Consider the following 115,343-nt stretch of genomic DNA (forward strand, 5'->3'; position numbering starts at 1 on the left):
GTAAAACTCACCTGTTACATGCTGTGGGAAATGGCATCATAGCCCGTAAAGCCAACGCTAAAGTGGTTTACATGCATTCTGAACGTTTTGTGCAAGATATGGTAAAAGCCTTGCAGAACAACGCGATAGAAGAGTTTAAACGCTATTATCGCTCGGTTGATGCATTATTAATCGATGATATTCAGTTCTTTGCCAATAAAGAGCGTTCCCAGGAAGAGTTTTTCCACACCTTTAATGCTTTGCTGGAAGGTAATCAGCAAATTATTCTGACCTCAGATCGCTATCCAAAAGAGATCAATGGGGTTGAAGATCGTTTGAAATCGCGGTTTGGCTGGGGCCTGACGGTGGCGATTGAGCCGCCGGAACTGGAAACCCGCGTTGCGATTTTGATGAAGAAAGCGGATGAAAATGATATCCGCTTGCCGGGTGAGGTTGCGTTCTTTATTGCCAAGCGCCTGCGTTCCAACGTTCGTGAGCTGGAAGGGGCATTGAATCGTGTGATCGCCAATGCCAATTTTACCGGGCGGGCCATCACCATTGATTTCGTTCGCGAAGCTCTGCGTGACTTACTGGCATTGCAGGAAAAGCTGGTTACTATCGATAATATTCAAAAGACTGTCGCAGAATATTATAAAATTAAGGTCGCAGACCTGCTCTCCAAACGGCGTTCCCGTTCGGTAGCCCGTCCACGCCAAATGGCGATGGCGTTGGCGAAAGAGCTAACCAACCACAGCCTGCCTGAAATCGGCGATGCGTTTGGTGGCCGCGACCATACCACGGTGTTGCATGCTTGCCGCAAGATTGAACAATTGCGTGAAGAGAGTCACGACATCAAAGAAGATTTCTCTAACTTAATCAGAACATTATCCTCCTAGCGCTATGAAATTTATCATTGAACGTGAGCATCTGCTAAAACCGCTGCAACAGGTCAGTAGCCCGCTGGGTGGACGTCCTACGTTGCCAATATTGGGTAACTTGTTGCTACAAGTCACGGAAGGCTCATTGCTGCTGACCGGTACCGATCTGGAAATGGAGATGGTGGCGCGCGTGGCGCTGTCTCATCCCCATGAGCAGGGTGCGACCACTGTACCTGCCCGGAAGTTTTTTGATATCTGGCGTGGTTTGCCGGAAGGCGCAGAAATTACCGTCGCACTAGATGGTGATCGCCTGTTGGTGCGCTCTGGCCGCAGCCGTTTCTCGCTATCTACCTTGCCAGCGGCAGACTTCCCAAATTTGGATGATTGGCAAAGTGAAGTCGAATTCACCTTACCGCAAGCCACATTGAAGCGTCTGATTGAGTCTACTCAGTTCTCAATGGCTCATCAGGATGTGCGCTATTACTTGAACGGTATGCTGTTTGAGACTGAAGGCGAAGAGCTACGCACCGTCGCAACTGATGGTCACCGTTTAGCTGTTTGCGCTATGCCAATTGGCCAGACATTACCGTCACATTCGGTGATCGTGCCGCGTAAAGGCGTGATGGAGTTGGTCAGATTACTGGATGGTGGTGATACGCCGTTGCGCCTGCAAATTGGTAGCAACAATATCCGTGCGCATGTGGGTGATTTTATTTTCACCTCTAAGCTGGTTGATGGGCGCTTCCCAGACTATCGTCGCGTACTGCCAAAAAATCCGGATAAGACACTGAAAGCAAGCTGTGATTTGCTGAAACAAGCCTTTGCTCGTGCAGCTATTTTGTCCAACGAAAAGTTTCGTGGTGTTCGGCTCTATGTGAGCCAAAATCAGCTTAAGATCACCGCTAACAACCCGGAACAGGAAGAAGCGGAAGAGATCCTCGATGTTAGCTACGATGGGGCGGAAATGGAGATCGGTTTCAACGTCAGCTATGTGCTTGATGTGCTTAATGCGCTCAAGTGCGAAGATGTGAGCCTATTACTTACCGACTCGGTCTCCAGTGTGCAGATTGAAGATGGTGCCAGCCAGGCTGCGGCTTATGTTGTCATGCCAATGCGTTTGTAAAGCATGGCTCTGACGCGTTTATTAATTAAAGATTTTCGCAATATCGAATCGGCAGACTTGGCACTGGCGTCGGGGTTTAATTTTTTAGTCGGCCCCAACGGCAGTGGTAAAACCAGTGTGTTGGAGGCGATTTATACCCTGGGTCATGGCCGCGCTTTTCGTAGTTTGCAGGCAGGCCGCGTGATTCGTCACGAATGTGCCGAATTTGTGTTGCATGGTCGGGTTGATGCGAATGAGCGTGAATCATCCGTAGGGCTGAGTAAAAGCCGGCAAGGTGATACCAAAGTGCGCATTGATGGCACTGATGGTCATAAAGTGGCTGAATTGGCGCAACTGCTGCCGATGCAACTGATTACCCCTGAAGGGTTTACCTTATTGAATGGCGGGCCAAAATTTCGGCGTGCCTTTTTGGACTGGGGTTGCTTTCATAATGAACCCGGTTTTTTTATGGCCTGGAGCAATCTGAAAAGATTACTTAAGCAGCGCAACGCCGCGCTGCGCCAGGTGAGTCGCTATGCGCAAATCCGGGCCTGGGATCAGGAAATTATCCCGCTGGCTGAGCGCATTAGTGAGTGGCGGGCGGCATACAGTGACGCAATTGCGGCAGATATTTCAGCCACATGCGCCCTGTTCCTGCCAGAGTTCGCCCTGAGTTTCTCTTTCCAGCGCGGTTGGGATAAAGAGAGTGACTATGGTGAGTTGCTGGAACGCCAGTTTGAGCGTGACAGAGCGCTAACTTATACCGCCGTCGGGCCACATAAAGCGGATTTTCGCATTCGGGCCGATGGTACGCCGGTAGAAGATTTGCTATCGCGTGGTCAGCTAAAATTGCTGATGTGCGCACTGCGGTTAGCGCAGGGTGAGTTTCTCACCCGACAGAGCGGGCGGCGTTGCCTGTATCTGCTTGACGATTTTGCTTCCGAATTAGACACCGGCCGTCGTCGTTTATTGGCCGAGCGTTTAAAAGCTACCCAGGCACAGGTTTTTGTCAGCGCAGTAAGTGCTGAACAAGTGGCTGACATGGTAGGCGAAAAGGGCAAGATGTTCCGCGTGGAACATGGCAAAATAGAGGTTCAACCACAGGATTAAAAATGAGCGAGAAACGTTGATGTCGAATACTTATGACTCCTCAAGTATCAAGGTATTAAAAGGGCTGGATGCGGTTCGTAAGCGTCCGGGCATGTATATCGGTGATACTGATGACGGTACCGGTCTGCACCACATGGTATTCGAGGTTGTGGACAACGCTATCGACGAAGCCCTCGCTGGCCACTGTAAAGAAATTATCGTCACCATCCACTCGGATAACTCTGTTTCTGTACAGGATGATGGCCGTGGTATCCCAACCGGTATGCATGACGAGGAAGGGGTATCGGCAGCTGAGGTCATCATGACCGTGTTGCATGCTGGCGGTAAGTTTGACGATAACTCGTACAAAGTTTCCGGTGGTTTGCACGGCGTAGGTGTATCCGTTGTTAACGCCCTGTCTGAAAAACTGGAGCTGGTGATTCGCCGTGAAGGTAAAGTTCACGAGCAGACTTACAAGATGGGTGTGCCGCAGGCACCATTGAAAGTGGTGGGCGAAACCGATCAAACCGGGACAACCGTGCGTTTCTGGCCGAGCTTCCAGACGTTCACCAATAATACCGAATTCCAATATGAAATCCTGGCAAAACGTCTGCGTGAGTTGTCGTTCCTGAACTCCGGGGTTTCAATCAAGCTGAAAGACAAACGTAACGACAAAGAAGACCACTTCCATTACGAAGGCGGTATCAAAGCGTTTGTTGAATATCTGAACAAAAACAAAAACCCGATCCACCCGAAAGTGTTCTATTTCTCCACCATGAAAGATGATATCGGTGTAGAAGTGGCATTACAGTGGAACGATGGTTTCCAGGAGAATATTTACTGTTTCACCAACAACATTCCACAGCGCGATGGGGGGACTCACTTAGTCGGGTTCCGTACGGCGATGACCCGTACCCTGAACAGCTACATGGATAAAGAAGGTTACAGTAAAAAAGCGAAAATCAGTGCGACCGGTGATGATGCCCGTGAAGGCTTGATTGCTGTGGTTTCCGTGAAAGTGCCAGACCCTAAATTCTCCTCACAGACCAAAGATAAACTGGTTTCTTCTGAGGTAAAAACTGCGGTCGAAACGCTGATGAACGAGAAGCTGGTTGAGTATTTGCTGGAAAACCCAACCGACGCCAAGATCGTGGTTGGCAAAATTATTGACGCGGCCCGTGCTCGTGAAGCTGCGCGTAAAGCCCGTGAAATGACACGCCGTAAAGGTGCGCTGGATTTGGCTGGCTTACCAGGCAAATTGGCTGACTGTCAGGAACGTGACCCAGCATTGTCCGAACTCTACTTAGTGGAAGGGGACTCAGCGGGCGGTTCTGCGAAACAAGGCCGTAACCGTAAAAATCAGGCTATTTTGCCGCTGAAAGGTAAAATTCTGAACGTCGAGAAAGCGCGTTTTGACAAAATGCTTTCTTCGCAGGAAGTGGCAACACTGATCACCGCGTTGGGTTGTGGTATTGGACGGGATGAATATAACCCGGACAAATTGCGTTATCACAATATCATTATCATGACCGATGCCGACGTGGATGGTTCTCACATCCGTACGTTATTGTTGACCTTCTTCTACCGCCAGATGCCGGAAATTATTGAGCGTGGTCATGTATTTATCGCTCAGCCGCCACTGTATAAAGTGAAAAAAGGTAAACAAGAGCAATACATCAAAGATGATGACGCGATGGAGCAGTATCAGATGACTCTGGCACTGGATGGCGCGGCTCTGCATATCAATGCCGATGCACCACCACTGGTGGGCGAACATCTGGAGAAACTGGTTGCCGAGCACTATAGCGTCCAGAAAACTATCGCTCGTATGGAACGTCGTTATCCGCGTGCTTTGCTGAATAACCTGATTTATCAGCCAACCTTGAAAGAAGAGGATTTGAGCGATAAAGAGGCAGTAACGCAATGGATTGATTCGCTGGTGGTCATGCTAAACGAGAAAGAACAGCATGGCAGCAGCTACAGTTCCGTGGTGCGCGAAAACCGTGAGCGTCAGCTGTTTGAGCCGGTATTGCGTATTCGTACCCACGGGGTTGATACCGATTATGATCTGGACTTCGATTTTATCCACGGTGGTGAATATCGCAAGATCTGTCTGTTGGGCGACAAGTTGCGCGGCTTAATCGAAGAAGGTGCTTTTGTTGAACGTGGCGAGCGCCGTGTGCCGGTTTCAAGCTTCGAAGATGCACTGGACTGGCTGGTTAAAGAGTCGCGTCGTGGTCTGGCAATCCAGCGCTATAAAGGTCTGGGTGAAATGAATCCAGAGCAACTGTGGGAAACCACTATGGATCCAACCAGCCGCCGTATGTTGCGGGTGATGGTGAAAGATGCGATTGCGGCAGACCAGTTGTTTACCACTCTGATGGGCGATGCGGTTGAACCTCGTCGTGCCTTTATCGAAGAGAATGCGTTGCGAGCAGCAAATATCGATATCTAATCAGGTAACTTATTGATCAGATAGAAAAGCCCAGAGCGGGAAACTGCTACTGGGCTTTTTTTTGTCTCATCATGGCCGATGGCATTTGTGCAGTACACGGACTTACTAGCATTTGAGCGCTGAATCGCGTTAGCATGAGTCATTCGCTATATAAATGTGAGGACCTATGGCTATTGAATTAATCGCTATCGATATGGACGGCACGTTGCTAAATACGCAGCATGAAATTACCCCACGAGTAAAGCAGGCTATTGATGCTGCCCGGGCGAAAGGGGTCTGCGTAGTATTGGCCACGGGGCGGCCTTATATCGGGGTCCAGCGTTATTTACGCGAACTGAATATGGAAAACAGTGGCGACTATTGCATCAGTAATAACGGCGCATTAGTACAAAAAGCGGCTACGGGTGAGTGTATTTTGCAAGAAACCCTCAGTTTTGAGGATTATCTTTATTTCGAAGCTTTATCGCGAGAAATGGGGGTCAGTTTCCAGGCTTTTGATTTTGATACTTTATATACCGCTAATAAAGACATCAGCAAATACACTCTGCATGAAGTGATGCTGACCGGTATTCCATTGAAATATCGTGCGGTAGAAGAGATGGATCCCGCCTTGCGCTTCCCGAAAGTGATGATGATTGATGAGCCAGAAAAACTGGATCGCGCCTTAGCGATGATGCCAGCGGAAGCTTTTGAGCGCTTTACCATCATGAAAAGCGCCCCGTTTTACCTGGAAATTTTGAGTAAACGGGTTGATAAGGGGACTGGGGTGAAAATGCTGGCTGACCATTTAGGTATCCCACAGGAAAATATTATGGCTCTGGGCGATCAGGGTAATGATATCGCAATGGTTAATTACGCCGGTGTCGGTGTTGCAATGGGCAATGCCATCCCTGAACTGAAAGAGATAGCGCAGTTTGTAACGGGCACCAATAGTGAAGACGGTGTGGCAATGGCTATTGAGAAGTATGTGCTCTGAGTTTTGGCGGTGGCCAGTTTCGCGGTAACAGCCAATTTAAGGCCCATATTGTGGGCCTTTTATGATGGTTATTCCGATCTGTAAACCAATATTCTTAATGGCGACTAGTCAATATTATGGGGCTTTGTGAGTTTGATGAAAATGATACACAGCGCCTAATATTCCTGAGTTATTCTTGTGAGTTGTCGTATCAATAACAGTATCTTTGATATCAAACCAATTCAGCTGGTTACTTAATTCATCGAGGAATGTCTCTCTTTCGGTAATTCCTCCGCCAATAAAAATATGTGTCGGATCAAAAAGATAAACCAGGTTATATATGCCGGCACAAATGTCATTATAAAAAGCATCTACCAGACGTCGGCAAATGGAGCAGCCATTATCATAGCCACTGAATATCTCTTCGCCAGTGACTGATTCAAGCGGGCGATTTATTTTTTCGGCATAACGTTTACGTAATACCAGTAAGGTAGAGGTTTCGTTCATTGTATAGCAGCCAGGGCGCTCCGCTCCAGGCCGTGAGCTAAACATATAACCAAATTCGCCAGCGCGGAAATGTCCGCCACGAACCAGGTTGCCATTAGAGAAAATTCCACCGCCAATGCCGGTGCCAATGGTTAAACAGAGAAAGTCATTTAGCTGACGCGCTTTACCCAGCCATTTTTCTGCCAGTAATGCACAATTAGCATCATTTTCGATGCTTACAGGTAAGTTACACTGCTGTTCTAGCCAAATCTTCAGGTTAAAGTGATCAAATCTGCGAATTGACCCACCATTGGTAATCAAACCAGTGAATGGATTGACGTACCCAGGGACGCTGATGGCAATGCCTTCGTAACCGTGTTGCAGATCGAGCCAGCGTAGTATTTCGGCCAGTATTTGGTCACCATCACTATTCTGTATTGCAGCTTTATCCTGTACCAGAATTTTTCCTTCGGATGAAACAATGCCCATTTTCAGCGAAGTTCCGCCAATATCGAATGCAGCTATTTTCATTGTGCTTTCTCCTGATATTTTCGCGATCATGCATGCTCTACGTTTTTTCATCAGCCCTGGCGTAATATCAATCAGGCTATTCCAGAATCCCTTTCACTATTTGCACATCCTGAATCCCTAATCCGGTTAAATCCGCTAAGGTAATCTGCTGATCATTGTCTCTGAAAGGTACGCCCTGAGCTAAAACTGTACCTATCTCGGTTAAGGTGTGATGCGCTAATAACTGCTGTTGAAATGCCGATGAAATTTCACCAAATTCAGTACATTGCGCCCACGAATCTACCAAAATTTTATCAGCTTTTGCCACCAGCTCCGGTGTCAGTTCGTGTTTACCTGCACCATCAGCTCCGACGGCGGTAATGTGTGTACCGGGCTGGATATCAGCAGTATGCAAAATAGCCTCCCTGCTAGGGGTGGTGGTGACAATAAACTGGCAGTGACGGCCTAACTCCGCAGCATCCAAGGTGGTATTGACTTCAAAACCTTCTGTCTGGGCATATTGGCGGTATTCTTCTAATGCAGTTTCACTGCGGCCCCAAACCCATAGCTGACGACACGAAATCACACTTTTCAGGTACATCAGGTGCAACCGTGCTTGCATTCCCGTACCGACGATACCGATAGCGCGGATATGCTGTGGTGCACACAGCTCGGCCACAATACGTCCGGCCAATGCGGTGCGCAGCGCAGTTAACCAGCCCTCATCGAGCAATAGCGCCTGAGGCTCACCGGTCTGGGCAGAAAACGCCATCATTAGCCCCTGATTACTGGCCAGTCCTTGAGCCGGGTTATGATAAAAACCGCTTGAGACTTTCACTACAAATTGGCTATCGCCCTGCAAATAGCCACTTTTAATACAACAGTCGCCCTCTGCTTGTTCAAACAGCAAATGCTGTACCGGTGGCATTTGTACCTGTTTTTGGCTAAACGCAATAAACCCTGCTTTGAGTAGCAACGTGACGGCATCAGCATCGAACTTGTCGAGAATCTGCTGCTTATTCAGAATAATCATTCGCTGACCGCTCCCAGGTATTTTTTCAGCACAATATTCTTTCCGCACAGCACTACGGCCACTTTCTTACCTTGCCAAAGTGGTGCCTGTTTTAGTGCTGCCGCCAGCGCTACACCGGCGGCACCTTCAATCATCCAGCGGTCAGTATGGGCAATCAAACGCATGGCATCTTTGATTTCCTGTTCACTCACCAGCACTTTCTGGTCAATTAATTGCTGGCAAAGTGCAAAGGTTATTGCTCCTGGTTCTACGCCCCCAGCGGTGCCATCAGACAGAGTCTCTTGCTCCGCTACCTCTTGAATTTTACCGTTTTCGAGGCTGGTATACATACTGGTGGCGTTGGCTGGCCAACAGCCAATAATCTGAGTTTTATCCGAGAGTTTTTTCAGCACCGTGGCAATACCGGAAATCAATCCACCGCCACCCACCGCCACAAATACCGCATCCAGATCTGGCTGTTGTTCAACCATTTCCATACCACAAGTCCCTTGCCCGGCAATAATCTGCCTATCGTTATAAGGGGAGATATAGATTTTACCCTGTTGCTGTGCGGCACTATCCGCGGCCAGTTCTGCATTTAATGCATCCCCTGGGATCAGCTCAACTTCTCCGCCCAGCGCGCGAATGGCTTCTAATTTGATGGCAGCGGCTTGCTCTGGTGCATAAATGGTGGCCTTCACTCCTGCCAATTTACCTGCCAGCGCCATGGCTTGTCCGTGATTGCCGGTAGATGCGGTGATAACACCGCGTTGGCGTTGCTCGTCAGTTAATAAACGCAGTTTGTTACTGGCTCCGCGAAATTTAAAAGAACCGGTGTGCTGTAGATGCTCACATTTGAGATAGATTTCGCAGCCACTGTGCTGGGACAGCAATGGGCTATATTCCAGTGGTGTCACCCTTACCTGTGGGCGTAATGCCTGGTGGGCCTCTTTGATAGCATCGAATAAGGTGTTCATATCGGTTCCTTTATATTTTTATTTTTCAATAGATTACTTACAACAAACTGCGGGCAGCCCTCAGACAATCTGTATGCCATAATGACATACAGATTTAGCAAAAAAACGTTATTTGCAACCTAACATAAAAGAGTTGATAGCATGAACATGCAAAAATGCGATTCCATACAGGAACAGCAACTCACCTTTGATCCCAGAGGTCATCAGCTCACCAACATCAACGTTTGGACGCCCGATAGCCAATGGCTGGCATATGATGTGCGGCCTAATGGCAGTACGTTTAGTGGTTTAACCATTGAGCGGGTTAATTGCATCACCGGTGAGATTGAAGTTATTTATCGTGCTCAGCATGGCGCTCATGTCGGTGTGGTGACCGTGAGCCCTGATAATCCAGCACGCTATGTGTTTATTCATGGCCCGGAACACCCAGATAGTCACTGGCATTATGATTTCCATCACCGGCGAGGGGTGATTGTCACTGAGCCGGACAGAGAACTGGCGGTCACATTGGATGCCATGGATATCACGCCACCCTTTACTCCTGGCGCGTTGCGCGGAGGCAGCCATGTGCATGTTTTCAGCGCCGACGGCAGTCGCCTGAGTTTTACCTATAACGACCATGTGCTGCACGAACAAGACCCCGCACTGGATTGCCGTAACGTGGGCGTGGCCTTGCCTCTGCATGGTGTTAATCCGCCAAAGCAACATCCGCGTGAATATGATGGCAGCCATTTCTGTGTGTTAGTGACTCGAACGACCCCTACGCCCCTGGCGGGTAGTGACCAAATAAACCGCGCTTATGAAGAGGGTTGGATTGGCTCACAGGGTTATCTGAAAACGGACGGTACTCGCCAGCGCTGGGCATTGGCATTTATTGGTGACACGCTTTCGGCGCAGGGCGAAAAAATTCCGGAAATCTTTATTGCTGATTTACCAGAGCATGACCGAGATTATGCTCGTGCTGGCGAAGAGCCACTTGAGGGAACTCAAACCACCATGCCAGCCCCACCCGCTGGCGTCAGGCAACGGCGGTTAACCTTTACGGCTGAGCGGCGTTTCCCAGGGCTGGCGACCAGCCCGCGGCATTGGCTGCGAACCTCCCCCGACGGCAGTGCCATTGCTTGTTTAATGAAAGATGATGAGGGTGTGGTGCAGTTGTGGTTGGTTTCACCCAATAGTGGTGAACCACGGCAACTGACATTCACGGAGGGGGGGATTCAGTCGGCATTCAGTTGGCACCCACAAGGACACAGCCTGGCATTTGTATGTGATAACAGTGTGATGCAGTGTGATAGTACCACCGGTCAATTGCGGCGATTGACCGTGCGGGGCGCTATTGCACCCATGGCGGATGCAGTGGTGTTTTCGCCCGATGGCACTAAAGTGGCCTTTATGCGGGAAATCGACGGCTTAGCACAAATCTTTACCGTCAAAGTAGACTAACTCATTGTATTGGCGTATCTGCGGGGTGGGCTGCTGACTGGTTCTGCGCTTCGGATTGGCGGATGCGCTCGCGAGGGGAGCTGGCCATTTTATCTTCGCTGTCGGAACGCAAGTAATCATACGGTAACAGTAAAGTGTCCATCACCGCTGAGAACGGCAAATCAACCGCGAGTAGGGGGCGCAGCGCCCAACCGGTATTATCATCTTTGAGCATCGCCACATTGGCTTCAGTACCGGAGTAATAACCCTGACTGCTGCTGGTATGCGTCATAATACTGGAACAGCCGCCGGATAAAAGCAGCGAACAGCCGGTAACAAAAGGGATAACTGTATTTTTCATTGTTTTTTTCAGCTCTCATCATACCGGGGAGTTACAGGTTACAACGTTCAACCCACTATAAATGTCAGGTTTTGACATGATTTTTACACCACCTTACAGACAGTTCCTATGGTGAAAGATTCAGTCTTGTGACGTAAATTTACCTAAGTGTAAGTTATAACAGTGCATTTATCGAATAATGAGATTAATAAACTTCTTATTAAGATTTTTCTTGTGAAATTTTTTTTGATTTTGCTCTTGAAAAGAAGATTGCCGACCTCATTTTATTATCAGGTCAGAGAGAATACGCCGACAGGGTATTCAGACCAACAGCCTGTCCAGAGTGGAAGGCTTAATACAAAATATGACAACATCCTTGCTAATATATTTAGGAGGCAGTTTTTATGCGTAATTCCGAGCTTGCACCACTGTATCGTTCAGCTATCGGTTTCGACCGGTTATTTAATCTATTAGAGTCCGGCCAGAATCAAAGTAATGGTGGTTATCCTCCTTATAACGTCGAATTGGTCGATGAAAATAACTATCGCATCGCGATCGCGGTAGCAGGCTTTGCAGAACAGGAACTGGAAATTGTCACTCAGGATAACCTGTTGATTGTTCGTGGTTCTCATGCCAGTGAACCAGCACAACGAACTTATTTATATCAAGGTATCGCTGAGCGCAACTTTGAGCGTAAATTCCAGTTGGCTGAGCACATTAAAATTAAAGGTGCCAATTTAGTCAATGGTTTGTTGTATATCGATCTGGAGCGTTTAGTACCAGAAAGTTTAAAACCACGTCGTATTGAAATTAAATAATAGGTTTAGTAAATAGTTTTTCAATAATGTGACTAATTCACATTATTCATAACTGAGCCAAGTCTGCCGTAATCGGGGACTGAGAGGCTTTCTATTATCTCGCTTCAAAGAAGGAGTTATATATATGCGTAATTATGATTTGTCACCTTTACTTCGTCAGTGGATTGGTTTTGATAAATTAGCCAGTTCAATGCAGGGCGGTCAGGATTCTCAGGGGTTCCCTCCCTATAATATTGAGAAAACTGACGATAACCACTATCGCATCTCACTGGCATTGGCCGGTTTTAAACAGAGCGAACTAGATATTGAAGTAGAAGGCCCGCGTTTGACTGTGCGCGGTAAGCCAACACCGGCTGAAAAACAGGTTGAATACCTGCATCAAGGCCTGGTGCGTAAAGAGTTCTCATTGACCTTTACTTTGGCAGAGCATCTGAATGTTGATAATGCTCAATTTGAAAATGGCCTGCTGCATATTGATCTGTTGCGCCAGGTACCAGAAGCACTGCAACCACAGCGTATTAGCATTGGCAGTGCCGCTCCTCAAGAGCATCAGGTATTAGATAATCCGGTTGCAACCGAGCAATCAGAACAGCAGTAATTATGATGACCGGCACCTCTGCCTGAGGTGCCGGTAACGAATACCCCTCTCCTTGTTTTGTCCTTTTAGTATTAAACTTTTCCGTGTTTGTTTTTTCACCGGAGAGATTCCCCGCTCTCCGGTGCATTTTGTGGTGCATCCCACATTCACTTTCCTCTCCTTCTGACAGAATCCTTACTAATTGTAAGAATTTAAGGCCATGTATGACCAAGTAACATGCCACGTGGCCGACCGGTTTTTAAACTTAGGCAAGGAAGTGATTTATGAGTGCTATCGCCCTTACCGTCAGTATGTTGGCGCTGGTCGCCGTATTGGGGTTATGGATCGGTAATTGGAAAGTCTATGGTGTGGGGTTAGGTATCGGCGGGGTGCTATTTGGCGGCATTATCGTGGGCCATTTTGCACAAACTTACGAACTGGTTCTAAATGGAGACATGCTGCATTTCATTCAGGAATTTGGCCTGATTCTGTTTGTTTATACCATCGGCATTCAGGTGGGGCCGGGGTTCTTCTCCTCACTGCGAGTCTCGGGGTTGCGGCTTAATTGCTTTGCCATCCTGATGGTTGTTGTCGGTGGGTTAGTGACCGCAATTATCCATAAATTGTTTGCGGTGCCACTGCCCATTATTCTGGGTGTATTTTCAGGTGCTGTGACTAACACCCCGGCTCTTGGGGCAGCACAACAAATCCTCACTGATTTAGGCTCGCCACCCCAATTGGTCAGCCAAATGGGGATGGGTTATGCCATGGCCTATCCATTCGGTATTTGCGGTATTTTGTTGGTGATGTGGCTGATCCGTTTATTCTTTAAAATCAACGTTGATCGTGAAGCTAAAGAGTTTGATAGCAGCCACGGGCAGAACCGTGAATTGCTGCAAACCATGAACGTGGCGGTGCGAAATCCCAATCTGCATGGTCTATCAATGCAGGATGTGCCATTACTGAACAGCGATGAGGTGGTCTGCTCCCGCTTGAAGCGCGGTGATTTATTGATGGTTCCGTTGTCAGGCACCGTCATTGAGCTAGGTGACTATCTGCATTTGGTTGGGCAGCGCGAGGCTTTGGAGAAAGTGCGACTGGTGGTCGGGGAAGAGGTAGATGTCACCTTGTCTACGGCCAGCACGGTGTTGCAGACTGCTCGCGTGGTGGTGACCAATGAGGCTGTTTTGGGTAAGAAAATTCGCGACTTAAACCTGAAACAGAAATATGACGTGGCAATCACTCGATTAAACCGTGCCGGGATTGAGTTAGTCGCCAGTAACAATGCCAGCCTGCAATTTGGTGACATTCTTAATCTGGTAGGGCGTCCGGAATCTATTGAAGCCGTTTCTGCTGTCGTAGGTAATGCGCAACAAAAACTACAGCAAGTTCAAATGCTTCCTGTCTTTATTGGCGTCGGTCTGGGAGTGTTGTTAGGGTCAATCCCACTGTTTATTCCGGGGTTTCCGGCGGCACTGCGTTTGGGGTTGGCGGGTGGCCCGCTAGTGGTCGCACTTATCCTTGGGCGTATTGGTAGCATCGGCAAGCTATATTGGTTTATGCCGCCGAGTGCCAACCTGGCCTTGCGTGAACTGGGGATTGTGCTGTTCTTGTCGGTGGTTGGGCTAAAGTCTGGCGGTGATTTCATCAATACGCTGGTCAATGGTGATGGGCTGGCGTGGATTGGCTACGGGGCGATGATCACCGGGATACCGCTACTGACCGTGGGCATTCTGGCGCGCATGCTGGCTAAGATGAACTATCTGACACTGTGCGGCATGTTAGCCGGTTCAATGACTGATCCACCGGCATTGGCCTTTGCCAATGGTTTGCACCCCACCAGCGGCGCAGCGGCACTGTCTTATGCGACTGTTTATCCGTTGGCGATGTTCTTACGAATCATGTCGCCGCAGATACTTGCCGTGCTGTTCTGGACACTATAGCGGGTAGTTTGGTCGGCAGCTATGGCAATGACTAAGTGGAAAGGATAGGCCGAAGAGTAAAGCGTCCGCGCCAGGGAAGGCGCGGCTCGAGCCCCCAGGGACGGGTTTACGGCGTCTTTACGATCGGCCTGTTCTCTCCACTCTTTACTCTGTTATTGAAGCTAAGAATGGCTGTTTTACTGCGCTTCCTGATACGCCAACTCAATTTCTTCGGCCAGAATCGCCACACCCTTTTCGATATCTTCCGGTGCCGGGACATAATTCATCCGCATGCACTGATGAGTATGCGGCCAGTCATATTCCAGACCGGGGAAGAAGTAGTGGCCAGGTACCATCAACACACCGCGTTTTTTCAGGCGTTGATACAACAGTTCAGTGCTGATCGGCAAATCTTTAAACCACAGCCAGAGGAATATCGCCCCTTCCGGCTTGTGGATCAGGCAGCGTTCAGGCGGTAAGTATTTGCGCAGAATAGCAATAGTTTGCTGTACCCGTTCAAAATAGAATGGCCGGATGACCTCGTTGGATAAACGCAATAGATCACCACGCTCAATCATTTCGGCGGCAATCGCTGGCCCTAAACTTCCCGGTGACAAACTGATAATGCCATTCATGTTAGTGATGGCTGAAATGACTTTCTCATCAGCAATCACTATCCCACAGCGTGAACCGGGAAGACCCAGTTTCGACAAGCTCATGCACAGAATGATATTCGGGTTCCACAGCGGTGTGGCGTCAGTAAAGATAATGCCAGGGAAGGGCACGCCATAAGCATTATCAATCAATAACGGAATACCACGTTGCTGGGCAATAGCATCCAGCCGAATCAACTCTTCGTCAGTAATCACATTGCCAGTCGGGTTGGTGGGCCGTGAGACGCAAATCAGGCCTATATCATCGGTAATATTGAGGTGTTCAAAATCGACGTGATATTTGAATTGCCCTTCTGGCAATAGCTCAATATTGGGTTTGGCAGAGACAAACAAATCTTCGTCGAGGCCCGCATCGGCATAACCGAGATACTCCGGTGCCAGCGGGAATAATACCCGCCGACGGTTGCCATCGGCATAGCGGCCAGCGAATAAATTAAATAAGTAGAAAAACGCGCTTTGACTGCCATTTGTTAGTGCAATGTTCTGTGGCTCAATTTGCCAACCCAACTCATCGCGCAGCATTTTTGCCAGTGCTTTTAGCAGCAGGTCTTTCCCTTGTGGCCCGTCATAATTGCACAACGCCTCGGTCAATTGCCCGCGTTCCAGCATTTCCTGACAAAGTTGTTGGAAATAAGCATCCATCTCGGGAATATGCGCCGGATTACCCCCGCCAAGCATGATAGAACCCGGAGTTCTCAGGCCGTCATTGAGGTCGTCCATCAGTCTGGTGATACCCGCGTAGCGGGTGAATTTGTCGCCGAAAAGTGAAAACTTCATAAATGAAAATTTATTGTTATCCGTAAGTGAACAGCTACCATACTCGCAGATAAAAGCGGACGCAATGCGGAAAGAATTCTTCCTGCCACGCGAAAATATCGGCAGGAAGTGTTATTGCAAAATAATAAACTGGTTTACTCTTTTTTGTCCCCGACCCAAACTACTAATACTTTATCGCTCTGATGTTGGCGGCTAAAAGCATAGTAATCAGCGGTTTGTTGCGACAGCTGCACGCCTGCACCAATCGCTGGGTGACGGGCGCGGAACTGACTGATTTTTTGCCAGTGCGCCAACAGCGCGCCTTTTTCTCCGGTCAGTTCATTCCAGTTCATATCCGAGCGGGTTCCTTGCAATGGATCTGACCCGGTAGGGCCGAACTCTCGTCCACTTTCATCGCCATAGAAGATTTGCACTGCCCCCGGAGCCAGCAGCAGCAGATCACCCGCACGTTGCTGTTTCACCAAGGATTGTTGTGCGTCATCTTTAAAAAACAGCCGGGTATCATGAGATGAAATATAACTCAACACATTGAAACCTTGCAGTTTATCCGCCATTTGTTGATAAGTGCCGTCAATGGATGAGAAACAGGCCAGTGCTTGTTTGGCTTGATCCTGAAAATCAAAATTAATCATGGCATCAAAGCCGTTTTGGTAATAATCGCTCTTCATCACGCCGTGACCCCAGGCTTCCCCGGTCATCCAGAAGGGTAAGTTATCCAGCGCCTGATCCGGGTGAGCGGCTTTCCACTCAGCCAGAGCTGCAGTGCTTTGCTGCTTAAGTTGTTGCCAGGCGGGCTTCTCGACATGCTTGGCGGTATCAACACGAAAACCGTCGATACCATAATCGCGAACCCATTGACTCAACCAATGCGTGAGGTAATCACGCGGAGTGGCTCCGGCTATTTCTCGTGCTGCGGTATCGGGTTTATGGCGATAAAACACCGGCAAACCGCTGGGTTGGGTAGATTCGGTTTTAATGTCCGGCAGGAAAGCCAGCGACATGGTCAGATCGTCATAGCCTGGGGAATCATAATCACCAATATCGGTGCGGATCCATTTCTTACCCCACCAATTATCCCATGCGGCTTTATCACTAAAGTTGATGTAATCATTAAAACTATGCCAGGTTTGCCCCTTACCTGGCGTCCAGTCTGTCCAGTTTTTACCCAGTGTTTTTTCCAACTGATCGCCTTGCAAATACAGCGCGCCGAACTGGTAGCTCTGCATATCTGCCAGAGTGGCGTATCCCACATGATTCATAACTACATCAAATAGAATGCGGATACCGCGCTTATGGGCTTGCTCAACCAGTTTATGCAAATCCTGTTCGGTGCCCATGTTGGCATCCAGCCGAGACCAATCCAGGCCGTAATAGCCATGATAGGCGTAATGCGGGAAGTCACCTTTGGTTCCGCCCCCGACCCAGCCGTGAATTTGCTCCAGTGGAGAAGTTATCCACAACGCATTGACCCCAAGCTGTTGCAGATAATCAAGTTTTTCGGTTAGGCCAGCCAGGTCACCACCGTGGAAAGTACCGATTTCCTGCATGCCATCGCTGTGGCGACTGTAGCTGTGATCATTGTCTGGGTTGCCGTTTTTAAAACGATCTGTCAGAGCAAAATAAACCGTGGCATTTTGCCAACTAAAAGGCGCCGCATGCTGGGTTTGTGCTGACTCTAGCAGCAATAATCCGCCACTCTCAGGGCTGGGTTGCAGTGTGATTTTACCGAGGGAAACTTTTGCTGTTTGGCCAGAATAGAAATCCCGCACCATTTCGCCTTCAGTGAAGGTCTTGCTGACATCAATCGTCACCGGCTTTCCATCCCAGCGCTGACAACTGTGAGCCACGACTTTGACGGTTTCCGCCACCGGTTCTTTGATACTCAAGGTAAGTGTTGGCGTGCCGCTGCGGGTATCAATACGCACCTGATACTGGCCATCGCGGAACAGCTTCCACTGGATATCAGCCTGATTCTGGCAGGGTTGCAGCGAAAATGTCTGATTCAGTTTCACCGGCCCGGTTGGCTGCCAGCATTGCTTATCTTGATAAAATTTAAGGAGATACTCACCTTTGGTGAGCGCGCTGCTACTCAGGAAAATACCGCTATCTTGTTCAGTAAACGCCGGGAAATGCTGAAGTGACCAGTTCGCCATGGCTGCTGGCGACAAAACCAGTAGCAAAGCGAGCGTGAGATGTTTCATAACGCGTCTTCCTTGGGTCTGAGAAACGTATAAAGTTTTATGAATATCAGAGTGCCAGACGGCGAAGAAATAGCCTCATCCCTGAGCAGTTTTTATAGGGAGGAGGGCAGCGGATGAGGGGGATTTGGCCTGCTAACAGGCCCGTAGAATAAATTATGCTTGCTGCAATACCTGCGGGTTGACGCAGTTTTCTGTGACGGTGCCTGTCAGTGCCGCAATCAGGTTATCCACCGCGCAGGCCGCCATGTTGTAGCGGGTTTCATGGGTGGCGGAACCAATATGTGGCACAGCAACCACATTCGGTAATTTGAGCAATGGCGAATCCACTGGTAGTGGCTCTTGTTCAAAAACATCCAGCCCGGCAGCATGAATAGTGCCATCTTGCAGCGCAGCAACCAGTGCCTGCTCATCCACCACCGGCCCACGACCCGCATTGATCAAGATGGCGCTGGATTTCATTTTAGCCAGTTGTTCGCGGCCAATCATATGGTAAGTCTGTTCGGTCATCGGCAAAGTGATGCAGAGGAAATCAACCTCAGCCAGCAAGGTATCGAGTGAGCAGCGGCGAGCACCAAAGCACTTTTCAGCTTCTTCATGTGGGCGGCGGCTGGTATACAGCACCGGCATGCTGAAACCAAAGTGTGCTCGTTGAGCTAGCGCCATACCAATTCGGCCCATGCCGAGAATACCGATGGTTTTGTGGTGAACATCGACACCAAACCAATCATCACCGATGCTGTCTTGCCACTCTCCGGCTTTCACGCGCTCAGCCAGTTCTACCACCCGCCGCGCACTGGATAGCACCAATGCCATCATAGTATCTGCCACGGTTTCGGTCAGAACAGTAGGGGTGTGCATTAAGGCTATTCCGCGCTGGCTCAGCGCATCGACATCAAAATTGTCATAACCAACAGAAATGGTTGAAGCAGCTCGCAGCTTTGGTGCGCGTTCCAAGAACGCCTGATCAATTTTACCGCCAGAACCGATAAGCCCTTCAGCTTGTTGCAGAGCAGATAATAGTTCGGGCTGATTATCCGAAGATAAACCATCAAAACTGTTCACAGTAAAATATTGCTCTAAACGCTGATGCAGGTCAGCAGGAATACTTTTGTACAGCACGATAGATGGCTTCATCACAACCTCAATGACTTTGGGTAAATAGGATTAAGAATTAAGATTTAAAGCCAGAATAACAGCAACTACCGGTGCGGGATCAAGCGCTAATCAGACTCATAATGTTACGACTAATGAAAAGGCCAACCCGTCTGAGCAGGTTGGCACATCTGCTTTTATAAAGCTTCGTGGTTGGCAGCGCTGTTAACCGGTAGGGGCTGGGAGCGAATGGCCGCGCAACGTAGCGCAGTAATGATCGCCAGTGCCGGGGCAATGGTATACAGAGTAAATAGCCAGTGAGCAGTGTTTTCGGCACCCGCGACACCACCGGGAGCATTAAGGCCGGAAAGGTTCGCTACCATACCGGCTATCGCAGCCCCGACGGCGGTGGCAAACATCTGTACCGTAGTAATTGAGGCTCCGGCGATATCTTTATCTTCTTCCGCTGCCACTTGCAGAATGCGGGTCAGCAAGTGTGGCCAGCCAAAGCCGATACCGAAACCCACTAATGTTAGCGCAATGGCGATAGGGGCCATCTGCTGCCAACTGCCCAGTGAACTTACTGGCATCAGGATGGCGAGCGCAATGATTCCCACCAGCACAATAATTGGGCCACTAATAATAGCCCAACGAATACCTGACTTTTTCCAGCCAGCACTCATCACTTCAGAGATTGTCCAGCCCGCAGCCATAGTGGCGGCGATATAGCCAGAAATCAGTGGCGACTGTCCGTGTATGGTTTGTAGGAAATAAGGGACAAAAATCTCACAAGTAATGCCGATCGCCAGTAAAGAGATGGTGATATAGAGTGCGGCCAGGGGTGAGTTAAGGCGCAGCGCTCCTTTTGGCAGTAAACGCGAGGTGGCTCGGGATTCTATACGCAATAGCAGCACCAACAGCAATACTGCTAACACCATACCCACCAGATTCGTCATGCCACTGCTGGCAATACTGCTGGCGGAAATGGTCAGGACAATTGCGGTTAATAGCACCAGTTGGGTGACCGGTAATGCTGAGGTGACTGCGGTGCTGGATCTTCCTTTCGGCAGGATGCGCCAGGTAAAAATAGCATAAATCAGTGTCACCGGCAGTAACGTCCAGAAAGCAAAACGCCAGGCGTTCATTTCTGCAAATATCCCGCCAATTGCCGGGCCAATCAGTGTTGCCACCCCCCACATTCCTGAAATGAGCGCCATCGCCCTTGGCCATAATGATTGCGGAAACACCAAGTTAATCATGGCGTAAGAGAGTGCGAACAGAAAACCACCCCCCAAACCTTGCACGGTTCGGCCAACCAGCATCAGCGGCATATTCGGTGCCATTGCGCATAAGGCACTGCCTAACATAAAGGTTAGTGAGGCAAACAAATAGGCGCTGCGTGCACCATAACCACTGAGCAAGCGGGCAGATAATGCGGAACCGAGGATCGACGCGGTGACAAACAGAGTGGTATTCCAGGCGTATAAATTCAGGCCATTAATCTCCAGCACCACCGACGGTAAAATAGTGGTGGCGATATAGATATTGATGGCATGTAACACCACCCCACCCGACAGCGCTATGGCAAAAGCCGCATTTTTGCCGGAGAACAAATCACTCCATCGGCTTGCATCATTTATTATCACGTTATTCATCCTGCCAGAAATCTGGTTATTGAGTTGGGCGAGTTGTTACGTTAAAGTTAAACAAGTAAACGCTTGGAATAAGGTAGGCCAGCGGCCAACAATAAGTCAAGCATATGCTTGTAAAATGTTATGCTAATAATCATCAGAATTAAAAGTGCATCAACGATACTGGGATAGATATGAACATCGACTATTCGACCAGTCAGCCGCAGTCTGTTGCTGAGCGCCTGCTGCTGTTGCTGAAGACGCGTGGCCCCTTGCAAGCGGCAGATGCGGGAAAAATACTCGGCACGACAGGGGAAGCCGCCCGCCAACAATTCGTAAAATTAGCCAAAGAGGGTTTAGTTGTGGCGGAGGCACAGACAAAAGGTGTCGGACGGCCTATCCAACTTTGGCGACTTACTGAAACAGGAAATGCCCGTTTTCCTGATGCTCACAGCGAGCTAACGGTTCAATTATTGCGAATGGTGCGCACAAAATTAGGCGAAGAAGCGCTTAATTTACTGATAGATAGTCGTGAGCAAGAAACGCGCGATCTGTATTGTCAGGCAATGGAAGGCGCACATAATATTGATGAACGGGTGGAGCGGCTGGTGGCTATTCGCTCTCAGGAAGGGTACATGGCGGAATGCCAGACTCAAGCCGATGGTTCAATATTGTTGATTGAAAATCATTGCCCGATTTGCGCCGCCGCCACCAGTTGCCAGGGTTTTTGTCGGGCAGAATTGTCGGTATTTCAGCAAGCTCTGGGAGTACCGGTTGAGCGGATTGAACATATTTTATCCGGCTCCCGGCGCTGTACTTATCGTATCAAGCTGGAATAATTATGATGATTGGATGTCTCCGGTTAGAGAATGTGCGGATAAAGCGCGAGGCGTTATCCGCAGAAAAACCATAACAATTACAGTGGGCTTAAGGTGATTTCAACCCGACGGTTCTGCGCCTTACCGGCGGCGGTGCTGTTGCTTGCCACCGGATTATCCGGCCCTGCACCGCTGGTACGGATACGGTTCGCCGCCACACCCTGCACGATCAGTGCGCTTCCCACACTGTCGGCACGTTGTTGTGAAAGCGTCATGTTATGCGCTCTGGCACCCGTGCTGTCGGTGTAGCCGGTCACATTGACGGCGGTTTTATCGTACTCTTTCAATACCATAGCCACGCCGGTCAAGGTATTGGCTCCAGCGGGTTTGAGGTTGCTGCTGTCAGTATCAAATGTGACATTGTTGGGCATATTCAACACGATATTATCGCCCTGACGGGTCACGCTAACACCTGTGCCACTCATTTTTTCACGCAGTTTGGCTTCCTGCACATCCATGTAGTAGCCTGCACCGCCACCCAACGCGGCCCCCGCTGCGGCACCAATTAACGCCCCTTTGCCCCGATCATGTTTGGATGATGACAACATACCAATCCCTGCGCCTAACACCGCCCCGATGCCTGCCCCATAACCTGATTTACCCGCTTGTGATTCGCCGGTATAGGGATTGGTGGTACAAGCGGAAAGTGTCAGTGCGACAGAAACGGCGGCCACCGTGGCCAGAATGCGTTTTTTCATTGATTTTACCTTAAATGGCATTCTATTTCGGCGAAAAATAGATAATGTCGCCCAATAGCGGATTAATAAGTCATCTACCAGCATTCAGTTCAGTTGCTGGCATTTATCGGCCATCGTTATCCGGTAAAATAGGGGCGAATACCATTGAGAAAACTCTCATAGTGTTATGTAGTTAGCGTAAATGCTGGGTTTATCGACGAAAAAAGCACAGAACGGCGCTTTTCGACGGGCGTGCTCCCACCGCTCGTGACCTGTGGATGTTTAAAACTCATCATGATGAAAGCCAAGCTTTGTGCTTACCCGTGCCGCTGGTTGAGAAATAGCGCGAAAACGTAGTGTTTTCACTCCCCTTTGTTGCAGATATTGGGCTATCCCCTGTACTGCTGCGCGGCCCGCTCCGCGCACGCTCTCCTCATCTTCTGGCATCAGCACATAGTTCGGATCAGTGACAAAAAATTCAATATAGTAGTTTTCATCGCTGTTTTCGAAAGACTCATCTCTCCTGGCTGCCAGAAGGCTGACAATATCCCCTCCTAATCTTACCGCCACGTAGATATAGTCATTATCAGGCGCGAGCATTTCACTATACAGTGAGTAACTGTGTGCCCGACCAGCTTCGATAGTGCGGTCATGTTCCGACCAATATTCGTTAGTGATGTGGTAGTTGACGGGCGCCGCATTGTAAATATCGGACCAGGCGGCGAGTGCTGCTCGGGCATCGTCCATCAAAGGCTCATCAACTCCTGGCTGATCTGGGATAGTAGTATCAAGGATATCGACATCAAAATATAAATCTGGGTGGGTCACCCACTCGCCGTTTTCACGTACCCGTGCAACTGGTGGCTCGGTTGGATGATGATAAGAAGCCAATGCGAGTGAATAGGTTCCTAATGGCAAGCGCTGGGCAGCCGCGGGAGGTACCGCCGTGGTGGGGGTGTGCGCCCGATAGCGGGCGTAATTTAAACGCGTATATTCAAATGCCTGAGAAATTTGATGGATGGTCTCATCTTGCCCCTGACCACGTATCACTTCCCGAACCTCATTCACCAGGCGGCTTTCTGCTGCTGGATCGCTAGTTGCAAAGCCTGTCGTATCACTCTCATAGATTTGTGTTATTACCCGACGTAAAACATCCAGCGTCCAGTCGCGCATTGAGTCTCCGAATAGCAGAGTAAAATCTGCCAATACGCGTGATACCCACAGTGGGCAGTGCATATCTACATCACGGGGATAACGGCTTGCGAGGATATTATCTATCGAGGTTTTACAAAATTGTGCCGTGGCGGGCAGTGTGAGTGCCTGATTATGGAGCTGAGTTTGGATTTGAGTTAAGATCAGTGCCGCGCGACTATTATCGGGCGAATGAGGTTGTGGTTTAAGTAACGATGAATCACCTGCGACTAAGACTGACTTATCTTTATTGTCATTAGAAAACCAATGTTTTACTTTATTCCATAGCGCATCGCCCTGATTACACCGACTGTGAGTGACGTAATTATAAATCGCCAATGCGGGAATAAAGGTACAGCCTAATGTTCCGGCGGTATCGCGTTCGCTTCTGTGGTGTATCGACCGAATATCTTCAGCGCTGGCAGTCATCACTATTTGGTCAATGATAAGTGGTTGTTTGCCGGTATTATTAATAATGATAGCTGAGGTTTCGATTGGGCGATCAAAGGGGGCATTCGCCATCGTGATAGTGGGGGATAAGGCGATTTGTTCAGTGCCACGGCTTTCCATATAATCTACGGCAATATTATTGCTGTTGATATGGAATAACAGAGAGAATCGATTTGCATCGGGGTGAATACGAAATGCCAGCGGTTCATTATTCTGCGGATTAGTAAAGATGAACAGTTCTCGGTTAGAAAACCATATTAGTGGCCCTAAAGTTAATTCTGTCATAAAAACACTGTGGTCATTAATATCAAAACTTAATAAAACCTGTTTATTTGGATAGCCAGGATTACTCCATTGATGCGCAAAAATATCGGATAAAGGCAGTTGCATTCGTTTTAAAATGACACAACGTTCACTACACCCCTCAATCGGCGAATAAGCGACCTCAATACTGCTGATTGCATTATCCATATACAAATCAGCTAAAGCGCGCTGCCCGATTGATTCAGTTAAATTAAAATAAGGGGGGCTATAATCATCATTTTTATATATGGTAGCTAACATTCCGTCCGGAATATAAATTGATGAGGTGTTATCATTTCCTATCATGACATCGTCTTCGTTAAAAAGATCAGACTTCTCTTGGTTGGAAAAACATTTTGATTTACCCTGTAATTTATCTTCTGAATATAAGCATACCTTTGGTGATGTGGAAAAAAAATTCCCCATTACTTTGGAAGTTGCAGTGGTAGCGGTTATTATAAAAAATAATATTGTTAAAATCTTAATTATAAAATTCAGCTTCATAATTAACTCCTTTTTTATGAGGTGAATGTGTTAATAAAAATAGTGGCGTTAATTTAGTAATAAATATTCTCATCAACTATTTGAGAAAATATTAAAACTCATCATGCTGGAAACCGAGCTTTATTTTTACGCGAGCGGAGGGCTGTGAAATCACGGTAGAACGTAATTTATTTATCCCTTTTTCTTTGAGATAGCGAGCCAATTCATGCACGGCGGCGGTACCTGCCCCGCGTACATTGCCTTCCGCGATTGGCGTTAGCACAAAACGGGGATCGCTTACCGAAACATCAATATAGAACTCATCTGTAGCGTTCCCTCTGGCGGCTCCCAGCACACTAACAATCTCGTCCTCAAGCCGCACCACCACAAACAGATAGTCATTGGTGGTGTTTTCCAACTCGAGTAACAACGAGGTACTGGTGGTGCGTGCCGCGCTGATGGTGCGATCAAGGTCAGTGAGGGGATTGCCATGCGGGTCTGATTTTAACGGGGTGAAAAGGTAAGTATTAAACCAGCGAGCCATCACGGCATGAGCAAGGGTAATGGCCGATCGGTCAGTGGTGCTGGCATCAATGATCTCAACTGCAAAATGTAAGTCAGGTCTGGCTACCCATTCATTATTCTCACGAATGCGAACCGCCACTGGTTCAGCGGGGTAGTGATATGATTCCAGCGAGAGTGAATATTCCCCTAAGGGAAGACTTTGTGCGGCAACAGGGGATTCGGTAGCGCTGGGATTATGCTCGATATAATTAGCATAATTTAATTGGGTATACTGCAATGCACGGGTGATTTGCTGGATGGTTTCAGTCAATCCCAATCGTTGGATAATCGCGCGGACGCCACTGACCAGACTGCCCTCAGTGGCTTGATCACTACCCGCATAGCCGGTCGCCTGTTGTGCATCAATCCGCGTGACGACATCCTGTAGTTGTTCGGGCGTCCAGTCACGTAGGGAATGACCAAATAATGCTGTAAAGTCAGCGAGCACACGTGATACCCATTGTGGGCAATTATCATCGGGGCTGCGTGGATAGCGAGTAGCAAGAATATTATCTATTGAAGTTCTACAAAATCGTGCAGTGGCAGGTAAGGTCAGCGCCTGATGATGTAATTGCGTATTAATTTTGTTTAATGTCAACGTGAGTGGGGAGGCCTGGTTATCTTTATACTCGGGGAGAGCAGGCTGCGGTTTAAGTAATGGGGTGTTGCCGACTATCAATATCGCCTTGTTTTTATTATCATCTGAAAACCAATGTGATATCTGATGCCATAACTTATCCGCCTGATCACACCGGCTATGAGTAATGTAATTATAAATTGCCAATGCAGGGATGAAAGCACAACCTAATGTTCCTACAGTGTCTCGTTCAAATCTGCCATGATCGATATATTCAGTATCGTGAGATGTCTCTGTTTCACTTTGATATTTATCTTCAGGATATAAGTAAACTTTTTTACTTTTAATTTCATTAGCAAAAATAGACGGTGAAATAATGATTAAAAAAAAGAGCGATTTTTTATTGATAAACATCCTTATCATAATACCCCCTTGTTAATACCAGTTGATAAATTGGTATTGGGATAGGGTAATACTATTGTTTGCTCGCTACGCTTATTAAAATTCATCAGATGCAGGGGATAAAATAAGGAGCTAATTAAATAGGTGTTGCCAATGCAGAGTTAAAATAGTGCTTTTGGTCTCGGCGTTATACGCTTTCCCTATCAGGTTAAACCCCTGTTTACGGTAGAAGTGGTAGGCGCGCTGGTTTTGCTGATAGACCTCCAGCGTCAGAGCGCGGTAATGCTGCTGAACATGTTCCATCAATGCCTTAGCGATACCCTGCCCGTGAAAAGGTTGGGCGACAAACAATGCCCCCACCAGTTGTTCTTCCAGAATACTGATAAATCCTGCAATCGGATTCTCATCACCGATGGTTTTTGAGTGTAAATAGACCCAAGTGCGGGCTGCCGGCAGGTAAGTGTTTCGTACCAACGGGGCGCTCTCATGCCAATATTGTTCGGCAATAAAAGGATGCGCCGCAATCGTGCTGGTGAGCCACAATTGCATCATGGCATCGATATCGTCCGGTTGATACGCTCTAATCATTTTGCTGCATTATCCGGATGGCAGAAACAGCTCGCCAGATGATCGTTCACCAGGCCACTGGCCTGCATAAAGGCATAGCAAATAGTGGAGCCGATAAACTTAAAACCACGTTTTTTGAGTGCTTTAGACATCGCATCTGAGATTGGCGTCGTTGCCGGGCATTCCGCCAAACACCACCAATGGTTAATTTTTGGCTCACCATCGACGAAACCCCAGATAAAACGCGAAAAATCTTCGCCGTTGGCTTCCATTGCCAGATAGGCCTGCGCATTGGTAATAATCGCCTGAATTTTACCCCGATGGCGGATAATACCGCTATCCAGCACCAGCTTTTCAACCTCTTCTGGCCCCATTTTCGCCACACGAATCGGATCAAAGTTATGGAAGCATTTGCGATAGTGTTCGCGTTTTTTCAGCACGGTTATCCATGAAAGCCCAGCTTGTTGACCTTCGAGGCACAGCATTTCGAATAATGCCTGGCTGTCGGTACGTGGAATTCCCCATTCAGTATCGTGATAAGCGAGATACAGAGGATCAGTGGTCACCCAACCGCAGCGTTGTAGGCTCATTATTCGTCTTCCTTTATTGCCGATTTTAGTAGGGGATGATCGCTGTTCGTTGACTGATTAGCAACCTATCGACAGATTCTTTACCTTGGTGGGTATTGCGCAAAATTATCCGTTGGAATTCAATTAAAGGCTCATTTTATCGACAAATCTGCTTTGATTGTTGCATCTTACCGGATTCTGGCTGTATATCTTACGGTCAACGGGTATACTGACCCATTCCATTTTAATCCACTTGTATCGCGTGCGAATCCAACATGCAAAAGTTTGATACCAAGACCTTTCAGGGCCTGATCCTGACGTTACAGGACTATTGGGCGCGCCAAGGCTGCACCATTGTTCAACCACTGGACATGGAAGTCGGCGCGGGTACTTCCCACCCAATGACCTGTCTGCGCGCACTTGGCCCAGAGCCAATCGCTGCCGCTTATGTACAACCTTCACGCCGCCCGACCGATGGTCGCTACGGTGAGAACCCAAATCGCCTGCAACACTATTATCAGTTCCAGGTCATTATCAAACCTTCACCAGACAACATTCAGGAACTCTATTTAGGTTCATTGAAAGAGCTGGGTCTGGACCCGTTGATTCACGACATTCGCTTTGTCGAAGATAACTGGGAGAACCCAACGCTGGGTGCCTGGGGTCTGGGCTGGGAAGTGTGGCTAAACGGCATGGAAGTGACGCAGTTCACTTACTTCCAGCAAGTAGGCGGTTTGGAATGTAAACCGGTCACCGGCGAAATAACTTATGGCCTGGAACGTTTGGCAATGTATATCCAGGGCGTAGATAGCGTTTATGACCTGATTTGGTGTGACGGCCCACTGGGTACAACCACCTACGGTGATATTTATCATCAAAATGAAGTGGAGCAATCCACCTATAACTTTGAATACGCCGATGTGGACTTCCTGTTCTCCTGCTTTGAGCAATATGAGAAAGAAGCCCAGTCACTGCTGGCGCTGGAAGTCCCGCTGCCACTGCCGGCTTATGAACGTATTCTCAAAGCTGGCCACACGTTTAACCTGCTCGACGCCCGTAAAGCCATCTCGGTAACTGAGCGTCAGCGTTATATTCTGCGCATTCGTACGCTGACCAAAGCTGTCGCCGAGGCTTATTATGCTTCCCGCGAGGCATTGGGCTTCCCTATGTGCAAAAAGAATCAGAACTAAGAGGCTGTCATGACTCAACAGACTTTCCTGGTGGAAATCGGCACGGAAGAGTTGCCGCCGAAGGCTCTTCGTTCTCTGGCCGAATCTTTTGCCGCCAATTTTACGGCTGAACTCGATAACGCCAACTTGCCTCACGGCGAAGTTATTTGGTATGCCGCGCCGCGCCGTTTGGCGTTAAAAGTCACTAATTTAAGTGCGACTCAGGCTGATCGTGAAGTCGAAAAACGTGGCCCGGCAATCGCGCAAGCATTTGATGCTGAAGGTAAACCAAGCAAAGCGGCTGAGGGTTGGGCGCGCGGCTGTGGTATTACTGTTGATCAGGCGGAGCGCTTGGTTACCGATAAAGGCGAATGGCTGCTGTATCGCGCGCATGTCAAAGGTCAATCAGCGCAGTTGTTGCTGGCGGGGATGGTCAATACCGCACTGAGCAAACTGCCTATTCCTAAGCTGATGCGTTGGGGTGATAAAGACACCCAATTCGTTCGCCCGGTTCATACCGTGACTATGCTGTTAGGTTCCGAAGTCATTCCTGGCACGGTATTAGGTATCGATTCAGATCGTATTATTCGTGGTCACCGCTTTATGGGTGAACCTGAGTTTACGCTCGATAATGCCGATCAATACCCGCAAGTCTTGCAGGAACGCGGTAAAGTTATCGCTGATTATGAATTACGCAAAGCTATCATTAAGCGTGATGCAGAATTAGCCGCACAGAAGATTGGCGGTGTTGCTGATCTGAGTGAAAGTTTGCTGGAAGAAGTGGCGTCGCTGGTTGAATGGCCGGTGGTGTTGACCGCCAAATTTGAAGAGAAATTCCTGGCAGTTCCAGCGGAAGCACTGGTGTACACCATGAAGGGTGACCAGAAGTATTTCCCAGTTTATGACACTGCGGGTAACTTGCTGCCAAACTTCATTTTTGTTGCCAACATAGAATCGAAAGATCCTCAACAGATTATCTCGGGTAACGAGAAAGTGGTGCGCCCACGTCTGGCGGATGCCGAGTTCTTCTTTAAAACTGACCGTAAAAAACGCCTGGAAGATAATCTACCGCGTCTGGAAACCGTGCTGTTCCAACAGCAATTGGGTACCCTGCGCGATAAGACTGATCGTATTCAGGCGCTGGCCGGTTGGGTTGCAGCACAGATTGGTGCCGATGTTAACCACGCTACTCGCGCCGGTTTGCTGTCCAAGTGCGATCTGATGACCAATATGGTATTCGAATTCACCGATACTCAAGGTGTGATGGGGATGCACTATGCTCGTCACGACGGTGAAGCTGAAGACGTTGCAGTCGCACTGAATGAGCAGTATCAGCCACGTTTTGCCGGTGATGATTTACCGTCAAATCCGGTAGCTTGTGCATTGGCTATTGCCGATAAAATGGACACGTTGGCGGGTATTTTCGGTATCGGTCAACATCCGAAAGGCGATAAAGACCCATTTGCTCTGCGCCGTGCTGCACTAGGTGTATTGCGTATTATCGTTGAGAAGAATTTGCCGCTGGATCTGCAAACGCTGACCGAAGAGGCCGTGCGCCTGTATGGTAGCAAGCTGACCAACACCAAAGTGGTCGATGAAGTGATTGAGTTCATGCTGGGCCGCTTCCGTGCCTGGTATCAGGATGAAGGTCATAGCGTTGATACCATTCAGGCGGTATTGGCTCGCCGCCCAACCCGTCCAGCTGATTTTGATGCTCGGGTAAAAGCGGTAACTTATTTCCGCACATTGGACGCGGCTGCGGCACTGGCTGCGGCGAACAAACGTGTGTCGAATATTCTGGCGAAATCCACTGATAAGCTGAATGACCACGTTCGTGCTTCTGTGTTAAAAGAACCGGCAGAGTTGAAGCTGGCTACACATCTGGTGGTATTGCGCGATAAGCTCGAACCGGTGTTTGCGGCAGGTCAATACCAGGAAGCACTGGTTGAACTGGCGGCGCTGCGGGAAACTGTTGATGAGTTCTTTGAAAGCGTAATGGTGATGGATGAAGATGATGCCGTGCGGGTTAACCGACTGACATTGTTGAGTAAACTGCGTGAGTTGTTCTTGCAGGTTGCTGATATTTCTCTGTTGCAGTAATCCTGTTCTTGCTTGGCAATAGGGGAGCGCATATCGCTCCCCTTATCTATTCTTAATACTGGAGTTGGGTGATAAGAATAGGATGTTGTGAAAATAAGTACTTATCATAGGAGTAGTTTCACATGACTTTTGCACTGAATACGGCCCGATATTCACGTTGGTTAGCGCCATTGCTGGCGTTATTGGTAGTGTTCCAATTAACTGCCTGTGGGGATAAAGAACCAGAACAACGTAAGGCTTTTATTGATTATCTGCAAAACACGGTGATGCGCAGTGGGATGAAACTGCCAACGCTGAGTGAAGATCAAAAGCAGAAGTTTGGCCCTTATGTCAGCGATTATGCGATTTTAGTCACTTTTTCCCAGCAACTCAGTAAGTCTGTGGATGCCAGCCTGACGCCCGCTATCGCACAAATCAATGAGATTCGTGTCGCGCAGGATTACCTCAATAAACGTGATGCATTGCAGCAGTCAGCGGGTGCTTTAAATCTGTTAGTGCAGCAAATTCGCACCGCCAAAACACAGGCAGATAGCGCTGTGGCAGCATTGAAGCAGCCAGATGACCTGAAAGTGGTGTTTAATAAAGTCTTTGATAATGTGGTCACTCAGCCGACCAATGTGTTGATTCCGGCGGTTCCAGTGGTTTCTGCCTTTGTGCAGGATTTGGCCCAGGTTGGGGATTTCCTGCAACAGCAGGGGACTCAAGTCACTTTCAATAATGGTGGTGTTCAATTCCAAACTGCACAACAAGCGGCACAATATAACGCGATGATGGCTAATCTGGTCGCCAAGTATCCGGCGATGATGGCAGCACAGAAGAGTGTAATGAGTGTCATGCAGTGATTTGATGGGTTCGGTTGATGGTGACTCGATGATCAGTTCGGTTGTTATGGCTTCATGCTTCACCTAACCTCCGTTGAACCAACCGCCAAAGGGGTTACAAGCGCGTAACCCCCTTGGATCCCCTGCGCTAGCGCACGTATCGCTAGCCTGCTTCGCAGGTACCCTCGATTCATCTTTTCGCTGGCGGGACGGCTTTACGCGGGTCCCTCCGCGTGACGCCTAAATCCGCCGTCCATGGCGGATTTCCCTTGCTCCACTCTTCACTCGGCTGCTCAAATGTGCTTTTAAACATCAAAACCTAAAAACCATGGTTTTGATTTTCTCTTTTGACGTTGAGCGCAATCAGGAATATTACCGACAAAGACGATGGCCCGAGTGAGCCGCCATGGACGGCGGCGAAAAGCGCGCTGGAGCAGGAAGCGACTCGCGCTGGCTCGATAAGGCCAACGGCTGCCGGAGGGGACTGCGAATAGCAGTAATATTTCGCGCAAGCCGCAGGTGCAGGAGGGCCGGCCTGCCCTCCTGCTCGGTTGAGGCGGCAAAGCCAGCAATGAAAACAAATCGAATATCAACCGAAATCAGATCCGGCCGTGAGCAATGATGAACTCATATCAACCAAAACCTGATCCAATTGTGTGCCTCCTTCCTCCTGTTGTTTTATTACACATTTACCAGTCAGTGGTTCAATATCGATATATTGGGTGGGCGAATGTCTCATCCTGCTTCTGCGAGCAAAAATAACTTGTGATTAACATCACATTTTCAAAACAAATGACCACCATAAAAATGTGACTCGAGTCACTATAATGGTCGTTTTTAGCTTAAAAATTATCCCCCGTGGCTTTCTTACACTCTAATAGTGTGATCTTAATCACTAAATAAACCCCTGTAGTGGGTACTTTAGTGTGATTTATATCACATAAAATAGGTGAGCTACGCGTGAGTAAAAGAGCATGCTAGAGTTTGTTTTGCATACAGCGTGTTTGTATTCGATAACACCGGCGGGTTTTGCAGAACTGCCTCAACAAAACAATTATATCGCGCTCTTATTGTTAGCGCGTACCAATAGGGGTGTTTTATGTTTTCACCAGACGCAAAGGTCAGAATTCAAAATTTTGGCCGATTCCTCAGTAATATGGTTATGCCCAACATCGGCGCATTTATCGCCTGGGGTATTATCACCGCATTGTTTATTCCAACGGGTTGGTTGCCGAATGAGACGCTAGCCAAACTGGTTGGCCCGATGATCACCTACCTGCTGCCATTGCTGATCGGTTTTACCGGCGGCCGTTTGGTCGGGGGAGATCGTGGCGGCGTGGTCGGCGCTATCACTACTATGGGGGTTATCGTTGGTGCGGATATGCCAATGTTCCTCGGTGCAATGATTGTCGGCCCACTGGGTGGCTGGGCAATCAAACACTTTGACCGCTGGGTTGAAGGTAAAATCAAAAGCGGCTTTGAGATGCTGGTTAACAACTTCTCAGCCGGTATCATCGGTATGCTGTTGGCTATCTTGGCCTTCATGGCAATTGGCCCATTGGTAGAAGTGTTATCCCAAGTGTTGGCGAAAGGCGTGCATATCATGGTGCAGCTGAATCTGCTGCCACTAACGTCTATCTTCGTCGAACCGGCCAAAATCCTGTTCCTGAATAATGCGATTAACCACGGTATCTTCTCTCCTTTGGGTATCCAACAGGCGACTGAAACCGGTAAGTCTATCTTCTTCTTGATCGAAGCTAACCCAGGCCCAGGTATGGGTGTGTTGATGGCGTACATGTTCTTCGGCAGAGGTAACGCGAAGCAATCTGCTGGCGGCGCGGCTATCATCCACTTCTTCGGTGGTATCCACGAAATCTATTTCCCATACGTTCTGATGAACCCACGCTTATTGCTGGCGGTAATTCTGGGCGGTATGACAGGTGTGTTCACTCTGACTGTGTTGAACGGCGGTCTGGTATCACCTGCTTCTCCTGGTTCTATCCTGGCGGTATTGGCAATGACACCTAAAGGTGCTTACTTTGCCAACATTGCCGCGGTTGCTGCTGCATTTGCCGTGTCCTTCGTGGTCTCCGCCATCCTGCTGAAAACCTCTAAAGTCAAAGACGACGAAGAAGACAGCCTGGAAGATGCCACTCGTCGTATGCAAGACATGAAAGCACAATCTAAAGGCGCACAAGCAGCCAATGCAGCCGCTGCTGCGGGTGACTTGAGCACAGTGCGTAAAATCATCGTCGCTTGTGATGCCGGTATGGGTTCTAGTGCGATGGGTGCCGGTGTATTGCGTAAGAAAGTATTGGATGCCGGTTTGAAGCACATCTCTGTGACCAACTGCGCCATTAACAACTTGCCGGAAGATGTCGATTTGGTGATTACTCACCGTGATTTGACCGAGCGCGCCATGCGTCATGCGCCGCAGGCACAGCATATTTCGTTGACCAACTTCCTCGATAGTCAGTTGTATACCAATCTGACGGCTCGTCTGGTCGAAGCCAGCAGCAGTGCAGAAACTGTCCAGAAAGTGATTGAAAAACTGGATGATAGCTTTGAGCCATCTGAGGCCAATCTATTCAAACTGGGTGCGGAGAATGTCTTCCTGAACCAACATGCGACAACCAAAGAACAGGCTATCCGCTTTGCCGGTGAGCAGTTGGTGAAAGGCGGCTATGTTGAGCCTGAATATGTTGAAGCGATGCTGGAACGTGAGAAACTGACTTCCACTTATCTGGGTGAATCTATCGCCGTGCCACATGGCACCATTGAAGCTAAAGATCGTGTGCTGAAGACGGGTGTGGTGTTCTGCCAATACCCTGAAGGTGTGCGCTTTGGCGATGAAGAAGACGAAGTGGCTCGCTTGGTGATTGGTATTGCTGCCCGTAACAATGAGCACATTCATGTCATTACCAGCCTGACCAACGCGCTGGACGATGACTCTGTCATTGAGCGCTTAAGCAAAACGACCAGCGTAGAAGAAGTGTTGGATTTGCTCGGCGGTAAAAAGTAACCGCAACTCAATGAAGTATGACGAGCATAGGGCCGTTGGGAGAAAACGGCCCTATACAGCAAAAGGTAAAAAACATGAAAGCATTACATTTTGGCGCAGGTAATATTGGCCGGGGCTTCATTGGTAAACTGCTGGCTGATGCCGGAGCACAGCTTACTTTCGCCGATGTTAATCAGCCGCTATTGGATGAGCTGAATAAGCGTAAGAGTTATCAGGTTAATGTGGTGGGTGAGCAAGCACGAGTCGAAGAAGTGAAGAATGTTAGCGCCGTCAACAGTGGTAGCCCGGAAGTGGTGGAACTGATTGTACAAGCGGATATTGTCACCACCGCGGTTGGCCCACAAATTCTGGCCCGCATCGCAGGCACAGTGGCACAAGGTTTGGTTGCCCGCCATCAACAAGGTAATACCCGCCCACTGAATATTATTGCTTGTGAGAATATGGTGCGTGGCACCAGCCAGTTGAAACAGCATGTTTTTGCTGCCTTGCCAGAAAGTGAGCAGGCATGGGTTGAGCAACATGTTGGATTTGTTGATTCTGCGGTAGACCGCATTGTGCCACCATCAGAAGCAGGCAGTACTGATATTCTGGCTGTGACAGTAGAAACATTCAGCGAGTGGATTGTTGATGGCACCCAGTTTAAAGGGCTGCCACCGCAAATCGCGGGTATGGAATTGACTGACAATCTGATGGCTTTTGTGGAGCGTAAACTCTTCACTTTGAACACCGGGCACGCTATTACCGCTTATTTGGGCCAGCTTGCCGGTCACCAAACCATTCGTGATGCCATCCTTGATCCCGCGGTACGCCAGACAGTGAAAGGTGCGATGGAAGAGAGTGGTGCGGTGCTGATTAAGCGCTATGCGTTTGATCCACAGAAACACGCCGCTTATATCGAAAAAATTCTCTCCCGCTTTGAAAACCCTTATCTGCACGATGATGTTGAGCGTGTTGGCCGTCAGCCACTGCGTAAACTGAGTGCCGGTGACCGTTTGATCAAACCGCTGTTGGGGACTTTGGAATATCAGTTGCCACATAATAACCTGGTGACCGGTATTGCGGCTGCGATGAGCTACCGCAGTGAGCAAGACCCACAAGCACAAGAACTGGTTGAATTACTGGCTAAGTTAGGGCCGAAAGCCACGCTTGCTCAAATTTCCGGACTACCAGCTGATAGCGAGGTTGTGGAACAGGCGGTGAGTGTGTATAACGCCATGCAGGACAAGCTGGCATAACTACCAAGCTAGTTGTTGGGGATAAATATCGTGTCGGATTACGCGGTATTTATCCTTTGTTAGCCCGATAATCTGAAACCACCCCAGTGACAAACGATGATTGAAAAAACACAGGCATTTGAGAATCGGGTACTGGAACATCTGAACGCGGGGAAGACCGTTCGGAGTTTCTTGATGGCTGCTGTCGAATTATTGGCAGAAGCGTTAAACATTCTCGTGGTGCAGGTTTTTCGTAAAGATGACTATGCGGTGAAATATGCCGTAGAGCCATTACTGGTCGGGGATGGGCCGTTAGGTGAGTTATCCGTACGATTGAAGTTGGTTTATGCTTTGGGCGTTATCACCCGGCATGAATATGAAGATGCTGAGCTATTAATGGCGCTGCGTGAAGAGCTAAACCATGATGGCACCGAGTATCGCTTTACCGATGACGAAATCCTCGGGCCATTTGGTGAATTGCATTGTGTTGCTGAGCTGCCACCAGTACCAACATTCTTACGCCCAGATGAAGCCGATGCTTCGCTGATTGCCATGCAACGCCAGCGTTATCAGCAGATGGTGCGTTCTACTATGGTGCTATCGATTACTGAATTACTCTCCCGCATCAGTCAAAAACAAGTTTCAAAACTCTCGCCGCTTGGCCATGTTTAATGATTAAAGACACTGAGCCATTCTTCGATCAACAGCCATAATGCTGTTATTGCCATCAAGCCACCCATCACGCCATTAAATAACCGTAGCTTCCAATTGACGCGCAACGCATGGCGCAATTGATCCCCCATCACTGCCCAAACCGCCACACAGGGTAGATTCAATAAAGCAAAGCCGGTCATAATCAGCAGGGTATGGTTGAGCGTCGCCCCTTCGCGAGGGGTGAATAAGATGGCGACATTCATTGCCATCAACCAGGCTTTTGGATTTATGGCCTGAAATAATGCCCCTTGAATAAAGCCCATAGGTTGCTCACTATCCCTGGCGTTGGGGGTGCCGGAATTAAAAATCTTCCACGAGAGCCACAGTAAATAGCCACCGCCTAATGTCACCAAAGGCAGACGGACAACTCCCACCCAACTGAGGATAAATGCCAATAGCGTGGTCATTAATGCGCATTGCAGTGCACAACCAAAGGTAATCCCCAACATCATCGGGAAAGTTCGGCGTAAGCCAAAATTAACACCAGAAGCGGCTAACAACAGGTTGTTCGGGCCTGGAGTTATTGACATCACGGTGACGTAACTGATGAAAGCACTGTCCAACATGGGGGAGATCCTATTAATGTTATCAAGATATTCAGCATAAAGATCAATCCGTGATGGCGTCAGAAGCAGAAGTTATCTATTGTTATGGGTACAGTTTGCATGACACTAAACTGTACCCATTGATCCTGTGGAGAACTGTCACCATGTCCCTTGTTATGAACGAAATTCGCTACTTACAAGTGGCTGACAATCTGGCGCAAGCCATTAAGAATGGCAGTCTCCTGGCCGGTAGCCGACTGCCCTCGGTGCGGGGCTACGCGCAGAGCCATCAGGTCAGTATCAATACGGTAGTGGCTGCGTATCGCACGTTGGAAGACCGCGGCCTGATTGAAGCGCGCCCGCAGTCGGGTTTTTACGTCTGTAGCCCGTCAACCGCAGTGGTGCCAACGGCCACGGTCGGGAAACCAGTAGACGAAGTGCTGGATTTGATTGATACCGTCTTTGCCGCCCAGCAAAATCCGCGCTTTACCAATATCTCACTGGCCTGCCCGCAGACAGGTGATTTCTATCCCAGCGCCAAGTTGGGTCGTATCATGGCTTCCTTATTACGCCGCGAGCCGCAATTAATCAGTCAATATTCTTTGCCACCCGGCAGCCAGCGCCTGCGACAGCAAATCGCTCGCCGCGCCATGACCTTGGGAATGTTGGCTGATCCGGCTGATATCACCATTACGCATGGGTGCATGGAGGCGCTGCAATTGGCGCTACGGGTAACCACCAAACCCGGGGATTGTGTCGGACTGGAATCACCGACCTATTTCTATCTGATGCCATTGCTGGCAAGCCTCGGGTTGAAGGCAGTGGAGATTCCAACCGATCCGCAACAAGGTATCTCATTGGATGTACTGGAGTTGTTGCTTGAAGAAGAGCGACTGAATGCACTGATTGCTATGCCGACGGTGCAGAATCCTTTGGGTTATACCATGCCACTCGCCGCCAAAAAACGGTTGGCACAGCTGATGAACGATCACCAAGTGCCATTAATTGAAGATGGTTTGTATGCTGAAATTCAATTTGGTTCGACGTTATCTCCGGCTGTTAAAGCCTTTGATCGTGATGGCTGGGTGCTGTTTTGCTCCAGTTTTACCAAAACTCTGGCACCGGATTTCCGTATCGGCTGGATTGATGGCGGGCGCTTCGCCGAAGCACTGCACAAACTAAAAGCGGTATCGTCGATGGCGGAGCCGATGCTGCTATCGGAGACTTTGGCACTGTTCCTTGAGTCTGGCGGTTATGATCACCATCTGCGTAGCTTGCGCCGCCGTTATGCGCAGCAAGTGCAGCAAGCCCAACAACTGATAACCCGCAACTTCCCGCGCGGAACCACAGTGACACAACCGGCTGGCGGATTTGTTTTTTGGGTCGAATTCCCTGATAGCGTCGATACCGTGGCGCTGTTCCATCAATTGCTGCAAGAGCAGATTTGCCTGACGCCGGGGACACTTTATTCACCCAGTGGCCGCTATCGTCATGCATTTCGCCTATCCTGCTGTTATCCATTTAACAGCCGTTATACCGGCGCATTGGAGCGATTGGGGGCGGTTGCATGTGAAATGAGTGGCTTACCGGCCGGAATGCAGTGGCGGCCAGTTCAGGAGGCTGCTGCCGAAAGAGATGCATCCTGATACACTACCCATCTTGATGCACAATCAGTGCTATTCTATCTCCAACTTTAGCGAAATATCGTGCCCATTAGCGGCATGTACGGGCCAATACTATGAAAGAACATGCAGAAATCAAACGTCTAAGCGATATGCTGGATGCGCTGAATCACAAAGATCCAACTGTTATTCAGCAGGGTAATGTGGATTTAATCGCTCAGCATATGAAAGAAAAAGAGAAACTTGCGGCTGAAATCCAGCGCTTGAAAGAAGTTAGGGTTAAAAACCTGAGTGCTGAAGCCCAGAAGCTGGCTAAACTGCCCTTCAGCCGTGCCATCACCAAAAAAGAACAGGCTGATATGGGCACTTTGAAGAAAGCAGTGCGCGGTATTGTGGTAGTGCACCCAATGACCGCATTAGGCCGCGAGATGGGCCTGAAAGAAGTGACTGGTTACGCCAAAAAAGCGTTCTGATTGCGACTTTCAAAATAACCGGGTGGGTGGCATGGCCGCCGCCTGGTTTGTTTTCTAGCTCTGATGCTACTCTTGACATATGCTTGGCATATGCTAGTGTTTTCAATGACACAAGCATCAGGAGTAAAAATATGAGAACGGTATCTATTTTCAAAAATGGGCAGAATCGAGCAATTCGTTTGCCAAAAGATATGGATTTTGATGGCGTGACCGAGCTGGAAATACTCAGGGATGGTGATAGTATTATTCTACGACCCATACGCCCGACATGGGTATCATTCATGGATGAAGATAAGGCAGATGATGATTTTCTTGCCGAAAGACAGGATGTTATCGAAGAAGGACGCTTCGAGTTATGATCAAAAAATTATATATGCTTGATACGAATATTTGTTCTTTTATTATGCGAGAACGACCAGCAGAATTAATTATAAAATTACAACAGTGTATTGAGCATCAGAATAAAATAGTTGTTTCAGCAATTACATACTCAGAAATGCGGTTCGGCGCTATAGGTAAGAAAGCATCTCCAAAGCATAATTATTTAGTTGATGAATTTGTAAAAAGGTTAGATGCTATTTTACCGTGGGATGTCGCAGCTGTTGATGCCACGACTAATATTAAAGTTGAGCTGGCAAAGCAGGGGACACCAATTGGTGGAAATGATGCCGCAATAGCCGGGCATGCAGTTTCTGCTGGAGCAATATTAGTAACTAATAATATTAGAGAGTTTGAACGAGTTAAAAAACTACGAATTGAAGATTGGACTCAATAGCCACTATTTCGAATACAAACAGTTTAATACTATGGAGTCATATATTCAGAGCGCTAATTTCAATAGCCTATTTAATTAATTCTCTTTAGAAAGATCTTTAAGATAATTTGCCATCCTTGGCAATAGCGTATTTTTATCGTTTGATATTTAATCTATCAAGAGCCGCGCAACCGCCGATTAAAGTCTTCTATCTTTCCCTGCGAAATGCGGGTCAGCATGGTTTTGCTCCAACTGGCGGATAATCCAGATACTGACAACAAGCGGCGATACTGTTCTTCGTCAAACGGCATATGCCAGGCAATAGCAATGGCCTCCGATACACTGATATCACTGGTACGCGCTAATAGCTCCAGTGGATGACCGTCGCTGACTTTGCCGGGTGAAATCACCCGATACAACCAGCCGCAGTAGCCGGTTTGCTGCATCAACACCGACATATCTTCGATAGCAAAATGGAAGTTGAGTTTGTAGCAAGGTGAGCGCGGCTGTGTCACCTGAATGAGTGTTTCACCCCAGCGGTAAATATCCCCCATATAGACATTTTGTTCAGTCATGCCGAGGGTCGATATGTTCTCGCCGTAAGCCGGAGCGGAAAAAAACTCAGCCTGTTCAGGAAATTGTTGTCTCCAGTGAGCGTAATGCTCGCGTGGGTAGTGGCATAACGCCCGATCCGGGCCGCCGTGAAAGCGAGTTTCGGCTTGTTCATCCCCTTCCAGACCCAGAGAGGTGAGCATAATGCTGCCCTGCACCTGACGTTTGCCAATGGCACTTGGGGAACTGCCGCTGTAAGGCTCGATTTTACCGATATAAACCTGTGGATATTTCATCTGCTCTCCTTGCCTGCGTTCAGAAGGGAGATTCAGAATACCCTGCCTGACGGCAGGGCTCCATGGTTTAACGCAGAATCAGAAGGTTTCCCAGTTATCCTGCTGTTGGCTACGGTTCGTCTCTGGCGCTGGGCGTGGTGGGGTTGCCCGTGGCGTGGTAGTTTCGCTTTGAACAGATTCAGTTTCTGCTTCGGACAGGCGGAACACGGCAACAGCTTGTGCCAGTAAGATAGCTTGTTCTGCCAGTGAATCAGCGGCAGCGGCAGACTCTTCCACCAATGCGGCGTTCTGTTGAGTGGTGCTGTCCATTTCCGAGATAGCCTGACTGACTTGGGTGATACCCCGGCTTTGTTCATCTGAGGCAGAGGCAATTTCCGCCATGATATCGCGCACATGGGTCACTGAGCGGACAATATCTTCCATAGTTTGACCCGCATTTTGTACCAACGATGTACCGGCATTGACTTGAGACACCGACTCTCCAATCAACCCTTCAATTTCTTTTGCTGCCTGTGCACTGCGTTGTGCCAAATTACGTACTTCGCTCGCGACCACAGCAAAACCACGGCCTTGCTCACCGGCGCGCGCTGCTTCAACTGCGGCATTCAGCGCCAGAATATTAGTCTGGAAAGCAATACTGTTAATCACCGAGGTGATTTCAGAAATACGTTTAGAACTGCCAGAAATATCATTCATGGTGCGCACCACATCGTTAACCAGCTTGCCGCCTTGTTGCGCGGTTTGTGATGCTTCCGTCGCTAGCTGATTAGCATGGTGGGCATTATCAGCATTCTGTTTAACCGTGGCATTCAATTGCTCCATACTGGCGGCAGTTTCTTCTACCGCAGCTGCTTGTTGCTCTGTTCGGGATGATAAATCAGTATTGCCGGCGGCAATCTCGCCGGAGGCATGAGACACCTGGCTGACGCCAATGCGAATTTCGTCAATCATGGCACGCAGGTTTTCATTCATTCGGGCGACGGCATTCATCAGCAGGCCCAGTTCATCAGTACGATTGGAGGTGGTTGCTGCGGTTAAATCACCGGTGGCAATGCGCTCAGCCATCGCCAACGTGGTGCGCAGTGGCACAGTAATCTGGCGAGTCATGCGCCATGAAATCAGTAAACCCAATATCAGGGCCGCAATAGCTGCTATAGCTAGCTGCAATTGCGCATTATTGATTTCATCATGAGTGCCTTGCAGTTCTTGAGTGAACAAATGCGTTGCCAACTTATTTAATTCATTGGCATTTTCTTCCATCACTTTACCCACTTCCAGCTCTTGCTGATATGCCGGCAAATAGGCTAATACGTTGTCTTTATAGGCACTGAGACTGGAAATGACTGGAGCTAATAGTTTTTGCTGATCGGCTGATAGCACCGGCATAAAAGCATTCGCCGCGCTGTTGGCAATATTGATTGAGGTAATCAATGAAGACTCTGCATCCTGGTTGCGATCCAGTAATAAACCTCGCGCGTTATAGCGCACGGTCATTAACTTTTGGTTCATTTCCGCCAGCAGAATCTGGGTGTTGGTATCTGCACCCTCATTAAGCAAACTTTGCTGTAACTCATTGAGGTTCTTCTGAGTTTCAGAGATGTTCCAACTTTTGCGTACATCGTCCTTATGAGCCACCGCATTAACAAAATTGCTTTGTTGTTGTAGATATTCGTCTACCACATCGGCAATGCTACTGATTGTCTTGCGGTTGTTTTCCGACCAGCTAAGGCTTTCGCTTTGGGTTAATAGATTTTTTATATTATTGATATGTTGAGAGTTTTCTTTAATGTACTTCAGGTCATAGGTACGTTCATATAACGCACGGTTATATTTCGCCTGATTAGCCTCATCATTAATTTTGTAGCTCAAATCGACTTTATAAGCATGTTCTTCAATGACGGAGAAATGATATGCGGTGGTACCAGCGATGATCCCAACCAATAACAACATCAGGAAAAAGCTTAACCCCAGCTTTTTACCGACTTTCACGTTTTCAAAGTTACCAAAAACTTTGCTAAATGCTGCCATGTTCTTCTCCGTTATGCGGTGTTTTTGCTGCAAATCAATCAGCGTAGGTGAGTTTGGGGAGGTCTAATTATTAGAGGATTTCGGGGAACTGGCAGTATGTGGGGCAGCCTTGGCAAGAGTGCTTTTCCCAAACGCAATGACTTCTACATTCATAGATTTCTTCCATGAATACCAGTGACCTTCTTGTACATTCTATCGGCAGGAATTGGCTAAACTTTAACAATAAAAATGCCAGTAAGTAGCAATAAAAAATGCCAGCAAGAGGGCCTTGCTGGCATATATCTTTCGAACTTGAAGCTATGGGGTATAGCTGCTCTCGTTACTTAGCTTGAGCGAAACGCGCGGCTGCTTCGTCCCAGTTAACCACGTTCCAGAATGCTTTGATGTAGTCTGGGCGGCGGTTTTGGAATTTCAGGTAGTAAGCGTGTTCCCACACATCCAGGCCCACAATCGGGAAACCTGATGCGCCAGAAACAGCTTCACCCATCAGCGGGCTGTCTTGGTTAGCAGTCGAAACAACAGCCAGTTTGCCGTCGTCTTTCAGTACCAGCCAGGCCCAGCCTGAACCGAAACGCGTTGCCGCAGCTTGTTCAAATTTTTCTTTGAAGCTGTCAACGCTGCCGAAGTCGCGTTCGATAGCGGCTTTCAGGTCACCGGTCAGAGTGGTGCCCAGTTTCAGGCCTTTCCAGAACAGGCTGTGGTTAGCGTGACCGCCGGCGTTATTACGCATAAAGGTGCGTTTTTCAGCTGGAACTTTGTCCAGATCTTTGATCAGATCTTCAACACTGAATTTAGCCAGCTCAGGGAAGCTCTCCAACACCGTGTTTGCATTGTTAACATAGGTTTGGTGGTGTTTGGTGTGATGGATTTCCATCGTCTGCTTATCGAAGTGTGGTTCCAGGGCGTCATAAGCATAAGGCAGGGATGGCAGTGAGTAACTCATAATCATCGTCTCCGTAGGTGTAGGGCGGCACAAAAAAAGTAAGCACCGCGTAAGCATTCGGATCATTATAGTTAATTAAATGATATTGAAAATGATTATCAATGCCGTACTTATTGTGTGGTCTTTTTATTCCTGAATCCGATTTGGGTGGGTATACACCGTTGCCCGGCTGGGTTTACTGAAACCAACCAAGGTGAGATTACAACGCTCGGCGACTTCAACTGCTAAGGTTGTTGCAGCTGAAACAGCAAATAAAATCTCGGCTCCACACATAGCCGCTTTCTGTACCATCTCATAACTGGCACGGCTGGAAACCAGCACCGCGCCTTGCTGCCACGGCTGTTTAGCTCGAATCCCAAGTAGTTTATCCAGTGCCACATGACGACCCACATCTTCACAGCCACCTAATAATTCGCCTTGAGGATTAATCCAGGCGGCAGCATGGGTACAACCGGTCAGTTGACCCACCGTTTGCACTTGTTTGAGCTGTGTGAGTGCGTGGTCTAAGTGGTTAAGGTCAAAGGTTTGTGTGAATGGCAGGGGGGCGATTGGGCGGAAAATATCGTCCAGTTGTTCGATACCACAAACTCCACACCCCGTGCGGCCAGCCATCGCTCGGCGGCGTTCTTTTAAACCGGCAAAACGGCGGCTGGAGAGTTCAATGTTAACTTCTATGCCATTACAGCCGGGTGTGACATCAATGGCATAGATTTCTTGTGGCGCGGTAATAATGCCTTCTGACAACGAAAACCCCAGCGCGAAAGCCTCTAAATCCTTAGGGGTCGCCATCATCACCACATGAGAAATGCCGTTGTATACCAGAGCTACCGGCACTTCTTCTGCCAGCCAATCCAATTGCGGTTCTGCCATTTGATGGCGCTGTAGCACGTTAAGTTGCCTGGCACCGCAAATTTCGGTGGAGAGGTCAATATCTGAAGGTTTGATCTGGCTCACTATGCGGCCCTGAAAGTTATAACCCATAATCACAATGTGGTAACATTCACATTAAGAATGGTATGGGTATAATTTCATTTATATAGAAATGTATCCCACACCGATAAAGGTGATATTGCGTCAGCGATTTTAGCGCTTCTGGTTTTGTTGAGGGAAGTGAGAACTGAATTTTAAATCTAAACATTGTGACAATCGTGAGATGAAGGAGAGACCCATGCAGGTCAGCAGAAGGCAGTTCTTTAAGATCTGCGCTGGCGGTATGGCAGGAACCACGGTCGCGGCACTCGGCTTTATGCCGTCGGTGGCGCTGGCGGAAACGCGCAATTATAAGTTGCTGCGCGCCCGTGAAACGCGGAATACCTGCACATATTGCTCCGTCGGTTGCGGGCTTTTGATGTATAGCCTCGGCGATGGTGCTAAAAACGCCAAAGAGAGTATTTTCCACATTGAAGGGGACCCGGATCATCCGGTCAACCGTGGTGCGCTGTGCCCTAAAGGTGCGGGGCTGGTGGATTTTATTCACAGCGAAAGCCGCTTGAAATACCCAGAATATCGCGCACCAGGTTCAGACAAATGGCAGCGAATCACTTGGAATGATGCATTTGACCGCATTGCCAAGCTGATGAAAGAAGACCGGGACGCTAATTTCATTAAGACCAACGATGCGGGCGTGACCGTCAACCGTTGGCTGAGTACCGGTATGCTGTGTGCTTCTGCATCCAGTAATGAGACGGGTTATCTGACCCAGAAATTTAGTCGCGCTCTCGGCATGCTTGCCGTAGACAACCAAGCACGTGTCTGACACGGACCAACGGTAGCAAGTCTTGCTCCAACATTTGGTCGCGGTGCGATGACCAACCACTGGGTTGACATCAAGAACGCAGACTTAATTATCGTCATGGGCGGTAATGCGGCAGAAGCGCATCCGGTGGGGTTCCGCTGGGCGATGGAAGCCAAAATCCACAACAATGCCAAGTTGCTGGTGATAGACCCACGCTTTACCCGTACTGCATCGGTGGCTGACTTCTACACGCCAATCCGTTCCGGTAGCGATATTGCGTTCCTGTCCGGCGTGTTGTTGTATCTGATGACCAACAACAAAATTAACCGCGAATACGTCGAAGCTTATACCAACGCCAGCTTGCTGGTGCGGGAAGACTATACCTTTGATGAGGGTTTATTCAGTGGTTATGACGCTGAAAACCGCAAATACGATAAAACCACCTGGAATTACCAGCTGGATGAAAACGGCTTTGCCAAACGCGATGTCACATTACAAGACCCGCGCTGTGTGTGGAACTTGCTGAAAGAACACGTCAGCCGTTACACGCCAGAGGTGGTTTCCAACATCTGCGGTACGCCAAAAGAAGATTTCTTGCAGGTTTGCGAATATCTCGCCGAAACCAGTGCGTCCAATAAAACTGCCACGTTCCTGTATGCGCTGGGCTGGACACAGCACTCGGTTGGTGCGCAGAACATCCGTACTATGGCGATGATCCAGTTGCTGCTGGGCAATATGGGGATGGCAGGGGGCGGTATTAACGCCTTGCGCGGTCACTCTAATATTCAGGGCTTAACTGACCTGGGCTTGCTGTCACAAAGCTTGCCGGGCTACCTGAATTTGCCGTCAGAAAAGCAGCCGGATATTGATACGTACCTGAAGGCCAATACCCCGAAAACTTTGTTACCGGGCCAGGTTAACTACTGGAGTAATTACCCGAAATTCTTCGTCAGTCTGATGAAAAGTTTCTACGGTGATAAAGCCCAGAAAGAGAACGGCTGGGGCTACGACTGGTTACCTAAGTGGGATAAAGGCTACGACGTCTTGCAGTATTTCGAGATGATGTCGCAGGGCAAAGTGAATGGCTATATTTGCCAGGGCTTTAACCCGGTCGCGTCGTTCCCGAACAAAAACAAAGTAGTGGCATCACTGTCGAAACTGAAATTCTTGGTGACTATTGACCCGCTCAATACTGAAACCGCGAATTTCTGGCAAAACCACGGTGAATTTAATGATGTCGATCCATCGAAAATTCAAACCGAGGTATTCCGCTTGCCATCCAGTTGTTTTGCTGAAGAAAACGGTTCTATCGTTAACTCCAGCCGCTGGCTGCAATGGCACTGGAAAGGTGCTGATGCGCCGGGTGAAGCATTGAACGATGGCGCTATTTTGGCCGGTATCTTTAGTCGTCTGCGTGATATGTACCGCCGCGAAGGTGGTGCCGTGCCAGAACAGGTGCTCAATATGACCTGGGATTATTTGACGCCAGACAATCCAGAGCCAGAAGAAGTGGCACAAGAAAGCAATGGTAAAGCGCTGGCCGATATTACCGATGCCGATGGCAAAATTCTGGTCAAAAAAGGCGAGCAGCTCAGCACCTTTGCTCACCTGCGCGATGACGGCACCACTGCCAGTGGCTGTTGGATCTTTGCCGGTAGCTGGACACCAGCCGGTAACCAGATGGCACGGCGCGATAATGCTGATCCATCAGGTCTTGGCAATACCCTGGGCTGGGCATGGGCATGGCCGCTTAACCGCCGCATTCTGTACAACCGCGCGTCTGCTGATCCACAGGGTAAACCTTGGGATCCGAAACGCCAGTTACTGGAGTGGGATGGTGCCAAATGGGGCGGCGTCGATATTCCAGATTACAGCGCTGCCGCGCCGGGTAGTGATGTCGGGCCGTTCATTATGCAGCCTGAAGGCATGGGGCGTCTGTTTGCCATCGACAAAATGGCAGAAGGGCCATTCCCGGAACACTATGAGCCATTCGAAACGCCGCTGGGCACCAACCCACTGCATCCGAATGTGATATCCAACCCAGCTGCGCGCGTGTTTAAAGATGACCTGGCTGCAATGGGTTCTCATGAGCAGTTCCCGTATGTCGGCACCACTTATCGTCTGACAGAACATTTCCACTACTGGACTAAGCATGCGCTGCTCAATGCTATCGCTCAGCCAGAACAGTTTGTGGAAATTGGCGAAAAACTGGCGGCGAAAAAGGGCATTAAGCAGGGTGATACCGTGAAAGTCAGCTCCAACCGCGGCTACATTAAAGCCAAGGCAGTGGTGACCAAACGTATTCGTACCCTGAATGTTCATGGGCAGGAAGTTGACACTATTGGTATCCCGATCCACTGGGGTTACGAAGGGGTGGCGAAAAAAGGCTTTATTGCCAATACCCTGACACCGTTTGTCGGTGATGCTAATACGCAAACGCCAGAGTTTAAGGCGTTCCTGGTCAACGTGGAAAAGGTGTAACGGAGAGAACCTATGTCACTGCAAACTCAAGACATTATCCGGCGCTCTGGCACCAATTCCCTTACGCCGCCGCCACAGGATCGTAACCACCAGCAAGAGGTGGCCAAGCTTATCGACGTCACCACCTGTATCGGTTGCAAAGCCTGTCAGGTGGCCTGTTCGGAGTGGAACGACATTCGTGATGAAGTGGGCCATAACGTCGGGGTGTACGATAACCCCGCCGATTTGACCGCCAAGTCATGGACGGTAATGCGTTTTTCTGAAGTTGAAGACGAAGAGAGCGGCAAGCTGGAGTGGCTGATCCGTAAGGATGGCTGCATGCATTGTGCTGATCCGGGCTGTTTGAAAGCCTGTCCGTCAGAAGGCGCTATCATTCAGTATGCGAATGGTATTGTCGACTTCCAGTCAGAGCACTGTATCGGTTGTGGTTACTGCATCGCCGGTTGCCCGTTTGATGTTCCGCGCATGAACAAAGACGACAACCGGGTGTACAAATGTACTCTGTGCGTCGATCGCGTCGGTGTGGGTCAGGAACCTGCCTGTGTGAAAACCTGCCCGACCGGGGCGATTCACTTTGGTACCAAAGAAGCAATGAAAGAAGTGGCCGCAGGCCGGGTTAGCGAACTGAAAACGCGCGGCTTTGATAACGCCGGGTTATATGACCCAGCGGGTGTTGGGGGCACCCACGTGATGTATGTACTGCATCATGCGGATAAACCTCAGCTTTATCATGGTTTGCCGGAGAACCCGACCATCAGCCCGACGGTCACTTTCTGGAAAGGCATCTGGAAACCACTGGCCGCGATTGGCTTTGCCGCGACCTTTGCTGCCAGTATCTTCCACTACGTGGGTGTCGGCCCGAATCGGGTTGAAGAAGAAGAGGACGAAGACGATAAACCGGATTCCGCGCCTTCCGATACCGCAGCCAAGGCTCCTGAGCCTACCACCGCTGAACACTCAGATGACGGGGAGACGCGGAAATGAGAAAAGAAAAGCGTATCCAGCGCTACAGTGCGCCGGAGCGAATCAACCACTGGATAGTGGCTTTTTGTTTTATATTAGCTGCCATCAGTGGTCTGGGGTTCTTCTTCCCATCATTTAACTGGTTGATGAATATTTTTGGTACGCCGCAGTTGGCGCGCATCCTTCACCCCTTCGCCGGGGTGATTATGTTCGCTGCCTTCCTCATCATGTTTTTCCGTTACTGGAAACATAACTTGATCAACAAGGAAGACCTGGAGTGGGCTAAAAATATCCATAAAATTGCCATGAATGAGGAAGTGGGTGACACGGGGCGCTATAATTTTGGTCAGAAATGCGTATTCTGGGCTGCTATTATCAGCCTGGTGTTATTGCTGGCCAGTGGTGTGGTAATTTGGCGGCCTTATTTTGCGCCCTCTTTCCCGATCCCACTGATTCGTCTGGCGCTGTTGGTGCATTCGTTGGCCGCGGTAGGATTGATTATCGTGATTATGGTGCATATTTATGCCGCCTTGTGGGTGAAAGGCACCATTACCGCGATGGTAGAAGGTTGGGTACCCGCAGCATGGGCTAAAAAGCACCATCCACGTTGGTATCGCGAGGTCAATGCCAAAAGGCAGCTTCAGAACAAACAGGAAGAGAAACCCTGATGAGTATTCGCATTGTCCCTAAAGATCAATTAGGTAAACAGAGCGAAAAAGGTACAACGGCGGGGAATATCCCGCCGTTACTTTTCGCGAATTTAAAAAGCCTGTATACCCGGCGCACCGAACGTTTACAGCAGTTAGCGCTGGATAATCCACTGGCTGACTATCTCGATTTTGCCGCCAAAATTACCCAAGCGCAGCAAAAAGCACTGCATGACCACCCGCTGGTGTTGGATATGCAGGCTGAGTTGGCACAATCTGCGGCTAGTGGTAAACCGCCGCTAGATTTGAGTGTTTTTCCGCGCACGGATCACTGGCGCAAGCTGTTATCAGCATTGATTGCCGAGTTACGCCATGATGCACCCGACCATATCGTGGCGGTGCTGGATAATCTGGATAAGGCATCAGTACATGAGTTGGAATTGTACGCAGATGCACTGTTAAACCGCGAGTTTGCACAGATTGGCAGCGAAAAGGCGCCATTTATCTGGGCTGCGCTATCCTTGTATTGGGCGCAGATGGCGAGTCAAATTCCTGGCAAAGCGCGGGCCGAATATGGTGAACATCGCCAATTCTGCCCGGTGTGCGGCAGTATTCCGGTTTCCAGTGTGGTACATATCGGTACGCAAAACGGTTTACGTTATTTGCACTGCAACTTGTGTGAAAGTGAGTGGCATGTGGTGCGGATTAAATGCAGTAATTGCGAGCAGACCCGTGATTTGAACTACTGGTCGCTAGACACCGAATTAGCCGCCGTGAAAGCGGAAAGTTGTGGTGATTGTGGCACTTACCTGAAAATCTTATATCAGGAAAAAGACCCGCAGGTAGAAGCGGTGGCAGATGATTTGGCTTCGCTGATTCTTGATGCCAAGATGGAAGGCGAAGGGTTTGCCCGTAGCAGTATTAATCCCTTTTTGTTTCCCGGGGAATAACTTTTCCTTATTACCCCTGATTTGAGTGGCTATGAGCGCAGAACCCCATCATCTTTACAGTCAGTTACCCGCCATAGACAGCTTGCTGCGAGCGCCAGAAATGGCCCCTTTGCTGGATGAATATGGCGCAGCCTTGCTAACTGAAAACCTGCGTTTGATGCAGGCTGAAGCCCGTGAATATATCCGTCAATTCCATACATTGGCTGATTGGTGTGCGGACTGGCCTGCGGCTTTACGTCATCGACTGAACCAACGTCAACCCGCATTAAAACCCGTATTTAACCTCTCCGGCACCGTTTTACACACCAATCTAGGGCGAGCACCTTTAGCGGAATCCGCTATTGCTGCGGTAACTGATGCCATGCGCGGTGCGGTTACCCTCGAATATTCCCTGAGTGGTGCAGGTCGTGGCCATCGTGATCGCGCGGTAGCCGATTTACTCTGCGAACTGACTGGAGCGGAAGATGCCTGCATCGTTAATAATAATGCTGCTGCGGTATTTTTGATGCTGACTGTCATGGCTGCTGGGAAGCAGGTGGTGGTTTCTCGGGGTGAATTGGTGGAAATTGGCGGCGCTTTTCGTATCCCAGATGTGATGCGTCAGGCTGGCTGTGAGCTGGTTGAAGTCGGTACCACCAACCGCACTCATCTGAAAGATTACCGTCAGGCCATTAGCGAACATACTGGTTTGCTGATGAAAGTGCATACCAGCAATTACAGTATTGAGGGCTTTACGGCCTCGGTGGCGGAGCAGCAACTGGCTGCGTTGGGGCATGAATTTGCGATTCCGACCGCAACAGATTTGGGCAGTGGTTCGCTGGTGGATATGACCCGCTACGGCTTACCGGCGGAACCGATGCCGCAGCAGTTAATTGCAGCGGGCGTCGATTTGGTGACTTTTTCAGGGGATAAGCTGCTCGGCGGCCCGCAGGCAGGGATCATTCTCGGTAAAAAGCAGTGGATTGACCAATTGCAGCAACATCCGCTCAAGCGGGCGCTTCGCGCCGATAAAATGACTCTGGCTGCACTGGATGCGACCTTGCGCCTCTATCAGCAACCCGATCGTTTGACCAAATTGTTACCGACTATGCGGCTGCTAACGCGTTCGGCGCAAGACATTGCCGAGAGTGCGCAGCGGGTGCTGGCCGCCTTAAATAGCCGCTATGGCGCTGAGTTTACGCTGACGGTAGAGCCATGCTGGTCGCAGATTGGCAGTGGCTCATTACCTGTAGACCGGTTACCCAGTTGGGCCGTAACATTTACCCCTAAAGAGGGACGTGGAAGCGCTCTGGAGGCACTGACTGCGCGCTGGCGTGGATTGGCTAAACCCATCATTGGCCGCGTGGCTGATGGGCGTTTATGGTTGGACTTGCGCTGTTTGGAGGATGAGGCAGCGTTGCTCAGGGAGTTGGCACCATGATTATTGCAACCGCGGGTCATGTCGATCACGGTAAAACCACGCTGTTACAGGCGATTACTGGGGTTAATGCTGACCGCTTGCCGGAAGAAAAGCAGCGCGGGATGACCATTGATTTGGGTTATGCCTATTGGCCGCAATCAGATGGCAGCATTATTGGGTTTATTGATGTCCCCGGACATGAGAAATTTCTTGCCAATATGTTGGCTGGTGTCGGTGGTATCGACCATGCTTTGTTGGTGGTGGCCTGTGATGATGGCGTGATGGCACAAACCCGCGAGCATCTGGCCATCCTGCGGCTGACGGGCCGCCCGACATTGACGGTGGCGCTGACTAAATCCGATCGAGTGGATGACGAGCGTATTGCGCAAGTACGCCAGCAAGTGATGGCGGAGTTGTTAGCGCAAGGCTGGGAAATCGAGCAAGTTACTCTGTTTGTCACTGCGGCTACGGCCGATCTGGGCATCAGTGAATTGCGCGAGCATCTGACGCAATGCCAGCAGCAAGATGAAAATAATAACCGACTATCGCGGCGGTTTCGTCTGGCTATTGACCGCGCATTCAGTGTGAAAGGCGCAGGTTTAGTGGTCACGGGAACGGCGTTAGCGGGCAAAGTGGCGGTGGGTGATACCTTATGGCTTACGGGCAGCGATTGCTCAGTACGGGTGCGAGGTATACATGCTCAAAACCAGGATACCCAGCATGCACAGGCTGGGCAGCGCATTGCCCTGAATATTTCCGGCGATATTAGCAAACAACAGGTCAATCGTGGTGACTGGCTATTAGCGCAACAGCCAGCGGAACCCGTTGATAGAGTGTTGGTCGTCGTCGATGCAGATGAACCCATACAGCACTGGCAACCGCTGCATTTACATCATGCCGCCAGCCATATTACCGGGCGCTTTTCATTGCTTAACACCCCTCAACCGGAGGGCTGCCAATCCCCATTGATACTGGCCGAGCTACTGCTGGATAACCCCCTGTGGTTGGCTGAGAATGATCGTCTGATTCTGCGAGATATTGCCGCGAAAAAGACACTGGGTGGGGCGCGTGTTATTCATCTGGCGGTGCCAAAACGAGGGAAACGGCAACCGGCATTTTTGGCATGGTTAACCGCGTTAGCGCAAGCGAAGAGCGATCCTGAGGTGCTGGAGTTGCATTTGGCACAAGGGCCAATTTCTCTGCATAAATTCAGTTGGGCGCGTCAGCTTACCAACCATGATATGACAGCATTGCTGGCAGGTACTGATTGTGTGGTCGCCGGTGATATTGCTCTGTCCAGCCCTCATGCTCAGCAAGCTCAACAAACCTTATTGCATGTGTTATGTCTCTACCATCAGCAGCATAGTGATCAGCTAGGATTAGGGCGGGCGCGCTTGCGCCGCATGGCATTGCCGACATTGGATGAAGCATTGGTGTTTCGTTTAATTGATAATCTGCTGACACAAGGCGCGCTAAAAAATACCCGTGGCTGGTTGCATCTGCCTGATCATGGATTGGGATTTACCGCGCAAGAACAAGCACGATGGCAACAGGTTGCCCCCTATTTCTCTGACGATCCGTGGTGGGTTCGTGATTTAGCGGCGGAATTGGCAATGGATGAAAGTGAAATGCGCAGCTTGCTACGTAAAGCGGCACAACTGGGCTACATCACGGCAATTGTTCCCGACCGCTACTATCTGAGCCAACGTATTGAGCAGTTTGCTGATTTGATTCGTGAATTGGATGCCAGTCAAGGCAGTGCCAGCGCAGCTGATTTTCGTGACCGGTTAGGTATTGGCCGTAAGCTGGCAATTCAAATCCTTGAATTCTTTGACCGCAGCGGCTTCACTCGCCGTCGAGGTAATGACCATTTATTGCGCGACAGCGGGCTGTTTTCTTCTGTGAATTGAGCATCTGAGCGAGGCGTGTAATAAGTCTGTTTAATAGATATTAAAGTGACACGCCTCTTGCAAATTTACTCTGCAGCCAATGAATTGGGCTGGCGGCGAATAAAAATCATCACCAAGCCCAGCCACAGCAAGCCGCTGATGAGATTGAATAGATTGAAAATACCGCTGTTTCCCCACAGATAAGCCACTTTGGCAAATTCAATCCCCAAGGTGAAGACCATCATACTGATCATCCCCATGGCAGCTGACACCGTCCCTTTACTGATATCGCTGGAGAACAGCGTCAGTCGCACTAAACCGGCGTTCGCCAGTCCAATACCAAAGGCATAGAGGCTTAACCCGGCAGTCATCCACAAATAAGCATGGGATGAATAGAGGGTCGAGCCAGCGGCAATCATTAGGCCAATAATCATCGGGCCGGCACCGTAGCGGATAAGTTGCGGAACACTGGTTTTACCGCTCAATTTCGCTAATGTCAGGTTGCCGATAATCAGTGCGCCGAAAATGGGTACCTGCAAAATGCCATATTCCACGGTTGAGAGCTGCTCACCGCTGATCAGAATCACTGGGGACTGGGCAATCCAGGTCAGTAGAGGCAAGCTGGCGAAGCCCAATGCGAGGGAGCCGCACAGGAAACGGCGATTGGTCAGCACTTGTTTATAATCGTGCCACATCGCTCCTATCGACAGCTTCTCACCTTGGCGTGAGGCGGTTTCTGGCATCGCGCGCCACAGCCCCACAAATGAAATTGCGCCGAGCGCCGCAAATATCACAAACATGAACTGCCACGGGGCGACATGAATCAAGGCGGCACCCGCCAATGGGCCGAGTAACGGGGCAATTAGTGCCACATTCGCCATCAGTGCGGTGATTTTGATACAGACCGCTTCTTCAAAGGATTCCTGAATAGTGGCGTAACCGACTGCGCCGATAAAGCACAAACCGATCCCTTGCAGGAAGCGCATGGCGATGAACTGTTCAATCGACGTGACCAATAATATGGCAAGACAGGTCACCACGAAGAATGCGACACCAACCAGCATCACTGGGCGACGGCCACGACGATCTGATAACGGCCCAAGCAACCATTGCAGGAACATCCCGCCAGCCAGATAAGCCGTCATTGATGTCGGAACCCACTCAATACTAGCATTAAAATCGGCGACTACCGCCAGCATGCCGGGCTGAATCATATCGTTGGCGATATATGCGGCAAATTCGAATAATACCAGGCACAAGGGAAATAAAAGCGCCCGTCGACCTAAACGCGTCGCGGGTGAGAATGAAGTTTGCATAGGTTAAGCTATTAATAGTAAAAATAAAAAACTGGAAGCACTCAGGCAGGATCTACAGTCAGAGCGCATTAGGACGGCTATTTTGCCGTCAATATAACTTTATGGCAACAATTACCCTTCGTCCTGATGGGGTTCATTTACTTTGGGTATCAGTCAAATTTACGTTATTGTTTGCAGCCTGATTATTTGCAAAATAAATATACTCTAAATAATTCGAGTTGCAGGCAGGCGGCAAGTGAGTGAATCCCGATGAGTTGACGCCAGTCAATGATTCGGGTGAGAGAGAGCAGCCAACGTACATGCAGCTTGAAGTATGACGAGTATAGATAAGCGTTTTTATGTACGCGAAAGACAAGACGGTGATAGAGAGTATGCATGACCAATAAGATTGGCTGGATTGATAATCTGCGGGCCGTTGCCTGCATTATGGTGGTCATGATCCATGCCACCACCTATTACGTCACCAGCGGGGCGCAAGTAGGGGAAGCGAACTGGGACATCGCCAATTTGCTAAATTCGGCTTCTCGGGCCTGTGTGCCCCTATTCTTTATGATCTCCGGTTATCTGTTTTTTGGTGAAAAAAGCGCACAACAAAAGCATTTTACCCGCATCGGACTATGCCTGTTGTTTTACAGCGTGATAGCACTTATCTATATTTCTACCCTGACCCCGATCAACGGTTGGGCGTCACTGAAAAACATCCTGCAAAAACCCGTGTTTTATCATTTGTGGTTTTTCTACGCCATTATTGTGGTTTATCTGGTTTCACCACTGATTAACGTCAAACCGGTATCAGGCCGCTATCTGGCGGTCGTTATTTTGTTGTTGGCGGTGGTTGCCAACCCGCAGACCAGTAAATATTCAATCGGTGGTTTTCAGTTACTGCCGATAAATCTCTATATCTACGGCGATACTTTCTATTATTTGTTGTATGCGCTGCTGGGGCGAGCTATTGGCATGCTTGAGACGCGAGGGCGAGCTATCAGTTGGTGCGCGGCATTATTGTTTATCATGAGCGTGATATTTATTGCCATCTCAACGGAGAAACAGACACGAATTAATGGCAGCTTTGCCGATACCTTCTATATGTACTGTGGCCCCTTGGTCTTTGTTGCTGCGGTATCACTGCTGGTGTGGTTTAAAAACTGCCTGAATCAGCCCATTGCCTGGTTGAGTTGGCTGGCCGGACATTCGCTGGCTATTTATGGTTTCCATGCACTGATTATTCATTTCATCCGCACCCATCATTATGATTTTACTGACTATCCGGTGCTGGATATTTTCTATGTCTTTGCCTTAGCACTGGCGTTAAGCACTTTATTGTCGATGGGGCTGCAACGCCTTGATCGGCGGCGATTAGTCAGTTAGTGACAGCCTGCCCACGCTGTTGTGCGCGCCGAAGCTGACGGCCGGAGGAAAATCCGGCTGCCAGTGCAGCTTTCTCCAGATTAAACCCTTCTTGCAGGCGGACTTCAGCTACTGCGACCCGCAATTGTTCATGATATTCACGCACACTGATCCCGACATGTTCACGGAATAATCGGGTTAAATGACGGCTGCTGACATGTGCTTTGTGTGCCACCTGAAGCAGTGACCACTCCGCTTGTGGCTCTGCTGACATCACATCCTGTGCCCGATGTACTGCCGGGTGGAGATGGTTACGGTAACGTAGCCAGGGTGAAAGTTGCGGGTCATCACCTGAGCGGCGGAAATACACCACCATTTCGCGCGCCACCTCCAGTGCAGTTTGCGGGCTGCAATAACGGCTGATCAGATGCAAAGAGAGATCAATACCGGCGGTAATCCCGGCACTGGTATACACTCCACGATCTTCAACAAAAATACGGTTTTCTTTGGTTTGGGCCGCCGGAGCCTGCTGGCGTAACCGTTCAAGAACATGGTGATGAGTTGTGCATTGATAGCCATCCAATAGCCCGGCTTGCGCTGCCAGCAATGCTCCAGAACAGACACAAACCAATATCGTTTTTTGTTGTGTAATGGCGGCTTTCTGTTGCTGTAACCATCGGCGGGCTATTGCGGCGGTTTCTGTCGCAAAATAGTGACGTGAATCGCTCACCCCCGGCACCACCAGCAAGCTACCTTCCGGTAAGCTGTCAGGTAGCGGCTGCAATTGGCCTAACATCATGTCGGTGGAGGACATTACCTCGGGCAATGGGCTGATATAACAAAGGTTAAATGACCCCGCCAGCCGTAATGTTTCGGCAGGGCCAGTTAAATCCAGCGACAGCACGCCGGGCAGCAAGAGAAAATAGACATTTCGTTGCATGGTTAATCCACAGTTATCGTCAGATAACGATTCATATAAGCCGGAATATCCGGAGTGTGCTGTAGCAAAGTATCAACAAAAGCATCCCGCTCAAAGGCCATTACCTGTAAATCCCAAACACAGAAAGATTCATCACGCGCCGCGCGCCAAATTCCCTGTTCCTGCACCCAGACTTTCACCCGCAATTCGTTTTCGTTATCCCACCAGCCAACAATCAGGTAATTCAATGTTTTTCCCTGATGTTCAATCACAAAACCAATACCGGGGCGATCCACTGTTTCAGCATCATGGGGTAACCACTGGCTGACGAGTTGATAAGCAGGGACATAATCGGGCGCGGTACCTTGCGCCTGCGCATAACGAATCACATAGCGTTTCAACTGCCAGCGGTTAAGATTTTTGAGACCCGCAGGTGTGATAGCCCGAGGAAAATAAGGCTGTGGCTGCCAATTGACGACTTTTTGGGTAGCCGCTACTGATAGTGGTGAATCCAGTGCTGCCAGTGCTTGCGCGACGGTATGGATAGTCGCAAACCGGTCGACGAGCACAGTTTCCGTGCGTAATTTCAATTCCTCACTGCTCAGAACAATGCCGTTGGGCTGGGTCATTGGAAAGGTCAGTGTGGCTTCCGTGACAAAAGTGACTTGATAACCCAGATCTGACGCCACGCGTGCGGTGGTTTCACAGCATTGTTCGGTGCGCATACCGGCAATAATTAGATGGCTTATTTGACGCTCTTTCAGCCATTGATCCAGCCCTGAATCAGTTAATGCATTATGCACTCGCTTTTGCACTGTCACATCGGCGTGATGGGAAACCAATGACATGGGCTTCACATAGCCAGAAGCCAGTGAAAACGGGCCTTCCGGTGCGACGTGGAATACATCTACCAGTGCTACTCCGCGCTGTTTACAGCCCGCAATGAGTTGGTTCAGCGCCGCAGAGAAGGCAGGGAGATCCTGTTGTTGCCAAAAAGATTTATGTTCGAATGATTGTTGGACATCAATTATCAGTAATGCGCTGTTAGTCATATCCGGCCCTCCGCCGTTTCGGTAGAGTTCCATCATCTGCGGGTTTTGAGCTAAGTGGAATGCCAAATCCGGCCATAATAGGGAGCAAAAGGGACCAGATTTTTACCACCACCCATTCAGTAAGTTAAAGAGTTAATGGCCAAATAGGCTCATTAAAATAGTTTTTTGGCCGAAAACAGTTTATTGGCCGAAAACAGTGAGTAAGGAAAACCGTTATTCACGGTATGACAATCAATGGGAATGGAATAAGTCATGGCAAACCTTAATAACGTTATCCTGATACGGGCAAACCAACATCGAAATAATGCTTTGGTAGGAACAGCTTTGTTGTTTGTCACGATGATGAGTGAGGCGTCAATATCTCTGGATAGAACGCGGATTATTTTCAATAGTGCCGATACGTCAGCCAGTGTCATGTTGCAAAATAAAAGCGAGGTATTGCCTTATCTGGCGCAATCCTGGTTGGAAAATGCCGCTGGGCAGAAAGTAGATAGCCCCTTGTCTGCTTTACCCGCGATACAGCGGATTGATATGGGTCAGAAAAGCCAGGTGAGAATTATTTCACTGCCAGATATCGAGCAATTAGCCGTTGATCGTGAAACTTTATTCTATTTTAATGTGCGGGAAATTCCCCCGAAAAGTGAAGTAACCGCAGCAGTGCAAATCGCCATCCAAAATAAAATAAAGTTATTTTATCGGCCAGCGGCGATTAAAGCAGATTATAAGAATGTCTGGCAGGAGAAGTTACAGATCAGGCAGCAAGGAGAAGAGCTTAAAATTCATAACCCTACGCCGTATTACGTCACGTTAGGGCATTTAAATCGGGATAATCGCGGTAATTTCCCCGGTTTTGACAGTGTTATGATTGCGCCATTCGGTACTGAGTCCGTTAAGACTCCCGGCTATAATGGCAGCAACTATAGTCTCGGTTATATGGATGATTTTGGTCAGATGATCATTCGCAGCGTGAACTGCTCGATAGGCCATTGCCGCATTCAGGCTGTGGAAAAGAAGATATAATTTCCACAACCTGTTCTGTTAGCTATGTGCTTATAGCTTGCACTTTATCTTACTCGCATTCACATAATGGCAGTAATTGTTGATAGAGCTTTTTAAAGATAACACGGCGGGCCGCGTAATATTGATGGCGTTGTGTATTAGGTAAATGAGTTTGTTCCAGTGGTAATGCAGGCAGTAATTCGGCTAACGGGACATCCGGATTGAGAGCAATTTGGGCCAACCGGGCAGCGCCGAGTGCGGGGCCGACATCACCACCTGTTCGATATTCCAAAGTCTGGCCGCTGATATCTGCCAGCATTTGCCGCCAATAAGGGCTGCGTGCACCACCACCAATTAACGTGACTGATGTGGGCTGCAAACCACTGGCATGCAGGGCATCCATTCCGTCAGCTAAAGCAAATCCGACTCCTTCCAATACCGCACGGGCTAAATCTGCCCGGCGGTGTTGGTGGGTAAATCCCCAAAAGACCCCTTTAGCATTAGGGTTGTTATGGGGGGTTCGTTCGCCGGAAAGGTAGGGTAGGAACCACACGGGAGTGGCGGCTGGTGGTGTATTTTCCACTTCATTAATCAGTGCAGGAACATTCTCGGCGCCGGTGAGTTGGCATGCCCAATCAAGGCAGGATGCGGCGCTCAGCATCACTGACATCAGGTGCCAGGTATTGGGTAAAGCATGGCAAAAACTGTGCACGGCGCTGGCCGGGTTACTCAGAAAGCCATCACTGACGGCAAAATAGACGCCGGATGTCCCCAGCGATAACATTGCCTGCCCGGTTTGATACAAGCCCACCCCGATGGCACCGGCGGCATTATCACCCCCGCCAGCCACCACCGGAACAGGGTTGATCCCCCAACGACGCGCAATATTGGCACTGACATGGCCGGTAATCTGACTGCCTTCGAAGAGGGCGGGCATATGCTGGCGATTTAGGCCGCAGGCCGCCAACATCTCATCACTCCAGTCGCGCTTTGCCACATCGAGCCACATTGTTCCGGCAGCATCTGACATATCACTGGCAAAGTCACCACTGATCAGAAAACGTAGATAATCTTTGGGTAACAATACCTTATCGATGCGATTGAAAATCTCTGGCTCATGTTCTGCCAGCCATTTCAGCTTCGGTGCAGTAAAACCCGGCATCATCAGGTTGCCGGTAATTTGGCGGGATTCGGGTACCGCCTTTTCCAACGCCTGGCACTGGGCAAAACTGCGGCCATCATTCCATAAAATGGCCGGGCGCAGCACCTTATTCTGTTTATCCAGCAAAGTAGCGCCGTGCATTTGGCCCGTCAATCCCAGTGCTTTTACCTGTGTTAAATCATGGTCTGCGGCTAAAGCCTGCATAGCTTGATCAGTGGCTTGCCACCAGTCGGCGGGATTTTGCTCAGACCATAAGGGGTGTGGGCGGGAGACAGATAATGCAGCACCTTGGCTGGCAATAACTTGCCCGTTTTCGGCCAGTAGAATGGCTTTAACGCCGGAGGTGCCCAGATCGATGCCAAGGTACATATATGTTCCTCATATTAATAGGCTATTTTATTGGCAGAGCCTGACGGGGCGACTGCACCGATGGGCGCTCCGACGGCTCACGCCACTTGTATTTTAAATAAATAGGGACCCATTCGGTACATTTCCCCGTCTATTCGCTATGTTGAGATAAATCTTTGCCTATTCGCCGCAGGCATCAAATAAATAAAGCTATCAGCCGAAGATATAGCGGTTAACCCTATTTTCCAGCAGTTCTTGATGCCCGCTTTGGTGATGTGGGTCCAGATTATGTTGCTCGGCATAGGACGCTAAATCTTCCAGCGACATTTTGCCTTTTAGGATTTGTTGCCCCAAATCGCTACTCCAACCGGCATAACGTTTAGCAACCAGCTGATCCAACTGACCATCTTCAATCATTTTTGCTGCAATCTTCAGTGCTAAAGCCATGGTGTCCATTGCCCCAATATGGCCATAGAACAGGTCATATTTATCTGTGCTTTGGCGGCGTACTTTGGCATCAAAGTTCAGCCCACCGGTAGTAAAGCCACCGGCTTTAAGGATTTCAAACATCACCAGCGCATTTTCTTCCACACTGTTCGGGAACTGGTCGGTATCCCAACCTAATTGTGGATCGCCACGGTTAGCATCCACCGAACCGAAAATACCTAATGCAATCGCACTGGCAATCTCATGATGGAAAGAGTGTCCAGCCAAAGTGGCATGGTTAGCTTCAATGTTAACTTTAATCTCTTTTTCTAGCCCAAACTGCTTGAGGAAACCATAAACTGTAGCAACATCATAATCATACTGATGCTTAGTCGGCTCTTGTGGTTTTGGCTCGATCAACAATGTGCCCTGGAAGCCAGTCTTGTGTTTATGTTCGACCACCATTTGCATAAAGCGGCCAATTTGCTCACGTTCTTGCCGTAAATCTGTATTTAACAGTGTTTCATAGCCTTCGCGTCCGCCCCACAACACATAGTTTTCCCCACCGAGTTTTTGGGTGGCATTCATGGCGGTAAAGACTTGGGTTGCCGCCCAGCTAAAAACTTCTGGATCTGGATTGGTCGCCGCCCCGGCACCGTAGCGCGGGTGGGTGAAGCAGTTGGCGGTGCCCCATAATAATTTTACGCCGCTACTTTCTTGCTTCTCAGCTAATACATCAGTCATGACGGCAAAATTATTTAAATATTCTTTTAATGATGCGCCTTCTGGAGAAACATCCACATCGTGGAAGCAGTAATAAGGCACATTCAGTTTATGGAAGAATTCAAAAGCCACATCAGCTTTACGTTTTGCCAAAGCCAATGCATCTCCCGATTGTTGCCATGGGCGCTCAAAGGCATTGCTGCCAAACATATCCGCCCCGCCCCAGCAGAAGGTATGCCAGTAGCAGGCAGCGAACCTTAGGTGATCGGCCATTCGCTTACCAAGGATAATTTCATCCGGATTGTAGTGATGAAATGCCAGTGGGTTAGAGCTCTGGCTGCCTTCGTAACGCACTTGTTCTAATTTATCAAAATAAGATGACATGCAATACTCCTTGGAAGCTGACCCGCATTATCGGGCTGGTGAGCTTTTATCTTCGGAGTTGTTTGTTATTCTCTCAATTACGTTATTTCACACTTAAATTCAGAGAATTATTAATTGTGGAGTAGATCTCATAAATACCCAATTAATTATAAAGAATCACTGGTATTCATTGTCTGGATAACATCTCTTACTGGAATTATGAATTTTGCAGGAAAGAAAACATGATCGTTATCATAAAATTAACATTAAACCAAAAAACATAATTGGCGGACGAAAATCTGTAATTGCCGATGTGCAAATAAGCGACAACAATCCCTATTGCAGTTGATGTTTACCGTTTCTCTTACCCTGCTTGCACAATAAGAAAGGTACCGAAAGATGAAATTTAAGAACATTTTACTCTCCGCATGTGCCGCTCTGGTCATGTTTAGCCAGCCCGGATTCAGTAAAGAAATTAAAATCGGTATGGCAATAGACGATCTTCGCCTTGAACGTTGGCAGAAAGACCGCGATATTTTTGTTAACAAGGCTGAGTCTCTCGGCGCTAAAGTATTTGTTCAATCAGCGAATGGCAATGAAGAAACTCAAATGTCGCAGATTGAGAATATGATTAACCGTGGTGTCGATGTCTTGGTTATTATTCCTTATAACGGGCAAGTATTAAGTAATGTCATCGCCGAAGCAAAACGGGAAGGAATAAAAGTATTAGCTTATGACCGTATGATAAATAATGCTGACATTGATTTTTATATCTCTTTTGATAATGAAAAAGTAGGTGAATTACAAGCTAAAAGTCTGGTTGAACGCGTGCCACAAGGTAATTATTTCCTGATGGGCGGTTCGCCGGTAGACAATAATGCCAAGCTGTTCCGTCAGGGGCAGATGACAGTACTTAATCCATTGATAAAAGAAGGGAAAATAAAGATTGTCGGTGATCAGTGGGTTGATGCCTGGTTACCAGAAAATGCCTTAAAAATCATGGAAAATGCGCTAACAGCTAACAATAACAAAATTGATGCTGTCGTGGCGTCTAATGATGCCACCGCCGGTGGGGCTATTCAGGCGTTAGCAGCACAAGGTTTGGCGGGTAAAGTGGCTATTTCTGGACAGGATGCTGATTTAGCGGCAATAAAGCGTATTGTTGCTGGTACCCAAACTATGACGGTATATAAGCCAATCAGTAAATTAGCCAACGATGCGGCGGAAATTGCGGTAAGTTTGGGTAAAGGCGAAGAGCCAAAAGAAAATAGTAAATTAAATAACGGTATAAAAGATGTTCCTTCTTATTTATTAACGCCGATTCAGGTAGATAAAAATAATATCGACAGCACAATTATTGCAGATGGATTCCACAAGAAATCGGACATTTACTAATTATTTTTTCGTTGCTTAATATATCAGAAGTCATTGGGGTTGTAGCTAATTATGCTGCAACCCCTGGCATAAAAGATATATGGAGGGAATTATGCCCTACCTGCTAGAAATGAAAGAAATTACCAAGCAGTTCGGTGTCGTTAAGGCGGTGGATAATATCAGCCTGACATTGGAAGCCGGGCAAGTATTATCTTTATGTGGCGAAAATGGCTCTGGAAAGTCCACATTAATGAAAGTGTTATGTGGTATTTACCCCGCAGGTTCCTATCAGGGGGAAATAATTTTCTCAGGTGAGATACTTCAGGCAAAAAATATTCGTGAAACCGAACAAAAAGGCATCGCGATAATTCATCAAGAATTAGCATTGGTGAAGCACATGTCTGTGCTGGAAAATATGTTTCTCGGCTCCGAATGGGGGCGTTTTGGCATTATGGATTACGACTCCATGTACCTGCGCTGCCAACGAATGCTGGCCCAGGTCAAACTGGTGGTAGACCCTCATACCCCGGTGGGGGAATTGGGGCTTGGGCAGCAACAATTGGTTGAAATTGCCAAAGCACTGAACAAACAAGTTCGGTTGCTGGTACTGGATGAACCGACCGCTTCTTTGACCGAAAGCGAAACGGCTATTTTGCTGGATATTATCCGTGATCTACGCAATCACGGCATTGCCTGTATCTATATCTCGCACAAATTGAATGAAGTAAAAGCGATATCAGATCATATCTGTGTGATCCGCGATGGCCGCCATATCGGCACTCGCTCTGCGGCGGCCATGAGTGAAGATGACATCATCGCCATGATGGTTGGCCGTGAGCTGAAAGAACTCTATCCACACGAAGCCCACCATATTGGTGAGGAAATTCTGCGCGTGGAAAATATCTGCGCCTGGCACCCGGTAAACCGCCATATCCGGCGAGTGGATGATGTCTCTTTCTCTTTAAAACGCGGGGAGATATTAGGTGTCGCTGGGCTAGTGGGGTCTGGCCGAACAGAAACAGTGCAGTGCTTATTCGGTGTTTACCCTGGTCGCTGGCAAGGCGAGATATTTATTGATGGTAAAGCTGTGACCATCAGTAATTGCCAACAGGCCATGAAACTTGGGATTGCCATGGTGCCAGAAGATCGTAAGAAAGACGGCATCGTACCGGTTATGGGGGTGGGGGCTAATATCACACTGGCTGCGCTAGATGACTTCACCGGCTCTTTCAGTATGTTGGATGATGCGAAAGAACAATCAACTATTGAGCACTCCCTGGCCCGATTAAAGGTGAAAACCTCCTCTTCTGAGTTGGCCATTGCCCGACTTAGTGGGGGTAATCAGCAAAAAGCCATTCTTGCCAAATGCTTGCTACTGAACCCACGAATTTTGATTCTCGATGAACCGACGCGCGGTATCGACATTGGTGCAAAATATGAAATTTATAAACTTATCAATCAACTAGTCCAGCAGGGGATTGCGGTCATTGTGATTTCCTCTGAACTACCGGAGGTCTTGGGATTAAGTGATCGGGTGCTGGTCATGCATCAAGGGCGCATCAAAGCCGATCTCATTAACCATAATCTGACACAAGAGAAGGTCATGGAAGCCGCACTCAGGAGTGAAACCCATGTCGCAAGCTAATCAAACTGAAGTAAACACACCCGAAAATGGCGATAAAAAGCCATTATTCCGACTAAAATCGGTTAATTTACAAGTTTTTGTCATGTTGGCGGCTATTGCCGTGATTATGCTGTTTTTCACTTTTACCACCGAAGGGGCCTATCTCAGCGCCAGGAATATCTCGAATCTACTGCGACAAACGGCGATCACCGGCATTTTGGCGGTGGGGATGGTGTTTGTCATTATTTCGGCCGAAATTGATTTGTCTGTTGGCTCGATGATGGGGTTATTGGGCGGTGCGGCAGCCATTTTTGATGTGTGGCTCGGTTGGCCGCTCCCTCTGACCATTGTAGTCACTCTGGGATTGGGGCTGGTGCTTGGCGCATGGAATGGTTGGTGGGTTGCTTATCGCAAAGTGCCTTCGTTTATTGTCACATTGGCGGGGATGTTGGCTTTCCGTGGCATTTTAATCGGCATCACCAACGGCACGACCGTTTCACCTACCAGTAATGCCATGTCGCAGATTGGGCAAAGTTATCTGCCAAACGGCCTTGGTTTTGGCATTGGCGCAATTGGCCTGATGTTATTTGTTGCCTGGCAGTGGCGTCGACGTAGCCATCGTATCCGGCTGGGCTTGCCTGTTGCCGCGCCACAAGGTGATGTTACTCGCCAAACTATTACCGCAGTTATCGTTCTTGGTGCCATATATTTACTGAATGATTATCGGGGCGTCCCTACTCCGGTATTGATTCTCACGGCATTGATGTTGGCGGGTATTTTTATGGCCACCCGCACCGCATTTGGCCGCCGGATCTATGCTATTGGCGGCAATATCGATGCCGCACGCTTGTCTGGGGTGAATGTGGAACGCACCAAACTGGCGGTATTTGCTATCAACGGGTTGATGGTTGCCATGGCAGGTTTGATTCTCAGTTCACGTCTGGGAGCGGGTTCACCTTCAGCCGGTAATATTGCCGAACTGGATGCGATTGCCGCTTGTGTCATTGGTGGCACCAGCCTGGCGGGTGGGATCGGGAGTGTGGCGGGAGCCGTTATGGGGGCATTTATCATGGCTTCTCTCGACAATGGGATGAGCATGCTAGATGTGCCGACATTCTGGCAGTACATTGTCAAAGGTGCAATTTTGCTGTTGGCAGTGTGGATGGATTCTGCCACTAAACGCCGGGTCTGATCCCATCTTCAAAAAGAGATCAATGCCATACTGCATTGATCTCTTTGTCTGTTATTCCCCCACCTATTTCAGGAGCTATTCCCATGTTTGAGAAACGCTACCGGATAACCTTGTTATTTAATGCTAACAAAGTATACGACCGGCAAGTGGTGGAAGGTGTCGGTGAGTATTTGCAGGCCTCACAGTGCGACTGGGATATTTTTATAGAAGAGGATTTTCGCTGCCGCATTGAGAATATCAGGGATTGGTTAGGCGATGGTGTTATTGCCGATTTTGATGATCGGCAGATAGAGCAGCTGCTGGCGAATGTTGATGTTCCGATTATCGGCGTGGGGGGGTCTTATCATCAGTCAGAGGATTATCCAGCAGTAGATTATATTGCAACGGATAACTCAGCTCTGGTTGAGGCGGCATTTATGCATCTGAAAGAGAAGGGTTTAAACCGTTTTGCTTTTTATGGTTTGCCGGCCAGTAGTGATAAACGCTGGGCGCAGGAGCGAGAGTATGCCTTCCGGCAATTAGTCGCGGCAGAGCAATATCAAGGTGTGGTCTATCAGGGGATGGCCACTGCGCCCGCCAACTGGCAATACACGCAAAATCGGCTGGCGGATTGGGTGCAAACTCTGCCACATCAGACGGGTATTATTGCTGTCACTGACGCGCGGGCGCGGCATTTATTGCAAGTGTGCGAGCATCTGGATATTGCGGTGCCAGAGAAATTGAGTGTGATTGGTATTGATAATGAAGAACTAACCCGCTATTTGTCGCGAGTGGCACTTTCGTCGGTGGTGCAGGGGACGCGGCAGATGGGCTATCGCGCGGCTAAGTTATTGCATCAGCGCCTTAATCAGCGCCAGAAACAACAAGAAGCTGCGCCATTGCAGCGTATTCTGGTGCCTCCGGTGAAAGTGATGGCGCGGCGTTCGACAGATTTTCGCTCATTACGTGATCCGGCCGTGATTCAGGCGATGCACTATATCCGCCATCATGCCTGCAAGGGGATTAAGGTTGAACAGGTGCTGGATGCAGTAGGGATGTCGCGCTCAAATCTGGAAAAGCGCTTTAAAGATGATATTGGGCAGACTATTCATGGTGTTATTCATGAAGAGAAGCTCGATCGGGCGCGCAATTTGTTGGCTGCAACTTCATTACCCATCAATGAAATCTCCCAAATGTGTGGTTATCCATCGCTGCAATATTTCTATTCGGTCTTCAAAAAAGGCTATTCGATCACGCCAAAAGAGCATCGTGATAAATATGGCGAGGTCAGCTATTAGTCGTTTTTAAGCCGCAGGCGATGACATTAGATTCCGCCTGGCGAGGGAATTTATTCATCATGCCTATTGAATGAATAGCACCATATAATAAACACGCTATAATCACCGCCTTACACTCATATCTTCTCTGGAAGATCATCGTCCCCGGTGGGGCGGCTGGACTTCAAATCCAGATGGGGCCGCCAGCGGTCCTTGGCAGGTTCGACTCCTGTGATCTTCCGCCAAAGCCTATCTCTCGCTTTCTCTCTTCGTCAATAAATCCTTTTATAATCCAATGGTTACAATGAAAACAGTCTGTCTGAATCTACCGTGGTCTACTGGTTTCTACCCTGTGCTGGGGGCATAAAAGTACTGCCATTTTAGAGATGCTTTTCTGTCATGATGAATTAAAAGCGGGCAGAGTCACAGATGTTCCTATCCCCGATGTGAAAGATGTTAGGCGATCACTCAGCTCACGAATTTACATTTATTGGTTTCTAGTATTAGTTCACTAACTCTCTCGTAGGGTTATATGTGAATTGTCTTGATGCCTGAGTCCTTGATTATGGGTGATTTATACTAATCTAAATCAATAAATCATCATAAAATCTTCAATAGTACTGATAATAAAGACATGTGCTTAAAAACAGTATTGACATCTGATGTAGAACACGTAGATTGGAATTTAACACCGGTGCAATTAGTAGCGAACTTTTTATTTAGCCGGTGTCCATGTAGCAGATTTAAAATAATGCGATAAAGGTCACGAAATATTTTTTTATGTGAGATTCGTTATGAGTTTACTTATAATTTACTCATGCGATGATGTTTTAAGGTCACGCAGTAAATCTTCATAATCGCATTTTGTGGACGACACGCGATGAGTTAAGGCTTTGTTGTTAATAGTAATGTTCGCGATTTGTGTACTTCAGTATGAGATCGAGAATATCGCGACGAAAGTAAAGCCACGTAACAAAGAGTATATATCGCGAGGGTGATGTACTAATTTAGTCAGTCTTATCAAAAGTATGGCTAAATTTAATAAGTTGGGAATGTTACCATTCAGTTAATATATTGGAGGGCAGAGTTAGTTCTAAACGAAAATATTCCTGTAAAACATGTACATCTTTATAAACAGTACCAAGATAAGTATCACGTTATTAAGTTGATTAATGTTTAATTTTAAATGTGTAGTACCTTAAAAGCCCTGACTAGTGTAGTCGGGGCTTTTATTATTTTGGGGCTTGCGCTGTTATGCCTAATAAAAACAGGGGGATGTATGGAGGTCAGGTTGGCGTCACCTGATGAAGCAGGTCAGTTATGGTTGGTAAGGAATAAGGCCATAAGGCATGGGTGTCGAAATGTGTATGATGAAAAAATATTGATAGCTTGGACACCGGATCAGATGCCTGAGGGATATCCTAAGGCAGTGGCGCGTAATCCATTTTTTGTCATCGATGACCCAGTTAGCCAGCTTGCTGTTGCCACTGGGTTTTTAGATCTCTCATCCGGCAGCGTCGAAGCTATTTTTACATTACCTGAATTTGAAGGCCGCGGTATGGCGTCTTTGATTCTGACTGCCATCAAACAAGAAGCAAAACAGCGGGGTTTTGCAAAGTTAACACTGGCCGCAACACCTAATGCATCGGTATTTTATGAAAAGAATGGATTTATACTCATTGGCGAGAGTTTTTATCCATCCCAATTGGCGCAGGCCAACTTGAGATGTATGGATATGGTCTGTTATTTATAGTGTTGTGGGCCTGCTTTGACTTAATAAGCCGTCTCAAGAAATATCAGCAACAGAGGCTCTGGCAATTAACCTACCAGTCACGGCATGCCCTTCAGGAACAAAAATGGGATGCTGTTCAATTAGGCCGCGTATGCGTTGCAGGCAATTTTCTAATAACTGTTCTGAAGGATAGGAAATACAAGTTAGCGGCGGGTAAAGCAGCGAGGCCAGCGGAGAGTCTTCCAGACTTAGCAATGAAACCTCCTGTGGCACGACAATGTTAAATTCACGCATCAGGCGCATAGCTTCAGCGGCATAACTATCGCGTTTTACAATAATGACTGAATAACGGGTAAAGCTGTTAATTAGAGTCAGTAAGGCTTGCTCTACGTTATTTTTTGCGGCTAACAATAACTGCCGGTTAAAAGGCAGTGAGAAGTTTTGCAATACGTTACGGTAACCCTCTACCATCTGGCGGCTGGCATCATCATCTTCATTATCAATGAGTAACGCGATATTTCTATGGCCTTTACCAATCACGTATCGGCAGGCACTTTCTGTTGCAAACGCATAGTCATAGCCGCGACTGTCTGCCCCGGTAACAGCAAACTGATCGAATGCAATGACGTTCTGCGGCGCGTTAGCGCTGAGTTTCCCCAAGACGACAACAGCCACACATTGATGTTGGAGTTCCTCGATAAACATTTGTTGTTCAGTGTCGTCATTAACATACTGAACAATAAGTGTTTTATTGAGATTTTTCATTGCGCGAGATAGCTGTGGCAATAGAATGGCAGAAAGCTCTGCTTCACAAGTCGGTAGTACAATGCCAACGTAGCTGGAAGTCTGGCTGGCCAGACTTTGGGCGGCAAAACTCGGACGATAATTGAGTTGCTCGACAGCACGTAATACTGCTTCCCGACTTTCGTCGCGCACACCACGTGTTCCGGTAAGAACGCGCGATACCGTGGCTCTGGAAACATTGGCTAACTTGGAAACATCATCGATTGTTGGCATTGCGTCTTCTGCGTAACGATTTTCCCATTATAGTAGCATAAATAACCGAGATAATTGTTCACAGTGTTGCCACTCCTGGCTCTGCTATATCTGTTTATTTATCTGCAATATAGGCAGCCATGCAGCCCCGCGTACTCCACTGGAGTCACCGAATTTAGCTTTCAGAATAGTTGTGCGGCAATCACTTGAGAAAATATATTCCCTGATGACACTGGGCAAATCGTCGTAAAGACTCGCCACGTTAGATAAACCTCCGCCGATGACAATGGCATGAGGGTCTAGCGTATTAATAACAGCCGCAAGACTGCGGGCAAAGGCATCGATAAAATGATGGTAATGTGCCAGCGCGCGGGGTTCTTTTTCTCGGGCGGCGGCGATAATATCTTCGGCGCTGAGTTGCATGTGCCACTGTTGATTAAAACGTTGTGCAAAACCTGTCCCTGAAATAAAACTTTCAACACAGTTTTTCTGACCACAATAACACTGCTGCGCTATACCATCTTGCTCCGTCATAAATCCGGGGAGCGGGTTGTGACCCCATTCTCCGGTAATGGCATTTGGCCCTGAAAGCAGTTTTTTATTCACCACGATACCACCACCACAACCGGTACCCACTATTACACCAAATACTGTGTTATAGCTGGAACCGGCGCCATCTACAGCCTCAGAAAGAGTAAAACAGTCAGCATCATTTGCGAGAAAAACGGGTTGCTTTAAATGCTGAGTTAAATCCCCGGTTAAATCCTGGCCATTCAGTACCAGGCAATTACAGTTTTTAATTAAGCCACTTACTGGATCGATTGTGCCTGGCAGCCCAATACCGAGTGTAAATTCACTACTAGTTTTATTCTTTATTTCATTAATAAAAAAGATCAGGTTATCTATAAAACTTTGATAACTCTCTTTGCGAGTTGGGCGGCGTTCACGTAGTTGTATTTCTCCATGAGAATCTAATAATACTGCTTCAATTTTAGTGCCGCCAATATCCAGTCCGAGATGAAACATATTAACCTCACAGAGAACTTAAAAAAATGGTCAGAGAGGGTATGCCTCTCTGACTTATAACATGAAATTTGAACTATTATTGTCTGGTGCGGTAAAGGTCGATCAGTTCAGTCACTAATTCTTTTGCCAGGATTGAAGTCATTAAATGATCCTGAGCATGAACCATTACCAGTGTCATTTTGGTTTTTCCTTCACCTTCATCAGCTTCAATGAGTTTGGTTTGTACCAAATGGGCCTGTTTAGCGTAATATTCAGCTTCTTTCATTTTGTCATCGGCATCCGCGAAGTTATTTTCTTTAGCGCTACGTAACGCTTCATAGCATAGGCTTCGTGACTGACCGGCATTAATAATAATGCCCATAACCTGTTCTTCTAATTCCATTAATGACCTCGGTGGTATCGTAATTGTAATTTATGCCGCGCCTGTTTGTGCGGTTGTATTATGTTCTGTGGTTTTGTCTGTTTCCTGTTCCAATAACTGCTTTTCATAAGCCTTGAGGAATGGGAAATACATAACAGCAGAGGTTGCCATGCATATCAGGCACAAAATGACCGGGCTAAACGTCCAGTTGGCAGCCCATGAAGCACCGATTGGTGCAGGGGTTGTCCAAGGTGTCATTTGAACTACTCGGGAGACCAAATCAAAATCCAGTGCGAAGTAGGCGAGTGTGGCGTTGACCATAGGCACGAGTACAAACGGAATAAAGAACAATGGATTCATAATGATAGGGGCGCCGAACAAAATAGGCTCATTGATATTGAACATGCCTGGCACAATACCCATTCGGCCAATTGTGCGTAGATGAACTGCTTTGCTGCGCATGAGTAGCAATGCTAGTGGTAGTGTGGAACCCACGCCGCCAATAAGCAGATAGTGATCCCAGAATCCCTGCACATAGATGTGTGGAATAGCCTGACTAGCCGCCATTGCCGCCTGGTTTACAGACAGATTTGCCATCCAGAATGGGTTCATAATACCTGTGACAATCAGTGCGCCGTGAATACCGGCAAACCATAATACTTGGCAAACCAGTACCGAGATTAAAATAGCAGGTAGGGTATCAGAGGCTGCAACCAAGGGTTTTACCAGCGACATAATAGCTTCAGGAATAATCATTCCCAATTGCGCTTCAATAAATAAATTAAGTGGGTGCAGAGTCAGGATGACCGCTAGAACAGGAATTAAAATCTCAAATGAGCGAGCAACACCGGTTGGAACTTCAGGTGGCAGACGGATAGTAATATTATGACGCTTGAGAAAGGCATAAAGTTCAGTGGAATAGATAGCGACCAGAATAGCGGTAAAAATCCCCTGGCCAGAAAAATAAGCTGTGGATATTTGTCCGTCTCTTAAGGGGGCAGCAACCAATAAGAATGCCATCAGCGATAACATGCCCGAAGTTAAAGGATCGAGATTATGGTGGCGCGCTAAACTCGCTGCGATCCCAACTGCAATAAATAGGGTCATGATCCCCATGCTGAAATTAAAAGGCAGCATTAAGCTGGCACGATGTTCTAATGAAAATTGCAACCAGGCGCGAGCGAATCCCCAAGTTGTATCAGGCGAGAAAGGTGGAAATATAAAAACTAACATGAATGAACCAACAATCATGAAAGGGAGTGCGGCAATAAATCCATCACGAATGGATGTAACATATTTCTGCTGACCTATTGCGCCCGCCATTGGCGTGATTTTCTGTTCAATCACGTCGATTAATTTACTGTACAGAGAACCCATGGCTTATCCCTTATTTGTTATTATCAATTAGTGAAAGGGCAAAATCTAAAACCGCAGCACCTTTTTGCATGCCGTAATCCATCATATTGATGGGTTCGACTTTAATGCCGTATGCATTGGCTTTATTCTGTAGATCATGTTGCATATATTTCACCTGTGGCCCTAATAAAACGACCTGATAATCACCAACGTTCTGTTCAAACTCCACGACACCGAAAGCCTTAATATCAACTTCAAGATTTCTTTTCTCCGCTTCCTCAACCATTTTCTTTACCAGCATGCTGGTAGACATTCCCGCAGAACAACAAAGCATGATTTTTTTCATGGGTAGCTCCGAAATAAATAACGACAGTGATAACGAGCGGACTATAGCCATGATGGAAATAAACGGAAAGCGCTTTCCGTTTATGGATCATTTAAATGTGAGCCTGATCACCAGATGGAGGCTTTCGCTTTGCTGTGATGTACGCCATCATCCTTCCATAAAACAGCCCCAGAAAGGTTCCACCATGAATATCCAGATCATGAATGTTGCCGTCGCTCTGATTGAGCAGCGCCTGACTCCCTTTGCCAATATGCTTACCCGCAACCATCACATCACGGCTATGCGCGACAGCTTTGCTCTGGCAATGCCCTTTGTGATCGTAGGTAGCTTGATGGTTCCACTGATTTTTCCGCCATTTTCTATCAATATTGATGGCCGCTTCGGGACGTGGTATTTGCTTTTTCGGCCAATACTGATGCCTATCTTTGAACTAACATTAGGCCTGATCTCGTTGATTATTGCCTTTGGTGCCAGTGCCAGCCTGGCTAAGCAATATCGACTACCTGAACGGCTTGCTGGGCTCACTGGCTGCCTGGCTTTTCTGATGTTTATTGGGTTCAAAGAGGGCACCGCACCCAATATATTTTTAAGTGGGATGGGGATGTTTACTGCCTTGTTCTCAAGTTTTTATTCCATTGAAATAATAAGATTTTTCTATAAAAAAGGTTGGTGCATACGCTTACCTCAGGAAGTCCCTCTGATGACGCGTAATAGCTTTCAGTTATTGGTCCCGCTATTGGTCATTATGTTGTCCATTAGCGTGATGAATACGCTATTGCAGCTTTCGACAGGAATGATGTTACCGAATCTGATCAGTGAAGCACTCCGCCCGTTAATCATTGCCTCTGATACTCTGACAGCTATTTTGATTTCCTTACTTATTTGCCAGTTATTGTGGTTTGTTGGTATTCACGGCGCACTGATTGTCACAGGTATTATGAACCCATTTTGGATGACATATTTAGTTGAAAATCAAGAGGCTCTGGCTAATGGTGTGATCCAGCTACCCCATATTTATTTACAAGGATTCTGGGATTTTTACTTATTAATTGGCGGCATTGGCTCAACATTGCCGCTGGTTTTTATGGCGATGCGCAGCCGCTCCAGCCAGCTCAAAAGTGTTGGAAAAATTGGTTTGATTCCCTCGCTGTTTAATATCAATGAACCCATTTTATTTGGTTTTCCAATTATTCTTAACCCTGTGTTTTTATTGCCATTTATTGGTGTTCCGATGATCAATGCCTGCATTGCCTGGTATCTTACTCATCTAGGGGTATTGGACAGAGCGGTTGCTATGTTGCCCTGGTCTATGCCCTCACCCTTAGGCGCTGCATGGGCTGCGAACGGCAGTTGGAAAAACATGTGTATGTGCTTGTTTGCCATCTTCAACTCCTGGATGTTATATCGCCCTTTCTTTTGTGTGTATGAAAAGCAACTTGCTGATTTAGAAAGTAAATAATAGATACTGTTTTCTCGCCATTGATGTGCTTACCCGTTGTTAGGGTTGGCACTCCCCGCCCTCTACAACTAAAAATGCGACTCCAATCACAATTCTAAGGGGATTACTGGCTAATTTGTGACTTGATCCGGCAAATACGGAAAGCGCTTTCCGTTATTGGATGTACATTTCCGTTTCTATTCCGTAAATTTCCCGACGCGTTATTCAGATGCTATTCCAATCAAAAAAAACACAAGGGAAATTATGAAAAGTCTGAACCAATTAATGCCTCTGTCTTTGCTCATCCTGACGGCCATGAGTCATCAGGCCAGTGCAGAAAAATATGATTTCGCGTTACATGGTTATATTCGCTCTGGCATTTTGGCTAATAGCGATGGTAACCGTGTCGATTCTGTTGGCTTGATGCCTGATGGGAAATGGCGTCTTGGTAACGAAGATGATACGAAAATTGAATTAGTTCCGCGGGTTACGCTGACATCAGACTCTGGTGCAGTGGCCAAAATTCAGGCCAATATCACCCATCAAAGTAAATGTACCTCTGACTGGAACTGTCTGGATGAAGATGGCAAGGCAGTACAATTTCGTGAAGGTTATGTCGAAATGACTAACCTCGACTTTGCTCCTGAAGTGGCTTTTTGGGGCGGAAAACGCTACAGCAGTTCCAACACCTCAAGCCATCAGTTTGACTGGGAATATATTCAATACAACGGGACTGGGGGCGGGTTCGATAACCTGGACTTAGGCTTCGCACGTTTTGATGCTGGTATCTACGCTTTTACTCCAACCGATGAAAGCAAAGCATTCCCGGTGGATAAAAGTGATCAGGGCTACCCCGATGATTATTCCCTGAACCTATGGTTGAAGAAGATTGGTGGGTCTCCCATTGACCTGGAAGTGGTCGGTCATCACATGAATAACAGCGAAAAACATGTGGATGCGGCGGAAAAAGGTTATGGCTTCACGGGTATTTATAATTTCGACGGATTTTATGGCGTCGCTGGCGGATATTCCAAATTCGTTGTGCAGTATGGTCGAGGGCTGGCCGCGGGGGATTCTTTGGGTAAGAACGGCTGGGGGTGGGCCAACCTGGAAGATACTCAATCCTGGCGAGTGGTGCTTGACGGGGTGGCCTCACTGGGTGAATGGGATATTGCTACCTTTGCCTACTACCAAAAAGATAAAAACTACCGTTGGTGGAGCAGTGATGAGAAAGGTTGGGGGCGGACAAGCTGGGTTGCCGGAGTTCGTCCTTATCAGCAAATTACCAAACACTTCGCTATGCAATATGAAGTGGGTTATGAGTATTTGGATGATGACAACTACAAAGGTGTTGATGGCAAAGGAAAAGGTGGCTTAACCAAAGTCACTATTGCCCCAACATTGACTTTCGATTCCGGATTCTGGAGCCGCCCACAACTGCGCGTTTTTGCCACTTATGCCAAATGGGATAAAGGCGTATCTGATGCCCTTGATGGCAATTACAACTGGGACACCAATAGTATCAGCGCCGGAGGTTATAGCCGTAGTGGGAAAACCGACACGCTGAACTTTGGTATTCAAGCTGAAGTGTGGTTCTAAGGGGCGAATGATGAAAATTATCCGAAGAAAAACGCTGTTGCTATCCCTGTTATCAGCATTGGCAAGCACGGGTGTGATGGCGGCTGAACAGTCTCATTTTGAGCACTTTATTACTCGTCAGGGCGCGGAGTTAATGGAGGGAGACAAGACCTTCCGGTTTGCCGGGATTCATGCGCCTGAATTACACCGCATTGAAGATGATGCTCGTGGCACCTGTAAAGCGGATCCGCGAGGGTGGGGGCAATATTTTAAATGGCCGACTGCTCAAGAGCAGGAAAATTGGATCAAGGCGATGGTAGCAACTGGTGCGAAAGCCCAGCGCGTCTACGTACTATCAGTTCAGCAGGAGAATGATAAAGGCTGCGGACGTGAAACTCATATTCTGGCACCTTCCACACCGGATGGTATGCCACGGCTGAACGAAAAAGCGATGACGGTTTATGACAACATGATAGCCGAAGCTGATAAGCAAGGGCTGCGGCTTATCTTGCCGTTTATTGACCACTGGTGGTGGTGGGGAGGTCGAGAACAATTAGCTGCGTTTTATCACGAAAAACCTGAGGCATTTTACGATACCTCCAGCAAAACCTATCAGGCTTATAAAGATGTTATCCGTCAGGTTATTACCCGAACCAATACGGTTACTGGCCGCCCCTATTATGATGAAAAAGCCATTATGGCTTGGGAAACGGGTAACGAACTGGAGGATACCAACGCGGCCTTTTTGCACGAAACGGCCGCGTGGATTAAAAAGTTGGCTCCGCATCAATTAGTGGTCGATGGCACTTATAAGAAGATTAATGATTTCTCAGTTAATGATCCGAATGTCGATATCGTCAGCAATCACTATTACACCAACGCTGGCAATAACCACCCGGATCAGGTGAAGAAAGACTTAACGGCTATCGGTGGCAAAAAAGTTTATCTGGTGGGCGAGTTTGGTCTTCTGGACAGCAGTGAACTAAATAGCATTATGCAGTCTATTGTTCACACCGATGTTAATGGTGCCAAGGCCGCAGGGGGCTTTATCTGGGGCTTCCGTGGGCATCGCCAGGATGGGGGATTTTACTGGCACAAAGAGTACACCGGCCACTACAGTTATCACTTACCTGGCTTCCCTGAAGGAAAGGTAAATCAGGAAATGGATGTGGTGAATCTGGTGCGTACTGCTTCTGCACAGATGTCCGGGCTTGATAAGGCCCCGCCATTGCCAGTACCCGATGCACCACAGTTACACGCTAGCCAATCACCATTCGCAATTAATTGGATGGGGGCCGCTGTTGGCCGTAGTTATGACGTAGAGCGCGCAGACAGTGAAAATGGCCCATGGAAAGTAGTAGGTCATGACATTTCTGACGGTATTCAGGCGTGGGACCCAGCCAAAATGGACTTGTTCCGCGATGATTATTCTACTTTGACATTAGGTAAAACCTACTATTACCGAGTAGTAGCCAAGAACGAATCCGGCAAATCTGCTCCGTCCAACGTTATCAGCATTACCCATCACCAGAAAAATCAGGCTCCGGTTATCGAGCTGAATGATAAGGCGACGACCACACAGGATAAGGGAATCGGCCTTGATGCTCGTTGGCAGGACGATAACTTGCCCGGCCATGGTGTGAGTGTGAAATGGACGAGTAGCGGCAAGCACCAGGCACATTTTTGTCACGATGATCAGGCCTCCACTCGTGTTTGGTTCCCAGCGGCAGGGAATTACTCACTGACCTTTACTGCGGATGATGGGTTACTAAAAAGCCGCAAAGTGGTTGAGGTTGCGGTGAGTAAAGCAACCGCTAAAGCGCCAGCGGACTACTGCAATTTTGCCAGCTCACAACTCGGTATTAACGACGGCAAAGTGAATGTGGTGAAGAGTGATGAAAACCAGCTTGCCACCGGAGATGATGGGTTCCTCGGGCCGTTTGTCAACGAAGGCGATAAAGTCTCCTGGCATATTAATGCGCCATGGGACGGTGCATACAAACTGCATATTTTCTTTAATGGTAAATGGGGCGGTAAGAAAAACTCGATTCAGGTAAACAGTGATAATCCACTACAAATTGAATTCCCGGAAACCGATGAAAAAGGTCAGGAAATGGTGGTGCCGGTACAACTAAAACAGGGGGAGAACACCCTTGGTTTTGGTAAGTTTTCCGGTGACTGGGGCTATATGTTCATTAAGTCCATGCAGGTGACAGCAGAGTAGTTTTTTTCGCTGCGCCTTCACTGGCGCAGCCTTTTCAGGTGCCAGGCACCGGAATCCTTAGGAGGTTGTATGACAACATATCAGTTCCCCGCTGGTTTTTTCTGGGGGGCAGCGGCGTCTGGTCCACAGACTGAAGGCACTGACAATAAACCGCACCGATCCATTTGGGACAGCTGGTTTGCCAGTCATCCAGAGCGTTTCTTTCAACAAATCGGCCCGACCAAAGTGTGCGAAACACTGCACAAATATAAAGAAGACGTCGCGCTGATGAAAAACATTGGCTTTAACTCATTTCGCACGTCAATTCAGTGGTCGCGTTTGATTGAGGATTTTGAAACGGGTAAACCGAACGATGATGCGGTGCGCTTTTATCATGACTATTTTGACGAGATGATCCGCAATGGCATTGAACCAATAATTAATCTTTATCATTTTGACATGCCAGAAGAATTACAAAATCGTTATGGTGGGTTTGAATCTCGCTACGTAGCCGAGTTGTTCGCCCATTTTGCCAAAACAGCTTTTGAACTGTTTGGTCATAAAATCAAATACTGGACCACTTTCAACGAACCGATCGTCCCGGTGGAAGGCGGATATCTGTATGACTTCCATTACCCGTGTAAAAAAGATGGCAAACTGGCCGCTCAGGTAGCATTCAATATCATGCTGGCGCATGCTAAAGCGGTAAAATGTTATCGCGAACTGCACCTTACCGGAGAAATTGGTGTGGTGCTTAATCTCACACCTTCCTATACCCGTAGTGATTCGCCGGAAGACCAAAAAGCAGCCTGGTATGCCGATTTACTCTTTAACCGCAGCTTCCTCGACCCTTTAGTGAAACATCAGTTTCCTCAAGAGCTGTGTGAAATACTGGCAACCCATGATTGCCTACCCACCGTCAGCAAAGAAGATGTCTGCTTAATTACCGACTCTCGCATAGATTTTTTGGGGGTAAATTACTATGTTCCTCGTCGGGTAAAGGCGCGCGAAAGCGAATACACCCTTGATTATTTTACCCCAGAATATTACTTCGAAAATTATGTCGATCCTGATGGTCGTTTTAACCCCTACCGTGATAATAACGAAATTCTGCCGCAGGCTATTTATGATATTGCGGCCAATATTCGTGACAATTACGGCAATATTAAATGGTATCTGGCTGAAATTGGCATTGCCATGGATTTGGCATCAGAAGGGCCAGTGCAGGTAGATGGCGTGATTGATGACAGTTTTCGTATTGCCTTAATGGAAGAACATTTGGTTCAGTTGCATCGGGCAATCAATGAGGGAGCGAATTGTTTTGGTGTCCATCAGTGGACGTTTATTGATAACTGGTCATGGATTAACTCTTTTAAACGGCGTTATGGTTTCTATCGGCTGGATTTGGCTACTGGCGAACGGCAAATAAAACGCAATGGGTTGTGGTTTAAATCTCTTGCTGAAACTAACCAGTTTAGCCGACAGGATTAAGCCATTAAAGGAGTGAAGGTTATGAGCAGCAAGCTATCGCGCTGTTTTTATCAGCTTGATAATAGAGTTAAAAATTATGTTTGGGGAAGCCGTACTGCGCTAAACCAATTGTTTAATATCCCTAATCCTGATGGGCAACCGCAGGCCGAACTGTGGATGGGCGTCCACCCGGCGGGAGTTTCTACTATCAATGAGCTGAGCCAGATTAAAGCATTATCGGATGTGATCGCTGAGGATAAATGTCGAATTCTGGGGACATCAACGGCGGAGCGTTTCGGTGATCTGCCTTTTTTGTTGAAAATACTGTCTGCTGAAAGTGCTCTGTCTATTCAGGTTCATCCCCAAAAAGCGCAGGCTGAAACCGGATTTTGGCAGCAGCAACGGCAACCACATCGCGCCGCATCACCTGATTATAATGATACTAACCATAAGCCTGAACTGGTTTATGCCATAACACCTTTTCAGGCCATGAATGGCTTTCGGGAAGTTGACCAGATAATTGCACACTTTAAAACACTCGATATACCCGCCATTACTGCGGCACTCGATGCCTTGATAACTCAGCCGAATGCTGACGGTTTGAAGCTGTTTTTCGTCACGCTGATGCAGTTAACACCCGAATTGTGCCAACAGGTGGTACGACAGCTGGTGAGTCAGGCGTCGGCTTGTTTCTCACCAGAACTGGCAACATTGATTCATAACCTCAATCAATCCTATCCAGATGATATCGGTGTTTTTGCTCCCTTATTATTAAATTGCATTACTTTGGCACCAGGGGAGGCGATGTTTCTACAGCCGGGCACACTTCATGCCTACGTAAAAGGTACGGCTATTGAAGTCATGGCCAGCTCTGATAACGTGTTGCGTGCAGGGCTTACCAGCAAAAAAATCAATCTTTCTGAGTTGGTGCTGTGTACGACGTTTACCTCTATAAAGCCCAATGATTTACTCCTGAGACCCAGCCAAACCCAAGAGTGCTTTAATTACAGCGTTCCGGTAGATGATTTCCGCTTTTGTATTTTCTCCAATGTGGAGAGCCGAGCGATAACCGCCGATAGCGCCGAAATTATTTTGGTCATCAGTGGCGTTGCCACACTCCATCATGCCAGTGGTGAAGCATTAATATTAAACGCAGGGCAGTCTGCATTTATTCCGGCCTTCGTCGGTCAATTTACCCTCACTTGTTCTGGCAAGGTTTGCAGAGTGTATTGTTGATAAGATTATAATTTCTGGCTTGTATTAATAAAAATATAAGCCAGTTTTTTATTTAATTTATTTTTATAAAATAAATTCGCGCTATTTTTATCTCCATTAGAAAATTCACTCATACCATTCTGTTTAATATTTTTTAATCTTGTCTTAAAATGTTTATCTTCGATTAACTAATAACCCTGTTAACCGAAAGAGGATATATGTCAAATCGCAAAAATTTGACACCGGCTGAAGTAGACCAGCTATTAGCTGCAACTCATCACGACACCCATTATTTAAAAAAACGTAAAGCATTATATGCATGGTTAAATATACGTGATAAGTATGAAGGCTCAGATAGTGAGTGGTTATTCTTATCAGAAAAAGGAAGTCGTTTATCCAGATAACGTATTTACTGGCTAATTCTTCATTATATTGAGTTAGCTGATCTTACTATTGCCGCGCATCCTTATGTATTAAGATATGGCTGTGGTTTCGCATTGGCAGACCGGAGAATTGATACTTGTTTAATGCAGGGTTATCTTGGTTAACGTAATATTAATAACACGGTAATATATACCTAAGGAAACGCTGAGAGGTTTAAATAAATATGGTGATTAGAGTGTGGTTATTTATTTCTCTGGGTGAACTTTAGTTCAAAACGAATCGTCTTGTCTTAAACGAAATTCTCATAAATTGTTTATTTGGCGAGGAATGACCTCGCTGAACTAAATAAAAATGTGGCGATATGACTCTATGTCAGAAATAACGTTTTACATCAAGAAATAGTGTCTTTTTAAGGAATGTATTTATGAAAAATAATCTGATAGCTGCGGCGGCCCGTTACATTGCGATTACTGCACCCGTAACCGCAGGGCCGGCTAATTCAACTGCCAGCTTCACTGTTAACTACACCATCCCACATCGTCTAAATGTGGATAGGATTTGATATTCGGGCTAGTTAGCGCCAACTCGTTCCCAGAAACATGACTGGAATATTCACCATGAAATTTATGTTAGTCACACTGGCGGTCGTATTGTTATTACAGGCTAGTGCAACACCGGCGGGCGTCATTATTGGCGGAACCCGGCTGGTTTACGACGGAGGTAGCAAAGAGTCTTTACTGAGCGTCAATAATCCAAGCAAAACACCGTATCTGATTCAACCCAAGATTGAATCAGATACGGTGGCGCTGAGAAAGCCCCTTTTGAAATATCGGAACAAATCGGATGAAAACCATTTACTGCCCAGTTGGGCGGCTAATGATATTGGCTCTTTGGCTTGCCACTTTGTTGGGGGGGGCCTCTGCAAGTGTGCGGGCCGAAGAGCACTTTAACTCGGCATTGCTGGAAATTGATAACCAGCAACAAAGCCACACTGATCTATCGGTGTTTGAGCAGGAGCCCAATCAGGCATCCGGCACCTATCGTGTCGACATTTATATCAATAATGAGCTGTTGGATACTCGTGATGTGGTGTTTAGCATGCAAAAAAATGCTGTAGGTAAAGAGAGCCTCCAGCCCTGCCTGAGTGCCAAAGCATTGGCGGAGGTTGGGGTTAAAATTGAAGCTTTCCCACAACTGGGGGATAGCGAATGTGCTGATCTTAGCGCTATTCCGCAGGCCAGCGCCGAGTTTCGTTTGAGTACGCAGCAGTTGTTGATCAGTATCCCGCAGGCAGCCATCACCGACAAAGCGCGTGGCTATGTAGAACCCAGCCAATGGGATGATGGTATTACGGCGTTGTTACTTAATTACAGTGTCAGTGGTGCGCAAAATAGTCCCCGTAATGGCAAGAATAATGATAGCAATAGCCAATATGCCAACCTGCGGCCCGGCTTTAACATTGGTCCGTGGCGACTGAGTAGCTATATCACCTGGAATCGCAGTAGTGGCCGTCAGGACCAGTGGGACACCGTCTATACCTATGTACAGCGCAATATTATTGCATTGAAGAGTCAGTTGATTTTGGGTGATAGCAATTCGCTGGCCGATGTGTTTGATGGTGTGCCATTTCGTGGCGCGCAACTGGCTTCTGATGATGACATGGTGCCTGATAGCTTGAAAGGGTATGCGCCAGTGGTACGTGGTATAGCCCATAGCAATGCTGAAGTGACTATCCGTCAGAATGGCTATGTCGTTTATCAACATTTTGTCGCACCAGGTGCATTTGAAATCACAGATATGTTTCCAACGGGTACCAGTGGTGATCTCCATGTAACAGTAAAAGAAGCGGATGGCAGCGAACAACTGATTGTGGTGCCTTTTGCTTCCTTGCCAGTATTACAGCGGGAAGGGCGACTGAAATATGCACTCACCGGTGGACAATATCGTTCCTACAACAGCCGTATTGAGAGAACTCCCTTTGTGCAAGGTACGGGCACCTATGGATTCCCTTATGGCATAACAATTTATGGTGGTATTCAGGGCGCGAGTCACTATCAATCTTTAGCTTGCGGGCTGGGAGATAATCTGGGGAAGTTGGGTGCGGTATCAGTGGATGTCACACATGCCCAAGCCACCATGCAAAACCAACCACAGAGAAGTGGCCAATCTCTGCGGACTCGATATAGCAAGAATATGGCACAAACAGGAACCAACATTGCCATTGCGGGTTACCGCTACGCAACCGCAGGTTATTACAACTTGCAGGAGACGCTGGATAGTTATCGTAAAGGTCAGAATACCGCCCTGTCAGAGCGTCGCCGCAATCGTGCTGAGGCGACCATGACTCAGAGTTTGTGGCAGGAAATCGGTTCAGTGTCACTTAGTTTAGTGAATGAGGATTACTGGAACAGTAATCGACGTTTGCAATCCTACGGAGTGGGCTACAACAACAGTTGGCACAAGGTTAGCTATGGTATGAATTACAGCTATAACCTTAATTTTATGGCCAGTAGTGCAGGTAGCGGTAAAAAATATGGAAAAGATCAGGTTATTGCTTTCAATATTAGTGTGCCATTAGCCATTTTACTGGGTAACACTTATGCCAGTTACACCATGAATACCAGCAAGAAGGGGAGTACCACTCAAATTGCTGGCCTAAAGGGTACCGCACTGGCTGGTAATAATCTGAGCTGGAATGCACAGCAAGGTTATGGTAGCCAGAGGCAAGGTAATAGCGGCAATCTGGCTGCGGATTATCGCGGTACCTATGGTGCAATCAACGCCGGTTATGCCTATGACAATGACATGCAGCGGGTGAACTATGGGGTACAGGGCGGAATAGTGGCACACAGCGATGGTGTTACCTTTGGTCAACCATTAGGTGAAACCATCGCGCTGGTTAAAGCTCCAGGAGCAAAGTCTGTGGAACTGAGCAGTCAGACAGGGGTGAAAACCGATTATCGCGGCTATGCTATTGTGCCTTACATCAGTCCTTACCGTAAAAATAAGATAGCACTGAATAGTGCGACGCTTTCGGATGATGTGGAGCTTAACCAGAATACCCAGAATGTGGTGCCGACGCGTGGTGCGGTAGTACGAGCCAGCTTTGTTACCCAGATTGGTGGGCGTGCGATGATGACGCTACTGCGCCCTGATGGAGCACCAGTGCCATTTGGCGCCACCGTGAGCGATATGGCTACCAAGGGCCAGGGTTTTATTGTCGGTGATACTGGGCAGGTTTATCTAACCGGGTTGGCAGACAGCGGCCAATTAATTGTGAAATGGGGCCATGACACTTCGCAGCAGTGCCATGTGGATTATTCCCTCTCTGGAAAAATAGAAACAAATAGCGTTCATATGCTGCACGGACAGTGTGGATAAAAAGAGTAATTAATATGAGAATGTTGATATTAGTTGATATCGCTATCTTCAGCAGAATTTAATAACTATATCTATCAAAAGACATCGTCGGCTGGCAATAAACTCATTCTCTTCGCGCCAGATATTATCAAGCCGGTAATGCTGTTACAGCAGATATTGCGAACCCGACAGCAACGTTAGATGTTATTCATAGATAATATTTAATGGGGTTGTAAGTATATGTATCCCAGCTAACTGGCCATAATCACGCATCAAACGATGCAGCTGCTGGCGCGAAAGCTGGCCACCATATCGTGATAGAAACAGAAAATCGCTATCAGCCTCCAGATATTGAGCACGCAGCGCCAGTTAGGCGAGTATGGCAGCTTTTTCATGAGGTTGAATCGGATGTTGTACTGAAAAACCGTTTTTTAAACGTGAAACATTCAGGCGATTGCCAGCCAAATCCACATCCTGTAACCGTAAGCTACGAAGCTCAGTGGTGCGTAAGCCGTGGATAAAACACATCAACAGCATGCATTTATCACGGCTGTATTTTTATTAGCAGGAATTGCGTCAAGCAGACGTTCAACTTCGTTTCTACTTAAGAATTTTCGGTTAGCCATGTTAAAAATTGCCTCGGTAATATTTTAGGTTTATTGCAAGCGGCAGGTCGCTTGCTGAATGACGTTATTTAAAACCAAGGCGATTTTTTGAGTAATCGACAGGATGGAATTGCTATTTTCTGAAATTCAGAATATCAACATTAGGCGATGCTTAAGGTGGGAAACGCTGGGGTAGTCTGCACTATGCATAAACAATTTGATTATAATTTAATTAAGTTTTTTGGTCGCCGTGGTTGATGCTCGGAGTATGTCCAGTGCATCAGAAAAATTGGATATGGCCCCCTCTGGTATTAGTCATGCTATTGGAAAATAGAGAGAATACTACAAAATTTCGCTTTAAAAACAGTGCAATGTGATTTTTTCACTAAAAGAAGTAGCCATGTTTATGCCTATATGCATAAAGCGCAGAAGCACGATGCAAATTTACTGCAACTGATCGGCATCATGCAGAAGACATTCTGAGTCAATTGTATTACTTCCCTCTGATACACAGTCCGCAGTTTGCCTGCGGGAATCCCGCATTTTGAATGTCGTAATGTAAAATTCGTGTGAAATATATGTGACTCCGTGCGCAAAAACAGACCAATTTTATGCTGGTTTCTTTGGCAAAATCACGTCGAAAATCCTCCCACTTTGTCTTAGTACGAAGTGAGAATTCTTATAACCAATTAATTTTAAACATTATTAATATTATTCGTTTTCAGATGAGTGGTGGCTTATCGCTGTTTTTCTGGTGCTTGATTGTACTTGTCTATACGAGTATATGTTAATAAATATTCAAACTAAGTAATGTCGTTGATACCTGAAAAACTGGTTGAAGGAAATTGCCGTGACTGCCCAAAATAGATTCCGTGATACTGAGATTCGAGCTTCGCGTGGCACAAAACTAACTGCTAAAAGTTGGATGACCGAAGCCCCGCTGCGTATGTTAATGAATAATCTCGACCCCGAAGTGGCTGAGAATCCAAAAGAATTAGTTGTTTACGGTGGTATTGGTCGTGCGGCCCGTAACTGGGAATGCTATGACAAGATTGTCGAAAGCCTCACTCATCTGAATGATGACGAGACCTTATTGATTCAATCTGGTAAGCCCGTAGGCGTCTTTAAAACCCACAGTAATGCACCGAGGGTGCTGATTGCTAATTCTAATTTAGTTCCGCATTGGGCTAATTGGGAACATTTTAATGAGTTGGACGCCAAAGGGTTGGCCATGTACGGCCAGATGACGGCGGGCAGTTGGATCTATATTGGTAGCCAGGGCATTGTACAGGGCACCTATGAAACCTTTGTCGAAGCGGGGCGGCAACACTTTGGCGGTAGCTTGAAAGGGCGCTGGGTATTAACGGCTGGGCTGGGTGGCATGGGAGGCGCGCAACCACTGGCGGCTACCTTGGCCGGAGCTTGCTCTTTGAATATTGAATGCCAGCAAAGCCGTATCGATTTCCGCCTCAAAACCCGCTATGTCGATGAACAAGCAACAGATCTTGATGATGCGTTGGCGCGTATCAAAAAATACACTTCTGCTGGCAAAGCTGTTTCTATCGCATTATGTGGCAATGCAGCTGAAATCTTACCTGAGCTGGTACGCCGTGGGGTTCGTCCGGATATGGTGACCGACCAAACCAGTGCTCATGATCCGCTGAATGGCTATCTGCCAAAAGGCTGGAACTGGGAAGAATATCGCCGCCGTGCCCAAAGTGAGCCGGTGCTGGTGGTGAATGCAGCTAAAACTTCAATGGCAGAACATGTTGAAGCAATGCTGGCTTTCCACAATATGGGCATCCCGACTTTTGACTACGGCAACAATATCCGTCAGATGGCGCAAGATATGGGTGTTACCCATGCATTTGATTTCCCGGGTTTTGTTCCTGCTTATATTCGCCCATTATTCTGTCGCGGTGTTGGCCCATTCCGCTGGGCCGCGCTTTCCGGTGACGCCGAAGATATTTATAAGACGGATGCGAAGGTTAAAGAACTTATCCCAGATGATGAGCATTTACATCACTGGCTGGATATGGCCCGTGAGCGTATTAGTTTCCAAGGGCTACCGGCTCGTATCTGCTGGGTTGGCTTGGGGCAGCGCGCTAAATTAGGTTTAGCCTTCAATGAGATGGTACGAACAGGTGAGCTGTCAGCGCCGATTGTGATTGGGCGTGATCATCTTGATTCCGGCTCGGTCGCCAGCCCTAATCGCGAAACCGAAGCCATGCAGGATGGTTCTGATGCCGTCTCTGACTGGCCGCTGCTCAATGCATTGCTGAATACTGCCAGTGGCGCGACTTGGGTATCACTGCATCATGGTGGTGGCGTTGGTATGGGCTTCTCGCAACATTCAGGCATGGTAGTGGTATGTGATGGTAGCGACGATGCAGCCGAACGTATCGCCCGAGTATTACATAATGATCCAGCTACTGGTGTAATGCGTCATGCAGATGCGGGTTATGACATCGCGATTAATTGTGCACAAGAGCAGGGGCTTAACCTGCCAATGATTGCCGCAACTCAGGGGAAAAAAGCATGAAAACAACAATGACACTGCGTCCCGGCCAGATGACGCTGGCTGATTTGCGACATATTTATCAGCACCCGGTAAAAATAACTTTGGATGAAAGTGCTTATGCACCTATTCAGCAAAGTGTGGATTGCGTACAGAAAATATTGGCAGAGAAGCGTACTGCGTATGGTATCAATACTGGATTTGGTCTGTTGGCCTCCACGCGTATTGCGACAGAAGATTTGGAAAACCTACAGCGCTCGATTGTCCTTTCTCATGCAGCAGGTGTTGGGGAATCCAATGATGACGCGATTGTACGCTTGATTATGGTATTGAAAATCAATAGCCTGGCGCGTGGTTTTTCGGGTATCAGGCTTGAGGTTATTCAGGCGTTGATAACATTAGTTAATGCACAAGTTTATCCACATATACCCCTAAAAGGCTCAGTGGGTGCTTCTGGTGATCTGGCTCCGTTGGCACACATGAGTTTGCTGCTGCTCGGTGAAGGTAAAGCCCGCTATCAAGGGGAATGGTTGGATGCTCGCGCAGCGCTGGCTAAAGCCGGTTTGCAACCGCTGACATTGGCGGCAAAAGAAGGGTTGGCACTCCTTAATGGTACTCAGGTTTCCACTGCTTATGCTTTGCGCGGCTTGTTTGAAGCGGAAGACCTTTATGCCGCAGCCTCTGTCTTTGGCAGCCTGACGGTTGAAGCGGCATTAGGTTCTCGTAGCCCGTTTGATGCCCGTATTCATGCGGTTAGAGGCCAGCGTGGGCAAATTGATGCCGCCAGCACTTATCGTCATTTGCTTGGTGAACGTAGTGAAGTCTCTGAATCTCACCGTAATTGTGACAAAGTTCAAGACCCGTACTCTTTGCGTTGTCAGCCACAGGTCATGGGGGCTTGTCTGACCCAAATGCGCCAGGCTGCTGAAGTTCTGGCGATTGAATCTAATGCGGTGTCAGATAATCCATTGGTATTTGCTGAGCAGGGTGACGTATTGTCTGGCGGTAACTTCCATGCCGAACCAGTTGCAATGGCGGCAGATAATCTGGCGCTGGCGCTGGCAGAAATAGGCTCGTTAGCAGAACGTCGTATTTCGCTGTTAATGGATAAACATATGTCGCAGCTACCGCCATTTCTGGTGGAGAACGGCGGCGTAAACTCTGGTTTTATGATTGCGCAGGTTACGGCGGCGGCACTAACCAGTGAGAATAAAGGGCTGGCATTCCCCTCCAGTGTTGACAGCATCCCAACTTCAGCGAATCAGGAAGACCATGTTTCTATGGCACCCCGTGCAGGTAAGCGCTTATGGGAGATGGCTGAAAACGTGCGCGGCATTCTGGCTGTTGAGTGGTTGGCTGCATGTCAGGGGCTGGATTTGCGCAAAGGCCTGAAAACATCAGATGCTCTGGAACCAGCTCGCTTGTTACTGCGTAAGCATGTGGCCTACTACGAAAAAGACCGTTTCTTTGCCCCCGATATTGAAGCTGCCAGCCAGCTCATTGCTCTGCGTCATATGAATGAACTGATGCCTGCGCATCTACTACCAAGTCTTTAATAACGAATAATAAGCATTTAAAAACATTGGCCTATAGGTGATCCCGGTAACCGGGATCACCCTCTCTGAACCCCTGCCTGTAAGGGCACAAATCTTGCGAGAATGTACCATGAAGAATGATTCATCCACGCTCAAACGCGGCCTTAGCGCCCGGCATATCCGGTTCATGGCGTTAGGTTCTGCCATTGGTACCGGCTTGTTTTATGGTTCTGCCGAGGCAATCCGTCTGGCCGGGCCAGCGGTATTACTCGCTTATCTGGTTGGTGGTGCTGCCGTATTCATGGTGATGCGCGCACTTGGCGAAATGGCGGTGCATGATCCAGTGGCGGGTTCATTCGGCCACTACGCCAGCCGTTACCTTGGCCCACTGGCGGGTTTTCTCACCGGTTGGACCTATACCTTTGAGATGATCATTGTGGCGCTGGCCGATGTCACGGCGTTCGGTATTTATATGGGACTATGGTTCCCGGATGCGCCGCAGTGGGTGTGGGTGCTGAGTATTATTTTCTTTATTGGCGCGCTAAATCTGTGTTCAGTAAAAGTATTTGGTGAAATGGAGTTTTGGCTATCACTGCTAAAAGTAACCGCGATTATTGCCATGATTGCGGCAGGGCTAGGCATTATGATGTTTGGCTTCGGTGCCGGTCATGAGAGTACTGGGGTCAGTAATTTATGGTCTCATCAAGGGTTTATGCCAAACGGTATTACAGGTGTGATTGCTTCATTTGCTGTAGTGATGTTTGCTTTTGGTGGTATTGAAATCATCGGGGTGACTGCCAGTGAGGCAAAAGATCCGGAAAAAGTATTACCCCGTGCCATCAATACTGTTCCTGTACGTATTCTACTGTTCTATGTTCTGACCTTATTTGTTTTGATGGCTATTTATCCGTGGAATAGCATTGGGCAAAATGGCAGTCCTTTTGTGGAAATTTTTAGTAGCTTAGGGATCAGTTCTGCTGCAAACATTCTAAATTTGGTGGTGATTACTGCGGCTATTTCGGCGATCAATAGCGATATTTACGGTGCTGGTCGCATGATGTATGGCCTGGCTCAAGAGGGGCTGGCACCTAAATGCTTTAGCCGTTTGACCCGTAATGGCGTGCCTTGGATGACTATTTTAGTAATGGCAATTGCACTGTTATTGGGTGTGGTGTTGAATTACCTGATTCCGAAAAATGTATTCCTGATTATTGCCTCGATTGCGACCTTTGCCACCGTCTGGGTGTGGCTAATGATCCTTATCTCACAAGTCGCGATGCGCCGTTCAATGAGCAAAGAAAATGTTGCCCGCCTCGCCTTCCCTGTACCTTTCTGGCCGGTGGCTCCGATGCTCACTATCATCTTTATGGCCTTTATTATTGCTGTTTTAGGGTATTTCCCTGATACCCGTATTGCTATGTATGTTGGCCTGGCTTGGGTGATATTAATGACACTGGCCTGGTGGGTTTGGGTACGTAAAACACCCGTTCATGTTATTGCGAAGCAGGTGGAAAACAGCGAAGCATAGCAATCGACATTCTGAATCGGGCCGCAATTAATCACATTTGCGGCCCGATTTATTTTGAGGCAGGGCGGAGTGGTAAGTGAAATGGAGTGGATAACGGGGGAATTAAGCTGTTTAAGGTTGTTTCTTTGAAAGTAATAGCTGGATGCTAATTTTATTAATATCGCACTATATACCAAGATAATGCTTTGCGTTTAAAGTAGCGGCATAACCAGATGGTGATAAAGTGACCTTAATGATGAAAATTATATATCTACGGAGTAACTGCCCATGCCAGCTCTAGCTATTAAGCGGTGGATTAAACGAATTGTACTGGTCTTGGTGGTTATATCAGTAACCATACTGGCGATAAGAATTTATGATACACAACGCGGCCCGAAACTGGAGCTTTGGCATACGTTTGTCCCTCATGACATGCGCGCCGCTGAGATTGATAAAGCCAGTTGGGCGGATTACATAAAAGCTGAAAACAATATTTTCGATGAAGTTCGTACCAATGTTACCGAAAAACTGGAACCCAGAACTCAGGTTCCATTAAACCGTTATTATTCTGGTAGCTCAATTTATCCACCTCATTTTAAAAATGACTGGAACCGTTCTTATATTTTGCAACCCGAAGGTAAGCCTAAAGGTGCCGTCGTCTTACTGCATGGCCTGACTGATACTCCTTATAGTTTGCGTCATATTGCAGAGAATTATCGTCAACGTGGATATGTTGCTATTGGCATTCGTTTACCTGCTCACGGCACGGTACCCGGCGCGTTGACTGATGTTGAATGGCAGGACTGGTTAGCGGCTACTCGCCTTGCTGTCCGTGAAGCCAAAGCACTGAGTGGCCCTGATTTACCATTGCATGTTGTTGGTTTCTCCAACGGCGGAGCATTGGCAATGAAATACACACTCGACTCCCTGGATGACCCGAAACTGGCAAAACCTGAACGCGTTATTTTGATATCACCAATGATTGGGGTAACAAGTTTCGCGCGTTTTGCTGGCATAGCCGGTTGGCCAGCTATCTTCCCAGCCTTTGCCAAAGCGGCTTGGTTAGGGATTGTGCCCGAGTTTAATCCATTCAAATACAATTCATTCCCGGTGAATGCTGCACGTCAGTCTTATTTGCTGACATCGGTGTTGCAGCAGCAAATTGCGCGTGATGCCCGAAATAATAAGATGGCGGAGTTACCTCCAATTTTGACCTTCCAGTCATTAATGGATTCAACAGTTAGCACCCGTGCTGTTGTGACGGCTCTTTATAATCATTTGCCTAAGAATGGCAGTGAAGTGGTGTTATTCGACTTGAACCGTGCTGCAAGCTTCGGCCCATTACTGAGAACATCTTCTTATACGGCTTTGGCTCGTTTATTACCGCCACCACCGCGTAATTACAGCGTGACGATTATCAGCAACGTCTCACCACAAAGTAATGAAACCGTGGCGTTGACAACATTGGCTGGCCAAACCGACGAGACTTCAGCACCGACCGGGCTGATTTATCCGCCGGATATCTTCTCGTTATCTCATGTGGCATTACCATTCCCAATGAGTGATTCACTTTATGGTCGCTACCCAGAACCGCGTGACCAATATGGTATTAGCCTGGGGACATTTGCCGCACGCGGTGAGCGGGCTGTTCTGGTGGTTGGGCTGGATTCACTAATGCGTATCTCATCAAATCCGTTCTACCCGTATATGTTGCAGCGCATTGACGACAAAATCGACGCTCCGGCTAAATGATCTTGTTTTTCTAAATGATAGAACTACTCAAGCCCCCGATTGGGGGCTTTTTCATAATGAGTGCCATACTTTCAAATCGTACATGCTCTTCATATTTATTGACCCTGAAAGGAAAGCACTATGTCTATCGAAAAAGTGGTATATCGTGCCAAAGCTAAAGCGACGGGTGGCCGTGATGGTCGGGCAACCTCCTCGGATGGCGTATTAGATGTAAAATTGGGCGTCCCTAAAGAGATGGGCGGCGCAGGCGGGGCCGTGACAAATCCAGAGCAGCTGTTTGCAGCGGGTTACTCTGCCTGCTTCCTCGGGGCACTGAAATTTGTGGCATCAAAAGAAAAAGTGAAAATTCCCGATGACGCCAGTATCGAAGGAACGGTGGGTATTGGCGCTATACCGACGGGATTTGGCATCGAAGTTCAACTGGATATCAGCTTGCCAGGTATCGAGCGCAGTGTGGCCGAAGATTTAGTGAAAAAAGCCCATGTTGTCTGCCCATACTCCAACGCCACGCGTGGCAATATTGATGTCACGTTGAATATCAAATAATTCAATCTCCGCACGCAAAAGCCCATAAAAATTATTTTGTGGGCATATACTCTCCGCAATAATATTTGCCTAATAAATAAGCTGGCATATCCTTACCGGACTATGCGCCAGTTCCCAGACTGAATAGCCAGGATTGGTTAGGATAATTCTTGTAACTGAAATCAATAGCGTGCTTATTGGCTTTACACTGAACCTGAGGGGGGGTTCACTGTCTGATTGATTCAAGCCGCAAATAGTGTCTCTGGAGACCTTGCGTTATATGGACCGAGTTAAATCTTTATCGCAGCAAAGTATTTCTTTGTTGTTGGCTGTTTATATTGGTATTTTCCTGAATATCTCTGTCTTTTATCGTCGTTTTGACACCTTTAGCCAAGGTATTCAAGGCATAAAAGTGGTGTCTGCTATCATCGAAGTGATGGCGATTATTCTGTTTACCTTTTTTGTTATGCGCATCATTTCCCTCGGTGGCCGATGGTTTTATCGCGTAGTCGCAACTCTTCTGGTACTCATTTCTGTTGCAGCCAGTTATTACATGACATTTTTCAATGTGGTGATTGGTTACGGCATCGTCATATCTGTTTTGACCACGGATACTGATCTGTCTAAAGAGGTTATTGGACTCCATTTTATTATCTGGATGGTGGTCGTCAGCGCACTGCCTCTACTGCTTATCTGGAAAAATAGTTTACGACTCACTCTACTCGAGCAATTTTTGACGCCGGGACAGCGTATTAAGCCAATCTTACTGATGGCGGCGGTGGTCGCATTAGTTTGGTTACCTATTCGTTATCTGGATAAAGTACAGCACGCGGATGAACAACTGAAAACCGTGGATTTACCCAGTTATGGCGGGGTAGTTGCTCACTCATATTTGCCTTCTAACTGGTTGGCTGCATTGGGTTTATACGCTTACACTCAATACGATGAGAAGTATGACGCGGCAACGCTGTATGACCCCGCGGAACACCATACTTATGTTGCACCAGCGGGTATTGATGATACCTATGTTGTGTTTATTATTGGTGAAACAACTCGTTGGGACCATATGGGGCTGCTGGGATATCCGCGTGATACCACTCCACGTCTCAGTAAAGAAAAGAACTTAGTGGCTTTTCGTGGCACATCTTGCGATACCTCCACCAAACTTTCATTGCGCTGCATGTTCGTGCGTGAAGGGGGTACGGAAGATAACCCACAGCGCACACTGAAAGAGCAAAATGTGTTCGCGGTGATGAAATCCCTGGGTTTCACTTCTGAATTGTTCGCCATGCAGAGCGAGATGTGGTTCTACAATAATGCGAGCGTTGATAATTATTCGTTTCGGGAATTAATTGCTTCTGAGAAACGTAACGATGATAAGCCAGTAGATGACATGCTGCTGGTCGATGAATTGAAAGAGTCACTCGGGCGTTATCCGGTTGGTAAGCATTTAGTCATACTGCATACCAAAGGGTCACATTATCTCTATTCGCAACGTTACCCTCGTAGCTATGCTCGCTATCAGCCCGAATGTATGGGTGTGGATGATTTTTGCAGTAAGCAGCAACTGATAAATGCTTTTGATAACAGCGTGCTATACACCGATTCGTTTATTGCCAATGTCATTGATCAAATGCGTGATAAGAAGGCGCTGGTGTTCTATGCCGCCGATCATGGTGAATCTATCGACGATAATTCCCACTTCCACGGCACGCCACGTGAAATGGCACCGCCAGAGCAATTCCGTGTGCCATTGATGGTTTGGGCGTCAGATAAGTTTCTGGCCCAACCGGGAAGCCTTACGGCTTTTGAGCAACTACAGGCAGAGCAGCGTATCGGAAAAAGTCATCGTCAGGTTGAGCTGTTTGACTCTATCTTGGGCTGTTTAGGTTATACCTCGCCGGATGGCGGAATTAATGCAGAGAATAACTGGTGTCAGGCGCCAGCCCGGCCTTCTCAGCCTGCAATATAATTAATTAGCGCAAGTAAAATCTGATACGGCATGATTTTTGATATCAATCTCATTGTCGCTTTGAGGGTGCGGTATACTCCAGTCCCGAATCCCTACCGGCTGGAGTCTTCTATGGCTTACCGTGTTGCCTTTATTGATGATCATGACATTGTGCGCTCAGGTTTTGCCCAGCTGCTTGCTCTGGAAGACGATATTCAGGTGGTAGGAGAGTTTAGTTCAGCGAAACAGGCCCGAGCTGGATTGCCGGGCTTGCAGGCCAATATCTGTATTTGTGATATCTCGATGCCCGATGAAAGTGGTCTGGATCTCTTGAAAGACCTTCCCTCAGGTATGGGCGTTATTATGCTGTCGATGCACGATAGCCCGGCGCTAGTTGAAATGGCGCTAGAGCGCGGCGCTCGCGGGTTTCTCTCCAAACGTTGTAAACCTGAAGATTTGGTTAATGCGGTCCGCACTGTGGGCAGTGGCGGGGTCTATTTAATGGCTGAAATTGCCCAAAAATTGGCTCGCGTTGCTATTGATCCTCTAACCCGCCGTGAGCGTGAAGTTGCTGTGTTGCTGGCGCAAGGCATGGAAGTGCGTGACATCGCGGAATCACTTGGCCTGTCACCGAAAACCGTCCATGTTCATCGCGCTAACTTATTTGCCAAACTGGGTGTCAGTAATAATGTTGAGTTAGCCAAGCAGGTGTTGAATCTATGATGCAACGCTTGATGATGTTGCTGGCATTATTGTTTATTTATATCACCGCCGCTTTCTGTTTATGGTCTGTTGGCACCCAGTTGGTTGACCGACCTTTACAGGCCATGTTGCTATTCCCTTTTGGTCTGCGCATGGGCATTTTATTGCAAAGCCCACGACAATATTGGCCGGGAATTCTGTTGGGTGACGCATTACTTTGGTGGCTGCTCACTGATCAGTTTGGTTACTCTTATAGCCTGTTATGGACTGCAATTCCTTTGCTGTTGGCGACGACCTTATTGGCAGTTGTTGCATCCCCTTGGCTATTACGCCACCAGAAAAATGACAGTGAATGGAAATGGCCCTTGATGCAGGGCGCAGTCATTATTAGTGCTGCGTTGATACAGGCATTAGGATGGCAAATTGCCAGTGAACAAGGTGCGATGGCGCTATTGTTGGGGTTAGTTGGCGGTTTAACGATTGCGCCAATTTGTCTGTTATTGTGGCATTACCTGGTTCGCCAGATCTGGGCTCCACTGGAACCGGGACTGATTCATAAACCAATTAACCTGCGTTTGAACCACATCATGTGGTATCTGTTGCTATTTGCGTTGAGTATCTGGTTGCAACACCATATCACCGAGTCGGATTTGTATTTATTCGCACCTTTTTGTCTGGCGATTCCCATTGTATTTATGTCCTACCGCTATGGTTGGCAAGGGGCGGTGGTGGCCACTTTGCTCAATGGCATGGTGCTATTGATTATCACGCCGGCAGAGTTAGATTCACACCGTGATTTGCTGTTATCACTCTTGGCGCAAAGCTTGACCGGCTTATTGCTGGGGGCCGGAATTCAGCGCCAGCGCGAGCTAAATCTGCAATTACAAATACGGCTGAATGAAAACCGCGAATTAGCCAAAGCCTTAGTGGTGGCAGAAGAACAAGCCCGTCGTAATGTGGCGCGTGAGCTGCATGATGAGGTCGGACAGACGGTAACGGTTATCCGTACTCAGGCCAGTATTATCAAGCGACTGTCTACACAGGAGACAGTACTAACCAGTGCCGGGATGATAGAGACACTGGCATTGCGGGTTTATGATGGCGTCCATGATGTTTTAGCCAAATTATGGCCTGCGGCATTAAATAACTTGCCGCTATCGGCGGCTATTGCAGCATTAATGCGTGAGCTTATTCCACAGGATCAATCCGTTGTCGGTGTATTGCACTGGCAAGTCGATGATAGCCCTATGGATGAGACCTTGAAAATCACACTGTATCGTATCTGCCAGGAGGGGATCACCAATGCGTATCGACACGGGGCTGCCAGCCGTATCGAGATTAATGCGCAGCAAGATAAACAGCAGATAACGTTGACGATTCGTGATAATGGGAAAGGCGTTGATTTGGCGACACTAACACCGAGCTATGGCTTAAGAGGTATGCAGTCGCGGGTCAGTGCATTAGGTGGCAGTTTTACACTGAGTGTTGATAATGGCACCTGTTTAAATGTGATCCTACCCACAATTTCTTTGCCATCTAATGAAAACTAAGAAATATTCTCGTTTTTTACCGGTGTTTTTCTCATTAGTTTGGTGCGCGCGAGGAACATGATGACTCTACTTAAAAAATTTTCTGAGGTTCACATGTGGTTTTTCCTCAAAAGTCGCGATAACGTGCCGCCAGTGACGGAACAAGCGCAAATCGATTCGTCTTATAAATATTGGCGAATTCAGTTGATGTGGACGATGTATATCGGCTATGCAGCTTTCTATTTCACCCGCAAAAGCTTCAACTTTATTATGCCCGCCATGCTTAGCGACTTAGGGCTGACGATGTCGGATGTTGGCGTTTTGGGTACGCTATTTTATATCACCTATGGTTGTTCTAAATTTATATCGGGCATGATCAGTGACCGGTCAAATCCGCGTTACTTTATGGGTATTGGCCTGGTTATGACCGGGATTATTAATATTCTGTTTGGTATGAGCTCGTCACTGTTAGTCTTCGGTGCTTTATGGATTCTGAATGCTTTCTTCCAGGGCTGGGGCTGGCCGCCATGCTCTAAGATTTTAACCAGTTGGTATTCCCGTTCAGAGCGTGGTGGTTGGTGGGCAATTTGGAATACGTCGCATAACTTTGGCGGTGCGTTAATTCCCTTGTTGGTGGGCTTTATTTCTCTGCACTTTAGCTGGCGCTACGGCATGATTATTCCTGGCATTATCGGTGTCGTGATCGGTTTACTGATGTGCTGGCGGTTACGTGATAAACCAAGCACTATGGGGCTGCCAAGTGTGGGTAAGTGGCGCAATGATGCCATGGAGCTGGTACAAGAATCTGAAGGCCAGGGGTTATCGAATAAAGAGATTGTGAAGCGCTATGTATTAACCAATAAATATATTTGGTTACTGGCGGTTTCTTATGTGCTGGTTTATATCGTCCGCACCGCGATCAATGACTGGGGTAACCTCTATTTGACGCAAGAGAAAGGTTATTCATTAATGACTGCCAACTCGGCAATTTCATTATTTGAAGTGGGCGGATTTATTGGTTCGCTGGTTGCAGGTTGGGGGTCAGATAAGTGGTTTCGCGGTAACCGTGGGCCGATGAATCTGATATTTGCTATTGGCATTTTCCTTTCTGTCGCATCATTGTGGATTATGCCGGGAGTCAGTTATGTCTTGCAGGCAGGGTGCTTCTTCGCTATCGGCTTCTTTATTTTTGGCCCTCAGATGCTGATTGGTATGGCAGCCGCTGAATGTTCACATAAAGATGCTGCTGGTGCCGCCACTGGCTTTGTTGGGTTATTCGCCTACTTAGGTGCGGCTTTATCAGGTTACCCTATTGCTCGCATTATGGAGATTTGGCACTGGAATGGTTTCTTTGTCGTTATTTCCATTGCTGCCTGTTTATCTGCTTTCTTCTTATTGCCATTCTTACGGGCACAAGCGCCACAGTTGAAACAAGCTGAAGCTTGATTTTTATTCAACTGATTCAGTTTTAACCGCTGGTGATGCTTTTAACAACAGTCACCAGCGGGTTGTTAAAAAGTGATTGACTGCCCAAAGTCGTAGCAGTAAGATGCGCCCCAATTCGGCGAGTAGCGCAGCTTGGTAGCGCAACTGGTTTGGGACCAGTGGGTCGGAGGTTCGAATCCTCTCTCGCCGACCAAATTTAAGAACCCTGATAGCAATATCAGGGTTTTTTTTCGTCTCTATCTTTGCAAAATAAATATTTTATACATTACTAATTTATTTCGATATATATTTTATAATATGTAAGATATATTTTATAATATTGACTTCCTCTTATTTAAAGCTGCTAATTGATATCGGTTTTAACCACTAGCGTGCACAATATAATAACCATATTAACAATACTATAAGAGGAATGATATGAACTATATTAATGGTGATACCAAAATACGATTATCTTTGTTACCGCTCTCTATAATATTATCGCTATGCGGTATTTCATTGTCTCATGCCACGAATATCATTGCGGATAAAACCGCAGCCAAAAACCAACAGGCAGATATCAAAATAAAACCTAATAAATTATCTCTTGCTCCATGTCGTTCTACCATAGGCTGTGGTGAAAGAACTACAATAAATATTCAATCACCAGATAAAAATGGATTGTCACATAATAAATATACAAAATTTGATGCACCCCATCATAAGGATGTTGTTATCCTTAATAATGAGTTGTCCAAGAAAATAAATGGTAATCCAAATTTGGTTACGTCATCTGCGACTATTATTTTAAATGAGGTGAGATCTTCACATGCAAGCTACTTAGCCGGGAAAGTACAGCTTTTTGGTCAGGATGCCCATGTTATTATTGCCAACCCAGCGGGTATTGATTGTTATGGATGTTTATTTACTGACATGTCTCACCTGACCCTGACCACGGGTCTGCCGTACTTCAATCGTCATAATAAGCTGCAAGGTTTTAAGATATTAGATGGAGATATCAATATCAATAATGGCATAGCTTATCAGTCGGGGCTGAACCACCAGGGGAGAGGTGAGAAGTCTGCCTATCTCGATTTATTCTCTAATGCCCTAAATGTTAATGGCAATGTTACTGCTGATGATATCTTTATCATTGCCGGAAAAAATAAAATAAAGTTGGCATCTGCTGGAAATAAAATGGGTATAACGTCGTTGATTTCCTATTTGAGTTCACCAGATTATTTTAAAAGTGTTGATGTCAGTAACATAGGAGGAATTTATGCGAATAAAATACGCATTATCGCAGAAGGTAATATTAAAAATTCAAATGAAATTAAGTCTAGAGGCTTGATTCAGATGATATCAAGAGGAAATATTAAAAATAAGTCGGGTGGGAATATGACCGGTGAATCTATACAACTTTACTCTATTAATAACAAGATGAAAGTATTCTTATATAATGAAAGTTTTGCAAAAAGCCCTGGCGACTATACTAAAAATAATGATGGTACTTCTTCCTTTGTTGGAAAAATAAAACAATCAGAAATATAAACCCAATCACTTCGCATTGAAAAATTCAAATAACCATATCTGCATTGGTTAAGTCATTAGCCACATGTTGTGGCTAATTGTTCTGATGACATAATTCACGCGTGGCCAAATTGAAGTGGAGTTTATTGCATGAGACTGAGAATAATAAATCAGGAGCTTTTAATATTTTATGAAAAAATGGGGAAAATAGCCGTCTTATCGTCTTTTTTTATTTTCATATCGATTATGCCCTTTGCCGCTTATGCGAAAGTTAACCAGCTTACTATACCTACAGGCGTTGGATCTTCCGATGATTCGTCATGTCTGGTTATTAAGCGTGTCGAATTGATGAATATTGATGCCTTTCCGAATGCAGGGCGCTTAATACAATGGGCAAAGCAGGCTCAAGGCAATTGTTTAGATGAGAAAGGACTATCATCTCTACGCGACACACTCCAATGGCAATTGGTTACTGATGGTTATATTACTTCGCATGCGGTTTTTACCGAAGATAGCTATGTGGATGGCACTTTATTTCTGACTTTAATTCCTGGGCGCTTGGCGAGCATTGAACACCATGAAGATAGCCAGAGTTATGCTCAGTTAAATACTGTGTTTCCTGGCCGGCAGGGGGATTTGGTTAATTTACGTAACCTTGAACAAGGCTTGGATAATTTACAGCGTTTACCCTCGGTAAATGCCACTATGGATGTGGTGCTAAATCCTGAGGATTTGAGTAGCCAGATTATGGTGACTCGCCAGCAGTCGCGTTTCTGGCGCATGAATGCTTTTCTCGATGATGCAGGGAATTATGGTGTTGGCCGTTATCGTGCTGGTGCTACTTTATTTCTTGATAGTCCATTATCGCTAAGTGATTTGGCTTATTTCTCCGCCAGTCGTGAGCTGGATAATCATCATGATAAAGGGAGCCACAATTTTGCCCTGCATTATTCAATCCCTTTTGGGTATTGGTTATTGAGTATGGCGGCCAGCCAGGGAGCCTATTACCAATCTTTGTTGGTGGCCAATACCGCGTATAAATATCATACGTATTGGCGATCACTGGATATGCAAATTCAGTGGCTGCTGATGCGAGGTTCTAACTATAAAACAGTGGGCTATACCGGGGCGTTAATCCGTAAGTTCAACCGCTTTTTTGCCGATATAGAATTGGAAATCCAGCGGTCGGATACTGTTGACTGGCAACTCGGGTTGCAGCATCTTCACTATACTCGCTGGGCGACCATTAGTGGCGGAGTTAGCTATCAGCAAGGAACCCAATGGTTTGGCGCGCGCCTGCCACCGGGCAGGGATTCATTCTCAACGGCTCGGCTGATTAATTTGACCGCTTCACTGAATATTCCTTTTATGTTGGGTGAACAGCATTTCCAATATCAGCCGACATTTAGCCAGCAATACACGCGATCGGCTGTCACTATGCAGGATAAGTTTTCTATTGGCGGACGAAATTCAGTGCGCGGGTTTACTACCGGTAATGCACTTGTGGGGCCACAAGGTTGGTTTTTAAAAAATGACATCGCCTGGATAAATCAGCGACTTGCGAATCAACTCTATTTAGGGCTGGATTATGGTGAAGTGAGTGACAAAGGAGGGCAATTTTTACTGGGCGATCGTCTGGTTGGTGCTGTTATAGGCGTTCGGGGATATTATCGACGCTTGGGTTATGACTTCAATATTAGCACCCCACTTGATAAACCAGCTCATTTTAATACTGATCCAGTTGTTTTGGGTTTTATGCTCAATTGGCAATATTAGCTAATTGAGTAAAATATTTAAGGTAAATATGAAAAAAATATATATTTATTTTCTAACCAGTATTTTTATTTACATAAGTCCTTATTTATTTGCCAGAGTGATTGTTGATGCGCATGCACCCAAAAACCAACAACCAAGTATAAATAAATATATTGAAGAGAAGAAAAACTGTAAGGCGCAAGATGTTTATTGTCAGGGAGCGGTTTTCACCACTATTAATATCACTACGCCAACTGCTCAAGGAATATCACATAATAAATATGAAGAATTTAATTTATTATTCGGTCGTGGGTATAATAAGATTTTTTTTAACAATCTTAAAATTGATGGGCCAGGTTTTGTTGGTAACCCCAATCTGGTTGATAAATCTGCAAAGGTTATTTTAAATGAAGTGACCTCAGATAAACAAACCGAATTATATGGAAGTTTAACGGTTGTTGGTCCAGCCGCTCATATGATTATTGCTAATCCATCGGGAATTCGCTGCAATGGTTGTCAATTTCATAATACCAACCATGTCACGCTCACCACCGGGACACCGGTGTTTAGTCGGGCTGGCAACTTAATGGGGTATCATGTTGCGCAAGGCAATATTAGTATTGATAAAAATGGCTTGAGGCATAACGATGATTTTGATACTTATCTGGATCTGTTTTCAACTTCGCTCATCATAGATGGTGAAGTAAGGAGTGGCGATATCGCTGTTACGACAGGGAAACTTAATATTAATTATGCTCCGATTGGGAAATTATTAAATATCAAGCCGATATATGACTATATCGATGATAGCAAAACCAATATTGCCGTTGATGTTACTCAACTTGGCGGGATGTATGCTAATAAAATATTAATTTTTGCAAAAAGTGGAGGCATAAAAAACAAAGGGACAATCGATGCTGGAACAATAGCTAATCTTATATCAACCTCATTTATTAATAATAGCAATGGAAGAATATCTGCACCGAAAATTAAATTAAGAAGCAGCGGTAACATAGATAATATCGGTGGGAGAATAAAAAGCGATAGACAAGGCTTGAATTATAAGGCTAGTGAGAAGTTTGGTATCAGAATTTCTGGACATAATTTTAATAATAAAACAGGCAGTATTTATACTAACAGTGGGCTAATATCCATTGCCGCTGACTACACAATTAATAATATGCAGGGCGTTATCAAGACGAATGCGAGTGCTGGAGCTGCTGATATAAAGCTCAAAGCAAAAACAGTCGATAATGATTATGGGAATATCATTACCTCTCAAAATATCCTGATTGATACTAATGAGTTAAGCAATAATAAAGGCAGGATCGTCAGTGCATTTAGTGATATAGAGTTACGTTATAAAAGATTCCCCGGTGATGCGGGCGTGATACATGGTGGCCTCGATGTTATCCGAACCCTTAAGCCCTAAATGAACTCAGCCGCTCGAATCTATCATCACTTCTTTTACTTTGACGGCATGATGCACTGATTTGGGGCGTCATTATGGTGCGCCCTATCTGAGAGCCATATCTGCTTTGGGTTAACATGGATAACTGGGCCAACATTTCGCTTTTTTAACAGCACGCAAAATGTTTGAGATTCCGGCTGTATGTGACAAGGTTCACGTCACTTATCGGCTGTCACAACAGCATTTCCCTCTATTTTCTATCGATATTACAAAAAAATCTGAACAGATATACAGCATTTGGCAACAAAGTTTTTTTGTTTGTCACTGGATGTTACAACTGCTTTATTTTCATTAGCCAGTTAATGCAACTAGCTTACAGCTAATAGCATAAATTTTAATGCTGATAATGTTAACGAGAAGTTTTTTTTATGTTTGCATACTGTTTCTCATTGTCTTGATAAATCCACTCAGACCGTATTGACGTTGCCACCAACTGTTGCCAAATTGGTACCCTCAGGGGTAGTCATCGAGAGTAATTTTGGGTGATTTCATGCATTCAAAGTTGCTGTCGCGATAACAATTATCCGACATCTCAATTCCGCATCCCTGCGGTTAATAGGCCAAAACGGTACAGTCCACGGACGAAAAAATTATAGGGCTTGGCCGTACACACAACACACATCACCATAATGGAGCACAAGCGATGACGATTTCCTTGGGAAAAACAGGGATACTGAAATTCGGTATTGGGCTGATTGCACTGACCGTAGCGGCCAGTGTACAAGCGAAAACATTGGTATATTGTTCTGAGGGTTCTCCGGAAGGGTTCAACCCGCAGCTTTTCACCTCTGGCACGACTTATGATGCAAGTTCAGTTCCTATCTATAACCGTCTGGTTGAATTCAAACTCGGGACTACCGAAATTGAACCCGGTCTGGCTGAGAAGTGGGAAGTGAGTGAAGATGGCAAGACTTACACTTTCCACCTGCGTAAAGGGGTGAAGTGGCAAGATAATAAAGACTTCAAACCGACCCGCGATTTCAATGCTGATGATGTAATTTACTCATTCATGCGTCAGAAAGATGATAAACATCCCTACCATAAAGTATCTGGCGGCAGCTATGAATACTTCCAGGGTATGGGTATGGGTGATTTAATCACCAATATCGTTAAAGTTGATGACAACACGGTGCGCTTCGAACTGGCACGTCCAGAGTCTCCATTCCTGGCCGATCTGGCAATGGACTTTGCGTCAATTCTGTCTGCCGAATATGCTGACAACATGCTGAAAGCCGGCACACCGGAAAAAGTCGATTTGAACCCTATCGGCACCGGCCCGTTCCAGTTGCAACAGTATCAAAAAGATTCCCGCATCCTGTACAAAGCATTTGATGGCTACTGGGGCACCAAACCGAAAATTGATCGTCTGGTCTTCTCTATTACCCCAGATGCATCTGTCCGTTACGCGAAATTGCAGAAAAATGAATGTCAGGTTATGCCGTACCCTAACCCGGCTGACATTGCTCGCATGAAAGAAGACAAAACCATCAATTTGATGGAGCAACCGGGCCTGAATGTCGGTTATCTTTCTTTCAACGTTGAGAAAAAACCACTGGATAACGTCAAGGTTCGCCAGGCGCTGACCATGGCCGTTAACAAGCAAGCGATTATCGATGCGGTTTATCAAGGTGCTGGCCAGGCGGCCAAAAACCTGATCCCACCAACTATGTGGGGCTACAACGATGATGTGAAAGACTACGCTTACGATCCTGCTAAAGCGAAAGAGCTGTTGAAAGAAGCCGGCCTGCCAGATGGTTTCGCCATCGACCTGTGGGCAATGCCAGTTCAGCGTCCGTACAACCCAAATGCACGTCGTATGGCTGAAATGATCCAGTCTGACTGGGCGAAAGTGGGTGTGAAAGCCAAAATTGTGACTTACGAGTGGGGCGAATACCTCAAACGTGCCAAAGACGGCGAACATGAAACTGTGATGATGGGTTGGACTGGGGACAATGGGGACCCGGATAACTTCTTCGCCACCCTGTTCAGCTGTGATGCGGCCAAACAAGGTTCTAACTACTCCAAGTGGTGTTATAAGCCGTTTGAAGACGTGATCCAGCCAGCGCGTGCTGAGTCTGACCATGACAAACGTGTCGCACTTTACAAACAAGCTCAGGTTGTGATGCATGATCAAGCGCCCGCGCTGATTGTGGCTCACTCAACCGTGTATGAGCCAGTGCGTAAAGAAGTGAAAGGTTATGTGGTTGATCCGTTGGGTAAACACCATTTCGAGAACGTGTCCCTGGATTAATTTTAACCTTGTAGACAACCGGTGAATGTGTGGCATACGCATATTCGCCGGTTTCTTATTTAGGTTAAGACAGATACAGATGTGAGCCATATAACCTCTCCCAATAAGTGTTATTGTCGCAGAAATTTTGGGCATGGACAGCGCGCAAGCACCGGAGCGTACACGCAGTACGTGACGGTGGTGAGCACTGCCCTAGGTCAAAATGGCAAGTAAAATAGCTTATTGGGGAGGTTTAATAAGCTGGGTTGCCCACGAGCGGCCCGGCATTCTACACAGAGAGTTCGGGATATGTTGCAGTTCATACTCCGACGTTTGGGGTTAGTTATCCCAACGTTTATCGGCATTACTTTGCTGACCTTTGCTTTTGTTCATATGATCCCGGGCGACCCGGTGACCATCATGGCTGGGGAACGCGGTATCTCCACCGAGCGTCATGCTCAAATCATGGCGGAAATGGGGCTGGATAAGCCTCTTTATCAACAATACTTCCATTATGTGAATGGCGTATTACATGGCGATCTCGGCATTTCGCTGAAAAGCCGTATTGCTGTCTGGGAAGAGTTTGTTCCCCGCTTCAAAGCGACACTAGAGCTGGGTATCTGTGCGATGCTATTTGCTATCGCGGTGGGTATCCCGGTCGGTGTGTTGGCAGCAGTCAAACGCGGTTCAATATTCGACCATACTGCCGTTGGGATCTCCCTGACTGGCTACTCGATGCCTATCTTCTGGTGGGGCATCATGCTGATCATGCTGGTTTCGGTGCAATGGAACCTAACCCCCGTATCGGGGCGTGTCAGTGATACCGTATTCCTCGACGATAGCCTACCGCTGACCGGCTTTATGCTGATAGATACCTTAGTTTGGGGTGAGCCGGGTGACTTCAAAGATGCTGTGATGCATATGATTTTGCCAGCGATTGTATTAGGCACCATTCCTCTCGCCGTTATCGTGCGTATGACCCGTTCCTCAATGCTGGAAGTGTTGGGCGAGGATTATATCCGTACCGCGCGCGCCAAAGGTTTGAGTCGGATGCGAGTGATTGTGGTCCATGCCTTGCGCAATGCCTTATTGCCGGTGGTTACCGTGATTGGTTTGCAGGTTGGCACCATGCTGGCGGGCGCGATTTTGACGGAAACCATCTTCTCCTGGCCGGGATTAGGGCGCTGGTTGATGGATGCTTTGCAACGCCGAGATTACCCGGTGGTACAGGGTGGGGTGTTGCTGGTCGCGATCATGATTATTTTAGTTAACTTGCTGGTAGATGTGCTCTATGGCGTAGTTAACCCGCGTATTCGTCACAAGAAATAAGGGGCGCAGAATGTCTCAACTTACTGAGTCTACAGTAAAAAGTGCGCCGAAACCGATGACTCCTTTGCAGGAGTTTTGGCACTATTTCAAGCGCAATAAAGGGGCTGTAATCGGCCTGTTTTACATCATTATTATGCTAATAATTGCCGCAGGTGCTACTTGGCTTGCCCCACACGGGCCAGCAGAGCAATTTCGCGATGCATTGCTAAAGCCCCCAGTTTGGGAAGCAGGCGGTAGCTGGAAATTCATTCTCGGTACCGATGATGTGGGCCGCGATGTCTTGTCCCGCCTGATGTACGGTGCTCGCCTCTCGCTGTTGGTGGGTTGTCTGGTGGTGGTTCTGTCGCTGGTGATGGGCGTAGTTTTCGGTTTACTGGCCGGTTATTTCGGTGGGATTGTCGATGCCATCATCATGCGTGTGGTCGATATCATGCTGGCACTGCCAAGCCTGTTGCTGGCACTGGTGTTGGTGGCGGTATTCGGCCCTTCCATTGTGAATGCCTCGTTGGCGCTAACCTTTGTCGCCTTGCCGCACTACGTGCGATTGACGCGAGCCGCCGTGCTGGTTGAGGTGAATCGCGACTACGTCACGGCCTCAAGAGTGGCCGGTGCGGGTGCGATGCGCCAAATGTTTATCAATATTTTGCCAAACTGCCTCGCGCCGTTGATCGTGCAGGCTTCTCTCGGTTTCTCTAATGCCATTCTGGATATGGCGGCTCTCGGCTTCCTCGGCATGGGGGCACAACCGCCAACACCAGAGTGGGGCACCATGCTCTCTGATGTGTTGCAGTTTGCCCAAAGCGCCTGGTGGGTCGTGACCTTCCCCGGTGTGGCGATTCTGCTGACGGTTCTGGCGTTTAACCTGATGGGGGACGGCCTGCGTGATGCTCTCGACCCCAAACTCAAGCAGTAACAGAGGTAGAGAGAGATGGCACTTTTAAATGTAGATAAATTGTCGGTGCATTTCGGTGACGAAGGTGCGCCGTTCAAAGCCGTAGACCGTATCAGTTACAGCATTGAGCAAGGTCAGGTGGTCGGAATTGTCGGTGAATCTGGCTCTGGTAAATCAGTCAGTTCATTGGCAATCATGGGGCTGATTGATTACCCCGGAAAAGTGATGGCCGATAAGCTGGAGTTTAATGGCCGCGATCTGACCAAGATTTCTGAAAAAGAGCGGCGTCAATTAGTGGGCGCGGAAGTGGCGATGATCTTCCAAGACCCGATGACCAGCCTTAACCCGTGCTATACCGTCGGTTTCCAGATAATGGAAGCGCTGAAGGTACATCAGGGCGGCAATCGTAAAACGCGTCATCAGCGGGCTGTGGATTTGCTGACATTGGTGGGTATCCCTGACCCGGCGTCGCGTTTGGATGTGTATCCGCACCAGCTTTCCGGTGGGATGAGCCAGCGCGTGATGATTGCTATGGCCATTGCGTGTAAGCCAAAACTGCTGATCGCTGATGAACCAACAACCGCACTGGATGTGACCATTCAGGCGCAAATTATTGAGTTACTGCTGGAATTACAACAGCGCGAAAATATGGCGCTGCTGCTGATTACGCATGACCTGGCACTGGTCGCTGAGGCGGCTCATCATATTATTGTGATGTATGCCGGTCAGGTGGTGGAAACCGGTAAATCGTCGGAAATCTTCCGTGCGCCACGCCATCCATACACTCAGGCGTTGTTGCGGGCGTTACCGGAGTTTGCACAGGATAAAGCGCGGTTGGCATCATTACCGGGTGTGGTTCCGGGTAAATATGACCGCCCTGAAGGCTGCCTGCTTAACCCGCGTTGTCCGTATGCCAATGATCGCTGCCGCCGTGAAGAACCTGAACTGTTGGGGCCAGCGGGGCGTCAGGTTAAATGCCATACACCGCTTGATGATGCGGGGAGGCCGACCCTATGAGTCAACCTACTGATATGAAAAATGAATCACAGGCAACCAAGCCACTATTACAAGCCATTGATTTAAAAAAATACTATCCGGTCAAAAAAGGGTTATTTGCGCCGGAACGTCTGGTTAAAGCTCTGGATGGTGTTTCATTCACTTTAGAGCGCGGCAAAACATTGGCGGTGGTTGGCGAATCGGGTTGTGGGAAATCCACTCTCGGCCGCTTACTGACCATGATAGAAATCCCAACTGGTGGTGAACTTTACTATCAAGGTCAGGATTTGCTCAAGCCAGATGAAAGTGCTGAGAAGCTGCGGCGGCAGAAAATCCAGATTGTGTTCCAGAACCCTTATGGTTCGTTGAACCCGCGTAAGAAAGTGGGGCAGATCCTGGAAGAACCGCTGCAAATCAATACCAAACTTAGCAGCAAAGAGCGCCGCGAAAAAACATTGGCGATGATGGCGAAAGTCGGCCTGAAAACCGAGCATTATGACCGTTATCCGCATATGTTCTCTGGTGGTCAGCGCCAGCGTATCGCCATTGCGCGCGGGTTGATGTTGAACCCGGATGTGGTGATTGCCGATGAACCGGTTTCTGCACTGGATGTGTCAGTGCGGGCACAGGTATTGAATCTGATGATGGATTTACAGCAAGAACTGGGGCTGTCGTATGTCTTTATCTCTCATGACTTGTCAGTGGTTGAACATATTGCCGATGAAGTGATGGTGATGTATCTGGGCCGTTGTGTTGAAAAAGGCAGCAAAGAGGCCATTTTCAATAATCCGCGTCACCCTTATACGCAAGCATTATTATCTGCTACGCCACGGTTGAATCCGGATATGCGCCGCGAGCGTATCAAATTGACCGGTGAATTGCCGAGTCCAATGAGTCCACCGCCAGGTTGTGCGTTTAATGCGCGTTGCCGCCGGGCATTTGGCACTTGTACTCAGTTACAGCCGCAACTGAAGAAATATGGCGACCAAATGGTAGCTTGTTTTGCTATTGATCAGGATGAAGCGGAAAAGGCCAGTTAACACTGAAATAAAGCCATATAGACTCTATTAGAAACGCCGAATATTCGGCGTTTTTTATTTAACATAAATAGGGTGGTGGCTTATGGTGAATAAATATTAGTAAGTAAATTATTTATGTTTGAGTGATATGAAAATGAAATAGCGCCATAGGTGATGTTTATAATCAGAGCCAAAGTATGGATTTAAGATGATATGGATCACATTTCTTATCGATGGATGAACAATATTATTGTTATTATTTAGCGAATACTCTAGCGATTAATTAGTTTCCCTTTATTAGTATCAGGGTATTTGGGGTTGATATAAGCACGTAAATATTAATAAAAAAGAGTGCAATGAATGCACTCTTTTAAATATAAATATCAGTAATACCACGCTCTTTATTGTGGGTAAGGCACCCAATCACCGCCATTTAGCCGAATATAGGGTTTGCCCTGATATTGCATCACAATAGCATTATCATTTTCTGATATTACTGCGGTCTCTGGTAAACCTTGCGTCAGAGTCTGCCAATCGACACTTGGGGTGGTAAACACTTTGCCATCCACCATGCGTGACACCAATTCAGAAATCGCCAGATAGCTGCTTGGCGCACTGACTACTACCGGGCTGGCAGGCTGTGGTGCTTTCATGCCAATCAGCTTAATCCCCACGGGGATATGCGTGATGCTAGGGCTTGGGATATCGCGTAGACCAGACATCTGCATTTTATCGCCAACCAAGGCAGCTCCGTGCTCCGGCACCACGATCACCATGACTTTGCGGCCAGACTTTTCCAACTCTTCGAGGAAGGTATTCAACTGGTCAAACAGGGTTTGGGCGCGCGAACGATAATCCGCCGTTTTATTGGTACCGACGAAACGGTTACCATCATGTAACGGTATGATATTCATGAAAGTTGCGCTGCGTGTATCACCGCCATTCTTCTGCTGTTCCAGCCAACGATTCAGTAGTTCCAGATCGTTATAAATAGGCTCGCCGTCAAAGGAGGCTAATTGATTGCTAATACCTTTCTGCGACATCATCGGCGCGCGCATATTGCCGTCATCCTGGATGTTTTGCAGATAGTTACCAAAGACACCGGAATGATCCATCATCAACTGTGAGGTAAACCCAAGTTTAGCTAAGTTATCAAATAGATAGCACTGTTGATCTTGTGGCTGATACAGATCTTTATGGGATGACTGGCCGCAGCTGGCGCGTAACAGGCGGATAGACGCCGGGCCGCTGTAGGCGGTGGCTGAGTTGAAGTTTTTGAACAGAATATCAAACTTGCTCCACAGCGGATGTTTATCCAGTTGAATGGCCTCAATATCTGACCATGACAGTGAACAGATATTAATAACCAATAAATCAAATGGTTGCGCGTCACCGGGTAAAGATGCTGGGAATGTCGTGTGACGAGTTTTCTCTTGCTCATAAAAAGCATTCAAATGAGCGGTCAGATTTGCATCGGTTGGCGGCCCACCGGCTTCAACAGGGCGACTTCCTGCTGCTGACGGTTGATCTGTGCTCACTGGCACTGTTGTCGCTGCTGTCTCCGCAGTGGGAGCCAGAGAAAATGCTGGCCCGGCAATACCGGCGACATTCAGCCAAATCATGGCGGCAACGACAAAAACGGTGACGCGGATCCATTGTGAAATAAACAGGTAGCCTACCAAAATGACGAAAGCTGTTCCTATCATCGCCAAGTTAATGAAACGGCTAAGTAATTCAATCAGATAGCTAAAGCTAAAACCGGTGATCTGCGAGCCTTGGCTCATGATGCTGTTGATGCCGGGCAGCCAGGTATCGTGATAAAGCAGGCCGATACCGATGGGTATGGCTAGCCAATGACGCCAGCGATGGACACGATATGCTGGGATCGGGAACAGCAGAAAGGCCAGAAACACCAGATTTGCCAGCGGGTGGAAGTTCAGGTAACCAAACCACAGTAGGGCAAATTTGAGCAGAAAGTAGTAGTTCCATGCGCCCAGGCCGCGCCAATAGCGCCACGGGCTCTGCGATTCTTGCTGTTTATTTTTTGCGTTCATGGTTATTTCTTAGTCTGTGAAGATGAGCCATCACGCAACCAGATCCCTTCTGATTTTAAATAGCGCGCGGATAAGAATAAATGTTGTTTTTTCTCCCACCACCGCGGAAACCAGCGGCGGGCCATATAGCCCAGCGGGAAAAAAATAATGGCCCCCAGTAACAGAATTTGCCAAATATCATTGAGATTCATGAGAGGGTCTCCTGACGGTGGCCGGTATTCAGTGTCAGTGGCTCAGGTGTGCGCCGGACGCGCTCCGCTTGCTCTGGCACATCAACTTCTTGTTTATAAGTCTTTTTATCGCCGGTGGTTTGCCATGCCTCGGGAGTATTCATCATTCGGTTCATCTCTGAGATGATCTCCTGATCCTGATACCACACCAGCCGGTTACTGAATGCTTCGGCTACCGGCAAGCGGAAGATATGACTTAACGCAGTGTCTAAGTCATTGATACGGCAGGTTGAAAGGAATAATAACAACCGATTATCAGACACCGTAACCACGTCGCCATAGCGGCGCAAATGGCACAGTGTCAGTGCCTGACGCGCCTGTAGCCCCGGTACTGCCCGCAGCGCCACCAGTACACCTTTACCGTTTTCTGGTAACAAGGTGTTGTTCATTAACTGCAACACCGATTGGTAGAACTCGGTGGGTGGCAGATAGCCTTTGAGCTGAAGGGGGCGCAATGCTTCCAGTAACGCATTGATATCTTCGGGAACATGGCGTGAGAAGCGCTGCCCCTGAATGCCTTCCAGCATCGTCAGAAAACGCGACAATGGCGCAACATGGGGCACAATCAAATTGGCCCCACAGGCCAGTAACAAGCGCTCGTCGCTGTAGCGCAAGCTGGCGTGCATTTCGCGCACCACAATTTTGACGGTATTGCCGCGTTGACGGCGGATGTTGTGGATTTGATGCGCCATTTCATCAATTTGCTCACTCTGATTCAGCGCAAAAATAAGTGTCGCAGCATGCGCCGTCATTGCGCGCTGGGCCAGAGCGGTATTTGATTCCAGCAACTGCCAGTGGGTAGAAAGGGGGGGAGCGCCTTCCAGGATGCTGGTTTCTGCTAAATACAGATGCTCATCATTGCGTGATTGCGGCAAGGCTTGCTGGACTTCATCCGCCATGCTCCAGCCTTGCTCATCGGCTTCGAGCAAAACCAATTGGTTGGCGGTCACCCCTTTTGCCGTGCTCCACCAGGAAACCACATATTGTGCGTTATCCTGCTGCCATTGCAGATTAGCCAAACCTTGTAAATAACGGTGCTGACTGACCAACTGATTTTTGATTTTATTAATGCCAGTGCTATGACAAATCACCAGTAATGTGCAGTTCTGGGCCTCCAGCCATTGCTGAATATGCTGGAGCCACTGCTGCATCTCTTCGCTGGTAAAGGTTTGCCACAGATTCGCGGGCGCAAACAGAATGAAGAGTCGCTGTTGTGGGCGCAGCGAGCGCATTAAATCATGAGTTAAATATTTTAAGGCGTTTTTTTGAGCAGGTAAGGTAAATAACGGTAATTTACTGGGGCCAGAATGGGCGACATTACTCAGGAGATTTTCAGGTTTTTGCCCTGAACAAATCAATGCCGCCCGGGTATTTTCAGGTTGGCTACGAATAAGCTGCTGGCAAAATAAATTGGCATCAACTTGACGCTCAATATTGACCCAATAGAACCCGGGAGCCTGCATTACGGCTAATTCATCCCAGATTTTTCGAACACCTAATGAGAAAGATCGTGACATAGATTCTTTATCTGCTTTCGTTAAAGTGCTATTGGGCCAATTACTGGATAAATTCAAAGAACAATTGTAACATTGCAATAAGTATTAACCAATGTCCCTGCCTTGATATTAATCTAAGACTCATCTTATCGGGAGAAAGTATACTCTGGTTATTGTTATACTTAATTACCATAGCCTATTTTCTAAAGGCGGATAAATGAAGACGATAATAAATCGATTCCATGAGAAAACTTCACTTGAAGCTCAGGATGATCTACTAGCATTAAGTCAGGCCTTCTCGTTACCCACGTTAAGTTATGTCGATATTGTCCGTCAGGAGCGATTAACCCAAATGATGGCTCGCTGGCCATTGCTGGCCGAATTGGCGCAATCCACAGGGAGTAAATAGTCTATGCCGGTATTGGCTTTACAAGGTGTAAGAGGGGGCATTGGCACGACATCGGTCACCGCAGCTCTGGCATGGGCATTACAGCAACTGGATGAATCGGTTTTGGTGATCGATTTTTCACCGGATAATTTACTGCGATTGCACTTCAACATGAGTTTTGAGCAATCCCGTGGTTGGGCCAGGGCTGAAGTGGATGGCGAAGGCTGGCAGCAAGGGGCGATGCGCTATACCGAGAAGCTGGATTTCTTACCGTTCGGCCAATTAACTCAAACTGAAAATGAACAACTTAGCGCGTCTTTGCAGCAACATCCTCGTCAATGGCAGGAGAATCTGTCCCGATTGCTTGCTAATGCGAGCTATCGCTGGATTCTGTTGGATATCCCCGCCGGTGATAGCGCATTCACCCGTCAGGCACTGGCGCTGGCTGATCAAACCCTGATTC

The 115,343-nt window shown here is 47.6% G+C and carries 94 protein-coding genes and 2 tRNA genes (2 of these 96 cut by a window edge); 64 read left to right on the top strand and 32 right to left on the bottom strand.

Annotated elements, in window-relative coordinates; genetic code table 11:
• From dnaA to yidA, 5 genes are all read left to right on the top strand, one after another.
• Positions 1 to 875: the 3' portion of a chromosomal replication initiator protein DnaA gene (dnaA, locus tag QSV56_RS15255; protein ID WP_050162778.1), read on the top strand. 514 nt of this gene lie to the left of the window's left edge; the window shows 875 of its 1,389 coding nt (coding positions 515-1,389); its start codon lies beyond the left edge, outside the window; the stop codon is at positions 873 to 875.
• A 4-nt stretch (positions 876 to 879) separates the two neighbouring features.
• Positions 880 to 1,980 (top strand): DNA polymerase III subunit beta, encoded by a 1,101-nt coding sequence (gene dnaN, locus QSV56_RS15260; protein WP_005161099.1) that lies wholly within the window; start codon positions 880 to 882, stop codon positions 1,978 to 1,980.
• 3 nt (positions 1,981 to 1,983) lie between these two features.
• Positions 1,984 to 3,069, top strand: coding sequence for a DNA replication/repair protein RecF (gene recF, locus QSV56_RS15265; protein ID WP_019081463.1), 1,086 nt, complete (start codon positions 1,984 to 1,986; stop codon positions 3,067 to 3,069).
• 19 nt (positions 3,070 to 3,088) lie between these two features.
• Entirely contained in the window at positions 3,089 to 5,503 is a 2,415-nt protein-coding gene (gyrB, locus tag QSV56_RS15270) for a DNA topoisomerase (ATP-hydrolyzing) subunit B (RefSeq protein ID WP_019081462.1), read from the top strand.
• Between the two features lie 166 nt (positions 5,504 to 5,669).
• A complete protein-coding gene (gene yidA, locus QSV56_RS15275) occupies positions 5,670 to 6,479 on the top strand; it encodes a sugar-phosphatase (protein WP_019081461.1) in 810 nt (269 codons plus the stop codon).
• Positions 6,480 to 6,593: 114 nt separating this feature from the next.
• On the opposite strand, the gene QSV56_RS15280 is transcribed toward yidA, so the two are convergent.
• The 3 genes from QSV56_RS15280 to QSV56_RS15290 form a co-directional block, all read right to left on the bottom strand.
• Positions 6,594 to 7,475: an ROK family protein gene (locus tag QSV56_RS15280; protein WP_046051934.1), complete on the bottom strand. Its 882-nt coding sequence runs from the start codon at positions 7,473 to 7,475 to the stop codon at positions 6,594 to 6,596.
• Between the two features lie 76 nt (positions 7,476 to 7,551).
• Complete coding sequence (locus QSV56_RS15285; protein ID WP_050159328.1) at positions 7,552 to 8,487, bottom strand: ornithine cyclodeaminase family protein; 936 nt, start codon at positions 8,485 to 8,487, stop codon at positions 7,552 to 7,554.
• Positions 8,484 to 9,443 (bottom strand): threonine/serine dehydratase, encoded by a 960-nt coding sequence (locus QSV56_RS15290; protein WP_019084185.1) that lies wholly within the window; start codon positions 9,441 to 9,443, stop codon positions 8,484 to 8,486. Before QSV56_RS15290 ends, QSV56_RS15285 begins: the two co-directional genes overlap by 4 nt.
• 141 nt (positions 9,444 to 9,584) lie before the next feature.
• On the opposite strand from QSV56_RS15290, the gene QSV56_RS15295 reads away from it, so the two are divergent.
• Complete coding sequence (locus QSV56_RS15295) at positions 9,585 to 10,886, top strand: DUF3748 domain-containing protein (RefSeq protein WP_046694350.1); 1,302 nt, start codon at positions 9,585 to 9,587, stop codon at positions 10,884 to 10,886.
• 1 nt (position 10,887) lies between these two features.
• Here the strand turns inward: QSV56_RS15295 and QSV56_RS15300 are convergent, their stop codons facing one another.
• Complete coding sequence (locus QSV56_RS15300) at positions 10,888 to 11,226, bottom strand: YceK/YidQ family lipoprotein (RefSeq protein WP_019084183.1); 339 nt, start codon at positions 11,224 to 11,226, stop codon at positions 10,888 to 10,890.
• 383 nt (positions 11,227 to 11,609) lie between these two features.
• Here QSV56_RS15300 and ibpA point away from each other — a divergent pair, with 383 nt between their 5' ends.
• From ibpA to QSV56_RS15315, 3 genes are all read left to right on the top strand, one after another.
• The gene (gene ibpA / locus QSV56_RS15305) at positions 11,610 to 12,023 is read left to right on the top strand and encodes a small heat shock chaperone IbpA (RefSeq protein ID WP_005175116.1); all 414 of its coding nucleotides are present in this window, start codon (positions 11,610 to 11,612) and stop codon (positions 12,021 to 12,023) included.
• A gap of 124 nt (positions 12,024 to 12,147) precedes the next feature.
• Complete coding sequence (gene ibpB, locus QSV56_RS15310) at positions 12,148 to 12,621, top strand: small heat shock chaperone IbpB (RefSeq protein ID WP_005161076.1); 474 nt, start codon at positions 12,148 to 12,150, stop codon at positions 12,619 to 12,621.
• 263 nt (positions 12,622 to 12,884) lie between these two features.
• Positions 12,885 to 14,543 (top strand): putative transporter, encoded by a 1,659-nt coding sequence (locus QSV56_RS15315; protein ID WP_019081455.1) that lies wholly within the window; start codon positions 12,885 to 12,887, stop codon positions 14,541 to 14,543.
• 176 nt (positions 14,544 to 14,719) lie between these two features.
• On the opposite strand, the gene QSV56_RS15320 is transcribed toward QSV56_RS15315, so the two are convergent.
• The 4 genes from QSV56_RS15320 to QSV56_RS15335 all read right to left on the bottom strand — a co-directional run bounded on the left by QSV56_RS15320 (position 14,720) and on the right by QSV56_RS15335 (position 20,906).
• A complete protein-coding gene (locus QSV56_RS15320) occupies positions 14,720 to 15,973 on the bottom strand; it encodes a valine--pyruvate transaminase (RefSeq protein WP_019081454.1) in 1,254 nt (417 codons plus the stop codon).
• A gap of 134 nt (positions 15,974 to 16,107) precedes the next feature.
• Positions 16,108 to 18,174, bottom strand: coding sequence for an alpha-amylase (locus tag QSV56_RS15325; protein ID WP_301212961.1), 2,067 nt, complete (start codon positions 18,172 to 18,174; stop codon positions 16,108 to 16,110).
• A 153-nt stretch (positions 18,175 to 18,327) separates the two neighbouring features.
• The gene (gene ghrB / locus QSV56_RS15330) at positions 18,328 to 19,308 is read right to left on the bottom strand and encodes a glyoxylate/hydroxypyruvate reductase GhrB (RefSeq protein WP_050132247.1); all 981 of its coding nucleotides are present in this window, start codon (positions 19,306 to 19,308) and stop codon (positions 18,328 to 18,330) included.
• A 155-nt stretch (positions 19,309 to 19,463) separates the two neighbouring features.
• Positions 19,464 to 20,906 carry an MFS transporter gene (locus QSV56_RS15335; protein WP_050123019.1) on the bottom strand — a complete coding sequence of 481 codons (1,443 nt, stop codon included), beginning with the start codon at positions 20,904 to 20,906 and terminating at the stop codon, positions 19,464 to 19,466.
• 185 nt (positions 20,907 to 21,091) lie between these two features.
• Here QSV56_RS15335 and QSV56_RS15340 point away from each other — a divergent pair, with 185 nt between their 5' ends.
• A complete protein-coding gene (locus QSV56_RS15340) occupies positions 21,092 to 21,736 on the top strand; it encodes a metalloregulator ArsR/SmtB family transcription factor (RefSeq protein WP_301212962.1) in 645 nt (214 codons plus the stop codon).
• A gap of 77 nt (positions 21,737 to 21,813) precedes the next feature.
• Here QSV56_RS15340 and QSV56_RS15345 read toward each other — a convergent pair whose 3' ends face one another.
• From QSV56_RS15345 to QSV56_RS15365, 5 genes are all read right to left on the bottom strand, one after another.
• Positions 21,814 to 22,473 (bottom strand): OmpA family lipoprotein, encoded by a 660-nt coding sequence (locus tag QSV56_RS15345; RefSeq protein WP_019081450.1) that lies wholly within the window; start codon positions 22,471 to 22,473, stop codon positions 21,814 to 21,816.
• Between the two features lie 261 nt (positions 22,474 to 22,734).
• The gene (locus QSV56_RS15350; RefSeq protein WP_072100388.1) at positions 22,735 to 24,900 is read right to left on the bottom strand and encodes a GNAT family N-acetyltransferase; all 2,166 of its coding nucleotides are present in this window, start codon (positions 24,898 to 24,900) and stop codon (positions 22,735 to 22,737) included.
• A gap of 91 nt (positions 24,901 to 24,991) precedes the next feature.
• The gene (locus QSV56_RS15355; protein ID WP_367317235.1) at positions 24,992 to 26,434 is read right to left on the bottom strand and encodes a GNAT family N-acetyltransferase; all 1,443 of its coding nucleotides are present in this window, start codon (positions 26,432 to 26,434) and stop codon (positions 24,992 to 24,994) included.
• Between the two features lie 120 nt (positions 26,435 to 26,554).
• On the bottom strand, positions 26,555 to 27,010 hold the full coding sequence (locus QSV56_RS15360) for an N-acetyltransferase (RefSeq protein WP_050162767.1): 456 nt from the start codon (positions 27,008 to 27,010) through the stop codon (positions 26,555 to 26,557).
• The gene (locus QSV56_RS15365; protein WP_046694355.1) at positions 27,007 to 27,579 is read right to left on the bottom strand and encodes a DNA-3-methyladenine glycosylase I; all 573 of its coding nucleotides are present in this window, start codon (positions 27,577 to 27,579) and stop codon (positions 27,007 to 27,009) included. Before QSV56_RS15365 ends, QSV56_RS15360 begins: the two co-directional genes overlap by 4 nt.
• Before the next feature lie 254 nt (positions 27,580 to 27,833).
• Here QSV56_RS15365 and glyQ point away from each other — a divergent pair, with 254 nt between their 5' ends.
• From glyQ to QSV56_RS15395, 6 genes are all read left to right on the top strand, one after another.
• Entirely contained in the window at positions 27,834 to 28,748 is a 915-nt protein-coding gene (glyQ, locus tag QSV56_RS15370) for a glycine--tRNA ligase subunit alpha (RefSeq protein WP_005175094.1), read from the top strand.
• 9 nt (positions 28,749 to 28,757) lie between these two features.
• Positions 28,758 to 30,827 (top strand): glycine--tRNA ligase subunit beta, encoded by a 2,070-nt coding sequence (gene glyS / locus QSV56_RS15375; RefSeq protein WP_019081445.1) that lies wholly within the window; start codon positions 28,758 to 28,760, stop codon positions 30,825 to 30,827.
• A 122-nt stretch (positions 30,828 to 30,949) separates the two neighbouring features.
• Positions 30,950 to 31,669 carry a DUF3053 domain-containing protein gene (locus QSV56_RS15380; RefSeq protein ID WP_005175086.1) on the top strand — a complete coding sequence of 240 codons (720 nt, stop codon included), beginning with the start codon at positions 30,950 to 30,952 and terminating at the stop codon, positions 31,667 to 31,669.
• Positions 31,670 to 32,747: 1,078 nt separating this feature from the next.
• Positions 32,748 to 34,670, top strand: a complete 1,923-nt coding sequence (locus QSV56_RS15385; protein WP_019084175.1) for a PTS mannitol transporter subunit IICBA — start codon at positions 32,748 to 32,750, stop codon at positions 34,668 to 34,670.
• Between the two features lie 74 nt (positions 34,671 to 34,744).
• Positions 34,745 to 35,905 carry a mannitol-1-phosphate 5-dehydrogenase gene (locus tag QSV56_RS15390; protein WP_301212964.1) on the top strand — a complete coding sequence of 387 codons (1,161 nt, stop codon included), beginning with the start codon at positions 34,745 to 34,747 and terminating at the stop codon, positions 35,903 to 35,905.
• A 96-nt stretch (positions 35,906 to 36,001) separates the two neighbouring features.
• On the top strand, positions 36,002 to 36,556 hold the full coding sequence (locus QSV56_RS15395; RefSeq protein WP_005161972.1) for an MltR family transcriptional regulator: 555 nt from the start codon (positions 36,002 to 36,004) through the stop codon (positions 36,554 to 36,556).
• On the opposite strand, the gene QSV56_RS15400 is transcribed toward QSV56_RS15395, so the two are convergent.
• Entirely contained in the window at positions 36,553 to 37,164 is a 612-nt protein-coding gene (locus QSV56_RS15400) for a LysE family translocator (RefSeq protein WP_046051925.1), read from the bottom strand. The two genes, QSV56_RS15395 and QSV56_RS15400, sit on opposite strands and share 4 nt — an antisense overlap.
• Before the next feature lie 143 nt (positions 37,165 to 37,307).
• Between QSV56_RS15400 and QSV56_RS15405 the strand changes: the two genes are divergently transcribed.
• From QSV56_RS15405 to QSV56_RS15420, 4 genes are all read left to right on the top strand, one after another.
• Positions 37,308 to 38,789: a PLP-dependent aminotransferase family protein gene (locus QSV56_RS15405; protein WP_301212965.1), complete on the top strand. Its 1,482-nt coding sequence runs from the start codon at positions 37,308 to 37,310 to the stop codon at positions 38,787 to 38,789.
• Between the two features lie 92 nt (positions 38,790 to 38,881).
• Positions 38,882 to 39,238, top strand: a complete 357-nt coding sequence (locus QSV56_RS15410; protein WP_005161962.1) for a YibL family ribosome-associated protein — start codon at positions 38,882 to 38,884, stop codon at positions 39,236 to 39,238.
• A gap of 131 nt (positions 39,239 to 39,369) precedes the next feature.
• Positions 39,370 to 39,597 carry a type II toxin-antitoxin system VapB family antitoxin gene (vapB, locus tag QSV56_RS15415; RefSeq protein WP_005161959.1) on the top strand — a complete coding sequence of 76 codons (228 nt, stop codon included), beginning with the start codon at positions 39,370 to 39,372 and terminating at the stop codon, positions 39,595 to 39,597.
• Positions 39,594 to 40,013: a type II toxin-antitoxin system VapC family toxin gene (locus tag QSV56_RS15420; RefSeq protein WP_046051923.1), complete on the top strand. Its 420-nt coding sequence runs from the start codon at positions 39,594 to 39,596 to the stop codon at positions 40,011 to 40,013. Before vapB ends, QSV56_RS15420 begins: the two co-directional genes overlap by 4 nt.
• A gap of 155 nt (positions 40,014 to 40,168) precedes the next feature.
• Here QSV56_RS15420 and yiiM read toward each other — a convergent pair whose 3' ends face one another.
• The 4 genes from yiiM to fdhD all read right to left on the bottom strand — a co-directional run bounded on the left by yiiM (position 40,169) and on the right by fdhD (position 44,792).
• Complete coding sequence (gene yiiM / locus QSV56_RS15425) at positions 40,169 to 40,840, bottom strand: 6-hydroxyaminopurine reductase (RefSeq protein WP_263698187.1); 672 nt, start codon at positions 40,838 to 40,840, stop codon at positions 40,169 to 40,171.
• A gap of 78 nt (positions 40,841 to 40,918) precedes the next feature.
• Entirely contained in the window at positions 40,919 to 42,868 is a 1,950-nt protein-coding gene (locus tag QSV56_RS15430) for a methyl-accepting chemotaxis protein (protein WP_046694357.1), read from the bottom strand.
• Between the two features lie 319 nt (positions 42,869 to 43,187).
• Positions 43,188 to 43,811, bottom strand: coding sequence for a superoxide dismutase [Mn] (gene sodA / locus QSV56_RS15435; protein ID WP_013650637.1), 624 nt, complete (start codon positions 43,809 to 43,811; stop codon positions 43,188 to 43,190).
• Between the two features lie 126 nt (positions 43,812 to 43,937).
• On the bottom strand, positions 43,938 to 44,792 hold the full coding sequence (gene fdhD / locus QSV56_RS15440) for a formate dehydrogenase accessory sulfurtransferase FdhD (protein WP_301212966.1): 855 nt from the start codon (positions 44,790 to 44,792) through the stop codon (positions 43,938 to 43,940).
• Positions 44,793 to 44,979: 187 nt separating this feature from the next.
• Here fdhD and fdnG point away from each other — a divergent pair, with 187 nt between their 5' ends.
• The 6 genes from fdnG to selB are packed head-to-tail and all read left to right on the top strand — an operon-like array spanning position 44,980 to position 53,896.
• Complete coding sequence (gene fdnG, locus QSV56_RS15445) at positions 44,980 to 48,027, top strand: formate dehydrogenase-N subunit alpha (RefSeq protein WP_301212967.1); 3,048 nt, start codon at positions 44,980 to 44,982, stop codon at positions 48,025 to 48,027.
• Between the two features lie 12 nt (positions 48,028 to 48,039).
• Entirely contained in the window at positions 48,040 to 49,011 is a 972-nt protein-coding gene (gene fdxH / locus QSV56_RS15450; RefSeq protein ID WP_046694359.1) for a formate dehydrogenase subunit beta, read from the top strand.
• Complete coding sequence (gene fdoI / locus QSV56_RS15455) at positions 49,008 to 49,658, top strand: formate dehydrogenase cytochrome b556 subunit (RefSeq protein WP_005161937.1); 651 nt, start codon at positions 49,008 to 49,010, stop codon at positions 49,656 to 49,658. The genes fdxH and fdoI overlap by 4 nt, the downstream gene beginning before the upstream one ends.
• Positions 49,658 to 50,587 carry a formate dehydrogenase accessory protein FdhE gene (gene fdhE / locus QSV56_RS15460; protein ID WP_046051917.1) on the top strand — a complete coding sequence of 310 codons (930 nt, stop codon included), beginning with the start codon at positions 49,658 to 49,660 and terminating at the stop codon, positions 50,585 to 50,587. Before fdoI ends, fdhE begins: the two co-directional genes overlap by 1 nt.
• 31 nt (positions 50,588 to 50,618) lie before the next feature.
• Positions 50,619 to 52,007, top strand: a complete 1,389-nt coding sequence (gene selA, locus QSV56_RS15465) for an L-seryl-tRNA(Sec) selenium transferase (RefSeq protein ID WP_046694360.1) — start codon at positions 50,619 to 50,621, stop codon at positions 52,005 to 52,007.
• Positions 52,004 to 53,896: a selenocysteine-specific translation elongation factor gene (gene selB, locus QSV56_RS15470; protein WP_050875512.1), complete on the top strand. Its 1,893-nt coding sequence runs from the start codon at positions 52,004 to 52,006 to the stop codon at positions 53,894 to 53,896. The genes selA and selB overlap by 4 nt, the downstream gene beginning before the upstream one ends.
• Before the next feature lie 65 nt (positions 53,897 to 53,961).
• On the opposite strand, the gene QSV56_RS15475 is transcribed toward selB, so the two are convergent.
• A complete protein-coding gene (locus tag QSV56_RS15475) occupies positions 53,962 to 55,191 on the bottom strand; it encodes an MFS transporter (protein ID WP_046051914.1) in 1,230 nt (409 codons plus the stop codon).
• Between the two features lie 375 nt (positions 55,192 to 55,566).
• Here QSV56_RS15475 and QSV56_RS15480 point away from each other — a divergent pair, with 375 nt between their 5' ends.
• Positions 55,567 to 56,559: an acyltransferase gene (locus QSV56_RS15480; RefSeq protein WP_019081429.1), complete on the top strand. Its 993-nt coding sequence runs from the start codon at positions 55,567 to 55,569 to the stop codon at positions 56,557 to 56,559.
• Here QSV56_RS15480 and QSV56_RS15485 read toward each other — a convergent pair.
• On the bottom strand, positions 56,552 to 57,478 hold the full coding sequence (locus QSV56_RS15485) for a GlxA family transcriptional regulator (RefSeq protein ID WP_019084163.1): 927 nt from the start codon (positions 57,476 to 57,478) through the stop codon (positions 56,552 to 56,554). The two genes, QSV56_RS15480 and QSV56_RS15485, sit on opposite strands and share 8 nt — an antisense overlap.
• A gap of 2 nt (positions 57,479 to 57,480) precedes the next feature.
• Positions 57,481 to 58,509: an isochorismatase family protein gene (locus QSV56_RS15490; protein WP_046051912.1), complete on the bottom strand. Its 1,029-nt coding sequence runs from the start codon at positions 58,507 to 58,509 to the stop codon at positions 57,481 to 57,483.
• Positions 58,510 to 58,761: 252 nt separating this feature from the next.
• On the opposite strand from QSV56_RS15490, the gene QSV56_RS15495 reads away from it, so the two are divergent.
• Positions 58,762 to 59,529, top strand: coding sequence for a molecular chaperone (locus tag QSV56_RS15495; protein WP_301212968.1), 768 nt, complete (start codon positions 58,762 to 58,764; stop codon positions 59,527 to 59,529).
• Positions 59,530 to 59,578: 49 nt separating this feature from the next.
• On the opposite strand, the gene xylB is transcribed toward QSV56_RS15495, so the two are convergent.
• Positions 59,579 to 61,039 carry a xylulokinase gene (gene xylB, locus QSV56_RS15500; RefSeq protein WP_301212969.1) on the bottom strand — a complete coding sequence of 487 codons (1,461 nt, stop codon included), beginning with the start codon at positions 61,037 to 61,039 and terminating at the stop codon, positions 59,579 to 59,581.
• 192 nt (positions 61,040 to 61,231) lie between these two features.
• Positions 61,232 to 62,551, bottom strand: a complete 1,320-nt coding sequence (xylA, locus tag QSV56_RS15505) for a xylose isomerase (RefSeq protein ID WP_019084159.1) — start codon at positions 62,549 to 62,551, stop codon at positions 61,232 to 61,234.
• A 378-nt stretch (positions 62,552 to 62,929) separates the two neighbouring features.
• Here xylA and xylF point away from each other — a divergent pair, with 378 nt between their 5' ends.
• The 6 genes from xylF to QSV56_RS15535 all read left to right on the top strand — a co-directional run bounded on the left by xylF (position 62,930) and on the right by QSV56_RS15535 (position 69,729).
• Positions 62,930 to 63,925: a D-xylose ABC transporter substrate-binding protein gene (gene xylF, locus QSV56_RS15510; protein ID WP_050132174.1), complete on the top strand. Its 996-nt coding sequence runs from the start codon at positions 62,930 to 62,932 to the stop codon at positions 63,923 to 63,925.
• A gap of 91 nt (positions 63,926 to 64,016) precedes the next feature.
• Entirely contained in the window at positions 64,017 to 65,549 is a 1,533-nt protein-coding gene (locus QSV56_RS15515; protein WP_050298741.1) for a xylose ABC transporter ATP-binding protein, read from the top strand.
• On the top strand, positions 65,536 to 66,720 hold the full coding sequence (xylH, locus tag QSV56_RS15520; protein WP_019081420.1) for a xylose ABC transporter permease XylH: 1,185 nt from the start codon (positions 65,536 to 65,538) through the stop codon (positions 66,718 to 66,720). Before QSV56_RS15515 ends, xylH begins: the two co-directional genes overlap by 14 nt.
• 83 nt (positions 66,721 to 66,803) lie before the next feature.
• Positions 66,804 to 67,997, top strand: a complete 1,194-nt coding sequence (gene xylR / locus QSV56_RS15525) for a D-xylose utilization transcriptional activator XylR (protein ID WP_019081419.1) — start codon at positions 66,804 to 66,806, stop codon at positions 67,995 to 67,997.
• A gap of 129 nt (positions 67,998 to 68,126) precedes the next feature.
• A tRNA-Sec gene (locus tag QSV56_RS15530) sits at positions 68,127 to 68,221 on the top strand.
• Positions 68,222 to 69,255: 1,034 nt separating this feature from the next.
• Positions 69,256 to 69,729 carry a GNAT family N-acetyltransferase gene (locus QSV56_RS15535; RefSeq protein WP_026018329.1) on the top strand — a complete coding sequence of 158 codons (474 nt, stop codon included), beginning with the start codon at positions 69,256 to 69,258 and terminating at the stop codon, positions 69,727 to 69,729.
• Between the two features lie 33 nt (positions 69,730 to 69,762).
• Here the strand turns inward: QSV56_RS15535 and QSV56_RS15540 are convergent, their stop codons facing one another.
• The 5 genes from QSV56_RS15540 to QSV56_RS15560 form a co-directional block, all read right to left on the bottom strand.
• Positions 69,763 to 70,725: a LacI family DNA-binding transcriptional regulator gene (locus QSV56_RS15540; protein WP_019084155.1), complete on the bottom strand. Its 963-nt coding sequence runs from the start codon at positions 70,723 to 70,725 to the stop codon at positions 69,763 to 69,765.
• Positions 70,726 to 70,809: 84 nt separating this feature from the next.
• Positions 70,810 to 71,730 carry an ROK family protein gene (locus tag QSV56_RS15545; protein WP_019081416.1) on the bottom strand — a complete coding sequence of 307 codons (921 nt, stop codon included), beginning with the start codon at positions 71,728 to 71,730 and terminating at the stop codon, positions 70,810 to 70,812.
• Between the two features lie 76 nt (positions 71,731 to 71,806).
• Positions 71,807 to 72,112 (bottom strand): PTS lactose/cellobiose transporter subunit IIA, encoded by a 306-nt coding sequence (locus tag QSV56_RS15550; protein ID WP_019081415.1) that lies wholly within the window; start codon positions 72,110 to 72,112, stop codon positions 71,807 to 71,809.
• Positions 72,113 to 72,142: 30 nt separating this feature from the next.
• Complete coding sequence (locus tag QSV56_RS15555) at positions 72,143 to 73,468, bottom strand: PTS cellobiose transporter subunit IIC (RefSeq protein ID WP_019081414.1); 1,326 nt, start codon at positions 73,466 to 73,468, stop codon at positions 72,143 to 72,145.
• A gap of 10 nt (positions 73,469 to 73,478) precedes the next feature.
• Complete coding sequence (locus tag QSV56_RS15560) at positions 73,479 to 73,793, bottom strand: PTS sugar transporter subunit IIB (protein ID WP_019081413.1); 315 nt, start codon at positions 73,791 to 73,793, stop codon at positions 73,479 to 73,481.
• Positions 73,794 to 73,977: 184 nt separating this feature from the next.
• Between QSV56_RS15560 and QSV56_RS15565 the strand changes: the two genes are divergently transcribed.
• The 9 genes from QSV56_RS15565 to QSV56_RS15605 all read left to right on the top strand — a co-directional run bounded on the left by QSV56_RS15565 (position 73,978) and on the right by QSV56_RS15605 (position 85,462).
• Positions 73,978 to 75,252: a PTS cellobiose transporter subunit IIC gene (locus QSV56_RS15565; RefSeq protein ID WP_019081412.1), complete on the top strand. Its 1,275-nt coding sequence runs from the start codon at positions 73,978 to 73,980 to the stop codon at positions 75,250 to 75,252.
• Positions 75,253 to 75,495: 243 nt separating this feature from the next.
• Positions 75,496 to 76,830 carry a carbohydrate porin gene (locus QSV56_RS15570; protein WP_019081411.1) on the top strand — a complete coding sequence of 445 codons (1,335 nt, stop codon included), beginning with the start codon at positions 75,496 to 75,498 and terminating at the stop codon, positions 76,828 to 76,830.
• 10 nt (positions 76,831 to 76,840) lie between these two features.
• Positions 76,841 to 79,033, top strand: a complete 2,193-nt coding sequence (locus tag QSV56_RS15575) for a CBM35 domain-containing protein (protein WP_050335319.1) — start codon at positions 76,841 to 76,843, stop codon at positions 79,031 to 79,033.
• A 69-nt stretch (positions 79,034 to 79,102) separates the two neighbouring features.
• On the top strand, positions 79,103 to 80,503 hold the full coding sequence (locus tag QSV56_RS15580) for a glycoside hydrolase family 1 protein (protein ID WP_019084153.1): 1,401 nt from the start codon (positions 79,103 to 79,105) through the stop codon (positions 80,501 to 80,503).
• A gap of 21 nt (positions 80,504 to 80,524) precedes the next feature.
• Positions 80,525 to 81,718 carry a mannose-6-phosphate isomerase, class I gene (gene manA / locus QSV56_RS15585; RefSeq protein WP_050158371.1) on the top strand — a complete coding sequence of 398 codons (1,194 nt, stop codon included), beginning with the start codon at positions 80,525 to 80,527 and terminating at the stop codon, positions 81,716 to 81,718.
• A gap of 197 nt (positions 81,719 to 81,915) precedes the next feature.
• Positions 81,916 to 82,101, top strand: coding sequence for a hypothetical protein (locus QSV56_RS15590; protein WP_050132216.1), 186 nt, complete (start codon positions 81,916 to 81,918; stop codon positions 82,099 to 82,101).
• A gap of 404 nt (positions 82,102 to 82,505) precedes the next feature.
• On the top strand, positions 82,506 to 82,643 hold the full coding sequence (locus QSV56_RS15595) for a hypothetical protein (protein ID WP_019081407.1): 138 nt from the start codon (positions 82,506 to 82,508) through the stop codon (positions 82,641 to 82,643).
• A 55-nt stretch (positions 82,644 to 82,698) separates the two neighbouring features.
• Entirely contained in the window at positions 82,699 to 83,031 is a 333-nt protein-coding gene (locus tag QSV56_RS15600; protein WP_050162739.1) for a fimbria/pilus periplasmic chaperone, read from the top strand.
• Positions 82,925 to 85,462: a fimbria/pilus outer membrane usher protein gene (locus tag QSV56_RS15605; protein ID WP_301212970.1), complete on the top strand. Its 2,538-nt coding sequence runs from the start codon at positions 82,925 to 82,927 to the stop codon at positions 85,460 to 85,462. Before QSV56_RS15600 ends, QSV56_RS15605 begins: the two co-directional genes overlap by 107 nt.
• 348 nt (positions 85,463 to 85,810) lie before the next feature.
• Here the strand turns inward: QSV56_RS15605 and QSV56_RS15610 are convergent, their stop codons facing one another.
• Complete coding sequence (locus tag QSV56_RS15610) at positions 85,811 to 85,978, bottom strand: tyrosine-type recombinase/integrase (protein WP_019081405.1); 168 nt, start codon at positions 85,976 to 85,978, stop codon at positions 85,811 to 85,813.
• A 336-nt stretch (positions 85,979 to 86,314) separates the two neighbouring features.
• Here QSV56_RS15610 and QSV56_RS15615 point away from each other — a divergent pair, with 336 nt between their 5' ends.
• The 19 genes from QSV56_RS15615 to dppF all read left to right on the top strand — a co-directional run bounded on the left by QSV56_RS15615 (position 86,315) and on the right by dppF (position 110,733).
• The gene (locus QSV56_RS15615; protein WP_289824046.1) at positions 86,315 to 86,380 is read left to right on the top strand and encodes a hypothetical protein; all 66 of its coding nucleotides are present in this window, start codon (positions 86,315 to 86,317) and stop codon (positions 86,378 to 86,380) included.
• A gap of 516 nt (positions 86,381 to 86,896) precedes the next feature.
• On the top strand, positions 86,897 to 88,588 hold the full coding sequence (gene hutU, locus QSV56_RS15620) for a urocanate hydratase (RefSeq protein WP_057629881.1): 1,692 nt from the start codon (positions 86,897 to 86,899) through the stop codon (positions 88,586 to 88,588).
• Positions 88,585 to 90,120: a histidine ammonia-lyase gene (hutH, locus tag QSV56_RS15625; protein WP_301212971.1), complete on the top strand. Its 1,536-nt coding sequence runs from the start codon at positions 88,585 to 88,587 to the stop codon at positions 90,118 to 90,120. Before hutU ends, hutH begins: the two co-directional genes overlap by 4 nt.
• A gap of 109 nt (positions 90,121 to 90,229) precedes the next feature.
• Positions 90,230 to 91,627, top strand: a complete 1,398-nt coding sequence (locus tag QSV56_RS15630; protein WP_019081401.1) for an amino acid permease — start codon at positions 90,230 to 90,232, stop codon at positions 91,625 to 91,627.
• A 267-nt stretch (positions 91,628 to 91,894) separates the two neighbouring features.
• Entirely contained in the window at positions 91,895 to 93,358 is a 1,464-nt protein-coding gene (locus tag QSV56_RS15635) for a carboxylesterase (RefSeq protein WP_019084149.1), read from the top strand.
• 120 nt (positions 93,359 to 93,478) lie between these two features.
• Positions 93,479 to 93,904: an organic hydroperoxide resistance protein gene (locus QSV56_RS15640; RefSeq protein WP_004875517.1), complete on the top strand. Its 426-nt coding sequence runs from the start codon at positions 93,479 to 93,481 to the stop codon at positions 93,902 to 93,904.
• Positions 93,905 to 94,163: 259 nt separating this feature from the next.
• The gene (gene eptB / locus QSV56_RS15645) at positions 94,164 to 95,855 is read left to right on the top strand and encodes a kdo(2)-lipid A phosphoethanolamine 7''-transferase (RefSeq protein WP_046051897.1); all 1,692 of its coding nucleotides are present in this window, start codon (positions 94,164 to 94,166) and stop codon (positions 95,853 to 95,855) included.
• Between the two features lie 111 nt (positions 95,856 to 95,966).
• Positions 95,967 to 96,557: a transcriptional regulator UhpA gene (uhpA, locus tag QSV56_RS15650; RefSeq protein WP_046051896.1), complete on the top strand. Its 591-nt coding sequence runs from the start codon at positions 95,967 to 95,969 to the stop codon at positions 96,555 to 96,557.
• Entirely contained in the window at positions 96,554 to 98,086 is a 1,533-nt protein-coding gene (gene uhpB / locus QSV56_RS15655; protein ID WP_046051895.1) for a signal transduction histidine-protein kinase/phosphatase UhpB, read from the top strand. Before uhpA ends, uhpB begins: the two co-directional genes overlap by 4 nt.
• 93 nt (positions 98,087 to 98,179) lie before the next feature.
• On the top strand, positions 98,180 to 99,511 hold the full coding sequence (locus QSV56_RS15660; protein ID WP_026018328.1) for an MFS transporter: 1,332 nt from the start codon (positions 98,180 to 98,182) through the stop codon (positions 99,509 to 99,511).
• Between the two features lie 116 nt (positions 99,512 to 99,627).
• Positions 99,628 to 99,704: transfer RNA gene (locus QSV56_RS15665), tRNA-Pro, on the top strand.
• A gap of 224 nt (positions 99,705 to 99,928) precedes the next feature.
• Positions 99,929 to 101,041, top strand: coding sequence for a filamentous hemagglutinin N-terminal domain-containing protein (locus QSV56_RS15670; protein ID WP_046694381.1), 1,113 nt, complete (start codon positions 99,929 to 99,931; stop codon positions 101,039 to 101,041).
• A gap of 129 nt (positions 101,042 to 101,170) precedes the next feature.
• Complete coding sequence (locus QSV56_RS15675) at positions 101,171 to 102,796, top strand: ShlB/FhaC/HecB family hemolysin secretion/activation protein (RefSeq protein WP_050132222.1); 1,626 nt, start codon at positions 101,171 to 101,173, stop codon at positions 102,794 to 102,796.
• 28 nt (positions 102,797 to 102,824) lie between these two features.
• Positions 102,825 to 104,207, top strand: coding sequence for a filamentous hemagglutinin N-terminal domain-containing protein (locus tag QSV56_RS15680; RefSeq protein WP_050915085.1), 1,383 nt, complete (start codon positions 102,825 to 102,827; stop codon positions 104,205 to 104,207).
• A gap of 682 nt (positions 104,208 to 104,889) precedes the next feature.
• Positions 104,890 to 106,497: a dipeptide ABC transporter periplasmic-binding protein DppA gene (gene dppA / locus QSV56_RS15685; protein ID WP_005174918.1), complete on the top strand. Its 1,608-nt coding sequence runs from the start codon at positions 104,890 to 104,892 to the stop codon at positions 106,495 to 106,497.
• Positions 106,498 to 106,785: 288 nt separating this feature from the next.
• Positions 106,786 to 107,805: a dipeptide ABC transporter permease DppB gene (gene dppB, locus QSV56_RS15690; RefSeq protein ID WP_019081650.1), complete on the top strand. Its 1,020-nt coding sequence runs from the start codon at positions 106,786 to 106,788 to the stop codon at positions 107,803 to 107,805.
• Between the two features lie 10 nt (positions 107,806 to 107,815).
• Positions 107,816 to 108,718: a dipeptide ABC transporter permease DppC gene (dppC, locus tag QSV56_RS15695; protein ID WP_019081649.1), complete on the top strand. Its 903-nt coding sequence runs from the start codon at positions 107,816 to 107,818 to the stop codon at positions 108,716 to 108,718.
• 15 nt (positions 108,719 to 108,733) lie between these two features.
• Positions 108,734 to 109,714, top strand: a complete 981-nt coding sequence (gene dppD, locus QSV56_RS15700) for a dipeptide ABC transporter ATP-binding protein (protein ID WP_005174903.1) — start codon at positions 108,734 to 108,736, stop codon at positions 109,712 to 109,714.
• A gap of 14 nt (positions 109,715 to 109,728) precedes the next feature.
• Complete coding sequence (gene dppF / locus QSV56_RS15705) at positions 109,729 to 110,733, top strand: dipeptide ABC transporter ATP-binding subunit DppF (RefSeq protein ID WP_026018078.1); 1,005 nt, start codon at positions 109,729 to 109,731, stop codon at positions 110,731 to 110,733.
• 380 nt (positions 110,734 to 111,113) lie between these two features.
• Here dppF and bcsG read toward each other — a convergent pair whose 3' ends face one another.
• From bcsG to bcsE, 3 genes are read right to left on the bottom strand one after another with little or no spacing between them, the layout of a single operon-like run.
• The gene (gene bcsG, locus QSV56_RS15710) at positions 111,114 to 112,766 is read right to left on the bottom strand and encodes a cellulose biosynthesis protein BcsG (protein WP_301212972.1); all 1,653 of its coding nucleotides are present in this window, start codon (positions 112,764 to 112,766) and stop codon (positions 111,114 to 111,116) included.
• Between the two features lie 2 nt (positions 112,767 to 112,768).
• Positions 112,769 to 112,957 carry a cellulose biosynthesis protein BcsF gene (bcsF, locus tag QSV56_RS15715; RefSeq protein ID WP_005157335.1) on the bottom strand — a complete coding sequence of 63 codons (189 nt, stop codon included), beginning with the start codon at positions 112,955 to 112,957 and terminating at the stop codon, positions 112,769 to 112,771.
• Positions 112,954 to 114,513: a cellulose biosynthesis protein BcsE gene (gene bcsE / locus QSV56_RS15720; protein ID WP_301212973.1), complete on the bottom strand. Its 1,560-nt coding sequence runs from the start codon at positions 114,511 to 114,513 to the stop codon at positions 112,954 to 112,956. The genes bcsF and bcsE overlap by 4 nt, the downstream gene beginning before the upstream one ends.
• Before the next feature lie 196 nt (positions 114,514 to 114,709).
• Here bcsE and bcsR point away from each other — a divergent pair, with 196 nt between their 5' ends.
• Positions 114,710 to 114,901 carry a cellulose biosynthesis protein BcsR gene (gene bcsR, locus QSV56_RS15725; RefSeq protein WP_019084141.1) on the top strand — a complete coding sequence of 64 codons (192 nt, stop codon included), beginning with the start codon at positions 114,710 to 114,712 and terminating at the stop codon, positions 114,899 to 114,901.
• 3 nt (positions 114,902 to 114,904) lie between these two features.
• On the top strand, positions 114,905 to 115,343 hold the 5' portion of the coding sequence (gene bcsQ, locus QSV56_RS15730; protein ID WP_019084140.1) for a cellulose biosynthesis protein BcsQ. 299 nt of this gene lie beyond the right edge of the window; only the first 439 of its 738 coding nucleotides appear in the window; the start codon lies at positions 114,905 to 114,907; the stop codon falls past the right edge of the window.

Source organism: Yersinia sp. 22-579, from assembly GCF_030433455.1.
GTDB classification, from domain to species: Bacteria; Pseudomonadota; Gammaproteobacteria; order Enterobacterales; family Enterobacteriaceae; genus Yersinia; species Yersinia enterocolitica.

Bases quoted from the DNA above. Each gene is read 5' to 3' on its own strand.
- QSV56_RS15535 (WP_026018329.1), top strand. From the start codon at position 69,256: ATGGAGGTCAGGTTGGCGTCACCTGATGAAGCAGGTCAGTTATGGTTG.
- dppB (WP_019081650.1), top strand. From the start codon at position 106,786: ATGTTGCAGTTCATACTCCGACGTTTGGGGTTAGTTATCCCAACGTTT.
- QSV56_RS15565 (WP_019081412.1), top strand. From the start codon at position 73,978: ATGAATATCCAGATCATGAATGTTGCCGTCGCTCTGATTGAGCAGCGC.
- xylB (WP_301212969.1), bottom strand. From the start codon at position 61,039: ATGTACCTTGGCATCGATCTGGGCACCTCCGGCGTTAAAGCCATTCTA.
- QSV56_RS15400 (WP_046051925.1), bottom strand. From the start codon at position 37,164: ATGTTGGACAGTGCTTTCATCAGTTACGTCACCGTGATGTCAATAACT.
- QSV56_RS15610 (WP_019081405.1), bottom strand. From the start codon at position 85,978: ATGCTGTTGATGTGTTTTATCCACGGCTTACGCACCACTGAGCTTCGT.
- yidA (WP_019081461.1), top strand. From the start codon at position 5,670: ATGGCTATTGAATTAATCGCTATCGATATGGACGGCACGTTGCTAAAT.
- fdhD (WP_301212966.1), bottom strand. From the start codon at position 44,792: ATGGGTTATAACTTTCAGGGCCGCATAGTGAGCCAGATCAAACCTTCA.
- dppC (WP_019081649.1), top strand. From the start codon at position 107,816: ATGTCTCAACTTACTGAGTCTACAGTAAAAAGTGCGCCGAAACCGATG.
- QSV56_RS15540 (WP_019084155.1), bottom strand. From the start codon at position 70,725: ATGCCAACAATCGATGATGTTTCCAAGTTAGCCAATGTTTCCAGAGCC.
- QSV56_RS15355 (WP_367317235.1), bottom strand. From the start codon at position 26,434: ATGTTTATCAATAAAAAATCGCTCTTTTTTTTAATCATTATTTCACCG.
- sodA (WP_013650637.1), bottom strand. From the start codon at position 43,811: ATGAGTTACTCACTGCCATCCCTGCCTTATGCTTATGACGCCCTGGAA.
- QSV56_RS15680 (WP_050915085.1), top strand. From the start codon at position 102,825: ATGAAAAAAATATATATTTATTTTCTAACCAGTATTTTTATTTACATA.
- QSV56_RS15280 (WP_046051934.1), bottom strand. From the start codon at position 7,475: ATGAAAATAGCTGCATTCGATATTGGCGGAACTTCGCTGAAAATGGGC.
- QSV56_RS15550 (WP_019081415.1), bottom strand. From the start codon at position 72,112: ATGGAATTAGAAGAACAGGTTATGGGCATTATTATTAATGCCGGTCAG.
- QSV56_RS15545 (WP_019081416.1), bottom strand. From the start codon at position 71,730: ATGTTTCATCTCGGACTGGATATTGGCGGCACTAAAATTGAAGCAGTA.
- QSV56_RS15480 (WP_019081429.1), top strand. From the start codon at position 55,567: ATGACCAATAAGATTGGCTGGATTGATAATCTGCGGGCCGTTGCCTGC.
- QSV56_RS15570 (WP_019081411.1), top strand. From the start codon at position 75,496: ATGAAAAGTCTGAACCAATTAATGCCTCTGTCTTTGCTCATCCTGACG.
- glyQ (WP_005175094.1), top strand. From the start codon at position 27,834: ATGCAAAAGTTTGATACCAAGACCTTTCAGGGCCTGATCCTGACGTTA.
- QSV56_RS15320 (WP_019081454.1), bottom strand. From the start codon at position 15,973: ATGAAGTTTTCACTTTTCGGCGACAAATTCACCCGCTACGCGGGTATC.
- QSV56_RS15560 (WP_019081413.1), bottom strand. From the start codon at position 73,793: ATGAAAAAAATCATGCTTTGTTGTTCTGCGGGAATGTCTACCAGCATG.
- ghrB (WP_050132247.1), bottom strand. From the start codon at position 19,308: ATGAAGCCATCTATCGTGCTGTACAAAAGTATTCCTGCTGACCTGCAT.
- QSV56_RS15485 (WP_019084163.1), bottom strand. From the start codon at position 57,478: ATGCAACGAAATGTCTATTTTCTCTTGCTGCCCGGCGTGCTGTCGCTG.
- xylA (WP_019084159.1), bottom strand. From the start codon at position 62,551: ATGTCATCTTATTTTGATAAATTAGAACAAGTGCGTTACGAAGGCAGC.
- bcsE (WP_301212973.1), bottom strand. From the start codon at position 114,513: ATGTCACGATCTTTCTCATTAGGTGTTCGAAAAATCTGGGATGAATTA.
- dppF (WP_026018078.1), top strand. From the start codon at position 109,729: ATGAAAAATGAATCACAGGCAACCAAGCCACTATTACAAGCCATTGAT.
- QSV56_RS15345 (WP_019081450.1), bottom strand. From the start codon at position 22,473: ATGAAAAAACGCATTCTGGCCACGGTGGCCGCCGTTTCTGTCGCACTG.
- manA (WP_050158371.1), top strand. From the start codon at position 80,525: ATGAGCAGCAAGCTATCGCGCTGTTTTTATCAGCTTGATAATAGAGTT.
- QSV56_RS15390 (WP_301212964.1), top strand. From the start codon at position 34,745: ATGAAAGCATTACATTTTGGCGCAGGTAATATTGGCCGGGGCTTCATT.
- QSV56_RS15285 (WP_050159328.1), bottom strand. From the start codon at position 8,487: ATGATTATTCTGAATAAGCAGCAGATTCTCGACAAGTTCGATGCTGAT.
- QSV56_RS15660 (WP_026018328.1), top strand. From the start codon at position 98,180: ATGTGGTTTTTCCTCAAAAGTCGCGATAACGTGCCGCCAGTGACGGAA.
- fdhE (WP_046051917.1), top strand. From the start codon at position 49,658: ATGAGTATTCGCATTGTCCCTAAAGATCAATTAGGTAAACAGAGCGAA.
- uhpA (WP_046051896.1), top strand. From the start codon at position 95,967: ATGGCTTACCGTGTTGCCTTTATTGATGATCATGACATTGTGCGCTCA.
- QSV56_RS15605 (WP_301212970.1), top strand. From the start codon at position 82,925: ATGAAAACCATTTACTGCCCAGTTGGGCGGCTAATGATATTGGCTCTT.
- dppA (WP_005174918.1), top strand. From the start codon at position 104,890: ATGACGATTTCCTTGGGAAAAACAGGGATACTGAAATTCGGTATTGGG.
- hutH (WP_301212971.1), top strand. From the start codon at position 88,585: ATGAAAACAACAATGACACTGCGTCCCGGCCAGATGACGCTGGCTGAT.
- eptB (WP_046051897.1), top strand. From the start codon at position 94,164: ATGGACCGAGTTAAATCTTTATCGCAGCAAAGTATTTCTTTGTTGTTG.
- ibpA (WP_005175116.1), top strand. From the start codon at position 11,610: ATGCGTAATTCCGAGCTTGCACCACTGTATCGTTCAGCTATCGGTTTC.
- vapB (WP_005161959.1), top strand. From the start codon at position 39,370: ATGAGAACGGTATCTATTTTCAAAAATGGGCAGAATCGAGCAATTCGT.
- xylF (WP_050132174.1), top strand. From the start codon at position 62,930: ATGAAATTTAAGAACATTTTACTCTCCGCATGTGCCGCTCTGGTCATG.
- QSV56_RS15315 (WP_019081455.1), top strand. From the start codon at position 12,885: ATGAGTGCTATCGCCCTTACCGTCAGTATGTTGGCGCTGGTCGCCGTA.
- QSV56_RS15675 (WP_050132222.1), top strand. From the start codon at position 101,171: ATGAGACTGAGAATAATAAATCAGGAGCTTTTAATATTTTATGAAAAA.
- QSV56_RS15295 (WP_046694350.1), top strand. From the start codon at position 9,585: ATGAACATGCAAAAATGCGATTCCATACAGGAACAGCAACTCACCTTT.
- selB (WP_050875512.1), top strand. From the start codon at position 52,004: ATGATTATTGCAACCGCGGGTCATGTCGATCACGGTAAAACCACGCTG.
- QSV56_RS15365 (WP_046694355.1), bottom strand. From the start codon at position 27,579: ATGAGCCTACAACGCTGCGGTTGGGTGACCACTGATCCTCTGTATCTC.
- QSV56_RS15380 (WP_005175086.1), top strand. From the start codon at position 30,950: ATGACTTTTGCACTGAATACGGCCCGATATTCACGTTGGTTAGCGCCA.
- QSV56_RS15490 (WP_046051912.1), bottom strand. From the start codon at position 58,509: ATGACTAACAGCGCATTACTGATAATTGATGTCCAACAATCATTCGAA.
- QSV56_RS15555 (WP_019081414.1), bottom strand. From the start codon at position 73,468: ATGGGTTCTCTGTACAGTAAATTAATCGACGTGATTGAACAGAAAATC.
- QSV56_RS15495 (WP_301212968.1), top strand. From the start codon at position 58,762: ATGGCAAACCTTAATAACGTTATCCTGATACGGGCAAACCAACATCGA.
- QSV56_RS15590 (WP_050132216.1), top strand. From the start codon at position 81,916: ATGTCAAATCGCAAAAATTTGACACCGGCTGAAGTAGACCAGCTATTA.
- QSV56_RS15600 (WP_050162739.1), top strand. From the start codon at position 82,699: ATGAAATTTATGTTAGTCACACTGGCGGTCGTATTGTTATTACAGGCT.
- bcsR (WP_019084141.1), top strand. From the start codon at position 114,710: ATGAAGACGATAATAAATCGATTCCATGAGAAAACTTCACTTGAAGCT.
- QSV56_RS15395 (WP_005161972.1), top strand. From the start codon at position 36,002: ATGATTGAAAAAACACAGGCATTTGAGAATCGGGTACTGGAACATCTG.
- QSV56_RS15515 (WP_050298741.1), top strand. From the start codon at position 64,017: ATGCCCTACCTGCTAGAAATGAAAGAAATTACCAAGCAGTTCGGTGTC.
- dppD (WP_005174903.1), top strand. From the start codon at position 108,734: ATGGCACTTTTAAATGTAGATAAATTGTCGGTGCATTTCGGTGACGAA.
- QSV56_RS15325 (WP_301212961.1), bottom strand. From the start codon at position 18,174: ATGAAACATCTCACGCTCGCTTTGCTACTGGTTTTGTCGCCAGCAGCC.
- recF (WP_019081463.1), top strand. From the start codon at position 1,984: ATGGCTCTGACGCGTTTATTAATTAAAGATTTTCGCAATATCGAATCG.
- QSV56_RS15640 (WP_004875517.1), top strand. From the start codon at position 93,479: ATGTCTATCGAAAAAGTGGTATATCGTGCCAAAGCTAAAGCGACGGGT.
- QSV56_RS15350 (WP_072100388.1), bottom strand. From the start codon at position 24,900: ATGAAGCTGAATTTTATAATTAAGATTTTAACAATATTATTTTTTATA.
- QSV56_RS15475 (WP_046051914.1), bottom strand. From the start codon at position 55,191: ATGCAAACTTCATTCTCACCCGCGACGCGTTTAGGTCGACGGGCGCTT.
- QSV56_RS15340 (WP_301212962.1), top strand. From the start codon at position 21,092: ATGAACATCGACTATTCGACCAGTCAGCCGCAGTCTGTTGCTGAGCGC.
- glyS (WP_019081445.1), top strand. From the start codon at position 28,758: ATGACTCAACAGACTTTCCTGGTGGAAATCGGCACGGAAGAGTTGCCG.
- QSV56_RS15405 (WP_301212965.1), top strand. From the start codon at position 37,308: ATGTCCCTTGTTATGAACGAAATTCGCTACTTACAAGTGGCTGACAAT.
- xylR (WP_019081419.1), top strand. From the start codon at position 66,804: ATGTTTGAGAAACGCTACCGGATAACCTTGTTATTTAATGCTAACAAA.
- QSV56_RS15575 (WP_050335319.1), top strand. From the start codon at position 76,841: ATGAAAATTATCCGAAGAAAAACGCTGTTGCTATCCCTGTTATCAGCA.
- dnaN (WP_005161099.1), top strand. From the start codon at position 880: ATGAAATTTATCATTGAACGTGAGCATCTGCTAAAACCGCTGCAACAG.
- selA (WP_046694360.1), top strand. From the start codon at position 50,619: ATGAGCGCAGAACCCCATCATCTTTACAGTCAGTTACCCGCCATAGAC.
- QSV56_RS15670 (WP_046694381.1), top strand. From the start codon at position 99,929: ATGAACTATATTAATGGTGATACCAAAATACGATTATCTTTGTTACCG.
- QSV56_RS15430 (WP_046694357.1), bottom strand. From the start codon at position 42,868: ATGGCAGCATTTAGCAAAGTTTTTGGTAACTTTGAAAACGTGAAAGTC.
- fdoI (WP_005161937.1), top strand. From the start codon at position 49,008: ATGAGAAAAGAAAAGCGTATCCAGCGCTACAGTGCGCCGGAGCGAATC.
- QSV56_RS15385 (WP_019084175.1), top strand. From the start codon at position 32,748: ATGTTTTCACCAGACGCAAAGGTCAGAATTCAAAATTTTGGCCGATTC.
- QSV56_RS15290 (WP_019084185.1), bottom strand. From the start codon at position 9,443: ATGAACACCTTATTCGATGCTATCAAAGAGGCCCACCAGGCATTACGC.
- xylH (WP_019081420.1), top strand. From the start codon at position 65,536: ATGTCGCAAGCTAATCAAACTGAAGTAAACACACCCGAAAATGGCGAT.
- QSV56_RS15635 (WP_019084149.1), top strand. From the start codon at position 91,895: ATGCCAGCTCTAGCTATTAAGCGGTGGATTAAACGAATTGTACTGGTC.
- QSV56_RS15580 (WP_019084153.1), top strand. From the start codon at position 79,103: ATGACAACATATCAGTTCCCCGCTGGTTTTTTCTGGGGGGCAGCGGCG.
- bcsF (WP_005157335.1), bottom strand. From the start codon at position 112,957: ATGAATCTCAATGATATTTGGCAAATTCTGTTACTGGGGGCCATTATT.
- ibpB (WP_005161076.1), top strand. From the start codon at position 12,148: ATGCGTAATTATGATTTGTCACCTTTACTTCGTCAGTGGATTGGTTTT.
- QSV56_RS15300 (WP_019084183.1), bottom strand. From the start codon at position 11,226: ATGAAAAATACAGTTATCCCTTTTGTTACCGGCTGTTCGCTGCTTTTA.
- QSV56_RS15410 (WP_005161962.1), top strand. From the start codon at position 38,882: ATGAAAGAACATGCAGAAATCAAACGTCTAAGCGATATGCTGGATGCG.
- gyrB (WP_019081462.1), top strand. From the start codon at position 3,089: ATGTCGAATACTTATGACTCCTCAAGTATCAAGGTATTAAAAGGGCTG.
- bcsG (WP_301212972.1), bottom strand. From the start codon at position 112,766: ATGAACGCAAAAAATAAACAGCAAGAATCGCAGAGCCCGTGGCGCTAT.
- QSV56_RS15630 (WP_019081401.1), top strand. From the start codon at position 90,230: ATGAAGAATGATTCATCCACGCTCAAACGCGGCCTTAGCGCCCGGCAT.
- QSV56_RS15360 (WP_050162767.1), bottom strand. From the start codon at position 27,010: ATGATTAGAGCGTATCAACCGGACGATATCGATGCCATGATGCAATTG.
- QSV56_RS15595 (WP_019081407.1), top strand. From the start codon at position 82,506: ATGAAAAATAATCTGATAGCTGCGGCGGCCCGTTACATTGCGATTACT.
- QSV56_RS15420 (WP_046051923.1), top strand. From the start codon at position 39,594: ATGATCAAAAAATTATATATGCTTGATACGAATATTTGTTCTTTTATT.
- yiiM (WP_263698187.1), bottom strand. From the start codon at position 40,840: ATGAAATATCCACAGGTTTATATCGGTAAAATCGAGCCTTACAGCGGC.
- uhpB (WP_046051895.1), top strand. From the start codon at position 96,554: ATGATGCAACGCTTGATGATGTTGCTGGCATTATTGTTTATTTATATC.
- fdxH (WP_046694359.1), top strand. From the start codon at position 48,040: ATGTCACTGCAAACTCAAGACATTATCCGGCGCTCTGGCACCAATTCC.